At 71.3% G+C, this 112,920-nt stretch carries 110 protein-coding genes (1 of these 110 only partly in view); 26 read left to right on the top strand and 84 right to left on the bottom strand.

Translation table 11 applies throughout. From position 1 onward, the window contains the following. The 4 genes from ABD371_RS20685 to ABD371_RS20670 form a co-directional block, all read right to left on the bottom strand. Positions 1–236, bottom strand: the start of a protein-coding gene (locus tag ABD371_RS20685) for a malate dehydrogenase (RefSeq protein WP_190121621.1). 754 nt of this gene lie to the left of the window's left edge; the window shows 236 of its 990 coding nt (coding positions 1–236); the start codon lies at positions 234–236; the stop codon falls past the left edge of the window. A 250-nt stretch (positions 237–486) separates the two neighbouring features. Further along, positions 487–1,563: a helix-turn-helix domain-containing protein gene (locus ABD371_RS20680; RefSeq protein WP_344479003.1), complete on the bottom strand. Its 1,077-nt coding sequence runs from the start codon at positions 1,561–1,563 to the stop codon at positions 487–489. Positions 1,564–1,938: 375 nt separating this feature from the next. Continuing rightward, positions 1,939–2,577 carry a DUF3017 domain-containing protein gene (locus tag ABD371_RS20675; protein ID WP_344479001.1) on the bottom strand — a complete coding sequence of 213 codons (639 nt, stop codon included), beginning with the start codon at positions 2,575–2,577 and terminating at the stop codon, positions 1,939–1,941. 21 nt (positions 2,578–2,598) lie between these two features. After that, entirely contained in the window at positions 2,599–3,468 is an 870-nt protein-coding gene (locus ABD371_RS20670; RefSeq protein WP_344478999.1) for a bifunctional methylenetetrahydrofolate dehydrogenase/methenyltetrahydrofolate cyclohydrolase, read from the bottom strand. A gap of 301 nt (positions 3,469–3,769) precedes the next feature. Here ABD371_RS20670 and ABD371_RS20665 point away from each other — a divergent pair, with 301 nt between their 5' ends. Both ABD371_RS20665 and ABD371_RS20660 read left to right on the top strand, forming a co-directional pair. Further along, positions 3,770–4,351, top strand: a complete 582-nt coding sequence (locus ABD371_RS20665; protein ID WP_190121624.1) for a hypothetical protein — start codon at positions 3,770–3,772, stop codon at positions 4,349–4,351. Positions 4,352–4,861: 510 nt separating this feature from the next. Continuing rightward, positions 4,862–6,295, top strand: a complete 1,434-nt coding sequence (locus ABD371_RS20660) for a protein kinase domain-containing protein (protein WP_344478996.1) — start codon at positions 4,862–4,864, stop codon at positions 6,293–6,295. Positions 6,296–6,398: 103 nt separating this feature from the next. Here ABD371_RS20660 and purH read toward each other — a convergent pair whose 3' ends face one another. Further along, on the bottom strand, positions 6,399–7,991 hold the full coding sequence (purH, locus tag ABD371_RS20655; RefSeq protein ID WP_344478995.1) for a bifunctional phosphoribosylaminoimidazolecarboxamide formyltransferase/IMP cyclohydrolase: 1,593 nt from the start codon (positions 7,989–7,991) through the stop codon (positions 6,399–6,401). Next, entirely contained in the window at positions 7,988–8,623 is a 636-nt protein-coding gene (gene purN, locus ABD371_RS20650) for a phosphoribosylglycinamide formyltransferase (RefSeq protein ID WP_344478993.1), read from the bottom strand. The genes purH and purN overlap by 4 nt, the downstream gene beginning before the upstream one ends. Positions 8,624–8,932: 309 nt before the next feature. Between purN and ABD371_RS20645 the strand changes: the two genes are divergently transcribed. Next, positions 8,933–9,775 (top strand): hypothetical protein, encoded by an 843-nt coding sequence (locus ABD371_RS20645; RefSeq protein ID WP_344478991.1) that lies wholly within the window; start codon positions 8,933–8,935, stop codon positions 9,773–9,775. Here the strand turns inward: ABD371_RS20645 and ABD371_RS20640 are convergent. Beyond that, complete coding sequence (locus ABD371_RS20640) at positions 9,765–11,714, bottom strand: cell division protein PerM (protein WP_344478990.1); 1,950 nt, start codon at positions 11,712–11,714, stop codon at positions 9,765–9,767. The genes ABD371_RS20645 and ABD371_RS20640 overlap by 11 nt on opposite strands. Positions 11,715–11,830: 116 nt before the next feature. Here ABD371_RS20640 and ABD371_RS20635 point away from each other — a divergent pair, with 116 nt between their 5' ends. Continuing rightward, a complete protein-coding gene (locus tag ABD371_RS20635) occupies positions 11,831–13,432 on the top strand; it encodes a sigma factor-like helix-turn-helix DNA-binding protein (RefSeq protein WP_344478988.1) in 1,602 nt (533 codons plus the stop codon). Positions 13,433–13,522: 90 nt separating this feature from the next. On the opposite strand, the gene sucD is transcribed toward ABD371_RS20635, so the two are convergent. From sucD to ABD371_RS20610, 5 genes are all read right to left on the bottom strand, one after another. Beyond that, positions 13,523–14,407: a succinate--CoA ligase subunit alpha gene (gene sucD, locus ABD371_RS20630; RefSeq protein WP_190121631.1), complete on the bottom strand. Its 885-nt coding sequence runs from the start codon at positions 14,405–14,407 to the stop codon at positions 13,523–13,525. A gap of 14 nt (positions 14,408–14,421) precedes the next feature. Continuing rightward, entirely contained in the window at positions 14,422–15,597 is a 1,176-nt protein-coding gene (gene sucC, locus ABD371_RS20625) for an ADP-forming succinate--CoA ligase subunit beta (RefSeq protein ID WP_190121632.1), read from the bottom strand. A gap of 260 nt (positions 15,598–15,857) precedes the next feature. Then, the gene (locus ABD371_RS20620) at positions 15,858–17,027 is read right to left on the bottom strand and encodes a vWA domain-containing protein (RefSeq protein ID WP_344478986.1); all 1,170 of its coding nucleotides are present in this window, start codon (positions 17,025–17,027) and stop codon (positions 15,858–15,860) included. Next, entirely contained in the window at positions 17,024–19,498 is a 2,475-nt protein-coding gene (locus ABD371_RS20615; protein WP_344478984.1) for a DUF5682 family protein, read from the bottom strand. The genes ABD371_RS20620 and ABD371_RS20615 overlap by 4 nt, the downstream gene beginning before the upstream one ends. Then, positions 19,495–20,607 (bottom strand): ATP-binding protein, encoded by a 1,113-nt coding sequence (locus tag ABD371_RS20610; protein ID WP_344478982.1) that lies wholly within the window; start codon positions 20,605–20,607, stop codon positions 19,495–19,497. Before ABD371_RS20610 ends, ABD371_RS20615 begins: the two co-directional genes overlap by 4 nt. Before the next feature lie 117 nt (positions 20,608–20,724). On the opposite strand from ABD371_RS20610, the gene ABD371_RS20605 reads away from it, so the two are divergent. Beyond that, a complete protein-coding gene (locus ABD371_RS20605) occupies positions 20,725–21,813 on the top strand; it encodes an SWIM zinc finger family protein (protein WP_344478980.1) in 1,089 nt (362 codons plus the stop codon). Positions 21,814–21,870: 57 nt separating this feature from the next. After that, positions 21,871–23,520 (top strand): DUF5691 domain-containing protein, encoded by a 1,650-nt coding sequence (locus tag ABD371_RS20600; protein ID WP_344478977.1) that lies wholly within the window; start codon positions 21,871–21,873, stop codon positions 23,518–23,520. Between the two features lie 60 nt (positions 23,521–23,580). On the opposite strand, the gene icmB is transcribed toward ABD371_RS20600, so the two are convergent. Continuing rightward, a complete protein-coding gene (icmB, locus tag ABD371_RS20595; protein ID WP_190121636.1) occupies positions 23,581–23,994 on the bottom strand; it encodes a coenzyme B12-dependent isobutyryl CoA mutase small subunit in 414 nt (137 codons plus the stop codon). Positions 23,995–24,342: 348 nt separating this feature from the next. On the opposite strand from icmB, the gene ABD371_RS20590 reads away from it, so the two are divergent. After that, positions 24,343–25,329 (top strand): esterase/lipase family protein, encoded by a 987-nt coding sequence (locus ABD371_RS20590; protein WP_344478974.1) that lies wholly within the window; start codon positions 24,343–24,345, stop codon positions 25,327–25,329. A 202-nt stretch (positions 25,330–25,531) separates the two neighbouring features. Beyond that, positions 25,532–27,112, top strand: coding sequence for a M23 family metallopeptidase (locus ABD371_RS20585; RefSeq protein WP_344478973.1), 1,581 nt, complete (start codon positions 25,532–25,534; stop codon positions 27,110–27,112). 78 nt (positions 27,113–27,190) lie between these two features. Here ABD371_RS20585 and pcrA read toward each other — a convergent pair whose 3' ends face one another. Continuing rightward, positions 27,191–29,653, bottom strand: coding sequence for a DNA helicase PcrA (gene pcrA, locus ABD371_RS20580; RefSeq protein ID WP_344478971.1), 2,463 nt, complete (start codon positions 29,651–29,653; stop codon positions 27,191–27,193). A 170-nt stretch (positions 29,654–29,823) separates the two neighbouring features. Then, positions 29,824–30,177: a hypothetical protein gene (locus tag ABD371_RS20575; protein WP_344478969.1), complete on the bottom strand. Its 354-nt coding sequence runs from the start codon at positions 30,175–30,177 to the stop codon at positions 29,824–29,826. Between the two features lie 254 nt (positions 30,178–30,431). On the opposite strand from ABD371_RS20575, the gene ABD371_RS20570 reads away from it, so the two are divergent. Continuing rightward, positions 30,432–31,472, top strand: coding sequence for a C40 family peptidase (locus ABD371_RS20570; RefSeq protein WP_344478967.1), 1,041 nt, complete (start codon positions 30,432–30,434; stop codon positions 31,470–31,472). Positions 31,473–31,492: 20 nt separating this feature from the next. Here the strand turns inward: ABD371_RS20570 and ABD371_RS20565 are convergent, their stop codons facing one another. From ABD371_RS20565 to ABD371_RS20555, 3 genes are all read right to left on the bottom strand, one after another. Next, the gene (locus tag ABD371_RS20565; RefSeq protein WP_381734035.1) at positions 31,493–31,750 is read right to left on the bottom strand and encodes a DUF397 domain-containing protein; all 258 of its coding nucleotides are present in this window, start codon (positions 31,748–31,750) and stop codon (positions 31,493–31,495) included. Positions 31,751–32,014: 264 nt separating this feature from the next. After that, entirely contained in the window at positions 32,015–32,707 is a 693-nt protein-coding gene (locus tag ABD371_RS20560) for a LuxR C-terminal-related transcriptional regulator (RefSeq protein ID WP_344478965.1), read from the bottom strand. Next, a complete protein-coding gene (locus tag ABD371_RS20555; protein WP_344478963.1) occupies positions 32,704–34,002 on the bottom strand; it encodes a PspC domain-containing protein in 1,299 nt (432 codons plus the stop codon). The genes ABD371_RS20560 and ABD371_RS20555 overlap by 4 nt, the downstream gene beginning before the upstream one ends. 153 nt (positions 34,003–34,155) lie before the next feature. Between ABD371_RS20555 and ABD371_RS20550 the strand changes: the two genes are divergently transcribed. After that, positions 34,156–35,457: a PspC domain-containing protein gene (locus ABD371_RS20550; RefSeq protein ID WP_344478962.1), complete on the top strand. Its 1,302-nt coding sequence runs from the start codon at positions 34,156–34,158 to the stop codon at positions 35,455–35,457. A 198-nt stretch (positions 35,458–35,655) separates the two neighbouring features. Here ABD371_RS20550 and ABD371_RS20545 read toward each other — a convergent pair whose 3' ends face one another. Both ABD371_RS20545 and guaA read right to left on the bottom strand, forming a co-directional pair. After that, positions 35,656–36,183: a DoxX family protein gene (locus tag ABD371_RS20545; protein WP_344478960.1), complete on the bottom strand. Its 528-nt coding sequence runs from the start codon at positions 36,181–36,183 to the stop codon at positions 35,656–35,658. Between the two features lie 174 nt (positions 36,184–36,357). After that, a complete protein-coding gene (gene guaA / locus ABD371_RS20540; RefSeq protein ID WP_344478959.1) occupies positions 36,358–37,944 on the bottom strand; it encodes a glutamine-hydrolyzing GMP synthase in 1,587 nt (528 codons plus the stop codon). Positions 37,945–38,262: 318 nt separating this feature from the next. On the opposite strand from guaA, the gene ABD371_RS20535 reads away from it, so the two are divergent. Together ABD371_RS20535 and ABD371_RS20530 are read left to right on the top strand one after the other, a co-directional pair. Continuing rightward, positions 38,263–38,601, top strand: a complete 339-nt coding sequence (locus tag ABD371_RS20535; RefSeq protein ID WP_344478957.1) for a chorismate mutase — start codon at positions 38,263–38,265, stop codon at positions 38,599–38,601. Between the two features lie 796 nt (positions 38,602–39,397). Further along, a complete protein-coding gene (locus ABD371_RS20530; protein WP_344478956.1) occupies positions 39,398–40,519 on the top strand; it encodes an LPXTG cell wall anchor domain-containing protein in 1,122 nt (373 codons plus the stop codon). 32 nt (positions 40,520–40,551) lie between these two features. Here the strand turns inward: ABD371_RS20530 and ABD371_RS20525 are convergent, their stop codons facing one another. The 5 genes from ABD371_RS20525 to ABD371_RS20505 form a co-directional block, all read right to left on the bottom strand. Then, positions 40,552–42,333, bottom strand: coding sequence for a GMC oxidoreductase (locus ABD371_RS20525; protein ID WP_344478954.1), 1,782 nt, complete (start codon positions 42,331–42,333; stop codon positions 40,552–40,554). 52 nt (positions 42,334–42,385) lie between these two features. After that, a complete protein-coding gene (locus tag ABD371_RS20520) occupies positions 42,386–44,002 on the bottom strand; it encodes a succinic semialdehyde dehydrogenase (RefSeq protein WP_344478952.1) in 1,617 nt (538 codons plus the stop codon). A gap of 165 nt (positions 44,003–44,167) precedes the next feature. Next, entirely contained in the window at positions 44,168–46,957 is a 2,790-nt protein-coding gene (locus ABD371_RS20515) for a protein kinase family protein (RefSeq protein WP_344478950.1), read from the bottom strand. A gap of 160 nt (positions 46,958–47,117) precedes the next feature. Beyond that, a complete protein-coding gene (locus tag ABD371_RS20510; protein WP_344478949.1) occupies positions 47,118–49,310 on the bottom strand; it encodes a serine/threonine-protein kinase in 2,193 nt (730 codons plus the stop codon). Positions 49,311–49,623: 313 nt separating this feature from the next. Beyond that, on the bottom strand, positions 49,624–51,330 hold the full coding sequence (locus tag ABD371_RS20505; protein ID WP_344478947.1) for a glycerol-3-phosphate dehydrogenase/oxidase: 1,707 nt from the start codon (positions 51,328–51,330) through the stop codon (positions 49,624–49,626). 340 nt (positions 51,331–51,670) lie between these two features. Here ABD371_RS20505 and ABD371_RS20500 point away from each other — a divergent pair, with 340 nt between their 5' ends. Continuing rightward, positions 51,671–52,912 carry a nucleotide sugar dehydrogenase gene (locus ABD371_RS20500; RefSeq protein WP_344478946.1) on the top strand — a complete coding sequence of 414 codons (1,242 nt, stop codon included), beginning with the start codon at positions 51,671–51,673 and terminating at the stop codon, positions 52,910–52,912. Between the two features lie 97 nt (positions 52,913–53,009). Here ABD371_RS20500 and ABD371_RS20495 read toward each other — a convergent pair whose 3' ends face one another. From ABD371_RS20495 to ABD371_RS20480, 4 genes are all read right to left on the bottom strand, one after another. After that, complete coding sequence (locus ABD371_RS20495; protein WP_190121657.1) at positions 53,010–54,134, bottom strand: GuaB3 family IMP dehydrogenase-related protein; 1,125 nt, start codon at positions 54,132–54,134, stop codon at positions 53,010–53,012. A 116-nt stretch (positions 54,135–54,250) separates the two neighbouring features. Further along, positions 54,251–55,753: an IMP dehydrogenase gene (gene guaB, locus ABD371_RS20490; RefSeq protein WP_344478944.1), complete on the bottom strand. Its 1,503-nt coding sequence runs from the start codon at positions 55,751–55,753 to the stop codon at positions 54,251–54,253. A gap of 156 nt (positions 55,754–55,909) precedes the next feature. Beyond that, a complete protein-coding gene (locus ABD371_RS20485) occupies positions 55,910–56,485 on the bottom strand; it encodes a sigma-70 family RNA polymerase sigma factor (protein WP_190121659.1) in 576 nt (191 codons plus the stop codon). 253 nt (positions 56,486–56,738) lie between these two features. Then, entirely contained in the window at positions 56,739–57,350 is a 612-nt protein-coding gene (locus ABD371_RS20480; RefSeq protein WP_003948568.1) for a response regulator transcription factor, read from the bottom strand. A 448-nt stretch (positions 57,351–57,798) separates the two neighbouring features. On the opposite strand from ABD371_RS20480, the gene ABD371_RS20475 reads away from it, so the two are divergent. After that, positions 57,799–58,122, top strand: a complete 324-nt coding sequence (locus ABD371_RS20475) for a WhiB family transcriptional regulator (RefSeq protein WP_344478942.1) — start codon at positions 57,799–57,801, stop codon at positions 58,120–58,122. A gap of 100 nt (positions 58,123–58,222) precedes the next feature. Here ABD371_RS20475 and ABD371_RS20470 read toward each other — a convergent pair whose 3' ends face one another. Beyond that, the gene (locus ABD371_RS20470; RefSeq protein ID WP_344478941.1) at positions 58,223–59,122 is read right to left on the bottom strand and encodes a LysR family transcriptional regulator; all 900 of its coding nucleotides are present in this window, start codon (positions 59,120–59,122) and stop codon (positions 58,223–58,225) included. Between the two features lie 91 nt (positions 59,123–59,213). On the opposite strand from ABD371_RS20470, the gene ABD371_RS20465 reads away from it, so the two are divergent. The 3 genes from ABD371_RS20465 to ABD371_RS20455 all read left to right on the top strand — a co-directional run bounded on the left by ABD371_RS20465 (position 59,214) and on the right by ABD371_RS20455 (position 61,858). Continuing rightward, positions 59,214–59,876, top strand: a complete 663-nt coding sequence (locus ABD371_RS20465; RefSeq protein ID WP_344478938.1) for an MOSC domain-containing protein — start codon at positions 59,214–59,216, stop codon at positions 59,874–59,876. Positions 59,877–59,965: 89 nt separating this feature from the next. Further along, a complete protein-coding gene (locus ABD371_RS20460) occupies positions 59,966–60,739 on the top strand; it encodes an SDR family NAD(P)-dependent oxidoreductase (RefSeq protein ID WP_344478937.1) in 774 nt (257 codons plus the stop codon). 66 nt (positions 60,740–60,805) lie between these two features. Next, positions 60,806–61,858, top strand: coding sequence for a hydroxyacid dehydrogenase (locus ABD371_RS20455; protein WP_344478935.1), 1,053 nt, complete (start codon positions 60,806–60,808; stop codon positions 61,856–61,858). A gap of 82 nt (positions 61,859–61,940) precedes the next feature. On the opposite strand, the gene groL is transcribed toward ABD371_RS20455, so the two are convergent. The 3 genes from groL to ABD371_RS20440 all read right to left on the bottom strand — a co-directional run bounded on the left by groL (position 61,941) and on the right by ABD371_RS20440 (position 65,288). Continuing rightward, a complete protein-coding gene (gene groL, locus ABD371_RS20450; RefSeq protein WP_344478934.1) occupies positions 61,941–63,563 on the bottom strand; it encodes a chaperonin GroEL in 1,623 nt (540 codons plus the stop codon). 133 nt (positions 63,564–63,696) lie between these two features. Beyond that, positions 63,697–64,005, bottom strand: coding sequence for a co-chaperone GroES (gene groES / locus ABD371_RS20445; protein WP_190121666.1), 309 nt, complete (start codon positions 64,003–64,005; stop codon positions 63,697–63,699). A gap of 326 nt (positions 64,006–64,331) precedes the next feature. Beyond that, positions 64,332–65,288, bottom strand: coding sequence for a polysaccharide deacetylase family protein (locus tag ABD371_RS20440; protein ID WP_344478931.1), 957 nt, complete (start codon positions 65,286–65,288; stop codon positions 64,332–64,334). A 141-nt stretch (positions 65,289–65,429) separates the two neighbouring features. On the opposite strand from ABD371_RS20440, the gene ABD371_RS20435 reads away from it, so the two are divergent. After that, on the top strand, positions 65,430–66,638 hold the full coding sequence (locus ABD371_RS20435) for a THUMP-like domain-containing protein (protein WP_381734043.1): 1,209 nt from the start codon (positions 65,430–65,432) through the stop codon (positions 66,636–66,638). 6 nt (positions 66,639–66,644) lie between these two features. Here the strand turns inward: ABD371_RS20435 and ABD371_RS20430 are convergent, their stop codons facing one another. From ABD371_RS20430 to tsaB, 7 genes are all read right to left on the bottom strand, one after another. Then, positions 66,645–67,877 carry an RNA polymerase sigma factor gene (locus ABD371_RS20430; protein WP_344478928.1) on the bottom strand — a complete coding sequence of 411 codons (1,233 nt, stop codon included), beginning with the start codon at positions 67,875–67,877 and terminating at the stop codon, positions 66,645–66,647. Positions 67,878–67,927: 50 nt separating this feature from the next. Beyond that, positions 67,928–68,284, bottom strand: coding sequence for a YciI family protein (locus ABD371_RS20425; RefSeq protein WP_344478926.1), 357 nt, complete (start codon positions 68,282–68,284; stop codon positions 67,928–67,930). A gap of 56 nt (positions 68,285–68,340) precedes the next feature. Further along, positions 68,341–69,813, bottom strand: coding sequence for an MFS transporter (locus ABD371_RS20420; protein WP_344478923.1), 1,473 nt, complete (start codon positions 69,811–69,813; stop codon positions 68,341–68,343). A gap of 123 nt (positions 69,814–69,936) precedes the next feature. Continuing rightward, positions 69,937–70,212, bottom strand: a complete 276-nt coding sequence (locus ABD371_RS20415; RefSeq protein ID WP_190121671.1) for a hypothetical protein — start codon at positions 70,210–70,212, stop codon at positions 69,937–69,939. Continuing rightward, complete coding sequence (tsaD, locus tag ABD371_RS20410) at positions 70,209–71,336, bottom strand: tRNA (adenosine(37)-N6)-threonylcarbamoyltransferase complex transferase subunit TsaD (RefSeq protein ID WP_344479224.1); 1,128 nt, start codon at positions 71,334–71,336, stop codon at positions 70,209–70,211. The genes ABD371_RS20415 and tsaD overlap by 4 nt, the downstream gene beginning before the upstream one ends. Continuing rightward, positions 71,333–71,785 carry a ribosomal protein S18-alanine N-acetyltransferase gene (gene rimI / locus ABD371_RS20405; RefSeq protein WP_190122086.1) on the bottom strand — a complete coding sequence of 151 codons (453 nt, stop codon included), beginning with the start codon at positions 71,783–71,785 and terminating at the stop codon, positions 71,333–71,335. The genes tsaD and rimI overlap by 4 nt, the downstream gene beginning before the upstream one ends. Before the next feature lie 29 nt (positions 71,786–71,814). Next, a complete protein-coding gene (tsaB, locus tag ABD371_RS20400) occupies positions 71,815–72,468 on the bottom strand; it encodes a tRNA (adenosine(37)-N6)-threonylcarbamoyltransferase complex dimerization subunit type 1 TsaB (protein ID WP_344478921.1) in 654 nt (217 codons plus the stop codon). Between the two features lie 115 nt (positions 72,469–72,583). On the opposite strand from tsaB, the gene ABD371_RS20395 reads away from it, so the two are divergent. Then, the gene (locus tag ABD371_RS20395) at positions 72,584–73,135 is read left to right on the top strand and encodes a hypothetical protein (protein ID WP_344478920.1); all 552 of its coding nucleotides are present in this window, start codon (positions 72,584–72,586) and stop codon (positions 73,133–73,135) included. Between the two features lie 98 nt (positions 73,136–73,233). On the opposite strand, the gene ABD371_RS20390 is transcribed toward ABD371_RS20395, so the two are convergent. From ABD371_RS20390 to ABD371_RS20370, 5 genes are all read right to left on the bottom strand, one after another. Next, positions 73,234–73,494, bottom strand: a complete 261-nt coding sequence (locus ABD371_RS20390; protein WP_344478918.1) for a hypothetical protein — start codon at positions 73,492–73,494, stop codon at positions 73,234–73,236. A gap of 182 nt (positions 73,495–73,676) precedes the next feature. Beyond that, positions 73,677–74,186 carry a tRNA (adenosine(37)-N6)-threonylcarbamoyltransferase complex ATPase subunit type 1 TsaE gene (gene tsaE / locus ABD371_RS20385; protein WP_190121673.1) on the bottom strand — a complete coding sequence of 170 codons (510 nt, stop codon included), beginning with the start codon at positions 74,184–74,186 and terminating at the stop codon, positions 73,677–73,679. Next, entirely contained in the window at positions 74,158–75,372 is a 1,215-nt protein-coding gene (locus ABD371_RS20380) for an alpha/beta fold hydrolase (RefSeq protein ID WP_344478916.1), read from the bottom strand. Before ABD371_RS20380 ends, tsaE begins: the two co-directional genes overlap by 29 nt. 104 nt (positions 75,373–75,476) lie before the next feature. Next, positions 75,477–76,634, bottom strand: coding sequence for an alanine racemase (gene alr / locus ABD371_RS20375; RefSeq protein ID WP_344478915.1), 1,158 nt, complete (start codon positions 76,632–76,634; stop codon positions 75,477–75,479). A 71-nt stretch (positions 76,635–76,705) separates the two neighbouring features. After that, positions 76,706–78,148 (bottom strand): NAD(P)H-hydrate dehydratase, encoded by a 1,443-nt coding sequence (locus ABD371_RS20370; RefSeq protein WP_344478913.1) that lies wholly within the window; start codon positions 78,146–78,148, stop codon positions 76,706–76,708. A gap of 188 nt (positions 78,149–78,336) precedes the next feature. Between ABD371_RS20370 and ABD371_RS20365 the strand changes: the two genes are divergently transcribed. Both ABD371_RS20365 and ABD371_RS20360 read left to right on the top strand, forming a co-directional pair. Beyond that, positions 78,337–78,909: a hypothetical protein gene (locus ABD371_RS20365; RefSeq protein ID WP_344478912.1), complete on the top strand. Its 573-nt coding sequence runs from the start codon at positions 78,337–78,339 to the stop codon at positions 78,907–78,909. Positions 78,910–78,911: 2 nt separating this feature from the next. Continuing rightward, a complete protein-coding gene (locus ABD371_RS20360) occupies positions 78,912–81,104 on the top strand; it encodes an endoglucanase (protein WP_344478910.1) in 2,193 nt (730 codons plus the stop codon). Between the two features lie 78 nt (positions 81,105–81,182). On the opposite strand, the gene ABD371_RS20355 is transcribed toward ABD371_RS20360, so the two are convergent. Beyond that, the gene (locus ABD371_RS20355) at positions 81,183–81,551 is read right to left on the bottom strand and encodes a holo-ACP synthase (RefSeq protein WP_344478909.1); all 369 of its coding nucleotides are present in this window, start codon (positions 81,549–81,551) and stop codon (positions 81,183–81,185) included. A 175-nt stretch (positions 81,552–81,726) separates the two neighbouring features. On the opposite strand from ABD371_RS20355, the gene coaA reads away from it, so the two are divergent. Then, positions 81,727–82,752, top strand: a complete 1,026-nt coding sequence (gene coaA / locus ABD371_RS20350; protein ID WP_190122088.1) for a type I pantothenate kinase — start codon at positions 81,727–81,729, stop codon at positions 82,750–82,752. A gap of 10 nt (positions 82,753–82,762) precedes the next feature. Continuing rightward, positions 82,763–83,701 (top strand): DUF389 domain-containing protein, encoded by a 939-nt coding sequence (locus ABD371_RS20345; RefSeq protein ID WP_344478907.1) that lies wholly within the window; start codon positions 82,763–82,765, stop codon positions 83,699–83,701. A 266-nt stretch (positions 83,702–83,967) separates the two neighbouring features. Here the strand turns inward: ABD371_RS20345 and glmM are convergent, their stop codons facing one another. The 4 genes from glmM to ABD371_RS20325 all read right to left on the bottom strand — a co-directional run bounded on the left by glmM (position 83,968) and on the right by ABD371_RS20325 (position 88,541). Then, the gene (gene glmM, locus ABD371_RS20340; protein ID WP_344478906.1) at positions 83,968–85,326 is read right to left on the bottom strand and encodes a phosphoglucosamine mutase; all 1,359 of its coding nucleotides are present in this window, start codon (positions 85,324–85,326) and stop codon (positions 83,968–83,970) included. 204 nt (positions 85,327–85,530) lie between these two features. Further along, a complete protein-coding gene (gene rpsI / locus ABD371_RS20335) occupies positions 85,531–86,058 on the bottom strand; it encodes a 30S ribosomal protein S9 (RefSeq protein ID WP_190121682.1) in 528 nt (175 codons plus the stop codon). A gap of 41 nt (positions 86,059–86,099) precedes the next feature. Beyond that, the gene (gene rplM, locus ABD371_RS20330; RefSeq protein WP_190121683.1) at positions 86,100–86,543 is read right to left on the bottom strand and encodes a 50S ribosomal protein L13; all 444 of its coding nucleotides are present in this window, start codon (positions 86,541–86,543) and stop codon (positions 86,100–86,102) included. A 375-nt stretch (positions 86,544–86,918) separates the two neighbouring features. Then, a complete protein-coding gene (locus ABD371_RS20325; RefSeq protein WP_344478903.1) occupies positions 86,919–88,541 on the bottom strand; it encodes an ABC-F family ATP-binding cassette domain-containing protein in 1,623 nt (540 codons plus the stop codon). 68 nt (positions 88,542–88,609) lie between these two features. On the opposite strand from ABD371_RS20325, the gene ABD371_RS20320 reads away from it, so the two are divergent. Beyond that, on the top strand, positions 88,610–89,542 hold the full coding sequence (locus tag ABD371_RS20320; RefSeq protein WP_344478901.1) for a hypothetical protein: 933 nt from the start codon (positions 88,610–88,612) through the stop codon (positions 89,540–89,542). Here ABD371_RS20320 and truA read toward each other — a convergent pair. The 34 genes from truA to ABD371_RS20150 all read right to left on the bottom strand — a co-directional run bounded on the left by truA (position 89,513) and on the right by ABD371_RS20150 (position 110,214). Beyond that, positions 89,513–90,391: a tRNA pseudouridine(38-40) synthase TruA gene (gene truA / locus ABD371_RS20315; protein WP_381734050.1), complete on the bottom strand. Its 879-nt coding sequence runs from the start codon at positions 90,389–90,391 to the stop codon at positions 89,513–89,515. The genes ABD371_RS20320 and truA overlap by 30 nt on opposite strands. An 82-nt stretch (positions 90,392–90,473) precedes the next feature. Next, the gene (gene rplQ / locus ABD371_RS20310; protein ID WP_190121687.1) at positions 90,474–90,977 is read right to left on the bottom strand and encodes a 50S ribosomal protein L17; all 504 of its coding nucleotides are present in this window, start codon (positions 90,975–90,977) and stop codon (positions 90,474–90,476) included. 149 nt (positions 90,978–91,126) lie between these two features. After that, positions 91,127–92,149, bottom strand: coding sequence for a DNA-directed RNA polymerase subunit alpha (locus ABD371_RS20305; protein ID WP_003956430.1), 1,023 nt, complete (start codon positions 92,147–92,149; stop codon positions 91,127–91,129). A gap of 121 nt (positions 92,150–92,270) precedes the next feature. Then, positions 92,271–92,675 carry a 30S ribosomal protein S11 gene (gene rpsK / locus ABD371_RS20300; protein WP_003956432.1) on the bottom strand — a complete coding sequence of 135 codons (405 nt, stop codon included), beginning with the start codon at positions 92,673–92,675 and terminating at the stop codon, positions 92,271–92,273. A 100-nt stretch (positions 92,676–92,775) separates the two neighbouring features. Next, positions 92,776–93,156 carry a 30S ribosomal protein S13 gene (gene rpsM / locus ABD371_RS20295; RefSeq protein WP_190121688.1) on the bottom strand — a complete coding sequence of 127 codons (381 nt, stop codon included), beginning with the start codon at positions 93,154–93,156 and terminating at the stop codon, positions 92,776–92,778. Between the two features lie 197 nt (positions 93,157–93,353). Further along, positions 93,354–93,467, bottom strand: a complete 114-nt coding sequence (rpmJ, locus tag ABD371_RS20290; protein WP_003956441.1) for a 50S ribosomal protein L36 — start codon at positions 93,465–93,467, stop codon at positions 93,354–93,356. Positions 93,468–93,532: 65 nt separating this feature from the next. Beyond that, on the bottom strand, positions 93,533–93,754 hold the full coding sequence (gene infA, locus ABD371_RS20285) for a translation initiation factor IF-1 (RefSeq protein WP_003956442.1): 222 nt from the start codon (positions 93,752–93,754) through the stop codon (positions 93,533–93,535). A 222-nt stretch (positions 93,755–93,976) separates the two neighbouring features. Continuing rightward, on the bottom strand, positions 93,977–94,813 hold the full coding sequence (gene map, locus ABD371_RS20280) for a type I methionyl aminopeptidase (RefSeq protein WP_344478895.1): 837 nt from the start codon (positions 94,811–94,813) through the stop codon (positions 93,977–93,979). A gap of 198 nt (positions 94,814–95,011) precedes the next feature. Next, positions 95,012–95,671 carry an adenylate kinase gene (locus ABD371_RS20275; RefSeq protein ID WP_344478894.1) on the bottom strand — a complete coding sequence of 220 codons (660 nt, stop codon included), beginning with the start codon at positions 95,669–95,671 and terminating at the stop codon, positions 95,012–95,014. Further along, entirely contained in the window at positions 95,671–96,990 is a 1,320-nt protein-coding gene (gene secY / locus ABD371_RS20270) for a preprotein translocase subunit SecY (protein WP_190121691.1), read from the bottom strand. The genes ABD371_RS20275 and secY overlap by 1 nt, the downstream gene beginning before the upstream one ends. 257 nt (positions 96,991–97,247) lie before the next feature. Next, on the bottom strand, positions 97,248–97,703 hold the full coding sequence (rplO, locus tag ABD371_RS20265) for a 50S ribosomal protein L15 (protein WP_190121692.1): 456 nt from the start codon (positions 97,701–97,703) through the stop codon (positions 97,248–97,250). A 1-nt stretch (position 97,704) separates the two neighbouring features. Further along, positions 97,705–97,887, bottom strand: coding sequence for a 50S ribosomal protein L30 (gene rpmD, locus ABD371_RS20260; RefSeq protein WP_005313525.1), 183 nt, complete (start codon positions 97,885–97,887; stop codon positions 97,705–97,707). Next, positions 97,887–98,492 carry a 30S ribosomal protein S5 gene (rpsE, locus tag ABD371_RS20255; RefSeq protein WP_190121693.1) on the bottom strand — a complete coding sequence of 202 codons (606 nt, stop codon included), beginning with the start codon at positions 98,490–98,492 and terminating at the stop codon, positions 97,887–97,889. Before rpsE ends, rpmD begins: the two co-directional genes overlap by 1 nt. A gap of 45 nt (positions 98,493–98,537) precedes the next feature. Next, entirely contained in the window at positions 98,538–98,921 is a 384-nt protein-coding gene (rplR, locus tag ABD371_RS20250) for a 50S ribosomal protein L18 (RefSeq protein WP_153486742.1), read from the bottom strand. A 3-nt stretch (positions 98,922–98,924) separates the two neighbouring features. After that, a complete protein-coding gene (gene rplF, locus ABD371_RS20245) occupies positions 98,925–99,464 on the bottom strand; it encodes a 50S ribosomal protein L6 (RefSeq protein WP_190121694.1) in 540 nt (179 codons plus the stop codon). Positions 99,465–99,484: 20 nt separating this feature from the next. Further along, positions 99,485–99,883, bottom strand: coding sequence for a 30S ribosomal protein S8 (rpsH, locus tag ABD371_RS20240; protein ID WP_190121695.1), 399 nt, complete (start codon positions 99,881–99,883; stop codon positions 99,485–99,487). Positions 99,884–100,146: 263 nt separating this feature from the next. Further along, positions 100,147–100,332: a type Z 30S ribosomal protein S14 gene (locus tag ABD371_RS20235; RefSeq protein WP_003956452.1), complete on the bottom strand. Its 186-nt coding sequence runs from the start codon at positions 100,330–100,332 to the stop codon at positions 100,147–100,149. Between the two features lie 3 nt (positions 100,333–100,335). Further along, complete coding sequence (rplE, locus tag ABD371_RS20230; RefSeq protein WP_190121696.1) at positions 100,336–100,893, bottom strand: 50S ribosomal protein L5; 558 nt, start codon at positions 100,891–100,893, stop codon at positions 100,336–100,338. Then, positions 100,893–101,216 carry a 50S ribosomal protein L24 gene (rplX, locus tag ABD371_RS20225; protein ID WP_190121697.1) on the bottom strand — a complete coding sequence of 108 codons (324 nt, stop codon included), beginning with the start codon at positions 101,214–101,216 and terminating at the stop codon, positions 100,893–100,895. The genes rplE and rplX overlap by 1 nt, the downstream gene beginning before the upstream one ends. Positions 101,217–101,218: 2 nt before the next feature. Continuing rightward, positions 101,219–101,587 (bottom strand): 50S ribosomal protein L14, encoded by a 369-nt coding sequence (gene rplN / locus ABD371_RS20220; protein ID WP_003956455.1) that lies wholly within the window; start codon positions 101,585–101,587, stop codon positions 101,219–101,221. Between the two features lie 123 nt (positions 101,588–101,710). Further along, the gene (gene rpsQ, locus ABD371_RS20215; protein ID WP_190121698.1) at positions 101,711–101,998 is read right to left on the bottom strand and encodes a 30S ribosomal protein S17; all 288 of its coding nucleotides are present in this window, start codon (positions 101,996–101,998) and stop codon (positions 101,711–101,713) included. Further along, complete coding sequence (rpmC, locus tag ABD371_RS20210) at positions 101,998–102,222, bottom strand: 50S ribosomal protein L29 (protein ID WP_323449566.1); 225 nt, start codon at positions 102,220–102,222, stop codon at positions 101,998–102,000. The genes rpsQ and rpmC overlap by 1 nt, the downstream gene beginning before the upstream one ends. Continuing rightward, positions 102,222–102,641, bottom strand: a complete 420-nt coding sequence (gene rplP / locus ABD371_RS20205) for a 50S ribosomal protein L16 (protein WP_072485538.1) — start codon at positions 102,639–102,641, stop codon at positions 102,222–102,224. Before rplP ends, rpmC begins: the two co-directional genes overlap by 1 nt. A 5-nt stretch (positions 102,642–102,646) precedes the next feature. After that, complete coding sequence (rpsC, locus tag ABD371_RS20200) at positions 102,647–103,480, bottom strand: 30S ribosomal protein S3 (protein ID WP_190121699.1); 834 nt, start codon at positions 103,478–103,480, stop codon at positions 102,647–102,649. Then, positions 103,480–103,827, bottom strand: a complete 348-nt coding sequence (gene rplV / locus ABD371_RS20195) for a 50S ribosomal protein L22 (protein ID WP_153486751.1) — start codon at positions 103,825–103,827, stop codon at positions 103,480–103,482. The genes rpsC and rplV overlap by 1 nt, the downstream gene beginning before the upstream one ends. A 42-nt stretch (positions 103,828–103,869) precedes the next feature. Beyond that, positions 103,870–104,151 (bottom strand): 30S ribosomal protein S19, encoded by a 282-nt coding sequence (gene rpsS / locus ABD371_RS20190; protein ID WP_030351437.1) that lies wholly within the window; start codon positions 104,149–104,151, stop codon positions 103,870–103,872. A 12-nt stretch (positions 104,152–104,163) separates the two neighbouring features. Beyond that, positions 104,164–105,000 (bottom strand): 50S ribosomal protein L2, encoded by an 837-nt coding sequence (gene rplB, locus ABD371_RS20185; RefSeq protein ID WP_190121700.1) that lies wholly within the window; start codon positions 104,998–105,000, stop codon positions 104,164–104,166. Between the two features lie 39 nt (positions 105,001–105,039). Then, complete coding sequence (gene rplW / locus ABD371_RS20180) at positions 105,040–105,360, bottom strand: 50S ribosomal protein L23 (RefSeq protein ID WP_190121701.1); 321 nt, start codon at positions 105,358–105,360, stop codon at positions 105,040–105,042. Then, on the bottom strand, positions 105,360–106,010 hold the full coding sequence (gene rplD, locus ABD371_RS20175) for a 50S ribosomal protein L4 (protein WP_190121702.1): 651 nt from the start codon (positions 106,008–106,010) through the stop codon (positions 105,360–105,362). Before rplD ends, rplW begins: the two co-directional genes overlap by 1 nt. 5 nt (positions 106,011–106,015) lie before the next feature. Further along, a complete protein-coding gene (gene rplC, locus ABD371_RS20170) occupies positions 106,016–106,660 on the bottom strand; it encodes a 50S ribosomal protein L3 (protein WP_190121703.1) in 645 nt (214 codons plus the stop codon). A 14-nt stretch (positions 106,661–106,674) separates the two neighbouring features. After that, positions 106,675–106,983 (bottom strand): 30S ribosomal protein S10, encoded by a 309-nt coding sequence (rpsJ, locus tag ABD371_RS20165; protein ID WP_003948644.1) that lies wholly within the window; start codon positions 106,981–106,983, stop codon positions 106,675–106,677. Between the two features lie 457 nt (positions 106,984–107,440). Then, positions 107,441–107,902 carry a hypothetical protein gene (locus ABD371_RS20160; protein WP_344478882.1) on the bottom strand — a complete coding sequence of 154 codons (462 nt, stop codon included), beginning with the start codon at positions 107,900–107,902 and terminating at the stop codon, positions 107,441–107,443. A 58-nt stretch (positions 107,903–107,960) separates the two neighbouring features. Next, the gene (locus ABD371_RS20155) at positions 107,961–109,748 is read right to left on the bottom strand and encodes an alpha/beta hydrolase (RefSeq protein WP_344478880.1); all 1,788 of its coding nucleotides are present in this window, start codon (positions 109,746–109,748) and stop codon (positions 107,961–107,963) included. Positions 109,749–109,755: 7 nt separating this feature from the next. Beyond that, positions 109,756–110,214 carry a hypothetical protein gene (locus ABD371_RS20150; RefSeq protein ID WP_344478879.1) on the bottom strand — a complete coding sequence of 153 codons (459 nt, stop codon included), beginning with the start codon at positions 110,212–110,214 and terminating at the stop codon, positions 109,756–109,758. Between the two features lie 516 nt (positions 110,215–110,730). Between ABD371_RS20150 and ABD371_RS20145 the strand changes: the two genes are divergently transcribed. Beyond that, on the top strand, positions 110,731–111,639 hold the full coding sequence (locus tag ABD371_RS20145; RefSeq protein WP_344478877.1) for an RpnC/YadD family protein: 909 nt from the start codon (positions 110,731–110,733) through the stop codon (positions 111,637–111,639). Between the two features lie 354 nt (positions 111,640–111,993). After that, positions 111,994–112,863 (top strand): helix-turn-helix domain-containing protein, encoded by an 870-nt coding sequence (locus tag ABD371_RS20140; RefSeq protein WP_344478876.1) that lies wholly within the window; start codon positions 111,994–111,996, stop codon positions 112,861–112,863. Positions 112,864–112,920 lie beyond the last annotated feature (57 nt).

Here is a 112,920-nt window from a genome sequence, read left to right as displayed (position 1 = left end):
AAGGCGACATTGGGGTCGTCGGTGATGTCGATGCCGCGCAGCAGCGGGAAGGCGCAGTCGTCGAGCTCCATGGCGGTGCCCTGGGCCGCGCCCAGCGCCGGGGTGATCTCAAGAAGGCGCAGCTTGACCGGTACGTCCGGGCCGAGCAGGTGGCCCGAGGCGATGCGGAAGAGCAGCGCGTAACCGATCTGGCCGGCCGCGCCGGTCACGGTGACGTTGACGGGAGTGCGGGTCATGGCGATCTCCGTAAGACAGCTGGCGGTGGGGGTCCCTGCCCCGGGTCCGGGACGCCCCTTCCACCCTTCACGAATGCCCGGGATTCCGGATCACGGATTCCCGGGACGACTCTCAAGACGAATCTTGATGTGAAGAGACATCCAGCGGTCAGGCTATCCGACCTTGCCGACCGGTGACCGACGGCCCCTTGTGGCACGGCTCACGCCGCCGCCGCGCGGCGGCCGGGGCCGATCCGGCGGCGCGGGCCGCTCACTCGTCGGTGCAGCCCTTGACGCCGGTGGCCTTCAGCGTGCCGCAGGCCGTCGCCTTCGCCCCGTCGGCGACCGCCGTCATGGGGGTGAAGGCGTCGTTGTCGGCGTTCACCAGCCCGTCCTGACGGCCCTTGCCGCCGACGCTGATCTCCACCGTGTCGCCGGGGGCGGCCTCGGTGATGCGCGCCCAGGAGGCCTTGCAGACCTCGCTGTGCCGGACCTCGATCTTCGCCCCGCCCACGGTCGCGGTGGCGACGGTCTTCGCGAACTCGCCTCCGCAGCCCATCGCCTGCGGGTCCTGGCCCGCGCACTTCTCCCCGACGCACTTCACCCCGTCGGGCAGCGCCGAGGCGCTGGCGGACGCGATGGGCGACGGCTTGGCGACCGTTTTGGTCTTCTCCGGCTCGCCGCCGAGGTCGGCCAGCAGGACCGCCGCGGCGACCACGGCCAGCGCGACCACCGCTCCGGCCACGAAGACGACCGTCTTCCGCCTGCCGCCCGCGGGGCCCGAACGGCCGCCGCCGGGCCCGGAGCGACGGCCGCCCCCGGCCCCGGGAGCGCGGTGCCTGCTCTGCCCGGCGGAACGGCCGTACCCCCCGGCCGGGCCCACGACCTGCTCCAGCTGGTCCTTGTACGGGGGCCAGGCGGCCGTCGGGGCTGCCGCGTCGGGGGCTGCCGTACGGCTCTTCCCCCGGCCGCCGCCCGGTCCGTCCCCGGTGCCGGGCGCGGCCGATTCGTACTCTCCCAGGGCCGCTCGGGCCTGGGATATCCGTATCTGCTCCATGGTCCGGTCGTGGCGCGCCTCGGCGCGGCTCCAGGCCCGCTCCGCCAGCTCCCACATGGTGGTGAGGTGGACCGGGCTGGTGCCCGTCACCTCGGCCAGCGCGATGATCGCGCCCTTGGGGGCGAGGATCCGCCCGTTGAGGTAGCGCTCCCAGGACGTCTTGCTGTAGCCGGTGTGATCCGACACCGCCGCGATGCTGAGCCCGCTCCGGTCGACGAGCCGACGCAACTGCTCGGCGAACTCACGGACTTCCGGATCCAACTCCTCCGGAAGCGCCTTCCAACGAGCCATGGTCTAACCCCCTTGTCCCCCGAACGTAGGTACTGTGACCCGCGCTCAGCCGCCCTCGCACCACCCTCATGCCGATAAGTCGGACAACCAGAGGAGATGTATGGGGTCAGGATGTCAGTTTCTGACACCGGCGTGCACGGGAGCTTCCAAGATGGTGTCCGCGCCCCTCAGTGCGCCCCATCACGGCTGCCGCCACAGTGTCCCATCCACGACGCGGCGATCACACCGCGCCAAAGTGGCCACTTCCGCACCACTGGCCACACCCGTCCCCATGGGCCGGGGCGGGTTCCCGACGATTCTCGATCACACGGGCGACGCCCGTGCTTCCTCCGGAGGAAGCACGGGCGTCGCCGGGATGACATGCGGATGAACGCGCTACTCCCGGAAGGTGAAGCGGACCAGGTCCTCCAGGAACGGCAGGTCCAGCCAGGGATCCGGCTGGGCGAGCATCGCCAGCAGGGTGATGACCACGCCCAGCAGACCGTAGGTGAGCAGGTCGGTGAAGCGGGAGCGCACGGCGAGCATGCCCACGGAGGGCAGGACCCTGCGCAGCGCCGCGCCCGTGAGCAGGCCCGCGCCGACCAGCAGGGTGCCGATCCGGAACGCCTCGTCGAACGGGTTCAGACCGACGATCAGCAGACCGGCCCCGACCAGGGCCAGCACCGTCAGCAGCGGCCACTGCCTGGCGGGGGCGGGCGCGTCCCCCGGGGCGGCACGGCCGCCGCCCTCGGGGCGCGCGGTGTGCGTGGTGAGGGTCGGCGGGCGGCGGCCGGCGCCGGCCGCCGGAGCGCTCTCGCCCGCGTCGCGGTCACCACCGTCACCGCCGTCACCGCTGTCGTCGCTCTCGCCATCGCCGGGCCCGGCCTCGGCCTCGGGCTCCGGCTTCGTGTCCGGGGCCGCGTCCGTGCCGGGCTCCGTCCCCGCGTCCCGGCGGGCGGCCGGTGCGGGGTCCTGGGCGGGGCCCGCCGGGCCGCCGCCCCCGACCTCGCGGTCGTCGTTCATCCGTACGCCCATGGGGGCAGCCTCTCTCCCCGCTCAGCCCGCCGCGCCGACGCCCGCCGCGCGCTCCGCCGCCTCGACCACATTGACCAGCAGCTGCGCACGGGTCATCGGACCGACGCCGCCCGGGTTCGGGGCCACCCAGCCCGCCACCTCGGCGACTCCGGGGTGCACATCCCCCACGATCTTGCCGTTCTCGTCCCGGCTGACGCCCACGTCGAGCACCACCACGCCCGGCTTCAGATCCTCGGGCTTGATCAGATGCGGCACGCCCGCCGCCGCGATGACGATGTCCGCCTGCTTCAGATGCGCGGCGAGGTCCCGCGTACCCGTGTGGCACTGCGTCACGGTGGCGTTCTCGGACTTACGGGTCAGCACCAGCGGCATCGGCCGCCCGATGGTGATGCCGCGACCGACGACGACCACATTCGCGCCGTTGATCTCGACCCCGTGGTGACGGAGCAGCTGGACGATTCCGTACGGGGTGCAGGGCAGCGGGCCCTCGATCCCGAGGACCAGCCGGCCGAGGCTCACCGGGTGCAGGCCGTCCGCGTCCTTCGCCGGGTCCATCAGCTCCAGCACCCGGTTGGCGTCGATGCCCTTGGGCAGCGGCAACTGGACGATGTAGCCGGTGCACTCGGGGTTCTCGTTGAGCTCCCGGACGACCGCCTCGATCTCCTCCTGGGTGGCGGTCTCGGGCAGTTCGCGCTGGATCGACGCCAGGCCGACCTGCGCGCAGTCACGGTGCTTGCCATTGACGTACCAACGGCTGCCCGGGTCGTCCCCGACCAGCAGGGTGCCGAGGCCGGGCGTCACTCCCTTCGCCTTGAGGGCCGCCACACGGGCGGTCAGTTCCGATTTGATCGCGGCTGCGGTGGCCTTGCCATCGAGAATCTGGGCGGTCATGGGCACATCCTCGCGGATGGACCCGTCCCTGTTCCAATCCCGCCCGTTCCAGGGCCTCCCCGGCCCTCCGGCACCGCGTCCGCCCGGCCCCGGGAGGCCGCTCCCGACGGCCCGGCAATGGCCGGAAGAGCAGGTTGCACTTGCACAACACCTTGGGATACCGACTGGACAAAAAGTAAGCGCTAATACCACGATGACCGCTGCAGTGCCGCGGAAAGTCTGGGGGCCAAACCGCTGATCTTGTGACTTCCTCCATTCGGACCGCGCCGTCCCCGCACTTCCCAACGGAGGAATTCGCGCCATGAGCTTCGGCGACCCGAACAACCCCTACGGCCAGCAGCAGCAGGGCGGTCAGCCGGACTACGGCTACCCCCAGCAGGGCCAGCCCCCGGCCCAGCCCGGCTACGGCTACCCGCAGGCCCCGCCGGTCCAGCCCTACGACGGCTTCGGCGGCGCCCCCACCAAGATGCCCGGCAGCGTCAGCGCCGCCCGCGTCATGCTCTACGTGATCGCCGGTTTCCAGGTGATCGGCGCGGTCATCATGTTCCTGAGCGGCGCGGCCATCAGCGCGGCGAAGGACGACCCGGCCCTCAAGGACGACGTCCAGTTCCAGGAGCTGGCCGACCTGTCCAGCGGTGCCGTCTACGGCATCGGCGTCCTCGTGCTGCTGTGGGGCGCGCTCGCCATCTTCCTCGCCGTGAAGTTCGGCAAGGGCGGCAACGGCATACGCATCACCGCCATGGTCTTCGCGATCATCACGGCGATCCTGGGCATCTACCCGTTCATCCTCATCGGTCTGGCCCACACGGTCCTCGCGATCCTCATCGCGGTGTTCGTCGGCAAGTCCGACGGCGGGGCCTGGTTCAACCGCCCGCGTCACTGATCGTCCGGGGTGAAGGCCGCGGCTCACGCTTCCGGGCGAGAGCCGCGGCCTTCCGCGTCTATGGCGATCGATATGCGTTTGTTGTGCGGACGTTTATCGGCGCTTCCTACCGTGGCACCGTGCTCCGAAGAGCGGGAGCCCACGGGAGGAGTGAGCCGTGTACAGCGTCATCGTGGTGCCCCCACCAGCCGGTGGCCGCCGCCGGGCAGCCCCCGGCGCGTCCCCCACCCCGTCCGCCCTGACCGCCCTGTCTGCCCCGTACCCCCTGTCTTCCTCGTACCCCCTGTTCGCCCCGTCCGCCTCGCGGGCGAATCCCCCGGCGAATCCCCACGCTTTCCCCCGCGCTTTCCCCGAACTGTTTCGCGACGCTTTCCCCACCGCGTTCGCCTGGGCGTTCATCCGCGTGTTCACCTGTGTGTCCACCCGTGTGCTCCCCCGTCCGGGCAACGACTCCATGCACCTCTCGCCGCACGCACAGCCGGAAACCGAGCCTGGAGTGGAGCGGGTCCGATGAATTTGCATTTCGACTCACTGGCCCTACCGGTGCCGCCCGGATACCGGGTCGGTCCCTGGGAGGTCCGCGAGCCGCTGGCCTCCGGCGCGTTCGCCACCGTCTACGCCGGCCGCCGTGCCGCGGCCGGCCCGGGCGCGCACGGCACACACGGCACGCCAGGCCTGCCCGGCCTGCCCGCCGAAGTGACGCTCAAGTTCCTGCCCGCCGGGACCCGCACCCCCCGACAGCTCGACCATCTCCGGGAGGTCTCCGCGCGGGAGCCGGAGGTGCTGCGCCGCATCCGGCGGCCCCGGCTGATCCGGATGCACCAGATCCTCACCGTGGACGACCCCGCCGAACCCCTCCTCGACGGCGCGACCGTGGTCGTGCTGGAGCGCGCCGAAAGCTCCCTGGAGAGCCTGCTGCGCCGCTGCCCGCGTCCGGCGGCCGGGCCCGCGCTGCTCGCCCAGATCTGCGAGGGCCTCCATCAGCTGCACCACTCGGGATGGGCGCACGGAGCCCTCAAGCCGGGCAATGTCCTGCTGATGCCCGATCAGAGCGTCCGGCTGGGAGACTTCCACCAGGCGAGCGAGCCGCACGGCGCGCACGGCTACGCGCCCGCCTTCCAGACCACCGACTGGAGCGCCCCGGAACTCCTGTGGGACCGGGCGGGCGAGCGCGACGGGCATCTGCGGGCCGCCGCCGACATCTGGGCGTTCGGCGTCCTCGCCCATCTCGTGCTCACCGGATCGCTGCCGCTGCCCGGGGCCACCCCGGGGGCCCGCAGGGACGCCGCCGTACGGTACGCGCGGGGCGAGGAGGAGCTGCGGCTCTCGGCGGAACTGCCCGGGGAGTGGCGGGAGATCGTCACCCTCTGCCTGGCCCCGGGTCAGGAGGAGCGGGCCGCTCTCGACACCGGGGAGCTGCTGCGGCGGGTCGAGACCGCCGCCGGTGTGCCGGCCTCGCCCCGGCTCCCCCGCCGGTTCGCGGGGCGGCGTCCGGTCGGCCGCCGCCCCGCGCGAAGACGCCGCCGGCGGTCCGACGCCGGACTCCGCTCACCGGTGGGCTGGAGCTCCACGGTCGCGGCCGTCGTGGCGTGCACCCTCATGCTGATCGTGCTCCGGGACACACCGACGGCGGAGGCCGCGGGGTACGACCGGTGCGCCGTCGGCCATGTCTGCTTCTTCAGCGAGGAGGACGGCGAGGGGAAGATGTGCGCCTGGTACGACGACGAACGGGACTGGCACTCCGAGTTCTCCGTCTGCGACTGGGGCCGGGACTCGCCGCCGCGATCCGTGCTGAACAACGGATATGTCGACGATCTGCCCGGGGCCCACTACTTCGAGAAGAAGGACTTCGAAGAACCGGTGGGCTGTCTCCAGCCCCTGGAACGGCGGAACCTCAAGGGTGAGGTGCTGATCCGCTCGGTGAAGTGGCTGCCCAGCTGCTGAGCCGTCGGGTCACGGAGACCGGGGCGGGCGGCGATGTCCTCCCACTCGCCGCCCGCCCCACCACCCGGTGAACTCGGTGAACCTCGGTGAACCTCGGCGAACCTCAGTGGAAGAAGTGGCGCGTGCCCGTGAAGTACATGGTCACGCCCGCCTTCTTCGCCGCCTCGACGACCTGCTCGTCACGGACCGAGCCGCCCGGCTGGACCACGGCCTTGACGCCCGCGGCCGTCAGGATCTCCAGCCCGTCGGGGAACGGGAAGAACGCGTCGGACGCGGCGTACGAGCCGCGCGCCCGCTCCTCGCCCGCGCGCTCCACCGCGAGCTTCGCGGAGTCGACGCGGTTGACCTGCCCCATGCCGACGCCGACCGAGCCGCCGTCCTTGGCGAGCAGGATCGCGTTGGACTTGACCGCGCGGCACGCCCGCCAGGCGAAGGCGAGCTCGGCCAGCTCATCGGCGTTCAGCGCGTCGCCGGTGGCCAGCGTCCAGTTCGCCGGGTCGTCGCCCGGGGCCTGGAGCCGGTCGGTGATCTGCACCAGCGCGCCGCCGTCGATCGGCTTGGCCTCGGCCGTGGAGGAGGGCGCGTCGGGGCTGCGCAGCACCCGGATGTTCTTCTTGCGGGCGAGCACCTCGACCGCGCCGTCCTCGTACGCCGGGGCCACGATCACCTCGGTGAAGATCTCCGCGACCTGCTCGGCCAGCTCGACCGAGACCGGACGGTTGACGGCGATCACGCCGCCGAACGCGGACAGCGGGTCGCAGGCGTGCGCCTTGCGGTGCGCCTCGGCGACATCCGCGCCGACCGCGATGCCGCAGGGGTTGGCGTGCTTGATGATCGCCACGCACGGCTCGGCGTGGTCGTACGCGGCACGGCGCGCGGCGTCCGTGTCCGTGTAGTTGTTGTACGACATCTCCTTGCCGTGGAGCTGCTCGGCGGCGGCGAGACCGGCGTTGCTCCCGCTCACGTACAGCGCCGCGCCCTGGTGCGGGTTCTCGCCGTAGCGCAGCACATTGGAGCGCTCGTAGGTGACGCCCACGAAGTCGGGGAAGCCGGACTCGTCGGCGGGGGCGTAGGCGGAGGCGAACCACCCGGCGACGGCCACGTCGTACGCGGCGGTGTGCTGAAACGCTTCGGCGGCGAGACGCTTGCGGGCGGCCAGGTCGAAGCCGCCGTCCCGGACGGCCGCGAGGACGTCCGCGTACCGCCCGGGGCTGGTGACGACCGCGACCGAGGGGTGGTTCTTGGCGGCGGCGCGGACCATCGAGGGGCCGCCGATGTCGATCTGCTCGACGCACTCGTCCGGGGACGCGCCGGAGGCGACGGTCTCACGGAAGGGGTAGAGGTTGACGATCACCAGGCCGAAGGGCTCGACGCCCAGTTCCGCCAGCTGCTCACGGTGCGAGTCGAGCCGGAGATCGGCGAGGATCCCGGCGTGGACGCGCGGGTGCAGCGTCTTGACCCGGCCGTCCAGGCACTCGGGGAAGCCGGTCAGCTCCTCGACCTTGGTGACCGGCACCCCGGCGGCGGCGATCCGCCCGGCGGTCGAGCCGGTGGAGACCAGTTCCACGCCCGCCTCGTGCAGACCCCGGGCGAGATCCTCCAGACCCGTCTTGTCATACACGCTGACCAGCGCTCGCCGGATGGGCCGCTTCCCGGCCTCGGCGGCCACGGCGGCCTCAGTAGCGTCAACAGTCACGGGAAAACTACCTTTCGTCCCTCAATGCGATAGCCGTTACGGGCCAGACGCCCCACGACCTCGACGAGCAGCGCTCGCTCGACATCCTTGATGCGCTCATGGAGAGCGGCTTCATCGTCCGCGTCCCGGATCCCGATCGCGCGCTGGGCGATGATCGGGCCGGTGTCGACACCGTCGTCGACGAAGTGGACGGTGCACCCGGTGACCTTGGCTCCGTACGCGAGCGCGTCACGCACTCCGTGGGCACCGGGAAAACTGGGCAGCAGGGCGGGGTGCGTATTGACCACCCGTCCGCCGAAACGGGCGAGGAACTCCTTGCCCACGATCTTCATGAAGCCGGCCGAGACCACCAGATCCGGTGCGTACGCGGCGGTCGCGTCGGCCAGCGCGCGGTCCCAGTCGTCACGCGAGGCGTGGTCCTTCACCCGGCAGACAAACGTCGGCAGCCCGGCGCGCTCGGCGCGCTCCAGACCGGCGATGCCGCTCCGGTCCGCCCCGACGGCGACGACACGGGCCCCGAAGCCCTCGGGGTCGGCGGCGACGGCGTCCAGGATGGCCTGGAGATTGGTGCCGGAGCCGGAGACCAGGACGACCAGGCGTGCGGGACCGGTGGAGGAGGGCGGGGAGGCCACGGCGGGTCTCTTTCTCGCGTGCGGAAGGCGGGTGTTTCGGGTGTCTCTCGCGATGTTCCGTGCGTGGGTTCCGCCGCGATCGCGGAAGCCGGCGCATTTGTATGGTCGTACGAATAGCTCGTGTTCCCCGATACGGGGAACTCTACGAAGAGGCCGACCGTCAGCAACGATACCGGCACACGGGACGGCCCCCACGGGACGGGGGCGTGGCCGGGAGGTAGCGTCAGGGGACAACGGCCCGTCTCCCGACGGGATCCACGACACAAGACCCACCGCGCACCACGGGTCTGAGGGGAAGACGTTCACCAGATGCCGGACCGACGCCGCCGTACGGACCTCCTGTTGCCGCGGGAGCGCCAGTCCACCGACGACAACAACCCCTTCGCACCGCCGCCCGAGGGGAAGCCGGACCAGCCGTGGCAGCCCCGGCAGCCCTCCGGCGGCTCCTCCGACCAGTCGGGCTCCGGTTCGGGGTCCGGTTCCGGTTCCGGTTCGGGGTCCGGCCCCGGGTCTTCCGACGGTTCCCCGGACTCCTCGGGCGACCGGGGCGGGCGGGGCGGCTGGGGCAGTCAGTGGAGCAGCCGCCAGCCGGGCCGCTCATCGGGCGGCTTCGGCGGCCGCCCCGGGCAGAACGGATCCAACGGCGGCCAGCAGGGCCCCAACGGCTCGCCCTCGGGGCTGCGCTGGGACCCGACCGACCCGGCCCAGCGCCGCGCGCGGTACGCGCTGCTCTCGGGCATGTGGGCGTTCTTCTTCGCGATCTTCGACTTCACCGAGATCGCGCTGCTGCTGGGCGCGCTGGCGCTGTACTGGTCGATCAGCTCCCTGCGGGCGAAGGGCGAGCGGCCCGCGGGCGGCGACGCCAAGGCCGCTCCCGCGCCGTCGGCCGGGCCGGCCGCCGCCGGCGGCTCCGCGGGCTCCTCCGGCAACGGCGGCGGCCGGCTCTCGAACCGCTCCCAGCGGACGGCGGCCATCACCGGTCTGGTGATGGGTGCCATCGCGCTGGGGATCGTGGCCGCCGCCTTCACCGCGCAGCTGGTCTACCGCGACTTCTACACCTGCGAGCGGGACGCCCTGACGAAGGACGCCCAGCTCTCCTGCAACGAGAAGCTGCCCGAGCCGCTGCGGGACGTCATCGGCGTCACCGAGTAGCCGTCCCGTCCCCGGGAGCGCCCGGCCACGGGCTCGCCGGGGCGGCCCACGGCCGGTCGGCACCGGCTGCGGCGGCCTCCGGTCCGGGTTCCGTTGGGGATTCCGGATCGGAATCCGGATCGGAATCCGGCTCGGCTTCAGATCCGTCTTTCGGTTCGGCTCCCGCCGGGCTCTGGGCGAGTGCCCGCCCGGGATCCGCCGGAGCCTCGCCGGACCGGCCGGGGCCGACGGGGCCGGTTCCGGTGACCGGAATGGGCTGCTGCGCCGATTCCGCTTCCGCCGTTTTCCCGGCCGGGTCCGACGGGGCGGCGGAAGGTTCCGCGTACGGATGCGGGCGCGGGCACCGGTCCTCGGCGGGGTCGTCCGAGGCCCGCGCGTGCTCCACCGCCACCACCGGGTCCGGGTCCACCGCCACCTCCGGGTCCGGGTGGGCGATCCGGTCCGGGGCCAGGATCAGGTCCAGCCCCAGATCGCCGTCCCGCTCCGGGGCGGGACCCCGGTCCGAGGGCGAGGGGCGCTCCGGCAGAAAGTCGTACTCCTCGAAGGGCTCCTTCGCCCCGGCCCCACCCGAGCGCGCCCGCCCGCGCCGGGGCACCCCCGGCAGCCGCCCCTCGCGCCGCAGCCGCAGCCGGCCGCGCCGCACCCCGGCCCCCGCGCCGTACCCGGTGACCACGCGCCAGATCCGCACCCCCACCGCCACCGGGACGGCGATCAGCGCCGACCAGCAGAGCGCCGCCGCGCCCGTCAGCCACCACACCGGACCGAACGCCGCCAGCCGTTCCGTGCCCATCGGGCCGCCCGCGACCGCCGCGAGCGCCGCCATCAGCACCGCGCAGCCGACCGCGCCCAGCAGCGCGGCGCGCGCGGTCTCCCGATTGCTCCAGGCGCTCTCGCGTTCGCCGTACCGGGGCGCGGCGCGATCCGCCGTGAACCAGGCGATCACCAGCGCCGCCAGCACGGGGACGGCGACGGAAGCCCAGTTCAGCGGTGTTCCCGGGCCCTCCGCCGGAATCGCGGCGACCAGCGGGAAGCCGGGCAGCGCGGGATCGCCGGTCAGCGCCAGCGGGGTCGCCGTGGAACCCGTACCGAGCGCGAAGCCGGGCCCGAGCCCGTACGCCGCACCCCACACCGCCGCGTTGGGCACCAGCGCGATCCCCAGCAGCAGCACCGCGAACCGCCCCGACCAGGTCCCCGAGAGATGCAGAAACGAATCCTGGGCAGCGTCCGCGTGCCAGACCAGCGCCGAGGCGACGAGCAGCGCGCCGCCGCCGAGCAGCACCAGCGCACCGGCGGCGGCCGAGCGCAGCGCGACGGTCACCCGGGTGCGGGCCAGCCGTACCCGGGCCGGGCCCGGCAGCCACGGGGGCAGCGGGCCGCCCGGACTGTGACTCGCCGTCCACACCCCCGCCACCGCGCAGCCCACGGTCACCAGCGGCAGCCGCAGCAGCGCGCTCAGCGGATCGGCCGCCGGTGAGCCGCCGGTCGCGTAGAGCGTGACCACCGCGCCGACCAGCAGATATCCCGCGCTCACCGCACACACCGCGCCCCAGGGCGCGGGCCGTGGCCGCCGTCCGTCCGCGTCCGGCACCAGTCCGTCGCGCGCGGCCCGGACGATCAGCCACCCCGGGAGCACCACCAGCAGCAGCGGCACCAGACCGACCGGGGCCGGCTGCCCGGAGAGGGTTCCCTCCCGCACCAGCTCGGTGCCGTGGGCCAGCAGCCAGAACGCTGCCGCGACGTGCAACGCCCCGTCAGGACCGTTGTCCGGGTACGGCGAACTGATCCACACCCCCATCACCAGCACGGCGAACGCGCCGAGCCCGAGTCCCGCCGCGGTCGCCCCCCGTACAAGGCAGGCGACCAGAGCGGCTCGGCGACCGCCCTGCACAAGGACCGGAGTCTGCGAGTACGGGGGGCCGTGATCGGTCGTCTGGGTCACGCGGCCATGCTGCCAACGACACGCGCTCTATCCATGTAACGGGCGAATAGCCGTTGTGTCGCTCAAGATACGTTTATGTACTTTTACGCCGAGTGCAGCGCTTCGGGGAGTCCTTCATGACCCAGAGCACCACCCACTCCGCTTCCAGCCCTCCACTGCCCTCCCCCAAGGAACGGCGCAGGCTGCGCGAGGCGAAGTCCATGAGCGAACAGGAAGTCGCGGCGGCGGTGGGCGTCACCAAAGCGACCGTCCGCGCCTGGGAGACGGGCCGCAGCGAGCCCAGAGGCCGCCGTCGCGAGGCGTACGCGAAGCTGCTGGGGATCGCCTCCGGCGGCCGAGCCGCGGAGGAGACGGGTGCCGCCGCCGACGCCGAGGGCCACCCCTTGGCCGGGACCGGGACCGGGACCGGGACCGGGACCGGGCTTCCGGCCGAGGCCGGGGGCGTGCCCCTGCCGGAGACCGCCACCGGGACCGGGATCAGGACCGGGGCCACGGCCGTCTCCCGGGTCAGGGCCGTGGCCGAACCCGAGGCCGAACCCGGTGCCGGTGCCGGTGCCGGGGTCGGGCTTCCGACCGGGGCGGAGCCCGGCACCAAGGCCAGTACGCCGGTCAGGGCGGTGTCCGAGGCCGGGCTTCGGGCCCAGCCCCCTCCCGGGGCAGCGCCTGAGGCCGGGGCCGAAGTGAAGCCCGTCGCCGGGGCCCCGGTCAGCGCGTCGACCAGGGCGATGCCGGGGACCGGGCCGCAGGCCCAGCCTCCCGCCGAGGCCGTGCCCGGGGCCGGAACCGGAGCTGCTGCCGCCGAGACCGGGGCCGAGCGGGCGCACGCCGGAGACCGGGTGGCCCGGCCGACACCACCCGAACGGGGGAAGCGGCCGACGTGGGCCGAGCGGGAGCCGGAGCGGCCCCGGGCGCCCGGGGAGCCGACGCCGTCCGAGGCGTTCGACGCGTTGTACGCGCATGCCGCCCCCGCCCTCGTACGCCAGGCCTTTCTGCTCTCCGGGCGGCGCGGGCTCTCGCACGAGGCCGTCGAACGCGCCTTCCACATCGCCTGGCAGAACTGGCCGGAGGTCGCCCGCGACCGGGATCCGGTGGGGTGGGTGCGGGCCGCCGCGTACGAGTTCGCGATGTCGCCCTGGCAGCGGCTGCGGCGCGTCCACCGGCACCCGGACTCCCCGCCGCTGGAGCGTGAGCAGCGCGCGCTGCTCGACGCGCTGCTGGAGCTGCCGCCCCCGTACCGCCGGACGCTGGTGCTCTACGACGGGCTGGGCCTGGATCTGCCCGAGACGGCGGCGGAGACCGAGGCGAGCACTCCGGCGGCGGCCAACCGGGTGCTGCACGCGCGCGACGCCATCGCGCGGCGGCTGCCGGAGGTGAACTCGCCCGAGGAACTGCACCGGCGGCTGGCCGCTCTCGCCGACGCCTGCCCGCCCCCGCAGCCGGTGCCCGCCCGTTCGGTGCGGGAGGGCAGTGAGCGGCTGGTGTGGTTCTGGACGCGGACCGCGCTCACCGTCACCGCGCTGATCATCGGGGCGACCGGCTTCACGCTGGCCACCGCGCCGAGCCAGTACGAACCGGAGGTCGCTCCGGGGCAGCGGGTCGAGGGCATCCCGGCGCACGCCGGGCCACAGCCGCTGACCGACCGGGGCAGAGAGCTGCGGGAGCGGCTGCTGTCCGAGCCGGCGCACGGCCCGGGGCGGCTGGTGCCGCGGATTCCGTGACAGACGCGTCCGGGCCCGCACCCCCGGTGAGGGGGCGCGGGCCCGGACGCGTTTTACCGCTCTGTCTCGCCTGTACTACTGACGGCGGTGTCAGCCGTTGAGCAGCTCACGCGCCAGCTTGGCCGTCTCGGTCGGAGTCTTGCCGACCTTGACGCCCGCGGCCTCAAGGGCCTCCTTCTTGGCCTGCGCGGTACCGGAGGAGCCCGACACGATGGCGCCGGCGTGGCCCATGGTCTTGCCCTCGGGGGCGGTGAAGCCCGCGACGTAACCGACGACCGGCTTGGTGACGTTCGCCTTGATGAAGTCGGCGGCACGCTCCTCGGCGTCGCCGCCGATCTCGCCGATCATCACGATCAGCTCGGTGTCCGGGTCGGCCTCGAAGGCGGCCAGGGCGTCGATGTGGGTGGTGCCCACGACCGGGTCGCCACCGATGCCGACGGCCGAGGAGAAGCCGATGTCACGCAGCTCGTACATCATCTGGTAGGTCAGCGTGCCGGACTTGGAGACCAGTCCGATACGGCCGGGCTTGGTGATGTCGCCCGGGATGATGCCGGCGTTGGACTGACCGGGGGTGATCAGACCGGGGCAGTTCGGACCGATGATCCGGGTCTTGTTGCCCTTGCTGATGGCGTACGCCCAGAAGGCGGCCGAGTCGTGGACCGCGATGCCCTCGGTGATGACGACGGCGAGCGGGATCTCGGCGTCGATCGCCTCGATGACGGCGGCCTTGGAGAAGGCCGGCGGCACGAAGAGGACGGAGACGTCGGCCCCGGTCTTCTCCATCGCCTCGGCGACCGTGCCGAATACCGGTACCTCGGTGCCGTCGAAGTCGACCGTCGTACCGGCCTTGCGCGGGTTCACACCGCCGACGATGTTGGTGCCGTCACCCAGCATGAGCTTGGTGTGCTTCATGCCCGTGGCACCGGTCATGCCCTGGACAATGACCTTGCTGTCCTTGGTCAGGAAGATAGCCATGGTGGTCTGATCCCTTACTTCGCCGCGAGCTCGGCGGCCTTGTCGGCCGCGCCGTCCATGGTGTCCACGCGCTGCACGAGCGGGTGGTTGGCGTCGGAAAGGATCTTGCGACCCAGCTCCGCGTTGTTGCCGTCGAGGCGCACGACGAGGGGCTTGGTGACGTCCTCGCCCTTCGCCTTCAGCAGCTCCAGAGCCTGGACGATGCCCTTGGCGACCTCGTCGCAGGCGGTGATGCCGCCGAAGACGTTGACGAAGACGGACTTGACGTCCGGGTCGCCGAGGATGATCTCCAGGCCGTTCGCCATGACCTCGGCGGAAGCGCCGCCGCCGATGTCGAGGAAGTTGGCGGGCTTGACGCCGCCGTGGTTCTCACCGGCGTAGGCGACGACGTCGAGGGTCGACATGACCAGACCCGCGCCGTTGCCGATGATGCCGACCTCGCCGTCGAGCTTGACGTAGTTGAGGTTCTTGGCCTTGGCGGCGGCCTCGAGCGGGTTCGCCGCGGCCTTGTCCTCGAGCGCCTCGTGCTCCGGCTGGCGGAAGTCGGCGTTCTCGTCGAGGGAGACCTTGCCGTCGAGCGCGATGACGCGGCCGTCGGCAACCTTGGCCAGCGGGTTGACCTCGATGAGGAGGGCGTCCTCGGCGATGAAGGTCTTCCAGAGGGTCACCAGGATGTCGGCGACCTGGTCGGCGACCTCCGCCGGGAACTTCGCGGCTGCGACGATCTCGCGCGCCTTCTCCAGGCCGACGCCCTCATTGGCGTTGACCGGGATCTTCGCGAGGGCCTCGGGCTTGTTGGCCGCGACCTCCTCGATGTCCATGCCGCCCTCTACGGAGGCCATGGCCAGGAAGGTGCGGTTGGTGCGGTCGAGGAGGTACGAGACGTAGTACTCCTCGGCGATGTCGGGCGCGGTCTCCGCCAGCATGACCTTGTGGACCGTGTGGCCCTTGATGTCCATGCCGAGGATCTGACCGGCCTTCTCGACCGCGTCATCCGGGCTGGAGGCCAGCTTCACGCCGCCGGCCTTGCCGCGGCCGCCGACCTTCACCTGCGCCTTGACGACCGAACGGCCGCCGAGACGCTCGGTCACCGCGCGCGCCGCCTCAGGCGTGTCGATGACTTCACCGGCCAGCACCGGTACACCGTGCTTGGCGAAGAGATCCCTCGCCTGGTACTCGAACAGGTCCACGCGCGTCCGTCCCTTTTCTGATGATCGCGGTTCGTTTTCTGCGTGGGCGTGCCGCGAAGGGCAACGTGACTGCGATGTCACAAGGGAGGCGCGCACGGTGTCCGGGCACGCGGCATGTCCGCCTCGCAGAGTATCCCCGTGGCCCGTACCTCCCTAAATCCCAGCTCACACATCAGTGGTGAGAACGGTCACAGATGCGAAAGGGGCCTCGGGCCTGCGATCCGAATATTCACGCCCCGGGAGGACCGCGGAGACCACGATCAGGGATCGGGCACGGGCAGCGGGCGCTTCTCGATCGCGGCGGCCATGACCTCGGGGAAGAGATCCGGTGTACAGGCGAACGCGGGAACGCCCAGGGCGGCGAGGGCTGCCGCGTGCTCCTTGTCGTAGGCGGGCGTGCCTTCGTCGGAGAGCGCCAGCAGCGTGACGAACCGCACTCCGGACGCCTTCATCGCCGCCACCCGCTTGAGCATCTCGTCCCGTATCCCGCCCTCGTACAGATCGCTGATCAGCACGAGGACGGTCTCGGCGGGCCTGGTGATCCGCGACTGGCAGTGGGCGAGGGCGCGGTTGATGTCGGTGCCGCCGCCGAGCCGGGTGCCGAAGAGCACGTCGACCGGGTCGTCCAGCCGGTCGGTGAGGTCCACGACCGAGGTGTCGAAGACGACGAGCCGGGTGTGGAGGGAGGGCATGGAGGCGAGGACCGCGCCGAAGACGGCGGCGTGGACGACGGAGGCGGCCATGGAGCCCGACTGGTCCACACAGAGCACCACGTCCTTGCGCACGGACCGGGACGCCCGCCCGTGGCCGATGAGCCGCTCGGGCACGACGGTGCGGAACTCGGGCACATAGTTCTTGAGGTTGGCCCGGACGGTGCGGTCCCAGTCGATGTCCCGGTGGCGGGGCCGGCTGGTCCTGGCGGACCGGTCGAGGGCCCCGGTGAGGGCGGAGCGGGTGCGGGTGGCGAGTCGCTTCTCCAGCTCGGCGACGACTTTGCGCACCACGGCGCGGGCGGTCTCCCTGGTGGTCTCGGGCATGGCCCTGTTGAGCGAGAGCAGGGTGCCGACGAGCTGGACGTCGGGCTCGACGGCGTCCAGCATCTCGGGCTCCAGGAGCAGGCGGGAGAGGCCGAGCCGGTCGATGGCGTCGCGCTGCATGACCTGGACGACGGAGCCGGGGAAGTAGCGGCGGATGTCGCCGAGCCAGCGGGCGACGGAGGGCGCGGACGCCCCGAGCCCGCCGGCGCGGCCCCGGCCGCCGGTGCTCCCGGGCGCTTCCTGACCGCCGTAGAGGGCGGTCAGGGCTCCGTCGACGGCCAGGTCCGTCCCGGTGAGCGGGCGGCCGGTGCCGTCGGCCGGGCCCCCTCCGAGTACCAGCCGCCACCTTCGCACCCGCTCGTCCGGGTCCGTCCGCTCCGCCGTCCGGCTCATGCTCTCGCCTCCGTCTGTTCGCCGTGCGCGCCGCAGTGGCTGATGTCATGGGTAACGCCGATACCGGTGCCGGTGCCGGCGCTGGTGCTGGTGCCGGCGCCGAGGAGAAGCCGGAGCACCGGCAGTACGGCGTCGGCCCGCTCCTCGTGGAGACCCGGGCCGAAACCGGGGGCCGCCGCGGCGACGGGCCGGACCGGACCGCCGGCGGGGTCGGCCGCGCCGCGCCGGACCAGCTCGCCCAGGGTGTGCCGGACGGCGGGCTCATAGGCGGAGAAGGTGCGGCGCAGCAGCGGCAGGATGTCGGTGAACGCCTCGGCGGAGATTCCGGTGAGCCAGTCGTCGACCAGGGAGCGCAGCCGTTCGTCGTGGATCAGGAGCATCCCGCCGCCGGAGGTTCCCCCGACGAAGCCCTCCGTCCAGGCGGCGGCGTCGGCGGGCGGGGTGCCGGCCGAGAGCGCGAGGCTCATGTGTCCGGCGGCCTCCTCCTCGTCGAGCCGGCCGTCGTCGAGGAGGATCCGGGCGGCTCTGCCGCGTATGACCCCGGGCACCGTGTCCCGCGCGGCGAGCCGGTGGAGTGCGGAGCCCCAGCGCTCGGTGATCTTCGAGGAATCGGGGAGCAGGCCCATCGCGGCGTGGACGGCGTCGAGATGGCCCCGCATCCGGTCCGCGCCGTCCGCGTCGAGGCCGGTGCAGGCGGGTGGCAGGCCGACGCAGATCCGTTCGGCGAGGCCGGCCGCGACCTCCGCGAGGGCGGTGGTGTCGGTGGCGCGGACGTCCCCGTACCGCAGTGAGCGGGCCAGGGCGGGGAGGGCCAGGGCCAGCTGTCCCACGTCGGTGCCGAGCGCGGCGCGGTCGGCGAGCGCGCGCATGACGACGGGCAGGGCGTCGGTGAGTCCGGCGAGCAGGCACTGCTCGGCGAGGGTGGTGAGATCGGCGAGGTCGGTCGTGCCGAGGGCCCGGTGCTCCGCCCTGGCCGTGGCGGCGGAGCGCACCGTGGTGCCCCACGATCCGGCTTCGGCGACCCTGATGTGCAGTTCGGGGTCCCAGCGCAGCCGCCAGCTCTCCCGGAAGGTGCCGGTGCTCCCCCGGCCCGCGAAGGGTTCGCCCCAGCCGACGGAGAGCAGCCGGAGCCGGTGCAGCAGCCGGCTCCTGGCGGCGTCGGTCTCCTTGCGGAGGTCCAGTTCCAGTTCGCGCGCCAGCGCCTCGGGTCTGAGCCGCAGCGAGCGCTGCGAGCGGCTGAGGTCCCGCTGGAGGGGGACGGCGGGCGCATCGGGCGGGACTTCGCCGAGGGCGTCCCCGACGATCAGCCGGTCGCGGACGAGGTCGAGCGGGACGTCGGAGCCGTCGCACATGACCGCCCGGACGGCGTCGGTGGTCTCGGTGAGACCGGGGACGGGACGGCCGCGCAGGGCGGCGAGGGTCTCGGCGAGCCGGACGGCCTCGATGACATGGGCGGAGGAGACTGTCAGGTCCTCGTCGCGCAGCAGCCCGGCGATCTTGGTCATCCAGCGTTCGACGGGGCGGTCGGGGGCCAGGAAGAGGTGCTCGTACCACCCGGGGGAGTCGATTCCCGCGCCGTAACCGCTGTGGCGGGCGAGTCTGCGATGGGTCCAGGGGACCCAGGTGATCTCGGTCTTGACCTTGGGGAGCCCTGTGAGGAGGGCTCTGTCGGCGGCGACGGTGGTCCGCCGGCGGAGCGCGGGCACGTGCCAGGCTCCGCAGACGACGGCCACCCGGTCCCCGAACTCCTTGTGGGCGGAGCGGAGCCGAAGCCTCATATGGGCTTCCCGGACGAGGTCCCGGTGGTGGCCTCCGTGGCCGTGGGCCGCTCGCAGCTCGTGCATGGCTTCGGCGAGGGCGGCGAAGGGCGCGAGGGGGTCGCCTCCGCCGAGTCCCCCCCGGTGCTCGACGACGTCCTCCCACCACCGCTCGGGGTCGTCGTGTCCGGCGGTCTCGGCGAGCACCGTGAGCGGGTCGGTCCGGACGCCGTCGGCCGCCCGCCCCTCCCCGATCCCCCGGGGCACCGCGTCCCACCCCGGGTCGGGGACGGCGTCCCCTTCGGGGTCCCCCGCCGGCCGGCGGGCCGGGCGCGCCGCTCGCGGGAGAGTGGCGCGGGGTGCCTCCGGGCGGTTCCCGTCCCCGGCCTGCGGCGTCGCGAGCGAGTTCGCCGCCGGGAGGTCGATGAAGCGCACCGGGACCCCCCGCCCCAGCGCCCAGCGGATCGCGGCCCACTCCGGGGAGAACGCGGCCAGCGGCCAGAACGCGGCCCTGCTCGGCTCGTCCACCGCGTGGGCCAGCAGCGCGACCGGAGGCCGCATTCGCTCGTCCGCCGCCAGAGCGATCAGCGCGTCGCCCTCCGGCGGGCCCTCGATCAGCACCGCCTCGGGTGCTGCCGCCTCCAGCGCGGCCCGCACCGCACGCGCCGAGCCCGGTCCGTGGTGCCGCACTCCGAGCAGCAGGGGGCCGTTCACCCGCTCACCTCCCGGCACGCGCGGTAGAAGTCCTGCCAGCCGTCCCGCTCGCGGACCACCGTCTCCAGATACTCCTGCCAGACGACGCGGTCGGCCGCCGGGTCGCGCACCACCGCGCCGAGGATCCCGGCCGCGACGTCCGCCGGCCTCAGCACCCCGTCGCCGAAGTGCGCGGCGAGCGCCAGCCCTCCGGTGACGACGGAGATCGCCTCGGCCGTGGAGAGGGTGCCGGAGGGCGTCTTGATCCTGGTGCGGCCGTCGGCCGAGACACCGCCCCGGAGTTCCCTGAAGACGGTGACGACGCGTCTGATCTCCTCGAGCCCTTCGGGGGCCGGGGGCAGATCGAGCGAGCGGCCGATCTGGCCGACGCGCCGGGAGACGATGTCGACCTCCGCCTCGGGCGTCGCGGGCAGCGGCAGCACGACGGTGTTGAAGCGGCGGCGGAGCGCTCCGGAGAGGTCGTTGACCCCCCGGTCCCGGTCGTTGGCCGTGGCGATGAGGTTGAATCCGCGCACCGCCTGGACCTCCTGCCCCAGTTCGGGCACCGGGAGGGTCTTCTCGGACAGGATCGTGATCAGGCTGTCCTGCACATCCGCGGGGATCCGGGTCAGCTCCTCGACCCGCGCGGTCATGCCCTCGGACATGGCGCGCATCACGGGACTGGGCACCAGCGCCTCGCGGCCGGGGCCGTGGGCGAGCAGCCGCGCGTAGTTCCAGCCGTAGCGGATCGCCTCTTCGGGCGTGCCCGCCGTGCCCTGGACCAGCAGGGTCGAGTCGCCGCTGACGGCGGCGGCGAGGTGCTCGGAGACCCAGGTCTTGGCGGTGCCGGGCACCCCGAGGAGAAGCAGCGCCCGGTCCGTGGCGAGCGTGGTGACGGCGACCTCCACGATCCGGCGCGGTCCCACGTACTTGGGTGTGATCACGGTGCCGTCCGGCAGCACGCCGCCCAGCAGATAGGTGGAGACGGCCCACGGAGAGAGCAGCCACCCGGCCGGCCGGGGACGGTCGTCGGCCTGGGCGAGTGCTCGCAGTTCGTCCGCGAAGGCGTCTTCCGCATGGGGCCTCAGGGCCTCGGCTCCGGTGCCCACAGAGGTTTTGGACGCAGTCATGCCTCCCCCTTCAGATCGCTCGATCCGATGTGCTTCCACACTGCACCACGCCACTGACAATCGACCGTCCGCGCAGGTCAGGGCCGATTGTCAGTGGTGGCACCTAACGTCGTGGGCATGTTGCGATCGAGCGGGGGACAGCCCCCGGACCCTGCCGCCCCCGGGGCTCGCGGGTCCTCGGAGCCGTTGCCGCCGACGGCTTCTGACCCGGCGTCACGCGATGCCGGGCCGGGCGCGGGGCGGTCCGGGAGGTCCGCCGATCCCGAGGCGGCCGCGCGCAGGGCGCAGCGGCGGGCCGAGCGGATCACCGCCGGGGCGACGGAGCTGGAGCGGCGGCTGGCGGATCTGCTGCGCGGTGGCCTGGCGGAGGCCGAGCGGTCGGGTCGAGGGCTGTGGGAGGAGACGGCGGCCCGCATGGTCGACGCCCAGGCCCCGGGGCTGGCCGCGCGGGTGCGGGAGCTGGGCTCGCTCCCCGGCTCCGGTCCCGGCTGGCCGGTGCGGCTGCTGGAGGAGTGCGCGCTGACCCATCTGCTGGACTCCGCCTGGCTGGGCGTCGACCGGCTGCCGGAGCCGCTGGCCGCGACGGTGCGCGCGAGGGTCGGCCTCACCGCGCCCGCCGCCGGCCGGCCGGTCCACGACCATTGGCTGGTCCTCGCTCAGTGCGACTCGTCCGACGGAAAGATCGTCACCCGCCGTATCTGGGTGTACGGGCGGGAGTCGGGGCGCGTCGCGCTGCTGCTGTCCTTCGGCGCGGGGGGCGGCTCTCCCCGGCTGGCGCTGCCGGTGGGCATGGCCGTCGAGGCCTGGCTCACCCCCCATCTGGGGGGCGGCGGGCTCCGGGCGGAGCTGGGCGAGCCGGTGGGGCCGCCCGTCCCGGTCGACGCGCCGCCGCGCGGCGGCCCGGTGTCGGCGGCGCTGGACGCGTATGGGCACGCGCTGCGGGCGGATCCCTGGCTGGACGCCTGGCCGGTGACCCTGGCGGAGGTGATACCCGTCCCGCACGGCGGTGGCTGGCAGTTGGCGGACGCGGCCGGCGGGGACGCGCTGCCCGTCGCGCCCGCCGCGCTCTCCCGCCCCGGGCTGTGGAGGCTCGCGGCGCTCTCCGGCGGCGGCCCGGTGACGGTGTTCGGCGAGTGCGGTCACCGGGGTGTGACCCCGCTGACCGCGTGGTCGGGGGACGGCCCGGAGGCGGTGCCCCTCGTCTGACCCGCCCCGGCCCACGGCCCGATTCCCGCCGCCCCGCCACCCTGTACGGAGGACGCCTTGACCGGAAGCACCAGCGTCTCGCTGTGGGAAGAACTCGTCACCTCGGCCCTGCTCGGCACCGACCGCCGTACACCGCCCCGGGCGGTCATGGCCGGGGGCGGCGAAGCGCCCGTCGCCCTGCTCGACGCGGCGGCGCTGCACACCGTGCGCCGGAGGGCGGGGCTGTCGCCCGCGCAGGCCGCCGCCCGGCCGGAGCCGGCGGCGTGCGACGACCGCCCGCTCCTCCCGGAGGCGGCGCGCGACCGGCTCGCACAGCTGCTGGCCGGCCGTTCGGCCTCGTCGGCGGGCGGCCGGCGGAGCGCGGCTCCCGATCTGACGGAGCTGCTGCCCCAGTGGCTGGCCACGGCCAACGAACAGGGCTACCGGCCCCCGCCGCCACTCCTTCCGGCGCTGTTGGACGCCGCCAGGGCACGGACGGATCTGCGGCCTCGGGTGCTCGCCTTCGCCGGGGCCCGGGGGCTGTGGCTGGCCCGGTTCAACCCGGAGTGGCGGTTCGCGCTGCGCAGCGCGTCGGGCGGAGGTGTGCCGCTTCCCGAGACGACCGATACCGAGGCGGTCCGGCGGCTGTGGGCGGAGGGGCTCTTCGCCGAGCGGGTCGCGCTGCTGACGGCGGTGCGGGAGCGGGACGCGGGCGGCGGGCTGGCCCTGCTGTCGGGAAGCTGGGCGACGGAGCGGGCCGAGGACCGGCTGATGTTCCTGGACTCCCTGCGGACGGGACTGTCCGACGCCGACGAGCCCTTCCTGGAACGGGCGCTGGCCGACCGCAGCCGCAATGTGCGGGCGGCGGCGGCCGAGCTGCTCTCGGCGCTGCCGGACTCGGCACTGGCCGGCCGGATGGCCGCGCGCGCCTCGTCCTGCCTCGGCATGGACCACAGCGGCGAGAGACCCGCCATCGCCGTGGAGGCCCCGCACGAGTGCGACACGGCCATGCAGCGCGACGGGGTGCCGCCGACCCCTCCGACGGGCCGGGGCAACCGGTCCTGGTGGCTGGGGCAGTTGGTGGCGGCGGCCCCCCTGTCCACCTGGCCGGGGAGGTTCGGCGGGCGGACGGTGCGCGAGATCGTGGCGCTCCCGGTCATGGACGGCTGGCGCGAGGAGCTTCATGCGGCCTGGTGCCGTGCGGCGGTGCGGCAGCGTAACGCGGAGTGGTCCCGGGCCCTGCTGGGAGCGCCCGGCATTCCCTCGGAGGCCGGACCGGGCACCTCCTCACTCGCCGAGCGGGCGAAGCTGCTGGCGACGGTCCCGGAGCGGGAGCGGGCCGACTGGGTCGCGGAGTTCATCGCGGCGCACGGGCTGTCGGAAGCCTTCCAGCTGCTGGGCGTCTGCGCGGTGCCCTGGTCCGGCCCGCTGGGCGGCGCGGTGGTCGACGCGCTCGGCACCGCCCGGGACACGGGCGGCTACCCCTGGAGTTTCAGCGGGGTGATGGGTCTGGCGGAGCGGTGCCTGGACCCCTCGGAGGCCGGGCGGCTCACCCTGCTGACAGGGGCCGCGGACGAGACGGGGAGTTCGCCGTCCGGGGCCGGGGGCTACTGGTCGGAGGCCTTCCAGCGGCTGGCCTCCACCCTCCGGCTGCGCGCCGCCATGCACCGCGAACTGACCTCTCCCCCGGCGGAGAGGGCCGCGGACGCCGGAGTCCGCGGCCCCTGAGGGCGGCCCTCGCGCCATCGGCCCGGGCGGCCGGCCCGGACCTCAAGCACCGTTCACATCTCAAGCACCCGCCGGCTGGCGAACGTTCGCGTTCACCCACTCCACGATCGATCCGGTCGTCGCCCCCGGCGTGAAGATCTCCGCCACGCCCAGCTCCTTCAGCGGAGCGATGTCCGCCTCCGGGATGATCCCCCCGCCGAAGACCTTGATGTCTTCCGCCTCGCGCTCCTTCAGCAGCTCGATCACCTTGGCGAACAAGGTGTTGTGCGCCCCCGAGAGAATCGACAGGCCGATCGCGTCCGCGTCCTCCTGGATCGCCGTGTCCACGATCTGCTCCGGCGTCTGATGGAGCCCCGTGTAGATGACCTCCATACCCGCGTCGCGCAGCGCCCGCGCGATCACCTTCGCCCCGCGGTCGTGGCCGTCGAGCCCCGGCTTGGCCACCACAACGCGGATCGGACCAGTCACACCCATCACTGCCTCCACACACCCGGCTCCACCGCAAGTGAACGAACGTTATCTCCAGCATCTCGTACCCGGCCGTTTCACGGAGGACCCCGAGGGGGAAATCACACAGTGGGACATGTTCGCCATGCGTCGTATCCGCGCCGGCCGTGCGGATGCGCCGCGAGGGAGCCGCTTCAGGGCCGCGTTCCCCGTGCCGTGAGCCGCACGGCACGCCGGCACGGCACCGCAGCCGTGTGGACAGAAGCCGACACGGAGACAGCGCCGACGGGACCCGTACCCGGGCAGCGCCGAAGGGGCCCCGCGAGGGCATGCGGAGGACGACGGAGTCCCCGTGCGCCGTACGGAGGTCGGCCCATGAAGGTCCTGCCCCTGAGCGCCTTCCGGCTGAGAAGCCTGACACCGGGCCCGCTCGGCCTGAGCGCCCTCGGTCTGAGTGCTCTGAGCCTGAACCCGCTGAACCCACGCGCCATCCGCCGGCTGGGCGGCGTCCACGATCTGCGCGCACCCGCCGTTCTCCTCCGGGCCACCGCTCTTGAGCTGGCGATACTCGCCGGGCATGTGCTGCTCTACCCCACCGGCCTCACCGCCGAGCACCCCGGCTGCCGGCCCACCCCCCTCCCGGGCGGCGCCGAAGCGGACGATCCGGCCTCCGCCGACCCGCCCGGCGGCGCGGACCAGCCGCCCGTGGTGATGCTGCACGGCTTCGCGGACAACCGCTCGGTCTTCGTGCTTCTCCGCCGCTCCCTCTCCCGGCACGGCTGGCGTCATCTCGAATGTCTGAATTACTCCCCCCTCACCTACGACATCAGGGCCGCCGCCGGACTGCTCGGCCGCCACCTGGAGGAAATCGGCGAGCGCACCGGGAGCCGCGAGGTCGACATCGTGGGGCACAGCCTCGGCGGGCTCATCGCCCGCTATTACATTCAGTGCCTCGGCGGCGATCTGCGGGTGCGCACCCTGGTCACCCTGGGCACCCCACACTCCGGCACCACCGTCGCACCGCTGGCCAGCGCGCATCCGGTCGTGCGTCAGATGCGACCCGACTCCGCGGTCATCGAGGAACTTCGCGGACCGGCCCCCGGCTGCCGCACCCGCTTCGTGAGCTTCTGGAGCGACCTCGATCAGATGATGATCCCGATCGAGACGGCACGTATCGAACACCCCGACCTCATCACGGAGAACGTGCAGGTCAGCGGCATCGGCCACCTCGCGATGCCGGTACACCCGGCCGTCGTGGCAGGCATCAGGCAAGCCCTTGGAACACCCCGTCCGGCGGACTCGGAGCACCCGGCGACGGAAGTCGCCACAGTGGCCCAATCGACCACGAAACCATCGAACTAATTTCGAACATAGGGCCAAAGCTCTGCCTGCTGCCCCCCGAAAGACGGTCGAATGCCCGTTTCCTGAATCCCCAAAACCTCAGGAAGATTGTCGCCGTCGCATACCGCCGGGTACAGTCGCGGCCACTGGCTCCCCTCTGGGACCCGATGAGTTCCACTGGCCCCAGAACCCAGGTCCTGCTGCCGAGGCGAGAGAGAAGTTGGTGAACGACCAGCACGCCCACGCCGGGCACGTCGGCCACGGCAACTACCCCACTGGCAGCTACGGCATCGATCCGCTCTTCGGTGCGCTGCCGGACGGTCAGGACGGCTACGAGGCCGGTCACAGCGGTCAGTACGACGTCTCCCAGTGGGACACCGGCGCGCACCAGACCCTCGGCGGGTACGAGGCCTACGCCGCGCCCGAGCAGGACCAGCAGTTCCCGGCGCACGACACCACCGGCTCCTACGACACCTCGGGCCAGTGGGACGCCGGCGCGTGGAACCAGGCCCCCCAGCAGAGCCCGTTCGAGCCCGCCGCGTTCGCGTACGACACCGCCGACCAGTGGACGGCCCCGACCTTCGAGAGCGGCTCCTACGACGCCACCGCGTGGAACAGCGGCATCGGCGCGGACACCGGCTCGATCCCGAGCGTGGAAGGCGTCGTACCGCAGCCGTTCGCGCCCGAGCAGGAGTTCATCCCGGAGTACGGCGCGGAGGTCACCCCCGAGCCGGTGTCAGAACCGTCCCATGAATTCGCCGCCGAGGCCACCGGATATGCGGCGGCGGGGTACGAACCCGGTTACGAGAGCGGCTTCGAGGCCGATCTCCACACCGAGGTCATCGACCTCGGCCCCGAATCCGGTCACGGTGAGGCCGAGAGCGAAGCTCCCCCGGCCCCCCGGCCCGGCGACACGGCCAGCCTGCCGGTCATCTCCGAGGCGGACGCGGACCACGGCCACGACTCCGAGCGGGAACGGGAACTCGACCCCATCACCGCGGGCGCGCCCGTCGCCCCGCGCTCCGTCCGCCGCTCCGGCTCGGCCGGTGGGGGCCGCAGTCGCCGCCGTACCCCCGCCAAGCGTTCCGCGCTCTTCACGATCGCCGTCCCGTCCGCCTGTGTCATGGGCGTCGCGGGCATCGCCGCCGCCTCCGTCGGAAGTCTCGACGGGGCCGGCGACGTCAAGAAGAACGACACCAAGGTGACCGCGGCCGATGTCGCCGACACCGCAGCCAAGACGGCAGCCGCCAACAACAAGATGGACACCCAGCTCGCGGCCCTGAACGCCGAGGCCCGCGACTTCGGCGACCGCGCCTCCCGCACCCAGGAGCGCATCGATCTGAAGGCGCGCCAGGAGGCCGACCGGAAGAAGCGCGTGGAGGCGGCCGAGCGGCGTGAGGCGCTGCGTCCCAAGTTCGCCGTGCCGGTCAAGAGCCAGGGCCTGAGCACCTACTACGGCGAGTCCGGCGTCAACTGGATGGCCCTGCACACGGGTATCGACTTCCCCGTGCCGTACGGCACCAATGTGTTCGCCGCGAGCGACGGCACCGTCCGTACGCAGTACAACGGCGCCTACGGAAACATGATCATCCTGACCGCCCCCGACGGGACCGAGACCTGGTACTGCCATCTGAGCAGCGCCAAGATCCGTTCCGGCACGGTCAAGGCCGGGGATGTCATCGGATACGCCGGAAACTCCGGCAACTCCACCGGCCCGCACCTCCACTTCGAGGTCCGGCCGGGCGGCGGCTCCACGATCGACCCGCTCCAGTGGCTCCGCAGCAAGGGCCTGGACCCGACGTAGCCGAGCCCCTGACGAAGTGGCTCGTCAGCAACACCGCGCGAAAGCCCCGGGGCAGCGGCCCCGGGGCTTTTCCGCGTGTCAGAGCTTCTCGACCGGCGCGTACCTCAGCAGCAGCCGCTTCGGCTTGGTGTCCCCGAAGTCGATCGTGGCCTGGGCGTCCGAGCCCGATCCCTTGACCTCGACCACGGTCCCCAGACCGAACTGGTCATGGGTGACCCGGTCCCCGACCGTCAGCGAGATCACCGGCTTCTCGGAGGCTCCGCCGCGCCGGGTGGCGAACCCCGAGGACGAGGCCCGGGCGGTGGTGGACGAGGACAGCCGCGAGCCCAGCCCGGACGTGGGTCCGGCGGGCGCGGCCATCGGACCCGTCCGCTTCCACTCCAGATGCTGGGCCGGGATCTCCTCCAGGAACCTGGACGGAGGGTTGTACGAGGGCTGGCCCCATGCGCTCCGCATGGACGACCGGGTCAGATACAGCCGCTCACGGGCGCGGGTGATCCCCACGTACGCGAGCCTGCGCTCCTCCTCCAGCTCCTTCGTCTGCCCGAGGGCGCGCATATGGGGAAAGACGCCGTCCTCCATGCCGGTCAGAAAGACCACGGGGAACTCAAGGCCCTTGGCGGTGTGCAGCGTCATCAGGGTGATGACTCCGGAGCCGTCCTCGTCCTCGTCGGGGATCTGGTCCGAGTCGGCGACCAGCGCGACCTTCTCCAGGAACTCCGCGAGTGTGCCCGCGCCCTCGTCCTCGGCGCGGCCCTGCTCGAACTCCAGGGCCACGGCGGCCAGCTCCTGGAGGTTCTCGACGCGGGTCTCGTCCTGCGGGTCGGTCGAGGCCTGGAGTTCGGCGAGATAGCCGGTCTGCTCCAGCACGGCTTCGAGGACGACCGCCGGGCCCGCGCCGGAGTCCACGATCGTCCGCAACTGCTCCATCAGCACATTGAAGCGCTTGACCGCGTTCGTCGAGCGGGCGGCCATGCCGTAGGCCTCGTCCACCCTGCGCAGCGCCTGCGGGAAGGTGATCTTCTCGCGCAGCGCGAGCGCGTCGACCATCGCCTCCGCGCGCTCGCCGATGCCCCGCTTGGGGACATTGAGGATCCTGCGCAACGGAACATTGTCTTCCGGGTTGGCCAGCACCCGCAGATACGCGAGGACGTCCCGGACTTCCTTGCGCTCGTAGAAGCGGACCCCGCCGACGACCTTGTAGGGCAGGCCGACCCGGATGAAGATCTCCTCGAAGACCCGGGACTGGGCGTTCGTCCGGTAGAAGACGGCGACGTCGCCGGCCTTCGCGTCGCCGGCGTCCGTCAGCCGGTCGATCTCGTCGGCGATGAACTGCGCCTCGTCGTGCTCGGTGTCGGCGACATAGCCGGTGATCCGCGCGCCCGAACCCGCGTTGGTCCAGAGATTCTTGGGGCGGCGGCTCTCATTGCGCTCGATGACCGCGTTGGCGGCGGAGAGGATCGTCTGGGTGGAGCGGTAGTTCTGCTCCAGGAGGATCGTCGTCGCGTCCTGGTAGTCCTCCTCGAACTGGAGGATGTTGCGGATCGTCGCGCCGCGGAAGGCGTAGATCGACTGGTCGGCGTCGCCGACGACGCACAGCTCGGCGGGCGGCAGATCCTCGTATCCCGTGCCCACCAGCTCGCGCACCAGGGTGTACTGCGCGTGGTTGGTGTCCTGGTACTCGTCGACCATGACGTGGCGGAACCGCCGCCGGTAGTGCTCGGCGACGTCGGGGAACGCCTGGAGCAGATGGACGGTGGTCATGATGATGTCGTCGAAGTCCAGCGCGTTGGCCTCGCGCAGCCGCGACTGGTACATCCGGTAGGCCTCGGCGAGCGTCTTCTCGAAGCCGTCGGCGGCCTGGTCCGCGAACGTCTCCTCGTCGATCAGCTCGTTCTTGAGGTTGGAGACCTTGGCGGTGAACGCCTTCGGCGGGAACTTCTTCGGGTCGAGGTCCAGATCGCGGCAGACCAGCGCCATCAGACGCTTGGAGTCGGCGGCGTCGTAGATCGAGAACGACGAGGTGAAGCCGAGCCTCTTGGACTCACGGCGGAGGATCCGGACGCAGGCGCTGTGGAAGGTGGAGACCCACATGGCGTTGGCGCGGGGGCCGACCAGCTGCTCCACCCGCTCCTTCATCTCGCCGGCGGCCTTGTTGGTGAAGGTGATCGCCAGGATCTGTCCGGGGTGGACGCCGCGGACCGCCAGCAGATGGGCGATCCGGTGCGTCAGCACCCGGGTCTTGCCGGAGCCCGCGCCGGCGACGATGAGCAGCGGCGACCCCAGGTGCACGACGGCGGCGCGCTGCTGGTCGTTGAGCCCTTCGAGCAGGGCGGCGGGGTCCACGACGGTCCTCGGCGCGCCGTCGCGGTGATAGGCGTCACGGGCCGGGGGCACGTCGAAGGCGCCCTGGAAGAGATCGTCGGGGATCTCCTCCCGGGTCCGGCCCTCGTGGTCCTCGTGGTCCTCGGGCGGCGGCGGGGGCTCCTCCGGGGTGGACTGGAGGCTCGCCAGGAACTGGTCGTCAAAGAGGCTGCTCATCGCTCTCCGAGTCTAGGCCGCCGCACTGACAACTCGCCGCCGCATCGGCGCACCTCGTCCCGTCCCGGCCGCCCCGGCTCCTCCCGGCTCCTCCCGGCCCGTAGCCGGACGGATCCGTTCCGTCACCCGGCGGGCCGGTGCGAGCGGGTCCGGGCGGGTTCGCGGTGGGCTCAGGTCCAGAGCGTCGCGATGAAGATGTTGGCGATCGTCAGTCCGCCCACCGCGCCGAACAGCGCCTTCTCCACCGTCTCCTCGTCCCGCTTGACGTACACCAGGCCCAGGACGACCACCAGGACCGCCATCTTGATGCCGATCTTGATGTTGTTGACCGTCTGGCCGTCGGCCTGGTTCAGCCCCACCAGTGCGACGCCCGTCACCAGCATGGTCACCGCGCCGTGCAGCATCGCCGGGGTGAAGCGGGCCGTGCCGGCGCCTATCGCCTTCATCTGGGTGAGGAATCCGCCCAGCAGGGACGCGATGCCGATGATGTGCAGGGCGACGAAGACATTGATGAGTACGTCCATGGGGCGGAGCCTAACCGTCCCCATATCACCCGCCGAGGGAAGGTAAGCCTCATTCGCCACATCGGTCACAGTGACACGGAGAAGGTGATCACAGTGGCCATCCTTTTCACAGAAAGAGCGGCAGGTCATACACCTTCGATCAGAATCAGTCCTTACGCCCCATACCCGTGACCTCCCGGTCTAGCGTCCTCGCGGAACCCGAGCCAGACGCCGGCGGCACGCCGCCGGCCGCTTGAAAGGACGTGGACGCCCCCGTGGCCGCACACCGGAAGCACCGGAAACCCAGGCCGTATCCGTTCCGCGGGCCCGCCGCCCGGACCGCCGGATCCCTCGCGCTCGCCGGGGCGGCGACCGCCGGCGCGCTCAACGGCACCGGCCACGCCGAGCCCACGCTCACCCCCGCCCAGATCAAGGCCCAGGTGGACCGGCTCTACCAGGAGGCGGAGGAGGCCACCGAGAAGTACAACGAGGCCACGGAACGGACCGCCAGGACCCGTGAGTCGCTGGAGCGGCTGCGCGACGAGGCGGCCCGCAGGACGGACCGTCTGAACAGCGCCAGGATCGCGCTCGGTTCGATCGCCACCGCCCAGTACCGCGAGGGGGGCATGGATCCCTCCCTGCGGCTCGCGCTCAGCTCCGACCCGGACCGCTATCTGGAGCGGGCCTCGATCGCCGAGCGGGTCGGCGACCGGCAGGCCGCCGCCGTCTCCAAGGTCCGCCGGGAGCTGGCCGAGATCGAGCGGGTCAGGACGGAGGCCGGCGAGCGGACGGCCGACCTCACGGCCCGCCGGGCCGAGCTGGTCCGGAACAAGGCCGCCGTGCAGCGCAAGCTCGCCTCGGCCGAACGGCTGCTGGGGAGGCTGACCGCCGGGCAGCGCGCCTCGTACGCCTCCGGCCCCGGGGCGGGGACGGGCCGCACCACCGCACCCCGCCCGCCCGCTCCCAACGCCCGCGCCGCGCAGGCCGTCGCCTACGCCCACGGAGCGATCGGAAAGCCCTATGTCTGGGGTGCCACGGGCCCGGGCTCCTACGACTGCTCCGGACTGACCCAGGCCGCCTGGAGGGCCGCGGGCGTCTCCCTGCCCCGGACCAGCTACACCCAGATCGGCGCCGGGCAGCGCGTCTCACGGTCCGCCCTCGCCCCCGGGGACCTGGTCTTCTTCTACTCCGGCATCAGCCATGTCGGCCTCTACATCGGCGACGGCAGGATGATCCACGCGCCCAGGCCCGGTGCGTCGATCCGGATCGCGCCGATCGACGAGATGCCGTTCGCCGGCGCGACGCGCCCCGCGTGAGGGCCGCGGGGCGGAGCGGCTCAGCCCGCCTGTGCCGCCTGCTCGGCCGCGTACGCGACGAAGGCGGTCCAGGCCCCGGGAGCCACCCCGAAGACCGGTCCGCCGATGTTCTTGGAATCACGGACATGGACGGCGCGGGGACGGGCCGCGACCTCCACGCACTGCCCCGCGCCGCTGACGCTGTGGCTGGACTTTCGCCAGGCGTACCCGGCTGTGCCGCCCGTGCCGTTCCCGGGGACGCTGTAGCTGGATATGAACCCCACCGACGTGCCGCTCACGGTTCCTCCGCCAACTCGTGATGAACTTGGCCGACTGCTCAGGGCGATACTGCCATGGCTGTGGGTCACCACGCAGGGTGCTGTCCAGGAATTGATCCAGCTTCAACCACTCACGCGGGGGCGGGCGGAAGGTGGTATTCCCTGTCGACGGCCGGTGTCACCTGCGACAACTGAGGGACGGATTCCGGTGGGCGTGCGCCGCCCTCCCGCCATAACTCATATCCGCACTTGGCCACTTCGAGCAGTCCGGGCGGCGGCACCCGGTCAGACCAGCCGACGGGCCGTCGCCCACCGGGTCAGCTCATGCCGGTTGGAGAGCTGGAGCTTGCGCAGCACGGCGGAGACATGGGACTCCACCGTCTTCACGGAGATGAAGAGCTGCTTGGCGATCTCCTTGTACGCGTACCCCCTGGCGATCAGCCTCAGCACCTCGCGCTCGCGCTGGGTGAGCCGGTCCAGATCCTCGTCCACCGGGGGCGCGTCGGTGGAGGCGAAGGCGTCGAGGACGAAGCCGGCCAGCCTCGGTGAGAAGACCGCGTCGCCCTCCTGGACCTGGAAGATCGATTCCACCAGATCGGCACCGGTGATCGTCTTGGTGACATAGCCGCGCGCACCGCCGCGGATCACCCCGATCACATCTTCCGCGGCGTCCGAGACGGACAGCGCCAGGAACCGTACGGGATCCTCCGCGGCGGCCATCAGAGGGGCGCAGCGGCGCAGCACCTCCACACCGCCGCCGCCGGGCAGATGGACGTCGAGCAGGACGACCTCGGGGCGGGTCGCCGTGATCACGGTGATGGCCTGGTCGACGTCGGCGGCCTCGCCGACCACTTCCACTCCGGTGCGCTCGGTCTGTCCGATCTCCGCCTGCACTCCGGTACGGAACATCCGGTGGTCGTCGACGAGCACCACGCGCACCCGCCGCTCGACGCCCCCGCTCGCTGCCTCGGTCGTCATTCGTCCGCCGCCCTCTCCATTTCCAGCTCCACTTCGGTGCCCCCACCGGGGGCCGGGCGGAGTCGGGCCGTCCCGCCGTTGCGCTGCATCCGGCCGATGATCGATTCTCTGACGCCCATTCTGTCGTCCGGAACGGAATCCAGGTCAAAACCGGGCCCCCTGTCCCGTACTGATACATAGACAGTACGACCGTCGACCTCGGCGAAGACCTGGACCGCCCCGCCCTGGCCACCGTACTTCGCGGCGTTGACCATGGCTTCGCGCGCGGCCTGCATCTGGGCGGCGAGCCCCTCGTCCAGCGGGCAGTCGCCGACGACGACGACCTCCAGCGGGACGCCGTGCTTGTCCTCGACCTCGGCGGCCGCCTTCTTGACCGCTTCGGCGAGGGTGTCGGGCTCCTCGCTCTCGTCCTTGCCGGTGCCTTCCGGCTTGTAGAGCCAGTTCCGCAGTTCGCGCTCCTGGGCACGGGCGAGGCGGCGCACCTCGCCCGCGTCCGCGGCGTTGCGCTGGATCAGGGTCAGGGTGTGCAGGACGGAGTCGTGGACATGGGCGGCGACCTCGGCGCGCTCCTGGGCCCGGATGCGCATGGTGCGCTCCTCGGAGAGATCCTGGGTCATCCGCACCAGCCAGGGGCCGGCGAGGAGGCCGATGCCGGCGATGACGGCTATCGCGGCGGTGAGCACATTGCCGAGCTGGGCGGCGGAGCCCCGGACCACCATGAACACGGCCAGGCCCATGCCGACGAGGGCGACCCCGGCGAGCCCCCGGCCGAGCTGGAACAGCCTGCGGCGGCGGCTGTTGGCCTCGGTCCAGCGGGCGCGGCGGGCGTTGTCCGCCTGCCGCCACACGAGCACCACTCCCGCGCCGATCAGCAGCGTGGGCCAGACATAGCGGTTGGCGCTGCTCCTGGTCTCCAGGTCGCCGATGAAGATCGCGGCACCGAAGAGCAGCGCGACCATCGCGAAGAGCTGTCCCTTGTCGGGCTTGCGCAGTTTGCGTCTGCCGTCGTCGGTGACCTCGAAGACGGAGCGCGGCTCGGCCGTGCGGCCGCCGACGCCGAGCGGGACGACGATCCAGAACACCGCGTAGAGCAGCGCGCCGAGGCCGTCGGCCATGAAGAGGCCGAGGAAGACCAGCCGCACCCAGATGACGGGGAGGCCGAGGTGCCCGGCGAGGCCGCGCGCCACTCCGCCGAGGAGGCGGCCGTCGGCGCTGCGGTAGAGCTTGCGCGGCGGTGCGTCCTCGGGGACCGGGGCGCGCGAGGCTGCGGCGGATCGGGGCGTGGCGGCGGGCATGACTCGATCGTCACACGGCGGGCCCGGGGGCGGTATCAGGGGCGGCCCCTGAACCGACCCTGATCGGGGGCCGGGGATCCGCGTCCGGATATCAGGGACGGGCCAGGGTCGGTCCTGGTGCCATCGGCGGCGGACGGCAGTCACCATGGAGTCATGAATGAGCCGACCACTGGGGACCGAGCGGTGCCCGACGGGCACGGGGACCTCTCGTCCGAGGTCCGGCCGCTGCGCCGCACTCCCCGGCAGAAAGTGCTGGGCGGGGTCTGCGGCGGGCTCGGGCGGTATTTCGACATAGATCCGGTGATCTTCCGGATCGTGGTCGGCGCGCTCTCGGTGGCCGGCGGTGTCGGGCTGATCTTCTACGGCTTCGCCTGGCTGCTCATCCCGGTGGAGGACGACGAGGAGAACGAGGCCCGGCGGCTGCTCTCGGGGCAGGTCGAGGGGGCGGCGCTGACGGCGGTGTTCCTCGCGCTCATAGGGTGCGGTCTGTTTCTGACCCTGCTGAGCAGCAGCGGGACGCTGGCTTTCGCCGCGCTGCTGGTGCTGGCGATGTCGGGGGCGGCCGTGTGGTCGCGCCGCCGCCGCACGGTGACGCCGGAGAGCGGTCCGCTCGATCCGGCGACCGCGCACGCGGTGTCGGACGCCCCGCCCGAGACCAAGGCCCCGCCCGCGCCGGAGAGTCCGTCGTGGTGGCGGGACCCGATCGTGAAGGACGGCGCCACGGGCCCGGCGTCCTCCTCGGGGTATCTGTGGGGCCCGGAGAGCGCGCTGCCCGCCCCCGGCGCACCGGCCGGGGAGCGTCCGGCCGAGGCGCGGACCCGGGGCCGGCGCGGCATGGACGGCGCGGTTCTGACGCTGGCGCTGCTCGCGGGCTTTCTCGGCACCCGGCTGAGCTGGGACGGCAGCCCTCTGGGCACCAGTCTCCAGATCGGGCTGGCCTGCGCGCTGGGGGTGTTCGGGCTCGGTCTGGCGGTCAGCTCGCTGCTGGGCCGTACGGGAGTGGGCACCATGCTGATGACGATGGTCACGGCGGTGCTGCTGGCGGGCGCGGCGGTACTGCCGAAGGACATCAGCACCCAGTGGATACGGACGGAGTGGAGGCCGGCGTCGGTGGCCGCGCTGGAGCCGGGTTATGAGCTGGGCACGGGCGTCGCGACGCTCGATCTGTCCCGCCTCGCCGTCCCGGCCGGGCGGACGGTGTCGACCACGGCGGAGGTCGGGGCCGGCCGGCTCAAGATCCTCATACCCGAGGGGGTCCCGGTGGTGCTGCGGGCCGAGGCGGGGCTGGGTGACATCCGGCTGCCGGGCGAGAAGAAGGACGACATCGACATCTCCCCCGACCAGGAGAAAAGGGTTACGCTGCCCGCGGCCGAGGGGGCCGAGCCCGCCGGCACCCTTGAGCTGCATCTCGAAGTGGGCGTCGGACAGGTGGAGGTGGCCCGTGTCGTCTCCTGAGCGGCCGAGGGCCGGAAGAGCGCGTCGGGGGATCGTGCACGGCTTTCTGCCCGGGCGGCTGATCGCCGGGGTGTCCGCGCTGACCGCCGCGCTGCTCTACGCGGGGGACGCGGACGGCGCCTGGCACACCCCGTGGTTCGTGGCCCTCCCGCTCGTCCTCGGCGGGATGCTGCTGGCCGGGGTGGCGGGTTTCGCGCACTACGCCCGCCGGCGTCGCCGTTCCGCGATACGGGCGTCGACCGAGAGCACGGAGGCTCCGGCGAGCGCCAGCGGCAGCCAGGCCATCAGATAGATGAGGTCGTTGCCGTAGTAGTAGGGCTGGATCTGCCAGCTGACGGTGAGCCACAGACTCAGTGAGATCAGTGCGCCGCCGAGTGCGGCGACGCGGGCGAACAGGCCGACGAGGGTGGCGAGGCCGACGGCCACCTCGCCGAGGGCGAGCGCGTAGCCGAAGCTCTCGGGGCTGTTGAGCGCCAGGTCGACCAGGCCGGGCACGGCGGAGCTGTCGCGCACTCCGTACATCTGGTCGCCGATCGAGCCCATGCCCTCGGCGGCGAGGAACTGGCTGTCGGTGAGCTTGTCGAGCCCCGCGTAGAGAAAGGTGATGCCGAGGAAGATCCGGAGCGGGAGGAGTGCGAGTCTGCCCGCCCGGTCCCGCAGGCCGAGATCTCTCGGACCGTCGGCGTCCGTGCTGTTCCCGGTCGCCGTCCCATGGGTCCGCGCCATCGTTCTCCCCGCTCTCCGTCGAGCCTCATCCGATGCCCGCCTCAACTGAACATATGTATCCGGGCGCGGTGAGCCTCACTCGCCGGGGGCGGCGGGCGGCTTCCCACGACGAAGCCGCCGCCCGGACGGATGGGCGACGGCATCGTCAAGCGACCCTGGCGGGCCCGGAGGGGACTACTCCCACTCGATGGTGCCCGGGGGCTTGCTGGTGACGTCCAGGACGACGCGGTTGACGTCGGGGACCTCGTTGGTGATGCGGGTCGAGATCTTGGCCAGCACCTCGTACGGCATCCGGGTCCAGTCCGCCGTCATGGCGTCCTCGGAGGAGACGGGGCGGAGCACGATGGGGTGGCCGTAGGTCCGGCCGTCGCCCTGGACGCCGACGCTGCGGACGTCGGCGAGGAGGACCACCGGGCACTGCCAGATCTCACGGTCGAGACCGGCCGCCGTCAGCTCCTCGCGGGCGATGGCGTCGGCCTCGCGCAGCAGGTCGAGCCGCTCGCGGGTGACGTCGCCGACGATGCGGATGCCGAGGCCGGGGCCCGGGAAGGGCTGGCGCTGGACGATCTCCTCCGGCAGGCCGAGCTCCTGGCCGACCATCCGGACCTCGTCCTTGAACAGCTGGCGCAGCGGCTCCACCAGCTGGAACTCCAGGTCCTCGGGGAGGCCGCCGACATTGTGGTGGGACTTGATGTTGGCGGTGCCGGTGCCGCCGCCGGACTCGACGACGTCCGGGTAGAGCGTGCCCTGCACGAGGAAGGCGACTTCCTCGCCGTCGGCCGCGCCCTCGGCGACGATGTCGGCCTGGGCCTGCTCGAAGACGCGGATGAACTCGCGCCCGATGATCTTCCGCTTCTCCTCCGGGTCGGAGACACCGGCCAGCGCGGTCAGGAAGCGCTCCTCGGCGTCGACGACCTTGAGCTGAACGCCCGTGGCGGCGACGAAGTCCTTCTCGACCTGCTCGGTCTCGCCCTTGCGCATCAGGCCGTGGTCGACGTAGACGCAGGTGAGCTGGGAGCCGATGGCCTTCTGGACCAGGGCGGCCGCGACGGCGGAGTCGACGCCGCCGGAGAGCCCGCAGATGGCGCGCTTGGTGCCGACCTGCTCGCGGATGGCCGCGACCTGCTCCTCGATGACATTGCCGGTGGTCCAGGTGGGCTCGATGCCCGCGCCCCGGTAGAGGAAGTGCTCCAGGACCTGCTGGCCGTGGGTGGAGTGCAGCACCTCGGGGTGGTACTGCACGCCGTACAGCTTCTTCTCGTCGTTCTCGAAGGCGGCGACCGGCACGACGTCCGTGGACGCGGTGACGGTGAAGCCCTCGGGCGCGGCGGAGCAGGCGTCGCCGTGGGACATCCACACCGGCTGCTCGGCCGGGGTGCCCTCGAAGAGGGTGGAGCCGGTCTTGCTGACGTGCAGGGGGGTACGGCCGTACTCCCGCGCGCCCGAGTTGTCGACGGTGCCGCCGAGCGTCGTGGCCATCAGCTGGAAGCCGTAGCACATGCCGAAGACGGGGACGCCCGCCTCGAACAGCTCACGGTCCAGCCGCGGGGCGCCCTCGGCGTAGACGGAGGAGGGGCCGCCGGAGAGGATGATCGCCCGGGGGTTCTTGGCCAGCATCTCGGACACCGGCATCGAGGACGGGACGATCTCGCTGTAGACCCGGGCCTCACGGACGCGACGGGCGATGAGCTGGGCGTACTGCGCGCCGAAGTCGACAACGAGTACGACATCGGGCGCGGCAGCGGGAGACGCTGAGGACACTGGCGGCCTTCCGGCGGGGGGTTTCGGTTCTCCCGATTCTACCGGGGTGCGGGGGTCTTTCCCGTCTCACCATCCGGGCCGGGCTTTGGCCCCCGGTCGGCGCACGGTCCATACTGTGCCCATGCGCACGCAGCAGACCTTCGTCTTTACCTATGGCACCGGGCCCGTCCGGCTGCCATGGTCGTGCTGCTTGAGCCACTGAAAAGCAGACTTCCCAGAGCGCCCCGGGCCGACAGGCCCGGGGCGCTCTGGCGTTCTCCGGGTCCGCCGCCCGGGCACCGAGACCGACCGAGATCACCGGAGCCCGGAGAGATGACCATGACGAGCACGAGCACCCCCCGGCAGACGACCGCCCCGACGACGGTCACCGCCACCGCCACGGCGGCGGAGAGGACCGGAGCCCGCACCGAGAGCGCCGCCGAGCTGATCGGCGGCGCCCGCGACCGGATCGACGCGCTGGACGACCGGATCATCGGCCTCGTACAGGAGCGGATGGCCGTGTCGGCGGTGATCCAGGAGGCACGGATCGGCTCCGGCGGGCGGCGGGTGAACCTCTCCCGCGAGATGGAGGTCCTCGGCCACTTCCGCGACGCGCTCGGAAAGCCGGGGACGGCTCTGGCGATGACGCTGCTGGAGCTGTGCCGGGGCCGTATCTGAGTTCGGGTCCGCTCTCACCCGTACGGAGCGTGACCGTGGGCGAAGAGGGTTCGTTGGTCCCGGTGTCCGTGCCAGCCAGGGGCGGCTTCGCAGGAAACCACGCGTGGGCTCCGCTGGAGCGTGTGACGTGCCCAGGCACGTCGTGGGACCTCGCGCCAGCGCGTGTGACCGGACGGCAGGGGACAGCAGCCCGGTCACCCCGAGCGGTCGGTTCCGGGGACGCCCGGGACCGGCCGCACAACGGTCCGCGACGGACCCGCCTCCGGCTCCGGCCCCGGCCTCCGAAGAACCCGGTCCGCACCCGCCCCTCCCCCGGTGCGACCGGAGAGTTCGGCCCTCCCCCTCTGCGGCCCGAGCGCCTGCCCTCACACGGCAGAAAAGTGATGCAGATCACATGATCTCTTGATTGAGGCAGGGCAACCCTTCGGCCCGGGTGCGGGTCAACCATGCGTAACAAAGGCCTCACCGTGCGCTCCCACCCCGGGAGGCCGCGCACTCCGCACGGTGTCACGGGCCACAGAACACAGCGGGGCCGCTGCACTCGGAGGGGGGCGCAGCGGCCCCGCTGCGCGCACGACAGGGCGGGCGGGGCGGAACGCGGGCGGAGCCCCGACGGGCGCGCCGGAATCCGGAATAACGAATTCATGATCCGTGTCATGCACAACCTTCTAGGCGGTACAACCGTCAACCATGTGTTTCCAAGGCCTCACCCGTGCTCCCCACCTCGGGAGGCCCTTCAGATTCGGTGCCGTGCGCGCCCGCGCGGCACTCCGGACCACGCCGAGGTCATGTCTTCATGAAGCTCCGCCGCACTCTCACGGTCGCCGCCGCCGCGGCCGTCCTCGCCCCCGCCACCTTCCTGGCCGCTCCGGCCGCCTTCGCGACGGGCCCCTCCTCACCCGCTCCCTCCGCCACCATCACCGGGAGCACGCCCGCCCCCGACCGGTCGGCCCCCGCTCCGGACGTCACGTCGAGCGCTCCCGCCACACCGGAGAGCGACCCGGCCGGCGCCGTCGTACCCTCCGGCCCCACGGCGGGTCCGGACGCACCGACCGCGCCCGGCTCCTCGGACGCGCTGGGCAGAACACCGGGCAAAACGCCGAGTGCGCCGTCCCCCGATGCCTCCATGACCGCCAACCCGCCGAAGGAGGAAGAGGGGGAGGTGTGCGACACCTTCGTCGAATCGAGCAAGGCGATCGACACCGAGCTGCGCGGACTCCCCACCAAGGTCGTGGCCGGTTCCGGCTGGATCGATCTCTCCTACCGGCTGACGAACAGGTCCGAGCAGACCAGGACCGGCATCTCGGCGTACGCGGAGATCTACACCACCGACACGCAGTACGAGTCCAGCTCCCGGTACGTCACCCTCCAGTGGCAGGTGGGCGGCAAGTGGCAGACGATCGACATGGAGTTCGGGTACTTCGGCACGGCCGGAACGCTCAAGCCCGGTGAGTACTCCGAGGTCAAGATGCGGCTGAAGGTCGACGCCAAGGCGGAGCCCGGGGCCGGCACCGCCTTCAGCGGCGGCTGGTACACCGAGACGACGGAGTCCGGGCTCAGCTGTGAGTCCGGTGGGCACAAGCGCTACAACTTCGAGGTGCTCGCCCCGGGCAGCAAGCCCGGCGAGGTCGACGAGTCGGAGGGCGAGAAGCCCGGCGAGAACGGCGGGACCGGCGGAACCGGGGAGAGCGACGGAGAGGGAGGGAAGGGCGGAACGGGCGATGAGCCGGTCGACAGGCCGGTCGGCAAGCCGGCTCCGCAGGGCGGTCTGGCGGAGCTCCCGGTGACCGGCCGCCTCGCGACGACCGGTGCCGACTCCGCGCTCCCCACCATCGGCGCCGTCGGCGGCATCGCCGTACTCGCCGGAGCCGGAGTGCTGTTCACACTCAAGCGCCGCCGCGACAACACCACCGCGTGACGGACTGACACCGCGAGGCCCGGTGGTTCCGCTCAGCTCCGGGGCGGAACCACCGGGATGTCCAGGAACGGCAGCCTCAACTCCCCGAACGCGCCCCGCGGCACCGCCGGGGACCTCGGCGGCACCGGCGCGAGACGCCGATAGGCCGCGCCCTGCGCCGGGCGCGGATCCCGGTCGCCCTTGTTCGGCCAGAGGGACATCGCCCGCTCCGCCTGCGCCGTGATTGTCAGCGAGGGGTTCACCCCCGGGTTCGCGCTCACCGCCGCGCCGTCCACCACCGAGATGCCCGGGTGCCCGAAGAGACGGTGGTACGGATCGATCACCCCCGTGTCCGCCGTCGCCCCGATCGGGCAGCCGCCCAGGAAGTGGGCGGTGAGCGGGGTGCCCATCAGCTCCCCGATGTTGGAACCCGCGAATCCGTTGATCTCCGCCGCGAGGAGGGAGGCGGCCCGGGTGGCCGCCTCGATCTGGGTCGGATTGGGCGCGCCGTGCCCCTGACGGGCGGTGAGCAGGCCCTTCCCCGGCCCGGTCGGCCTGCGGTAGGTCGTCAGGGAGTTGTCCAGGGACTGCATCACCAGCCCGATGATGGTCCGTTCCGACCAGCGACGGGTGGACAGCGAGCGGACGGCGAGCACCGGGTGGCGCGCCATGTTCCCGAGCCAGCCCGCGACCCGGGCCCTGGTCCGGTAGGGCACCTGGAGGATGGTCAGAGCGCCCATCGCGTTGGATCCCCTGCCGTACCGCACCGGCTCGACATGGGTGTTCTCGTCCGGATGGATCGACGAGGTGATCGCGACGCCCCGGGTGAAGTCCACCCGGGCCACGCCGTGCCGCGCGCGGTAGCGGCGGCGGTCGGTCTGCGCGCCCACCAGCGCCTCGGAGTTGGTACGGGTCAGCTCCCCCAGTCCGGCCGGGATCCGGGGCAGCAGCCCGGTGTCCCGCATCCGGTGCAGCAGGGTCTGCGTCCCGTACGTGCCGGCCGCGACGACCACCCGGGCGGCCGTGAGCGTACGTCCCCTCCCCCTGCGGCGGTCGTCGCTGGGCAGGGTGCCGACCGCGAAGCCGCCCCGGGAGTCCTCGGTGAGGGTGACCGCCGTCGTCATGGGGTGGATCTTCGCGCCGGCCCGCTCGGCGAGATGGAGATAGTTCTCGTCGAGGGTGTTCTTCGCGCCGTGACGGCAGCCCGTCATGCACTCGCCGCACTCGGTGCACGCTCTGCGGGAGGGGCCCGCGCCGCCGAAGTAGGGGTCGGCGGCCTCCTGTCCCGGGGCGGCCCGGGAGTGGCCGTCGGCGTCCTGCCCGTCGCCGAAGAAGACGCCCACCGGCGCCTGGTGGAAGGTGTCCCCGACGCCCATGGCCCGGGCGGTCGCCCGCAGATGGACGTCGGAGGGGGTCATCGTCGGATTGATCCGGACGCCGAGCATCCGCCGCGCCTGGTCGTAGTGGGGAGCCAGCTCCTCCCGCCAGTCGGTGATGTCCTTCCACTGCGGGTCCCGGAAGAACGGCGCGGGCGGTACGTAGAGGGTGTTGGCGTAGTTCAGCGAGCCGCCGCCCACCCCCGCGCCCGCCAGCACCATGACCTTGCCCAGCAGATGAACGCGCTGGATGCCGAAGAGCCCGAGCGCGGGGGCCCACAGAAAGTTCCGCAGGTCCCAGGAGTTCTTCGGCAGCGTCTCCCGGGTGAAGCGGCGGCCGGCCTCCAGCACGCCCACCCGGTAGCCCTTCTCGGTGAGCCGCAGCGCGGAGACCGCGCCGCCGAAGCCCGACCCGATGACGATCACGTCGTAGTCGTAGTCGTAGTCGTGCTCGTTCATCGCTCCCCATCTCTTCTGTCGGACCCGGCGGAGAAAACGGGACGGGAACGGATCAGCGCAGGCCCAGGGCCTTCATCGCCTTCAGGGAGCGGGTCATGAGCACCGCGTACCCCTTGTCGTCCATCCCGAACGCGGGCGCGAGCGGCATCAGCCGCTGCTGGGCGACGGTCTGCGCCTCGGTGTACTTGAGGATGCCCTCCGAGCCATGGCGGCGGCCCAGCCCGGAGTTCTTCATTCCGCCCATCGGGGAGGCCGCGCTGCCGTAGGCCGCCGCGTACGCCTCGTTGATGTTGACCGTGCCCGCGCGCAGCCGGGCGGCGAGGGCATGGGCCCGGCGGCCGTCGCGCGACCAGACGCTCGCGTTGAGGCCGTACTCGGTGGCGTTGGCCCGCTCGACGGCCTCGTCCTCGTCGGTGAACCGGTAGAGCGAGACGACCGGCCCGAAGGTCTCCTCGGCGCAGACGGCCATCGGCGGCTCGACCCCGTCGAGGATGGTCGGCTCGTAGAAGAGCGGACCGATGTCGGGGCGCGCCACTCCGCCCGCGACGACGGTCGCGCCCTTGGCGACGGCCTCGTCCACATGGCGTACGACGGTCTCCAGCTGGCGCTCCCCGGCGAGCGAGCCCATGTCGGCCCCGTAGGCGAGGGAGTTGCCGAGGCGCATCGCCCTCGTCCGGGCGGCGAAGCGTTCGGTGAACAGGTCGGCGATCGACTCGTGGACGTAGATCCGCTCGATGGAGACGCACAGCTGTCCGGCCGAGGAGAAGCAGGCGCGGACGGCTCCGGCCGCCGCCTGTTCGACGTCGGCGTCGGCCAGGACGAGCATGGGGTTCTTGCCGCCGAGTTCGAGGGAGACTCCGACCAGACGGTCGGCGGCTCCCCGGGCGACCTCGCGGCCGGTGCGGGTGGAGCCGGTGAAGGAGACGTAGTCGGCGTGCCGAACGACCTCGGGGCCGACGACCGGGCCCTCGCCCAGGACCACTTGGCAGACCTCGGGCGGCAGCCCCGCCTCGACCAGCAGATCGATGGCCCACAGGGCGGTGAGCGCGGTCTCGGTGTCGGGCTTCATCACCACGGCGTTGCCCGCGGCGAAGGCGGGCAGCGCGTCGCCGATGGAGAGTTCCAGCGGGTAGTTCCAGGGGGCGATCTGGCCGACGACACCGCGCGGATGGCGCAGCTCGGTGGTTTTGGTGAGCACCGGGACGACGCCGGGGTGGCGGCGGGGGCGCAGATAGGAGGCGGCGCGGCGGCCGTAGTGGCGGGCGGCCACCGCGACGGCCTGCACCTCCTCGTGGGCGTGGAGGCGGGCCTTGCCGGTCTCCAGCTGGATCAGGTCGAGGATCTCGGCCTGCCGGTCGAGAAGGAGGTCGTGGAAGCGCAGCAGCACGGCGGCGCGGGCACGGACCGGGATCGCGGCCCAGGCGCTCTGGGCGGCGCGGGCGCGTTCGAAGGCCTCGGCGACGTCCTGCGGGGTCGACTCGGGGAGTTCCGCCAGTGTCTCGCCGGTGAAGGGGGTGTGGCCGGCGGTGCGGCCGGATCCGACGACGCCCCGGGTCAGCCGGGCGACCACCTCGGGTGTGACCACGTCGGCGGCGGTGCGCGCGCCGGCCGGCGCGAGGGCCGCGGGGTTGACGCCGAGGGCGGTGGCGGGGGTCTTCGAGACGGTCATGGGCCCGAGCGTAAGCCGTCGGCCGACGCTTTGGATACCCACCGGTAACAGCTTGTGGCCGCCCCTGCCCGCTCCCGGGCCCGGCCTTCGCCATCACGCCAGTGTTCACTGGCGCATAAGCCCTGATCAGCGGCTTGTCCCTGCGGGGGTGCGGGGCGGGGGCGGTCAGCGGGTGGTGCGGTAGGCGTCGGCGGCGGCCCGGTAGGCCTCCGTCACCCTGTCCCGCTGCTCGTCCGGGCCGATCACCTGGACGATGTGGTAGCTGCCGTCGAGGATCATCACCAGATTGCGGACGTAGACCTGGCGGCCCGCCGCGTCCTGCCAGCTGTACTGGCCTTCGGCCATGACCCGCCGGCCGACCTGTATGCGCCGCAGACCGGTCGCCTCGGCCCAGGACGACTCGCGGTACGGCTGGAGTTCGCGCTGCTTGTCGCTCTGGTAGGTGAGCGGGTCGTCGCCGCTCGTGCGGACGGTGTCCCGGCCGGGGACGACGATCAGGGTGAAGTCGCCGTCGCTGTAGCGGATCTGGCCGATGTCGTTGATGGGCCGGCGCTGCCAGGTCTTGTCGACGGCGGTACGGAAGCCCTCGGGGTCCTCGCGCAGGACGTACCCGGCGGGCACATCGGCGGCGGGCGCGGTGGTCTGGGGCTGCCGGGAGCCCTCGGCGGCGGTCCGGGACGAAGACGGCGAGGACGAGGGCGGGGACCCGGCGGTGGTACGGGCCGGGCCGGGGCTCTCGGAGGCGGTGGGGCGGGTGGTGGCCCCGCCCTGGGGGCCGGTGGCGTCCTGGCTGTCGGCCGCGGGCATGAACTTCACGGCGTAGGCGATCGCCCCGGCCATGAGCAGCAGGATCAGCAGCAGCAGAAGGCGGCCCAGCGACCGGGGGCGGCGGCGCTCCGGGCGGGGCTTCTTGTGGCGGTGTCTGCCGTGGACCACCTCGGCGGAGCCGGTGCGGCGCTTGCGCACCAGCTCGCCCCTGCGGCGTACGACGGGGAGCCTGCTGCCCTCGGGCGCGCTCGGCGGCGGCAGCTGCACCACGCCGGTCCCGGCCTCCGGCTCGGGGGCGGAGCGCACCAGCGAGCGCAGCCAGCCGCGCAGCTCCTCGACGTCCGGGCGTTCGGTGGGGTCCTGGCGCAGCAGGGACTCGACCACCGGGCGCAGGGGGCCGCACTCCTCGGCGTAGGCGGGCGGCTCGGAGCAGACGAGCTGGACCAGCTCGGCGGCGCTCTCCTCGGGGTAGGGGGCGTGGCCCTGCACGGCGCGGTAGAGCAGCGCGCCCAGCGCCCAGAGGTCGGTGGCGGGGCCGACGGGCGCGGCGAGCTGCCAGTTCTCATGGACGGGGCCGGCCTGTTCGGGGGCCCAGCGCTCGGTGACCGCGCCGACGACGGCGATCCTCGCCTGCCGGGCCCGTTCGGCGGCGAGCGGGGTGGCGGGCCCCTGGTAGCGGGGGGTGTCGCCGGGCGTCGCGATCTCGTCCCAGCGGCCGGGCGCGGGCGGCGGCTCGGCGGCGGGCAGCGGCCTGCGCCGCGCGTCGGCGCGCAGCGCCTCACGGCCGGCGCCGCCCCGGTCCCAGCCGCCGGAGGCGGCGGACGCGGGGAGGGCTGCCGGGCGCTCGTCCGGCGAGGGCGGCTGCCGGTGTACGCCGTAGGGATCGGTCTCCCGGTACGGCGCGAGCGCCCGGTCGGCCGGGTCCGTCCGGTCCGTAGGGGGCTCGGGCTCGGGCTCGGGGCGCTCGGCCTCCGGCAGCGGCCGGGGGGTACGGGGCGCGGGCAGCGCCCGGGGCTCGGCGGGCAGGAAGCCGCCGCCGGCCGGGAGCGGCGGCGGGCCGTCCTGACCGGGGAAGGGGCTGTCGTGCCAGGTCCCGGCGAGCCGGGCGTAGCCGCCGCGATCGGGGTCCCGGCCGTCGTCGTCGAGATCGTCGTCGGGGTCGTCGTCCTGGTGGAGGACGGGCCGGGCGGGCTCTCCCGGCTTGCGCGCCCACCAGTCGGGGTCCTGGCCGCCGGGCGCGGGAGGCGTGCCGGTGGGCGGCTCCCCGCCGGTACGGGCCGTGGCCGCGCCGACGCCCGCCCGGTAGGCCGCGATGGCCCCCGGTCTCGCGGCCCGGACGTCCGCCGCGGGGCTCCCCGGGTGCTCCGGCCGTCCCTCGCCCTGCCCCTGCCCCTGCCCCTCGTCGTCACCGTCGACGTCACCGTCGTAGCGGAGGCCCGGTATCAGCTCACCGGCCTCGTCGCCGTCGGCCTCGTACTCCTCCGGGTACTCCGTGCCGTCATCGCCGCCCGTACCGCCCGTGTGGTCGGCGTGGTCCGCGTAGCCGTTGTCGTCGGAGTCGTCGTACGGCGGGAGCATCTCGGCGTACGCGTCCGGGACCTCCTGGGGCACCGGGGCGTACCCGCAGAGCGCCTCCTCGGCGGCGCCGGCCGCGAGGCCGGTCAGGACGACCCGTCCGTCGTCGCAGACCAGGACGGTACGGGTGGTGATGTTCCGGTGGGTCCAGCCGTGGGCGTGCAGGATGAGCAGGGCGGTCAGGACGTCGGAGGCGACCTCGGCGGCCCGGTAGGGCGTGAGTGGCCGCTCGGCGAGCAGGGCCGCGAGCGGACGGGCGGCGACGCGCTCGCTGACTATCCACAGCGAACCGGCCTCCGCGAAGACGTCGAAGACCTGGTCGAGCCGGGGGTGGTCGGGGATCTGGGCGGCGGCCTGGGCGGCCTCGACGGCGCGGAGCACCGCCGGGTCGGCGGGCCCCCGGGCCGTTCTCGGCCGGTCGCCGCGGGCCGCGGTGCCGTCGGCCTCGACAACCTCGGCCTCCACGACCTCCGGCAGCGGCACCTGCCGGACCAGGACTTCCTGTCCGCTGTAGGTGTCGAAGGCCCGGGTCACGGCCAGTTCGTACGCGTCGGCCGGGGGCAGGGGCAGGCGGTAGCGGTCGGCCAGCACCCGTCCCGCGTAGTCGTCCATGTCGCCTCCCCTCAAGCGAGCTGCCCGCTCACCGGCCGGATCACACCGCCGGGGCGGAGATCCGGAACATCGGTGCGGCTCTCCGTGCGTCAATTCCGGTCGTCCTGCGGCCCGTTGCCGGGGTCCGGCGGCCACGCGCTCTCACGATACGTGGCCCCGCTCAGCCTTTGGGCTTGAATGTGGCGAACGCGGTGTCCCGGAGCGTCTTGCACTCCGCCTTGTCCCAGTCGCCCGCCGGACAGCTGACCATGATCGAGTAGCCGTGCTCCGCGTCGACCTTGAAGCCCCTGTTCAGGACGCGTATTCGCTCGCCCTTCTGGTTGCGCTCGAAGGACCAGTCCGCGACGGTCGGATAGCCCTTGTACTCGACCGTCCTGACGCCGCCGTGCCGGTAGCCGTCGCTCTGGGCGCGGGTGCCGGGGACCGCGGCGTTCCACGCGGCGGCCGCGTCGTCCTTGGGGCTGTCGTTGAAGTCGACCTGAACCCGGGGGAATCCTCCGCTCTCGCTGAAGATGCCGCCGGAGTTCTGGCCCGCGACGCCGGTCATCCGGAAGCCCTCGGGCATCGCCATGGAGAAGCGGAACCGGCCGTTGGAGACGTTTCCGTACCCCTTGGGCAGCTTGTCGTCGGGGGCCTTGGCCGAGGCGGAGCCGGAGTCGGAGGGGGAGGAGCTGTCGCTGTCGGCGGAGTCCTCCGGGCGGGGGTCGGAGTCGGTGCCGGAGTCCGGGTCGGTGCCGGAGTCGGCGGACCGGCCCGGCTCGCCGTCGGGCGACTTGTCGCCCGGGGTCTCCTCGCCGCCCGGGGTCTTCGCGCCGGCCGACACGGCCGCGTCGCCCTTGCCCTCGTTCTGGGAGTCGTCGGTCTTGCGCAGGGTCAGGAAGACCCCGGTGGCCACGACGGCCAGCGCGACCACGACCGCGATGATCACCAGGGTGCGGCGGGGCACCACATCGGTGAGCGAGGCACGGACCGGCGTGGCCCGCTGGACGGGCGGCCGGGGCGGGACCGGGGCCGCGCGCGGAGCGATCCCGGGGCCGCCCAGGGCTCCGCCGGCCGCCGCCGGCGGGCCGCTCCGGGGCGCGGGGCCCTTGGTCTTCGTCCGGGGCGCGGGCGGCGGCATCGGCGGGATCGCCATCGCGCGGGTGGCGTCGACCGGCGGCTCGGGGCTCGCGGGCGCGTCGGGAGCGAGCAGCACCTTGGTGAGCAGCGCCCGCGCGCCCCGGTCGTCGAGCCGCTGTTCGGGGTCCTTGGCGAGCAGGCCGTAGATGACCTCCTCCAGCGGGCCCGCGTTCTTCGGCGGGTCCAGAGGCTCGGTCATCACCGCGGTCAGGGTCGCGATCGCGGAGCCCTTGTCGTAGGGCGGGCAGCCCTCCACGCTCGCGTAGAGCAGTCCGCCGAGCGACCAGAGGTCGGCGGCGGGCCCGGGGCGGTGGCCGCGCGCCCGCTCCGGCGATATGTACGACGGCGCGCCGACCAGCATCCCGGTGGAGGTGATCGACGGGTCGCCCTCGACCTGGGCGATGCCGAAGTCGGTGAGGACCACCCGTCCGTCGTCGGCGATCAGCACATTGGACGGCTTCACATCGCGGTGCAGGATGCCCTCGCGGTGCGCGGAGCGCAGTACGTCGAGGATGGCGAGCCCGACCTCGGCGGCCCGGCGCGGTGTCAGGGTGCCGTCCTCGCGGATGACTTCGGCGAGGGACTTGCCCTCGACCAGCTCCATCACGATCCATGGGCGGTCGTCCTCGTCGACCACGTCGTAGACCGTCACCGCGCTGTTGTTGCGGATCCGGGCGATCGCCTTGGCCTCGCGCAGGGTGCGGGTGATGAGGCGGCGCTTCTCCTCGTCGTCGATGCTGTTGGGGAAGCGCAGCTCCTTCACGGCGACGGTTCGGCCGAGGGTCTCGTCCTCCGCGCGCCAGACCGTGCCCATGCCGCCCCGGCCGAGCACGCCGCCGAGCCGGTAACGGCCGGAGAGCAGCCGCCCCTCGGGGTCCCGGCCGGAGGCCGCCCCCCGGCCGGAGCCGCGGGCCGGGGCCGCGCCGCTCCGCGCGGGCGCGCTCTCCGTCGTTCTGCGCGCCGGGGGTACGACGGCGGGCAGCGCGCCGGTCGCGGCACCGCCGGACTCAACCTCCGCCCCGGGCGGTGCGTCTGTACCGGCGTCAGCCTCCCGTCCGCCGGACCGGGAACCGGTCCGCGCCGCCGGGACCGCCGCCGCTCCCCTGCCCGGTGCGTCGGGGCCCTCGCCGGGCGCGGGCTCCCCGGACGCCTCGCCGGAATCACCCGGCTCCGGTGCCGTGGAGTCGGTGGACCTGTCCTGCTGGGGCTCCCGCGACTGCTCCGCCTCCGACATGCGTCCCCTCTGCGATCCGTGGTCTTCGCCCGCGCCTGCCGCTCCCGCGCGATGCGGTAACACGCTTTGGCAGAGCCTTCATTGTCCCTCACTCCGGGACGGGCGTTTCTCCCGGGTCCGCCGACCACCGGTGCGGGTCCGGAAGGTTGAAACCTCCACCATTCCTTCTCCGGTGTGAGGCTCGTCGCCCACGCGCTCGGGGCGCGCCCGAAGAACAGACGGTACGTCACGGATCGTCCCCTCGGCGGACGGGGCGTCACGCACCGCCCCGGCGAGAGCGCGTGAGCACGGGCGCGGGGCGGAACGGGAGGTGTCAGAGCGGCACGATGTCCGGCGCTCCCAGCCGGGCCGCGTCCGCCGTCAGGTCGTCGGGCTGCCGCTGGGACTCCCGCTCCGCCTGCACCCGCTTCTCGTAGTGCTCGACCTCCTTGTCGATCTGGGCCGCTCCCCAGCCCAGGACGGGTGCCATCAGCTCCGCGCACTCGCGTGCGCTGCGGGTCCCCCGGTCGAAGGTCTCGATCGAGATCCGGGTGCGCCGCGTCAGCACGTCGTCCAGATGCCGTGCCCCTTCGTGTGACGCGGCGTAGACGACCTCGGCGCGCAGATAATCGTCGGCCCCGCCGAGCGGCTCGCCGAGACCGGGGTCCTCGGCGATGAGGTCGAGCACCTCCTCGGCCAACGAGCCGTACCGGTTCAGCAGATGCTCGACCCGCACCACATGGAGGCCGGTGCGCGCGGCGATCCTCGCCCGGGCGTTCCACAGCGCCGTGTACCCCTCGGCCCCGACCAGGGGCACATTCTCGGTGACACAGTCGGCGACCCGCTGGTCCAGCCCGTGCACCGCCTCGTCCACCGCGTCCTTCGCCATCACCCGGTAGGTGGTGTACTTGCCGCCCGCCACGACCACGAGCCCGGGGACCGGGTGGGCCACCGTGTGCTCGCGGGAGAGCTTGCTGGTGGCGTCCGACTCCCCGGCGAGCAGCGGTCGCAGCCCCGCGTAGACGCCCTGGACGTCGTCGCGGGTCAGCGGCACGGCCAGCACCGAGTTGACGTGTTCCAGCAGATAGTCGATGTCGGCGCTGGAGGCCGCCGGGTGCGCCTTGTCGAGGTCCCAGTCGGTGTCGGTGGTGCCGACGATCCAGTGCCGGCCCCAGGGGATGACGAACAGCACCGACTTCTCGGTGCGCAGGATCAGCCCGGTCGTGGAGTGGATCCGGTCCTTGGGCACCACCAGATGGATGCCCTTCGAGGCGCGCACATGGAACTGGCCGCGCTCGGCGATCAGCGCCTGGGTGTCGTCCGTCCACACCCCCGTCGCGTTCACCACCTGGCGGGCGCGGATCTCGTACTCCCCGCCGCCCTCGACGTCCTGGACGCGCGCGCCCACGACCCGCTCGCCCTCGCGCAGAAAGCCGACGACCCGGGCCCGGCTGGCGACCTGGGCCCCGTAGCTCGCGGCGGTGCGGACCAGCATCGCCACATACCGGGCGTCATCCATCTGGGCGTCGTAGTACTGCAACGCGCCGACCAGGGAGTCCTTCTTCAGACAGGGGGCCACGCGCAGGGCCTGCCGGCGGGAGAGATGGCGGTGCACGGGCAGGCCGCGGCCGTGGCCCGAGGAGACCGACATCGCGTCGTAGAGCGCGACGCCCGATCCGGCGTAGATCCGCTCCCATCCCTTGTGCTCCAGGGGATAGAGGAAGGGCACCGGCTTCACCAGATGCGGGGCCAGCCGCTCCAGCAGCAGCCCGCGCTCCTTGAGCGCCTCTCTGACGAGCGCGAAGTCCAGCATCTCCAGATAGCGCAGCCCGCCGTGAATGAGCTTGCTGGAGCGGCTCGATGTGCCCGATGCCCAGTCCCTGGCCTCCACGAGCCCGGTGGAGAGCCCTCGTGTCACCGCGTCGAGCGCGGTGCCCGCGCCGACCACGCCCGCGCCGACGACCAGTACGTCCAGCTCCCGATCGGCCATGCCGGCGAGTGCCTGGGCGCGCTCTTCGGGTCCCAGTGTCGCTGTCTTCACTGTGCTTGCCTCCCGTCGCCCCCGTGTACCTCTGCCCGGACACCGCGCCCCGCATTCCCGGCCCGGCCCGGCCGGCGAGCACGCCCGCCCGACGGACCCCGGCCGGCCCGCACCGGCCCGCGGCCGGCCGCACCGACCGACCGGCCGGTCCCTCACCATCGATTCTGTCCGCAGTCACCGACTTCAGCCACCGCCTGTGGATAACACTCGGACCGCCACAGCCCCGCAATACCGCATATCGGTCATATTTACGCCTAGTCTGACATTGCGCACCCGCCCGTTCCGCCCACAGGGCTTGCGCCCACGCTCCCCTCCGGCTATGGGAAGGACGGCCACACGCATGCCCGCAGACCTCGCCGTCATCGGACTCGGTCACCACGGCCTGCCCCTCGCCCAGGCCGCCGTGGCCGCCGGCATCGAGACGATCGGCTACGACCCCGACCCCCGGCACCTCACCGAACCCGCCGCGGGCCGCACCCCCGCCGACATCCGGCGCATGCTCTCCGGAGGCTTCAGAACCGTCACGGACCCGGCCGAACTCGGCCGCGTCCGCACCGCCGCGATCTGCGCCCCCACCCCCCTCGGCCCGGACGGCAACCTCGACCTCACCGCCCTCACCGAGGCCGCCCGCGCCCTCGCCGCCCGGCTCCGCCCGCACACCACCGTGCTGCTCGAATCCGCCGTACAGCCCGGCACCACCGACTCCCTGCTGCGCCCGATCCTGGAGGACGGCTCGGGGCTGCGGGCCGGCCGCGACTTTCATCTGGCCTACTCCCCCGGGCGGGTGGATCCCGGCAGCCGCACCCACGACTACGCCAACACCCCCAAGGTCATCGGCGGCCTCACCCCCGCCTGCACCGAGTCCGCCGCCGCCTTCTACGGCCGGCTCACCGACAAGGTCGTCCGCGCCCGGGGACTGCGCGAGGCCGAGACCGTGAAGGTCCTGGAGACCAACTTCCGCCATGTGAACATCGCGCTGGTCAATGAGATGGCCGTGCTCTGCCACGACCTCGGGGTCGACCTCTGGGACGTGATCCGCTGCGCCGAGACCAAGCCGTACGGCTTCCAGGCCTTCCGCCCCGGCCCGGGCGTCGGCGGCCACGGCGTGCCGCTGGACCCCGGGGTCCTCCCGTACAGCGGGCGCACCCCCGGTCATCCGCTGCGGATGGTCGGCCTCGCCCAGGAGATCAACACCCGGATGCCGCAATACGTCATCCAGCGTTGCGCCACCCTGCTGAACGAGCACGGAAAATCCGCCCGGGGCGCACGGGTGCTGCTGCTGGGAATCACCTACAAGCCGGACCTCGCGGATCTGGCCGGCTCCCCCGCCCAGGAGATCAGCCGCCGGCTGATGGACCTGGGCGCGGCCGTCAGCTACCACGATCCGTACGTCCCCGACTGGCGGGTGCGCGACCAGCCCGTCCCCCGCGCGGACTCGCTCTACGAGGCAGCCGCCGCGGCGGATCTGACCGTACTGCTCCAGCACCACCGCACCTACGACCTCCAGGGCCTCGCCGTGAAGGCGCAGCTGCTCCTGGACACCAGGGGAGCCACCCCGGCGGGCGCCGCCCACCGGCTGTGACGGCCCGGGGCGTACCCCGGGGTGACCCTGGGCGCACGAAGAGGGGCCCGACGCCTTCCTCAAAGGCGTCGGGCCCCTCTCGTACGCTACGCGCGGGTCAGCGGCTGTGCTGCGAGTCCGCGACGGTGACCTCGACCCGCTGGAACTCCTTCAGCTCGCTGTAGCCCGTCGTCGCCATCGCGCGACGCAGCGCCCCGAAGAAGTTCATCGAACCGTCGGGGGTGTGCGAGGGGCCCGAGAGGACCTCCTCGGTGGTGCCCACGATGCCCAGGTCGACGAGCTTGCCGCGCGGCACGTCCTCGTGGACCGCCTCCATGCCCCAGTGACGGCCGCGGCCGGGCGCGTCCGTCGCACGGGCCAGCGGGGAGCCGATCATCACGGCGTCCGCACCGCAGGCGATCGCCTTCGGGAGGTCTCCGGACCAGCCCACGCCGCCGTCGGCGATGACGTGGACGTAACGGCCGCCGGACTCGTCCATGTAGTCGCGGCGGGCGGCCGCGACATCGGCGACCGCGGTCGCCATCGGGACCTGGATGCCCAGCACATTGCGGGTGGTGTGGGCCGCGCCGCCGCCGAAGCCGACGAGGACGCCGGCCGCGCCGGTGCGCATCAGGTGGAGCGCGGCGGTGTAGGTGGCACAGCCGCCGACGATCACCGGAACGTCCAGCTCGTAGATGAACTGCTTCAGATTGAGCGGCTCGGCCGCGCCCGAGACGTGCTCGGCGGAGACCGTGGTGCCGCGGATGACGAAGATGTCCACACCGGCGTCGACCACGGCCTTGGAGAACTGGGCGGTGCGCTGCGGGGAGAGCGCGGCGGCCGTCACCACGCCCGAGTCCCGCACCTCCTTGATGCGCTGCCCGATCAGCTCTTCCTTGATCGGGGCCGCGTAGATCTCCTGGAGGCGACGGGTCGCGGTCTCCGGAGCCATCTCCGCGATCTCGTCCAGCAGCGGCTGGGGGTCCTCGTACCTCGTCCACAGTCCTTCGAGGTTGAGGACGCCGAGGCCGCCCTGCTCGCCGATGCGGATCGCGGTCTGCGGAGAGACCACCGAGTCCATCGGAGCCGCCAGGAAGGGCAGGTCAAAGCGGTAGGCGTCGATCTGCCAGGCGATCGAGACCTCCTTCGGGTCCCGTGTGCGCCGGCTCGGTACGACGGCGATGTCATCGAACGCGTACGCCCTGCGACCGCGCTTGCCGCGCCCGATCTCGATCTCAGTCACCTTGTGTGGCCTTTCCCTCTACGTCTGCGCCTACCAGTATCACCGACGCATACGACAGGGGCGGATCCGGAGAACCGGAACCGCCCCTGACAGGCGAGGGCTACTGCTTCGCGCTGTTACTTCCTGCTGTAATTCGGTGCTTCGACCGTCATCTGGATGTCGTGCGGGTGGCTCTCCTTGAGCCCCGCCGAGGTGATCCGGACGAATCGGCCGTTGGACTGGAGCTCGGGGACCGTGCGACCGCCGACGTAGAACATCGACTGGCGCAGACCGCCCACCAGCTGGTGGACGACGGCCGAGAGCGGACCCCGGTAGGGGACCTGGCCCTCGATGCCCTCGGGAACCAGCTTCTCGTCGGAGGCGACGCCCTCCTGGAAGTAGCGGTCCTTGGAGAAGGAGCGCTGCTCGCCGCGGGACTGCATCGCGCCCAGCGAGCCCATGCCGCGGTACGACTTGAACTGCTTGCCGTTGATGAAGAGCAGCTCGCCCGGCGACTCCTCGCAGCCCGCGAGCAGCGAGCCGAGCATCACCGTGTCGGCGCCCGCGACCAGGGCCTTGGCGATGTCGCCCGAGTACTGGAGGCCGCCGTCGCCGATGACCGGGACACCGGCCGCCTTGGCGGCGAGGGAGGCCTCGTAGATCGCGGTGACCTGGGGCACGCCGATGCCGGCGACCACGCGGGTGGTGCAGATGGAGCCGGGGCCGACGCCCACCTTGATGCCGTCGACGCCGGAGTCGATCAACGCCTGCGCGCCGTCGCGGGTGGCGATGTTGCCGCCGATGACATCGACGCCGGAGGCATTCGACTTGATCTTGGCGACCATGTCGCCGACCAGCCGGGAGTGACCGTGCGCGGTGTCCACGACGATGAAGTCGACGCCCGCCTCGACCAGGGCCTGGGCGCGCTCGAAGGCGTCACCGGCCACACCGACGGCCGCGCCGACGAGCAGCCGGCCGTCCTTGTCCTTGGCGGCATTGGGGTACTTCTCGGCCTTGACGAAGTCCTTGACCGTGATCAGGCCCTTGAGGACGCCCGCGTCGTCGACCAGCGGAAGCTTCTCGATCTTGTGGCGGCGCAGCAGCTCCATGGCGTCCACGCCGGAGATGCCGACCTTGCCGGTGACCAGCGGCATCGGGGTCATGACCTCGCGCACCTGGCGGCTGCGGTCCGACTCGAAGGCCATGTCACGGTTGGTGACGATGCCGAGCAGCTTGCCCGCGCGGTCGGTGACCGGGACGCCGCTGATGCGGAACTTCGCGCACAGCTCGTCGGCCTCACCGAGCGTGGCGTCGGGGTGCACCGTGATCGGGTCGGTGACCATGCCGGACTCGGAGCGCTTGACCAGGTCGACCTGGTTGGCCTGGTCGGCGATGGAGAGATTGCGGTGCAGCACGCCCACGCCGCCCTGGCGGGCCATCGCGATGGCCATCCGGGACTCGGTGACCTTGTCCATCGCCGCGGAGAGCAGCGGGATGTTCACCCGGACGTTCTTCGAGATGTACGAGGAGGTGTCGATCTGGTCGGGAGCCATGTCGGAGGAGCCCGGCAGCAGCAGCACATCGTCGTAGGTCAGCCCGAGTGTCGCGAATTTCTCGGGCACTCCGTCGATGTTGGTCATGACACCTTCCCCAAATGGCCTTGATCGGTGCGGATGTCCATGCTAACGGCCCGGGACGCCCTCTCATTCCACGATCAAGAATGCTCGGCGGCTTTGTGGGTTGACACACACCCGCGAGAAGCGCGGGAAACGCCGGAAACGACGGGAAAACGGCGGCTACTGCTCGGCGAGCGCGCGGAGCCGGCTGAGCGCCCGGTGCTGGGCGACCCTGACCGCGCCGGGGGACATCCCCAGCATCTGGCCCGTCTCCTCGGCGGTGAGGCCGACCGCGACCCGCAGCACCAGCAGCTCGCGCTGGTTCTCCGGGAGGTTGGCCAGCAGCCTCTTGGCCCACTCCGCGTCATCGCTGAGCAGGGCGCGCTCCTCGGGACCCAGGGAGTCGTCGGGGCGCTCGGGCATCTCGTCGGAGGGCACGGCCGTCGATCCCGGGTGGCGCATGGCGGCGCGCTGGAGATCGGCGACCTTGTGGGTGGCGATGGCGAAGACGAACGCCTCGAAGGGTCTGCCGGTGTCCCGGTAGCGGGGCAGCGCCATCAGCACGGCGACGCAGACCTCCTGGGCGAGGTCCTCCACGAAGTGGCGCGCGTCACCGGGCAGCCGGTTGAGCCGGGTGCGGCAGTAGCGCAGCGCGAGTGGATGGACATGCGCGAGGAGGTCGTGCGTGGCTTGCTCGTCCCCTTCGACGGCACGGTGGACGAGCGCACCGATGACCGTGGTGTTGTCGTCACGCATCGGTCCATGGTGCATCGGTGGCCGCTGATCCGTGGCACCGTGTCCCATGTTGTGCACCGAAGCGTTATGAGCAGGTGCGCCGGAACTCATTGCCTGCGCCCTCCCCTTCCGCTCGCCGGACTCGTTCCCGAGGAACTCCACACCTCAAGGATGCGGCATCGCGAGGGAAACGGATGCCCGCGGCCGCCCGTCGCCCCGCCCACCGTACGGCGAGCGGGGTCGGTCGCACCTCTCGGGCACCCCGCGAACAGTCCTAACGGACCAGGCCCCAGCGGAATCCGAGCGCGACCGCGTGCGCACGGTCCGAGGCTCCCAGTTTTTTGAAGAGGCGGCGCGCGTGGGTCTTCACCGTGTCCTCGGAGAGGAACAGCTCGCGGCCGATCTCGGCGTTGGAACGGCCGTGGCTCATTCCTTCGAGCACCTGGATCTCGCGCGCGGTGAGCGTGGGCGCGGCCCCCATCTCGGCCGAGCGCAGCCTGCGCGGGGCGAGCCGCCAGGTCGGGTCGGCGAGCGCCTGGGTCACCGTCGCGCGCAGCTCGGCGCGGGAGGCGTCCTTGTGCAGATAGCCGCGGGCCCCCGCGGCGACCGCGAGCGCCACTCCGTCGAGATCTTCGGCGACGGTGAGCATGATGATCCGGGCGCCGGGGTCGGCCGAGAGCAGCCGGCGGACCGTCTCGACACCGCCCAGGCCGGGCATGCGTACATCCATCAGAATCAGATCCGAGCGGTCGGCGCCCCAGCGGCGGAGGACTTCCTCGCCGTTGGCCGCGGTCGTCACGCGCTCGACGCCGGGCACGGTCGCGACCGCGCGGCGGAGCGCCTCTCGGGCAAGCGGGGAGTCGTCGCAGACGAGGACGGATGTCATGGCCGCCCTCCGCAGCTGATGCGCGTCACCTTGAGCCTCCAGGCTGGGTACGTTTCTTCACCTGTGCGGTTGAGCGCACTCGGACGTGTGCCCGAGCACTTGTTGCTTCAACCGCCTCCGCACTACCAACGATGGTCACTCGAAAGAGTTACGGCCCGGAGCGGACTCTTCAGCACTTCACGCGAGAGGGCGTGCTCGGCGGTGCGGGCCTCCATACGGCCGAGGGGGAATGGTTCTTCTTTCATCCCTTATGCACCATTTAGCTGATTTTCTTCACTTTGGGTGGTGTCTGTGGCTAGATTCGTAATGAGTCATATTTACATCTACTAACACAGTAGATGTACGGTCGTGAGGCAGTGTGCGGGCGCCGGGTGCGGCTCGTGGCCCCTCCGCTCGCGCGACGCGACCTGACCGGATCCGCTCAGCACGGTTTCAAGGGGCAAGCGCTATGGCAGATTTCTCCCGCCTTCCCGGACCCAACGCCGACCTGTGGGACTGGCAGCTCCTCGCGGCCTGCCGGGGTGTGGACAGCTCGCTCTTCTTCCATCCCGAGGGGGAGCGGGGGGCCGCGCGCAGCGCGCGCGAGAACTCGGCGAAAGAGGTGTGCATGAGGTGTCCGGTCCGCGCCGAGTGCGCCGCGCACGCACTGGCGGTGCGAGAGCCCTACGGGGTGTGGGGCGGACTGACGGAGGACGAGCGCGAGGAGCTGATGGGCCGCGCGCGGCACCGGCTGGTCCCGGCGGCCAGCACGACGGGCACGGGGCAGGACTGACGCCCAGCCCTTCGCAGAAACGTTCCTGCACGGTTGCAGGTACGGGTACGGGTACGGGTACGGACACGAGCGCCGGTACGGGCGCGGAGGCCCGCCGGTGTCAGCGGGACGCCGCCAGGGCGAGCTGGTCGAGGGTGGCCGCGACCGCCGGGACCTGGGAGAGGTCCGGCAGGGTGAGGGCGACGATCTCCCGCACCACCGGCGGGTCGACCGTGATGGCGCGCGCGCCCTTGGGGCGTACCGACTCCAGCGCCAGCTCCGGCAGCACCGCGACCCCCAGACCGGCTCCGACCAGGCCGATCACGGCCGGGTAGTCGTCGGTGGCGAAGTCGATGCGCGGGGTGAAGCCGGCCTCCTCGCAGACCTCGACCAGCTGACGGCGGCAGCGCGGGCAGCCCGCGATCCAGGGGTCGCCGGCGAGATCGCCGATGGCGACCGCGCCCGCCCCGGCGAGCCGGTGCCCCTCGGGGACCAGCCCGACGAGCCGGTCGGAGAGCAGCGGCCGGACGATCAGGTCGTCCCACTCGCCCTCCCGCTCGGCGGCCCCGCCGTAGCGGAAGGCGAGCGCGATGTCGCAGTCGCCCTCGCGCAGCATCTCCACCGAGCGCGGCGGCTCGGCGTCGACGAGCGAGACCTGGGTGCCGGGGTGGGCGGCCCGGAGCGCGGCGAGGGCGGTGGGCACCAGGGTGGAGCTGCCGCTGGGGAAGGAGACCAGCCGGACCCGGCCCGCCCGCAGCCCGGCGATGGCCGCGATCTCCTCCTCCGCCGCGGTCAGCCCGGCGAGGATGCCGGAGGCGTGGCGCACCAGCACCTCTCCGGCCTGGGTCAGCCGCATCTCCCGGCCGGCGCGGATCAGCAGCGGGGTGCCCGCGGAGGTCTCCAGGGCCTTCATCTGCTGGCTGACGGCGGGCTGGGTGCAGCCCAGGGCGCGGGCGGCGGCGGAGAAGGAACCGGTGGTGGCCACCGCGCGCAGGACTCGGAGATGACGGGCCTCGATCACCTTTTCACTATAAGCACCCCTTGGGGATATAGGCAATTATTCGACAGATAGTTTGATGTTGGGGGATTGTTGAGGGATTAACGTGACGTTCATGAAGCTTCTGACCGTGAACACCGGCCTCACCCGCACCGTGGAATACAGCGATTTCCCCACCGCGATCGACAAACGGCCGGTCGAGGAAGCCGTGTGGGTGAGCGACCCCGGGCCCAAGGGCTCGGGCGGCAGCGGGCTCGCCGGCGACGCGATCGGGGACCGGCGTCACCACGGCGGGAGCGATCAGGCGGTGTACGCCTTCGCCCGCGAGGACCTGGACTTCTGGGAGGGCGAGCTGGGCCGCCCGCTGCCCAACGGCGTCTTCGGCGAGAACCTCACCACCCAGGGGCTCGATGTGAACAACGCCCTGATCGGCGAGTGCTGGCGGATCGGCGACCGGCTGGTGCTGGAGGTGACGTCCGGCCGTGTCCCCTGCCGCACCTTCGCCGAGTGGCTGGGCGAGAAGGGCTGGGTGCGGCGCTTCACCCGGCACGCCGGGACCGGGGCGTATCTGCGGGTCGTCGAGCCCGGCGCGATCCGCGCGGGCGACCCGATCGAGACGGTGCACCGGCCCGGCCACCGGGTGACGGTGAGCATGGCCTTCCGGGCCGGGACCATCGAGCGCGCGCTGCTGCCGGAGGTCCTCGCGGCGGGCGAGGCCCTCCATCCGGAGCTGCTGGCCAAAGCGCGGGAGTACGTCGCGAAGCACGGCGGCGCGTGAGCGTCGCCGGGGAAGCCGCCCCGGTGCCGGTGCCGGGTCCGCGGTGACCGGGTGCGGACGGTCACCGGCGGGGCACTAACGTGCCGCCTATGACGACTGCACTGATCACGGGAGCGACCGCGGGCATCGGGGCCGCGTTCGCGCGGCGGCTCGCCTCCGAGGGACACAACCTGGTGCTGGTGGCCCGCGACACCGCGAGACTCCGGGAACAGGCCACCGAGCTGCACGACCGGCACGGCGTCGAGGCCGAGGTACTGACCGCCGATCTGTCGTCGGAGGAGGGCATCTCGGCGGTCGAGAAGCGGCTCTCCGACCCCCGCGAACCGGTGGATCTGCTGGTCAACAACGCGGGCTTCGGCAATAAGGGGCGCTTCCTGGAAGTCTCCATGGAAGACGAGCTGACCATGCTGAAGGTGCACTGCGAGGCGGTCCTCCGGCTCACCGCGGCGGCGGCGCGGAGCATGCGGGAGCGGCGCAGGGGCGCTGTCGTCAATGTGGCCTCGGTGGCGGCCTTCGTCCCCCGGGGCACCTATGGCGCGTCCAAGTCGTGGGTCGTGCAGTTCACCCAGGGCGCGGCCCGGGACCTGGCCGGATCGGGAGTGCGGCTGATGGCGCTCTGCCCCGGTTTCGTCCGTACCGAATTCCATCAGCGCGCCGGGATGGGGACCGAGAACATCCCCGGCTGGATGTGGCTGGACGCCGACCGGCTGGTGTCGGCGGCGCTGACGGATCTGGCGCGCGGAAAGGCGGTCTCGATCCCGGACCCCCGGTACAAGGCGCTGATGGGACTGGTGAAGCTGGCCCCCCGGGGCGTACTGGGCGGCATCAGCTCCAAGACCGGCCGCAAGTACGGCCCGCAGTAAGCGGGAAGACCGGGGGCGGGGGCGGTTGCGTCATGGCGTGCGTACCTCGGGGGTACAGCTCCCGCCATGGGGAACTCCGCCGAACCGCCGCACCACGCCGCCCCCGGCCGCCGACCCGAAGTGCTGCTCGCCATGGGCCCGGGCGTCGCCGAGCGCCTGCTCACCGCCCGCCACCGCGAGCGGCTCACCGCACTCGCCCGCACCGACCCCGGGCTGATCGCCCACGACCTGACCGACCCCGGCCCCGCCGTACGAACCGCCCTCTCCACCGCCGAGACCCTGCTGACCTGCTGGGGCGCTCCCCCGCTCACCGCGAGCGCCCTCGCCGCCGCACCCCGGCTGCGCGCGGTCGTGCACGCCGCCGGATCCGTGAAACAGCACATCACCGAGGCCTGCTGGGAGCGCGGACTCGCCGTCTCGTCCGCGGCCGAGGCCAACGCGCTGCCGGTCGCCGAGTACACGCTCGCCGCGATCCTCTTCGCGGGCAAGGGGGTGCTGCGCTCGGCGCGGCGGTACGCCGAGCTGCGCGCGGGCCATGACTGGGGCCGGGAGCTGAGCGGGGCCGGGAATTACCGCCGTACGGTCGGGATCGTCGGCGCGTCCCGCGTCGGGCGGCGGGTGATCGAGCTGCTGCGCCCCTTCGACCTGCGGGTTCTGTTGTACGACCCCTATGTGGACGAGGCCGGGGCCCGGGCTCTGGGGGCGGTGTGGAGCGGGCTGGACGCGCTCTGCGCGGGCAGTGACATCGTCTCGGTGCACGCTCCGGAGCTGGCGTCGACCCGCCGGCTGATCGACGGCCGCCGGCTGGCGCTGCTGCCGGACGGGGCGACCCTGATCAACACCTCGCGCGGGTCGCTGGTCGACGGGACGGCGCTGCTGCCGGAGCTGGTCTCGGGCCGGCTGCACGCGGTGCTCGATGTGACCGATCCCGAGGTGCCGGACGCCGCCTCGCCGCTGTACGGGCTGCCCAATGTGCTGCTCACCCCGCATGTCGCCGGTTCGCTCGGCAATGAGCTGCACCGGCTGGCGGACCGGGCCCTGGACGAGCTGGAGCGGTACGCCCGGGGGCTGCCGTTCGCCCGGCCGGTGTCGGCGGCGGGGCTGGAGCGGGAGGCCTGAGAAAGCCGCCGGGCCCGGCACCCCCGTGAGAGGGTGCCGGGCCCGGCGGACTTCAGTGCCGACTGTGCGTCAGCGCCGTGCGTCAGTGGGAGTGACCGTGGCCGTGACCGGCGTCGGCCTCTTCCTCGGCCGGCTTCTCGACGACCAGGGTCTCGGTCGTGAGCAGCAGGGACGCGATGGAGGCGGCGTTCTCCAGGGCGGAGCGGGTGACCTTGACCGGGTCGATGACGCCGGCCTTCACCAGGTCGCCGTAGTCGCCGGTGGCCGCGTTGTAGCCCTGGCCCTTGTCCAGCTCGGCGACCTTGGAGACGATGACGTAGCCCTCCAGGCCGGCGTTCTCCGCGATCCAGCGCAGCGGCTCGACGGCGGCGCGGCGGACGACGGCGACACCGGTGGCCTCGTCGCCCTCCTTGCCGAGGTTGCCCTCGAGGACCTTGACGGCGTGGACCAGAGCGGAGCCACCACCGGAGACGATGCCCTCCTCGACCGCGGCGCGGGTCGCGGAGATGGCGTCCTCCAGACGGTGCTTCTTCTCCTTCAGCTCCACCTCGGTGGCGGCGCCGACACGGATCACGCAGACACCGCCGGCCAGCTTCGCCAGGCGCTCCTGGAGCTTCTCGCGGTCCCAGTCGGAGTCCGTGGACTCGATCTCGGCCTTGATCTGCGCCACGCGGCCGGTGATGTCCGCGGAGTTGCCGCCACCGTCGACGATGGTGGTGTCGTCCTTGGAGATGGTCACGCGGCGGGCGGAGCCCAGCACGTCCAGACCGGCCTGGTCGAGCTTGAGGCCGACCTCTTCGGCGATGACGGTGGCGCCGGTGAGGACGGCCATGTCCTGGAGCATCGCCTTGCGGCGGTCGCCGAAGCCGGGGGCCTTGACGGCCACGGCGTTGAACGTGCCGCGGATCTTGTTGACCACGAGGGTGGAGAGCGCCTCGCCCTCGACATCCTCGGCGATGATCAGCAGCGGCTTGGAGCCACCCGCCTGGATGACCTTCTCCAGCAGCGGGAGCAGGTCCTGGATGGAGGAGATCTTGCCCTGGTTGATCAGGATGTACGGGTCGTCGAGGACGGCCTCCATACGCTCCTGGTCGGTGACCATGTACGGCGAGAGGTAGCCCTTGTCGAAGGCCATGCCCTCGGTGAAGTCGAGCTCCAGGCCGAAGGTGTTGGACTCCTCGACGGTGATGACACCGTCCTTGCCGACCTTGTCCATGGCCTCGCCGACCAGCTCGCCGACCTGCTGGTCCTGCGCGGAGAGCGCGGCGACGGCGGCGATGTCGGCCTTGTCCTCGATGGGACGGGCGGTCGCGAGGAGCTCCTCGGACACGGCCTTGACCGCGGCGTCGATGCCCTTCTTCAGGGAAGAGGGGGAGGCGCCGGCGGCGACGTTGCGGAGGCCCTCGCGGACCAGCGCCTGCGCGAGCACGGTGGCGGTGGTGGTGCCGTCACCAGCGATGTCGTTGGTCTTGGTGGCCACCTCCTTCACCAGCTGCGCGCCGAGGTTCTCGTACGGGTCGTCGAGCTCGACCTCACGGGCGATCGTGACACCGTCGTTGGTGATGGTGGGAGCGCCGAACTTCTTGTCGATGACGACATTGCGGCCCTTGGGGCCGATGGTCACCTTCACGGTGTCGGCAAGCTTGTTGACGCCGCGCTCGAGGGCGCGACGGGCGTCCTCGTCGAACTTCAGGATCTTCGCCATGGAGCGTTTCAGTCCTCTTCGTGATACGAACAGCGCCCCCAGCGCCCGGATATGAAGGTCAGCGGGGGCCAGGGGCGCGGTTCAAAAAACAAACGGGGTACGGAGACTCCGGGGCGAGCCCCGGTAATCCGACCTACTTCTCGATGATCGCGAGAACGTCGCGCGCCGAGAGGACGAGGTACTCCTCGCCGTTGTACTTCACCTCGGTGCCGCCGTACTTGCTGTACAGAACGACGTCGCCGGTCTTGACGTCGAGCGGCAGGCGCTCGCCGTTCTCGAAGCGACCCGGGCCGACCGCGAGGACGACGCCCTCCTGGGGCTTCTCCTTCGCGGTGTCCGGGATGACCAGGCCAGAGGCAGTGGTCTGCTCGGCGTCGAGCGGCTGGACCACAATGCGGTCCTCGAGCGGCTTGATGGCAACCTTGGAGCTGGTGGTCGTCACGGTCCGGCCTCCCCCTTCGGAGATCTCGGGGTTTAACTGTCTGGGGTGGCGACCAGGTCGATCCGTCGTCGCGGGTGCCGGACCTGCCCTGTCGCGCATTGGCACTCTCCGGTGGGGAGTGCCAGACCCGAGACTATGACCGCGATTAGCACTCGGTCAAGCGGAGTGCCAATACAGCGCCCTGATGGCGCGATCACGAGGGGGCGCGCGACGGCCTCCGAGGGCGCGGACCGGACCCCCGCGCGCCGGACGGGAACGGCCGGACGGGACCCGAGCGACCCCGCCGGACCCACCGGACCGGACCCGCCGGACCCGCCGGACCCGGCCTAGACGTAGTCCTCCAGCCGGGCCACCGCGTACCCCTTCTCCGTCACCGTCCGCATGACCTGCCGGATCATGTCGGGCATCGTGCCCTCCCAGTCCTCCGTGCCCCGGAAGTGGGTGAGGATGATGTCGCCCGGGTGCAGATCCCGGTCCCACTCGCGCCACTCCATGTGGTCGGGGAAGGCCTCGGCCGCCCAGAGCGGCACCGCCTTGACCCCGCAGGCACTGGCCGCGCGCAGGGTGTCCTGGTTGTAGTTGCCGTACGGCGGGCGGAAGAGCGGCGGGCGCTTGCCGTAGAGCCTGGCGAGGTTGGACTGCTGGCCGCAGATCTCCCGCTTCTGCGCGCTGTACGACAGTCCGGGCATGTAGCGGTGGTTCAGGGTGTGGTTGTGGAGCGCGACGCCCCGGTCGCGCATCTCGCGGAAGTAGCCGTAGTTGTCGTTGATCACGTAGTCGCTCAGAAAGGCGCTGTACGGGATCTGGAGCTCCGACATCATCCGCAGCAGCTCGGGGTCCTTCTCCGTGCCGTCGTCGATGGTCAGGAAGACGACCCGCTCGGTGACCGGCACCGTGGTGAAGACCGGCGGCAGATACTCGCCGCCCTCCACTTCGAAGCCCTTGCGGGTGGTGATCACGGGCTTGACCGCGGGCGGCGGGGGCGCGGCCAGCGGGGTGCGGTCCAGGCCCCATTTGCGGGCGGCGACGGCCCGCAGGGCCTGGGACTTCCTGACGCTCTCCGCGCGGTCCGCCGGGGAGCCGCCCGGTCCCCCCGGTCCCCCCGCGCCGCCCGGACCTCCCGGGCCCGCCGCCCCGCGCTCCTTGACCGTCCGGGCGGTGTCGCGCTGCGCGCCTTCGCGTTCGCCGGTCGTCTCGGCCGCGCACGCCGAGCCGAGCAGGGCGACCAGCAGGGCGGCCGCGAGCCCACAGCGCCGGGGCGATGAGAGGGATTTTTCCATCATGTTTCCGGTTTGTCTGGTTAGCTGCATGGCGCTGGATCCTGTCAGCACGGGCCCCGTCGCACCGGCCGACACCTCCGGCCGGGCCGGACGGTCCCCCCGGCTGGCCCACACGCCCCCCGACACTTGGCCCACAATGTCCAGGTGAACGACCTCTCCCCGCTCCTCACCGACGAGGGCCAGTCCCTGCTCGCCGCGCTCCGCGACTTCAACCCCGCCCAGGAGCTGGCGATCGCCACCCGACTGCGCCGCGACCACCCGGCCGAGCTGGTCTCGGCCGCCATCGGACAGGCCCGGCTGCGCCAGCGCGCGGTGGCGAAGTTCGGCGCGGAGGACGCGTACCGGATGTACTTCACCCCGAACGGCGTCGAACAGGCGACCCGCAAGTCCGTCGCCGAGTACCGGGCGGCCCGCTTCGCCGCGCTCGGCGTGGGCTCGGTCGCGGATCTGTGCAGCGGCATCGGCGGCGACGCCATCGCGCTCGCGCGGGCCGGCATCCGGGTCCTGGCCGTGGACCGCGACCCGCTGACCGCCTCGGCGGTACGGGCCAACGCGGCGGCCCTCGGGCTCGCGGAGCTGATCGAGGTCCGCGAGGCCGATGTGACGGAGATCGACACCTCGGGGTACGACGCGGTCTTCGTCGACCCCGCGCGCCGGGGCGGCCGGGGCCGGGTCTTCGACCCGGAGGCCTACTCCCCACCGCTGTCCTGGGCGATCGAGGCGGCCAGGGCCCGCCCGCACGCCGCGCTCAAGATCGCGCCGGGGGTCCCGCACGAGCTGGTGCCGGAGGATTTCGACGCGGAGTGGATCTCGGACGAGGGCGATGTGAAGGAGGCGGTGCTCTGGCGCGGGGCACGCCCGGACGCCGGGAGCACCGGACCGGGGAACACCGGGAGCACCGGCCCCGGGATCGCCGCGACCCTGCTGCCCGGCCCGCGCACCCTCACCGGCCGGGGGCTGCCCGACCCGCGGGTCCGCCCGGTCGGCCGCTATCTGTACGAGCCGGACGGCGCGGTGATCCGCGCGCATCTGGTCGCCGAGGCCGCCGAGGCGCTGAACGGCGGACTGATCGACGAGACCATCGCGTACATCACCTCGGACGAACCGCACCCCGGCACGCCCTTCGCGACCGGGTACGAGATCACCGATGTCCTCCCGTTCCATCTGAAGCGGCTCAAGGCGCTGCTCCGGGAGCGCGGGGTGGGGTCGCTGACGGTGAAGAAGCGCGGCTCGGCGGTGGAGCCGGAGGAGCTGCGCCGCAAGGTGAAGCCGCAGGGGCCGCACTCGGCGACGGTCTTCCTGACCCGGGTCGCGGGCGCTCCCGCCATGCTGATCGGCCACCCCGCCGAGTAGGCGGGCTCAGCCCTCCTCGGCGCGCTCCAGCAGCAGTTCGCGCTCCCGCTCATTGCGGGTGAGCCCGGCCGCGCGGCGGAATTCCTCGCGGGCCTCGGCCGTCCGCCCGAGCCGGGCCAGCAGATCGCCCCGGACGCTGGGCAGCAGGTGGTAGTCCTTCAGCGCGGGCTCCGCCGCGAGGGCGTCGACCAGCTCCAGGCCAGCGCCGGGCCCTTCGGCCATGGAGATCGCCACCGCCCGGTTCAGCTCCACCACCGGCGAGGGGACCGCCGCGACCAGCTGTCCGTACAGCGCGGCGATGGTCGCCCAGTCGGTGTCCTCGTAGCGGATCGCCCGTGCGTGGCAGGCGGCGATCGCCGCCTGGAGGACGTACGGGCCCGGGGTACCGCCCCTCTCGGTCGCGCGGCCGAGCGCGGCGAAGCCCCGGCGGACGAAGAGCTGGTTCCAGCGGGTGCGGTTCTGGTCGGCGAGCAGCACCGGGCGGCCGTCCGGGCCGGTCCTGGCGGGGATCCGCGAGGTCTGGAGCTCCAGCAGCGCGACCAGTCCGTGCGCCTCGGGCTCCCCGGGCATCAGGGCGGCGAGCACCCGCCCCAGCCGGAGGGCGTCCTCGCACAGGGCGGGGCGGAGCCAGTCGTCGCCCGCGGTCGCCGAGTACCCCTCGTTGAAGACGAGGTAGATCACTTCCAGTACGGAGTCCAGCCGGGCCGCCCGGTCGGGTCCGTACGGCACCTCGAAGGGGACGCCGGCCCTGGCGAGGGAGCGCTTGGCGCGGACGACGCGCTGGGCGATCGTCGGCTCCGCGGCGAGGAAGGCCCGGGCGATCTCCTCGGTGGTGAGGCCGCCGAGCAGCCGCAGGGTGAGCGCGATCCGGGCGTCCGTGGAGAGCACCGGATGGCAGGCGGTGAAGATGAGCCGGAGCATGTCGTCGTCGATGTCGTCGACGCCCGGCGGCTCCGGCGGGGGGATGTCCTCCAGGCTCCGCCCGACCTCCGCGAGCTTGCGCGCGTAGGTCTCCTTGCGCCGCACCAGGTCGATCGCCCGGTGCTTGGCGGTGGCCATGAGCCAGGCGGCCGGCTTCTCCGGCACGCCCGACTCCGGCCACTGTTCCAACGCGGCGACCAGAGCGTCCTGCGCGATCTCCTCGGCGATGCCCACGTCTCTCACGATGCGGGTGACACCGGCGATGATCCGCGCCGACTCGATCCTGAATACGGTCTCCACCGCGCTCGCTGTCGTCACCGGGCCATCAGAGCAGCCGGGCGGCGCGGGGGCAAACAACGGCCCGGTGCTCAGCCCTCGGCGATCTCACGGATCTCGGAGGTGATCGTCCAGTACTCCTCGTGGACCTGGAGGAAGCGCTTGGTCCACTCCAGCGCCTCGGCCCGGTCCTTGGCCTGGATGAGGGCGAAGCCGCCGATGACCTCCTTGGTCTCGGTGAAGGGGCCGTCGGTGTAGCTGATCCTCCCGTTGGACCAGGTGACCCTGGTCGCCTCGGAGGTGGGGGTCAGACCGCCGGTCTCCAGCAGGACTCCGGCCTTGGTCATCTCCTCGATCAGCTCGCCCATCCGCCGCATCAGCCCTTCGCTGACACCGCCGGCGGGGACGTCGTTCTCGTCGACGCGGACCATCGTCAGAAAGCGCGGCATGGTGACTCCTCGGTGGTTCTGTACGGCCGGCGGGGCCGTTTCCCCGCCGCTCACCCCTATGTCGAACGGGAGACCGCCGGATCGACATCCCCTCCGGAATTATTTTCGGAACTCTCCCGGGGGGCCACCGGGGAGGTGCGGGCGCGGCCCGGCAGCAGGGCCAGCGCCACCGGGGCGGCCACCACGAGCAGCCCGGCGCACACCCAGTAGGCCGCCCGGTAGCCCTCCGCGAGCGCCGCCGGGCCGGTGCCGGACCCGGTGACGTTGCCGGCGGCCGTGACCAGGACGGCGAGGCCGAGCGAGCCGCCGATCTGGCGGGAGCTGTTGAGCAGTCCGGCGGCCATGCCGACCTCGGCGGGCGGCACCTCGGTGGTCGCGGCCGTGCCCAGGGGCACGAAGCTGAGGCCGATGCCGAGGCTGGCGAGGAGCGAGGGCCAGAGTATGGAGTACGCGAAGCTCCCGTCGGGGGTCGCGGTGAGGGCGAATCCGGCGAGTCCGGCCGCGCCGAGCAGCCCGCCGAGCGCCAGCAGGCCCCGGGCCCCGACGGCGGCGAGCGTCTTGGCGGCGATCAGCGAACCGGCGACCACTCCGGCGCAGAAGGGCAGGAAGGCGACGCCCGTCGCGGTGGCCCCGTAGCCGAGCACCTGCTGCATGTGGAGCGAGCAGAAGTAGAACGCGGCGAACTGGCCGGAGCTGAGAAGCAGCGAGAAGACGTTCGCGCCGAGCACGGGACGTATCCCGAGGAGTCCGATCCGCAGCAGCGGACGGCTGGTACGCGTCTCCACGGCGGCGAACGCGGCGAGCAGCACGGCGGACGCGCCGAGCGTCAGCAGCGTGGGGGCCGAGCCCCAGGGCTGGGACTCGGTGCGTACGACGCCGAGCACCAGCAGCGACATACCGGCGGTGACCAGCAGCGCTCCGCCGATGTCGAGGCGCGGCGCGGTGGCCGGGTCGCGGGTGGCGGGGAGTCCGGCGCGGGCGGTGGCGAAGAGGGCGAAGAGCACGATGGGGACGTTGACCAGCATCACGGCCCGCCAGCCGGTCGCGTCGGTGAGCATTCCGCCCGCGAGCAGTCCGACGGCCCCGCCGGTGGCCCCGGCCGTGCCCCATCTGCCGAGCGCCCTGGACCGGGCGGGTCCGGCGGCGTAGGTGACGGTGATCAGGGTGAAGGCGACGGGGGCGAGGGCCGCCGCGCCGATGCCCTGGGCGGCGCGGGCGGCGATCAGCGCGCCCGGCGACTGGACGAGGCCGCCGATCAGGCTCGCCAGGCCGAATATCGCGAGTCCGGCGGTGAGGACGCGGCGGCTGCCGAGGATGTCGGTGAGCCGGCCGCCGAGCATCAGCAGCCCGCCGAAGGTGAGCGCGTACGCGCCGACGACCCATTGCAGGGCGTCGGGGGTGAAGCCGAGGTCGTCGCGCATGTCGGGCAGCGCCACATTGACCACGGACATGTCGAGTGCCACCAGGAACTGCGCGGTGAGCACGGCGGTCAGGACCCAACGGGCCTCTCTCGCTTGGCTGTTCATCATGTCTTCTTCTTCGGCAGATCCTTTCGGCCCCTTGACGCGGCACGTTGCCGTACGCGCGCGGAAACAGGGCGTGGGGCTCGCGGGGAAGAGGACGGGAGTGGCCGAGCCGAGCCGGTCAGCCGGTCAGCCGGTGCCGAGGGACTCGAACCGCCAGCGGTGCACCGCCCTGGTGATCAGGTCCGCCGAGGGCTCGGGCAGCTCCGGCAGCGCCGCCCCCTCCTCCGCCGGGGCCTCCCACCAGGTCATCACCAGCACCCGGTCCTGCCCGGCGCGGAAGGTCTCCCGGCGCAGCGGCTCCCGCGCCGTCCGCTGGGCGCGGGCCCACTCCAGCAGCTCCGCGCCCCGGCCCCGGGCGGCCCGGGCCTCCCACATCAGCGTGATGACGCGCGGCGCGGTCATGAGTAGAGGTTGTCCTTGCTGATCTCGTGCACATGGTCGTGGTCATGGCTGTGGCCGTGGCCGTGCGAGTGGCCGTGGGCCCCGGGCACATGGGGGTCCGTCACCGGGAGCGAGGAGTCCGCCGACAGCTCCAGGTCCGACGGGGGCCGGTTGCGCGCCACCATCTCCGCGCCGAGCGCCGCGACCATCGCGCCGTTGTCCGTGCAGAGTCCGGGCCGGGGCACCCGCAGCCGGATGCCGGCCCGCTCGCAGCGCTCCTGGGCGAGCGCCCGCAGCCGGGAGTTGGCGGCGACGCCGCCGCCGATCATCAGATGGTCGACCCCCTCGTCCACACAGGCCCGTACCGCCTTGCGGGTCAGCACATCGACCACGGCCTCCTGGAAGGACGCCGCCACGTCCCGTACCGGCACCTCCTCGCCGGAGGCGCGCTTGGCCTCGATCCAGCGGGCGACCGAGGTCTTCAGCCCGGAGAAGGAGAAGTCGTACGCGGGGTCCCGCGAGCCGCTCAGTCCGCGCGGGAAGGCGATCGCCTTCGGGTCGCCCTCGCGCGCCAGCCGGTCGATCACCGGGCCGCCGGGGAAGCCGAGGTCGAGGACTCGGGCGATCTTGTCGAAGGCCTCGCCCGCCGCGTCGTCGATGGTCGAGCCCAGCGGCCGTACATCGCTGGTGATGTCGGGGGCGAGCAGCAGCGAGGAGTGCCCGCCGGAGACCAGCAGCGCCATCGTGGGCTCGGGGAGCTTGCCGTGCTCCAGCTGGTCGACGCAGATGTGCGAGGCCAGGTGGTTCACCCCGTAGAGCGGTTTGCCGAGGGCGTACGCGTACGCCTTGGCCGCCGACACACCCACCAGCAGCGCCCCGGCGAGGCCGGGCCCGGCGGTGACCGCGATGCCGTCGAGGTCGCGGGCGGAGATCCCGGCCTCCTTCAGGGCCCGCTCGATCGTCGGGACCATCGCCTCCAGATGCGCCCGGGAGGCGATCTCGGGGACCACTCCGCCGAAGCGGGCGTGGGTGTCCACGCTGGAGGCGACGGCGTCGGCGAGCAGGGTCGTGCCGCGCACGATGCCGACACCGGTCTCGTCGCAGGAGGTCTCGATACCGAGTACCAGCGGTTCGTCAGCCATCAGTAAACATTCCCTTGCACATGGAGCCGCATGACGAGCGCGTCGACATTGCCGGGCTGGTAGTAGCCGCGGCGGAATCCAATGGGCTCAAAACCGAAGCGCTCGTACAGCTTCTGGGCCCTGATGTTGTCCACCCGCACTTCGAGGAGGACCTCGTCGCACTCGAAGGCGGTGGCGTGGCGCAGCAGATCGGTGAGGAGCCGGGCGCCGAGGCCGGTGCCCCACTGCTCGCGGGCGACGGCGATCGTCTGGACGTCGCCGAGGCCGCCGGCCGCCGCGAGGCCGCCGTATCCGACGATCTTCCCGTCGGACTCGGCGACGGCGTAGCGGCGGGTGGCGCGCGGGCCGCGGGCGTGGGCCAGTTCGGACCAGAACATCCCGGCCGACCAGGCGTCCTCCGGGAAGAGGGTGTGTTCGAGGTCGAGTACGGGCTCAAGGTCCCACCAGCGCATCTCGCGCAGCACGGGCTCCGAGGCGGTGCTCACTTCGGGGTGACCACCTTGTAGTTCTTCGGCACCTGGGCGTCCGGCCTGCGCAGATAGAGCGGCAGCGGGGGGAGGAACTCCTCGCCCCGGGCGAGCTTCCCGGCGGCCAGCGAGGCGAGCGCGCCGGCGGAGACGTACTCGGGGTCGCGGGCGTCGGGGAAGGCGTCGGGGTAGAGCAGGGCCCCCGCGCCGACGGCGGGCAGTCCGGCGAGGGACTCGGCGATGTCGGCGGGGCGGTCCACGGCGGGCTCGCCGACGCGCTCGCGCGCGTTGGCGTACCTGGCCCAGTAGACCTCCTTGCGGCGGGCGTCCGTGGCGACGACGAAGGGCTCGTCGAGGCCGGAGGCGTACGCGAGGCCGTCCAGGGTGCACAGCCCGTACACCGGCACGCCCAGCGCGGAGCCGAAACTGGCGGCGGTGACGAGGCCGACCCTCAGCCCGGTGTACGGGCCGGGGCCGACGCCGGTGACGACGGCGGTGACGGAGTCGAGTTTCACCCCGGCCTCGGCGAGGACCCGGTCGACGGCGGGCAGCAGCAGCTCGCCGTGCCGGCGCGCGTCCACCCGACTGGACTCGGCGATGACGGAGACGCCGTCGTGAAGGGCGGCGGTGACGGCGGGGGTGGCGGTATCCACGGCGAGCAAGAGCACGCAAACAGCCTACGGCTCCCGCGCGGGCGGTTGCGGCGCCCCGGTGCGACGGGCGGCTGCTGCTACGGTCGCCCGAAGACATAAACATTCAAAAGACCGCGAAAGGTGGGACACCGTGGCACGGAGGAGTTCGGGACTGGTGGCCGGGCTCACGGCGGTCGCGCTGGCCGCCGTCGGTTTCCTCGCCTACCAGGCCTCGGCGAGCGTCCCCGACACCTTCGGCGCGGCCGGCCGGCCGAACGCGGCCCCCTCGGCGAAGGCACCCGAGCAGAAGCCGAGGGACCCGCTCGCGCTGCCCCCGGACTCCGGCTCCGGCACCCGGGTCGTCTACGCCGTGACCGACCGTCGGGTATGGCTGGTGACGGGGAAGCGGAAGGTGAGCCGCACTTTCCAGATCATGCCGTCGACGGTGCACCCGCCGCCCGGTTCGTACGCGGTGACCTCCCGCTCCGGGCAGGTCTCGGGGTCGGACGGGGTCGCGATCGAGCATGTGGTGCGGTTCGCGAGCGTGGGCGATGTGGTGGTCGGCTTCAGCGCGGCGGTCAACGGCTCGCTGGCGGAGCCGGACCCGGACAAGCGGACGGGCGGTGTCCGGATGATGCGGGCGGACGGGGACTCGATGTGGCGGTTCGCCACGATCGGCACCAAGGTGGTCGTGGTCCCGTAGGCGGTTTCGCGGGCCGGGAGACCCGCCGCGAATACGCTCGTACGCGTGACCCTGCGGGCGGGCGCCGACTGGACGGCCGGCCCGCGCCCGGAGCGGGGTCAGGCGGCGTCGCGGCCCACGGCCCGGGGCCTGGAGACCTCGGCCCTGGCCAGACTGGGGCGGACCGGCGCGGCCGGAGCCGGCGGCGGGGTGGAGACCGCGCGGGCCGCCGCGCAGGAGGCCAGCAGATCGCGCATCGAGGGCGGGGCGGGCGCGGCGGACAGGGCGGACGCGGTCAGAACGGGCGGCCGTGACGGCTCGGCGGACCGCCGGGGCCCATGGGCCGTACGGGGCTGGGACTCGCGCTCGGACGCCGACATGGTTGCCTCCCGGATCACGGGGCCAGGCCTGGTTAGGTAAACCTAACCCGCTCTCCGTACCATGTGAACACGCCCGGCCGGGCCCGCGCAACATTTTCCCGACATGTTGTCGGAATATCCAGAGCCCCGGCCGTCCCGCGTGTCCCCCGGCCCCTCCGGCCGGGCTTCGGCCCGGACTCCGGTCAGACCCCGGCCAGCTCCACGCCCGCCCAGCGCGCGCCGTACCCCGTCAGGGCGACCTGGCGGCGGTCGTCGTCCGTGTCGCCGACGACGCGGTGGATCACCACATGGAGCCGGCCGTCGGAGAGGTCCTCGACCTTGCCGTCGCCCCACTCCACGACCACCACCGACTCCGGGAGCGACACGTCGAGATCGAGATCCTCCATCTCGTCCAGACCGCCGCCGAGCCGGTAGGCGTCCACATGGACCAGGGCCGGGCCGCCCGTCAGGGAGGGGTGGACCCGGGCGATGACGAAGGTGGGCGAGGTGACCGCGCCGCGCACGCCGAGGCCTTCGCCGAGGCCCCGGGTGAGGGTGGTCTTGCCCGCGCCCAGCTCACCGGTGAGCATCACCAGATCGCCGGGGCGCAGCAGTTTCGCGAGCCGTCGTCCCAGTTCCCGCATCTGTTCGGCGGAGTCGACGGCGAGGTGGGCGGCGGACGTCTCAGCCGCCGGGCTGTGCGGTGCTTCCATACGGGCCAACGTTAGCGGCTGACGGCACGGCCCCGACCCGGGCGAGCAGATCGGCGAGCCGGTCGGTGACCGCCTCGGGGTGCTCCAGCATCACCAGATGCCCGGCGTCCGGGACGATGACCAGCTCCGCGTCGGGCAGCAGATCGGCGATCGCCTCGCTGTGCGTGCTGGGGGTGACCAGGTCCCGGTCCCCGGCGAGCACCAGCACCGGCACGGCGCGGAAGGCGGCCAGGTCGGCGGCCTTGTCGTGCTCGTCGAAGGCGGGGTAGAACTCGGCGACCACATCGATGGGGGTGCTCTCGATCATCCGCTCCGCGAACCGGGCCACCGCCGGGTCCACCTCCTTGGAGGAGAAGGAGTAGCGCTTGATCAGGCCCGCGAAGAGATCGGCGGTGGCCCGCCGGCCGCGCTCCACCAGCTCGGTCTGCGAGCCGAGGGCGCGCAGCACCCCGGGGAGCACCCGGCGCACCGCGTTGACCCCGGCGACCGGGAGCCCGTAGTCGACCTCGCCGAGCCTTCCGCTGGAGGTGCCGACCAGGGCGACGCCGACGACCCGGTCCCGGATCAGCTCGGGGAACTGGTGGGCGAGCGCCATCATCGTCATGCCGCCCATGGAGTGGCCCACCAGCACCAGCGGGCCCTCGGGGGCCGCCGCGTCGATGACGGCCTTGAGGTCGCGGCCCAGCCGGTCGATGGAGACGGGCACCCGGTCGGGGCCGGACTGGGAGGCTCCGCGCGCGGAGCGGCCGTGGCTGCGCTGGTCCCAGTGGACGGTGCGCACCAGTCCGCGCAGGGCGGCGCGCTGGAAGTGCCAGGAGTCCTGGTTCAGGCAGTAGCCGTGGCTGAAGACGACGGTGACGGGGGCGGGCCTCTTGCGGCCGAAGAGCCTGCGCCGGCGGGTCGCGGCGGTCCCCGGGCCGGGCTCGCCGGGCGGAGCCGGGTCACCGATCTCGTCCGTCTCGTAGTAGAGCTGGGTGCCGTCGTCGGCGGTCGCCCTGCCGGGGGTGCCGCGCAGCGCGCCGTACGGCCCGGTGACGTCGAGGGCGAGCTGTGCCTTGCGCCGCAGCGAGCGGCCCACGGTGAGCCGCTCGACGGCGACCCCGGCCGCCGCGCCCGCCGCGATCACGCCCAGCGCCGCGCCCGCGATGCCCGCGCGCCGCCAGTTGCCCGTGCTGGTGTCGCTCACCGTGCCGCTCTCCTCGCCGTCGTGCCTCGCCGGTGCCGGTCCGGCCGGTCCGGTTCCCGCTCAGTCGCGCCGTCGCGCCGATACGCCGTCGCGTCCTCGGCCCGTCAGGCCTGCGTCGGGTGCAGATGGATCCGGGGGACCCGGGACCCGATGCGGGTGACGATCTCGTACGCGATGGTGTCGGCGGCCTCCGCCCAGTCCTGCGCGGTGGGCTCGCCCCGGGTGCCGGGGCCGAAGAGGATCGCCTCCGCGCCCTCCTGGATCTTGCGTCCGCCGAGGTCGACGACGAACTGGTCCATCGCGATCCGTCCGGCGGCCCGGTGCCACTCGCCGCCGATCATGACCGGGGCGCGGCCGGAGGCGTGGCGGGGGATGCCGTCCCCGTATCCGGCGGGGACGAGTCCGAGGGTGGTCTCCTCGGCGGTGATGTAGTGGTGGCCGTAGCTGACGCCGTGGCCGGCCGGGACCCGCTTCACCAGGGCGACGGAGGCGGCGAGCGTCATGACGGGCCGCAGGCCCAGCTCCTGGGCGGTGCCCAGCTCGGGGGCCGGGGAGACGCCGTACATCGCGATGCCGGTGCGCACGAGGTCGAAGTGGGACTCGGGGAGGGTGAGCGTGGCCGGGGAGTTCGCCAGATGGCGGACCTCGGGGTCGACGCCCTCCCCCTCGGCGTACGCGACCATCTCGCGGAAGAGGGCGAGCTGGCGGTCGACGGAGGGGTGGCCCGGCTCGTCGGCGCAGGCGAAGTGGGACCAGAGGCCGGTGACGGTGACGGCGCCCTCGGCCTGGGCCGCGAGCGCGGCGGCGACCAGCTCGGGCCAGTCGGCGCTCTGACAGCCGTTGCGGCCGAGGCCGGTGTCGGCCTTGAGCTGGATCCGGGCGGGCCGGCCCGCCTCGCGGGCGGCGGCGGTGACCTCGGCGAGCGCCCACATCCCGCTGACGGACATGTCGAGGTCCGCCTCGATCCCCTCCCGCCAGGGGTCGCCCGGGGCCCACAGCCAGCACATGATCCGCCCGGGGATCCCGGCCGCGCGCAGCGCCAGGGCCTCCTGCGGGGTGGCGGTCCCCACCCAGGTCGCCCCGGCCTCGATCGCCGCGCGTGCGCACGGGACCGCGCCGTGTCCGTACGCGTCCGACTTCACGACCGCCATCAGGGCGGCGCGGGGCGCGCGGGCCCGCAGCGAGCGCACATTGGCGCGCAGGGCGGCGAGATCGATCTCGGCACGGATTCGGCCGGGCGGCGGCGGTGGTGTCTGGGTCATCGCGGCAATTCTCTCAGAGCCCCGCGCCACGCCCTCACTCGACAGGGCCCGCTCCCGGCGGGCCCGGCGCGTCAGTCGACGGCGCGGACGTCGTGCCAGGCGGCCGGGAGGGCCCGCGCGACCTCGGAGGAGGTGAGGGGGACGCCCCGGGCGGCGGCGATCCGGGCGGCGAGGCCGTGGAGGTAGGCGGCGGCGGTGCCGGCGTCGTACGGGGAGAGCCCGGCGGCGAGCAGGGAGCCCGCGAGGCCGGAGAGGACGTCGCCGCTGCCGGCGGTCGCGAGCCAGGGGGTGCCCATCGGGTCGACCCGTACGGGGATCCGCCCGCCGGGCTCCGCGATCAGCGTGGTCGAGCCCTTGAGCAGCGTCGTCGCCCCGTAGCGCGCGGCGAGTTCGCGCACGGCCGCCAGCCGCGCCGACTCCACCTCCTCCCGGGCGACCCCGAGCAGCGCCGCGGCCTCCCCCGCGTGCGGGGTGAGCAGGGTCGGGGCGGTGCGCCGCCGTACGTCCCCGGGGTCGAGCAGCCGCAGTCCGTCCGCGTCGACCAGCACCGGCACTCCGGAGGCGAGCACCTCGCGCACCGCGTCCCGGTCCTCCCCCAGCCCCGGGCCGACCACCCACGCCTGGACGCGGCCCGCCCTCGCGGGCGGTCCGGCGTGCACCAGGGTCTCCGGGAAGCGGGCGACGACCGCTTCGGCCGCGTGTCCGACGTACCGCACCGCGCCCGCCCCGCCGCGCAGCGCGCCCGCGACGGCGAGGAGCGCAGCGCCGGGGTAGCGGGCGGACCCGGCGACGACGCCGACGACGCCGCGCCGGTACTTGTCGCTCTCGCCGGACGGTTCGGGCAACAGCGCGGCCACGTCGTGGTGTTGCGGGGACTCCAGTTCCGGCACCGACGGCAGCACCGGTTCGAGGCCGATGTCCACGAGCCGGACGGTCCCGGCGAGGGCGCGGGCGGGGTCGATCAGCAGCGCCGGCTTGTGGACGCCGAAGGTAACGGTGACGTCCGCGCGCAGCGCCTCGCCGAGCACCTCGCCGCTGTCCGCCTCGACCCCGCTGGGGAGGTCGACGGCGACGACGACGGCATTGGAGCCGCGCGCGGCGCGGGCGACGGGGATCGCGTCGGGGCGGAGCCCGCCCCGGCCGCCGATGCCGGTGATCCCGTCGACGACCAGATCGGCGGAGGCCAGCACCGCGAAGGGGTCCTCGGCGACCCGGCCGCCCGCGCGGGTGAGGGCGGCGAGCCCGGCGGGGTGGGCCCGGCCGGGGGCGAGCGGCACGACGTGCACCCCCGCCCCCCGGCGGGCGAGCGCCGCGCCCGCGTAGAGGGCGTCCCCGCCGTTGGCCCCCGCGCCGACCAGCAGGACGACCCTGGATCCGTACACCCGGCCGAGCAGTTCGGCGCAGACGGCGGCGAGCCCGGCGGCGGCCCTCCTCATCAGCGCGTCCTCGGGCAGCCGTGCGATCAGCTCTGCCTCGGCGCTTCTGACGGTCTCCACGCGGTAAGCGGTACGCATGATCCCGAGTCTGCCGCAGCGGCGGCCTCCGCGCCGGGCGAACGGCCGGGCGGCGGGGCGCGGTTCCGGCGGGCCGGGCGGGCGGAACAGTCCGTGACGAAGGGTTGACGAACCCTCAAGTGGAACTTAGGTTTGCCTTACCTAAGCGGCACTGGCTCTGTGTCCGCACTTCGAAAGGTGTCCCCTCCATGCGTTCTGCCGTCCGCACCGCCTCGCGCGCCACCCTCGCCGCAGCCGGAGCCGCCGCCCTCACCCTGGGCCTGGCCTCCTCCGCCTCGGCGGCCACCGTGGACCGCACGATCAACGACGGCGGAACGCCGTACACCCTCTCGGTGACCGCGCCCTCCACGGCCCCGGCCTCCGGCGCCAACGTCAATGTCACGGGCAGCGGCTACAACCAGTCCCAGGGCATCTACGTCGGCCTCTGCGCCGTCCCTGCGGGCGTCGACGTCAACGACAAGACCACCTGGAACAGCAAGCCCACCCCGTGCCTGGGCGGCCAGGACGAGGCCGGCTCCACCGGCGCCTCGCACTGGATCAACAACACCTGGTACTGGATGTCCCCGAACAACTCCTCGCCCTACACCGACGGTGCGAACGGCACGGGCACCTTCCATGTGAACATCCACGTCAAGGCGAAGATCAGCGCCTCCGTCACCTGCGGCCAGGGTGGAGTCACCTGCGCCATCGTCACCCGCGCCGACCACTTCGACAGCAACGACCGCAAGTACGATGTCTACGTTCCGGTGACCTTCTCCTAATCATGCCCTCACGCACCAAAAGACCCCTACGGGGAAGCCGGGTCCTGGCCACCGCGCTGCTGCTCGCGGCGGGCCTGACCGCCGCGGGCCCGGCGCGGGCGGCCGACCCCGGCGAGGGCACCGGCCCCACCGGCCAGAAGCTGACCGTCTCCGCGGCCAAGGACCTGGACCCGGCCGGCCAGCGCGTCACCGTGACCGGTTCGGGCTACGACCCCCTCCAGGGCATCTATCTGGCCCTCTGCGTGCTTCCGAAGAAGCCCGGCGAGGCCCCGAGCCCCTGTCTGGGCGGCATGGATCTGACCGGCGGGTCGGGCTCCTCCCTCTGGATCTCCAACAACCCGCCGTCGCACGGCGTGGGCCTCACCCGGCCCTTCACCGTGAAGGACGGCAAAGGCGGTTTCACCTTCGATCTGAACATCAAGATCAAGGACAGCAACGCCGACTGCGGCCAACAGGCCTGCGGCATCATCACCCGCGCCGACCACACGGACATCGGCGACCGGGACCAGGACGTCATCGTCCCCGTCACCTTCGGCAAGGCCACACCGCCCGCCCCCGAGGTTCCCCCCGGCACGGTGCGCCACGCCGAGGTGCGCCAGTACGTGCCGCAGAACGGCGTGGTGGACGCCGAGGTGGACGCGGCCAACGGGCGGCTCTACGTCAGCAGCGTCGGCAGGACCGTCGGCGAGGTCGTCAAGGGGCGGCTCTCGGTCTACGAGACCGGGTCCGGCGCCCTGGTCGGGGAACCCGTCGAACTGCCGGGCGTCGCCCAGTCGATGGCGCTCGACGGCGACTCCGGCGAGCTGCACCTCGGACTCGACCGCCGGGTGGCCACGTACATCCCCCAGTCGGGCCTGCTCTTCGACGAGCGGACCCCCGTGGCGGACATGAGCGTCGGACTGCTGGCGATGGACCCGGCCGCGGACCGGCTCTATGTCACCAACAAGAGCTACGCCGCGCCCACGGTGACGGTCTACGACACCAGGAACGAGAAGTGGAAGGCGGTCGGCGAGCCCGTCAAGCTCGCCGCCATGGCGCACGATCTCTCCGTGGACACCGAACGGCACCGCGGCTACGCCGTCGCCATGGGCCCGGTCGCCGGGCAGCCGCACTTCATCAACCATCTCGACTCGATCGACGGAGCCACCGGCAAGCGCGTCGACACACTCAGCCTCGGCACCGGCAGGCTGGGCAGCCAGGGCGTGACCATCGACTCCGAGGGGGGCACCGGTTACGTCGCCAACATCGCGGACAACTCGATCCACACCGTGGACCTGGAGGCCAACAAGGTCACCGGCTCGGTCGTGGTCAGCGGCAACCCGAAACACCTCGCGTACGACTCCGGCACCAAAACGCTCTACGCCGCCCAGACCACGGGCGGCACGGTCGCCGTCGTGGACGTGGCGCGGCACAAGGTCGTCCAGACGCTGGAGACCGGCAAGCGGCCCACCGGCCTGGCCCTGGACGCCGAGAACCACACGCTGTTCACGGTCTCGAACGGAACGGGCGCGGTCGTCCAGACCCAGCGTCAGGTCTCGCCGTCGGTGACCGCCGAACCGAAGGCGGTCTCGGTGCGGGCGGGCAAGCAGGCGGTCCTCAAGGCCACCGCCGCGGCGACCCCCGAGCCGAAGGTCTCCTGGGAGGTCAGCGCCGACGACGGCGGCAGCTGGCAGCCGATCTCCCACGCCTACGGCACAGAGTTCTCCTTCAGGGCGACCGTGGAGCACGACGGCAACCGCTACCGCGCCGTGTTCTCCAACCCGGTCGGCAGCACCCGCTCGGCGGGGGCCGAGGTGACCGTCACCGCGGCACCCGACCCCGACCCGGATCCCGACCCGGATCCGTCGCCGAGCGAGGAGGAACCGGATCCCGACCCCGATCCGGACCCGGACCCGGAACCCGACCCCGGTGACTCCGGCGGGTCCCAAGGCTCCGCCGGAGGCTCGGGCGGCACCGGCTCCACCGGCGGCTCGGACTCGGGAGGCCTGAGCACCTCCGGCGGCACCGGAAGCTCAGCCTCCGGCGGCACAGCGGGCGGCTCCACCAGCGGCTCCACCGGCGGGGCGTCCGCCCACGGCGGGGACGGCAGGCTCGCCTCCACCGGCTCCGCCATGATCCCGATCGCCATCGGCGCGGCGATCCTGACCGCCGCCGGCGCGGCGGCCGTGATGCTCCGCCGCCGCATCCCGGCATAAGCCGGGACCAGACCGGCTCGGCCCCCTCCCGCTCATCGGCCGGGAGGGGGCCGAGCCATGCCCGGCGGCCCGCGTGGCTCACCCCTCGGCGATCACCACCGCCGACGCCACCCCCGCGTCATGGCTCAGCGAGATGTGCCAGGACCGCACCCCCAGCTCCTCGGCCCGCGCCGCGACCGTCCCGTACACCCGAAGGCGCGGCCGGCCGTTCTCCTCGACGTACACCTCGGCATCGGTCCAGTGCAGCCCGGCGGGCGCGCCGAGCGCCTTGGCCAGCGCCTCCTTCGCGGCGAACCGCGCCGCCAGCGAGGCGGGCCCGCGCCGCTCCCCGCTGGGCAGCAGCAGCTCGCTCTCCAGGAAGAGCCGCGCCGCCATGCCCGGCGTACGCCTCAGCGACGCCGCGAACCGGTCGATCTCCGCGACATCGATCCCCACCCCAATGATCATCCGCTCACTCCACCGTCACCGTTCCGCCGGACTCCCGGCCGTCCGCCATCATGGCAAACCACGGCCGACGGCCGACGTAACCCACGATTGCCGCACATGTCGGGGTCCCGCGACGACCGCGCGTGACCGAGCACACCACCCGTAAGCCCCGCGCACCCCCGACAATGTGAGGGTGATCTCTTCGCCGCCACAGAGCACACGGGCCGCCTCGCCGGGCTCGCCCTCCGCCGCCCACCGCCGGGCCGAGCACGGGCCGACCCCGTACGTCGACCTCACCCGCGCCGAGTGGAGCGCCCTGCGGGACAAGACGCCGCTGCCGCTGACCGCCGAGGAGGTCGAGCGGCTGCGCGGCCTGGGCGACGTCATCGACCTGGACGAGGTACGGGACGTCTATCTGCCGCTCTCCCGGCTGCTCAACCTCTATGTCCAGGCCACCGGTGAGCTGCGCGGCGCGCTGAACACCTTCCTCGGGGACGCGGGACACGGCCAGGGCGAGCAGCGCGGCACCCCCTTCGTCATAGGGGTCGCCGGCTCGGTCGCCGTCGGCAAGTCCACCGTCGCCAGGACCCTTCAGGCCCTGCTCGCCCGCTGGCCCGAGCACCCGCGCGTCGAGCTGGTGACCACGGACGGCTTCCTCTACCCGATGAAGGAGCTCCAGTCGCGCGGGCTGATGTCGCGGAAAGGTTTCCCCGAGTCCTACGACCGGCGGGCCCTGACCCGCTTCGTCGCCGACATCAAGGCGGGCAAGGACGAGGTCAGCGCGCCGGTCTACTCCCACCTGATCTACGACATCGTCCCCGACGAGCGCCTGGTCGTCCGCCGGCCGGACATCCTGATCGTGGAGGGCCTCAACGTCCTCCAGCCCGCCCTGCCGGGCAGCGACGGCCGCACCCGGATGGGCCTCGCGGACTACTTCGACTTCTCGGTGTACGTGGACGCCCGCGCCGACGACATCGAGCGCTGGTATCTGAGCCGCTTCCGCCAGCTGCGCGAGACCGCCTTCCAGAACCCGTTCTCGTACTTCCGGAAGTACACCCAGGTCTCCGAGGAGGAGGCCCTGAACTACGCCCGCACCATGTGGCGCACGATCAACAAGCCCAACCTCCTGGAGAACGTGGCTCCCACCCGCGGCCGTGCCACGCTGGTGCTGCGCAAGGGCCCGGACCACAAGGTCCAGCGGCTGTCGCTGCGCAAACTCTGAGGAGCCCCGTGTGCTGCATCTGCGCCTGATCACCCCGGCCGACCGCACCACCGAGGTGGTGCGGCTGGTGGAGCGGACCGTTGGCACCACGCATCTGGCCGTGGTGCCGGGCGCGGCGCTCCATCCGGCGGGCGATCTGGTGATGTGCGACGTGGCGCGGGAGGCGGGGGACGAGCTGATCGACGCGCTGCGGGGGCTCGGGATCGACGAGTGCGGCTCGATCGCCGTCGAGAACATCGACCTCTCGCTCTCCCAGCGCGCCGACGAGGCGGAGCGGGAGGCCCCCGGCGAGGGGGCCGACGCGGTGATCTGGGAGCAGCTGGCGGACGCGTCCCACGAGGAGTCGACACTCTCCGTGACCTACATCGCCTTCCTGTCGCTGGCGACGATGATCGCGGCCTGCGGGGTGGTGCTGGACAACGCGATCCTGATCGTGGGCGCGATGGCGGTGGGTCCTGAGTTCGGCCCGCTGGCGGGGGTCTGCACCGGGCTGGTGCAGCGGGCTCCGAAGCTGCTGTGGCGCTCACTGGTGGCGCTGGTGATGGGGTTCACGGCGGCCATGGCGATCACCGTGGGGTTCAGCTTCCTGATGGCCTGGCTCGGCCAGTTCGATGTGGCGCAGTTGGAGGCGGCCCGGCCCAATACGAGCTTCATCTACCAGCCGGACACCTTCTCGCTGGTGGTGGCGGTGCTGGCGGGCATCGCCGGGATGCTGTCGCTGACGTCGTCGAAGTCGGGGGCGCTGGTGGGGGTGGCGATCTCGGTGACGACGGTCCCGGCGGCGGCGAACGCCGCGGTGGCGTTCTCCTTCCAGGAGTACCGGCAGGCCTGGGGCTCCGCCGAGCAGCTGCTGCTCAATCTGCTGGGCATCGCCCTCGCGGGGACGCTGACCCTCGTCGTCCAGAAGATCTTGTGGTCCCGCCGGCACAGGGTGCCCCGCACCGGCTGACCCACAGGGCCTTCAGCCCGTCCGGGGCTCCCCCCGGGCAAAGCCGTGGGGAGATCGAGGGCGGGCCCTGCACGACAAGGGCCCGCACCCGATCATCTGTCCAGGAGGTCAATTCCAGCCCGTCCGGGGTCCCCCGGGCGAAGCCCAGGGCGAAACTGAACCACCCGGCCACATCCAGCCCGTCCGGGGTCCCCGGGCGAAGCCCAGGGGGAGTTTGAGGACAAACCCCGCACCACAAGGCCCCGCACCCGACAACCCGGCCAACCTCACCCCAGCGCCAGCTTCACCACATCGGCGAGGCGCTCCGCGACCGAGCGCGCCTGCTCGATGTCCGCCGCCTCCACCATCACCCGCACCAGGGGCTCCGTCCCGGACGGCCGCAGCAGCACCCGCCCGGTCGCACCCAGCTCGCGCTCGGCCTCGGCGACCGCGTTCGCCAGCTCGGCGGAGGTCTGGACCCGCGACTTGTCGACGTCGGGGACGTTGATCAGCACCTGCGGCAGCCGCTCCATCACCCCGGCCAGCTCCGCGAGCGACCGCCCGGTCGCCGCGACCCTGGCGGCGAGCAGCAGCCCGGTGAGGGTGCCGTCGCCCGTGGTGGCGTGGTCGAGGATGATCACGTGCCCGGACTGCTCGCCGCCGAGCGCGTACCCGTCCCGCTTCATCGATTCGAGGACATAGCGGTCGCCGACCGCCGTCTGCACCAGCTCCACCCCCTCGCGCTCCATCGCGATCTTGAAGCCGAGGTTGGACATGACGGTGCCGACCACGGTGTTCCCGCGCAGCGTCCCCGCCTCGCGCATGGCCAGCGCCAGCACCGCGAGGATCTGGTCGCCGTCGACCTCCGCGCCGGATCCGTCGACCGCGAGGCAGCGGTCGGCGTCGCCGTCGTGCGCGATGCCGAAGTCCGCGCCGTGCTCGACCACGGCCGCCCTGAGCTGCCCCAGATGGGTCGATCCGCAGCCGTCGTTGATGTTGAGCCCGTCGGGCGCCGCGCCGATGGTGACGACCTGCGCGCCGGCCCGGGTGAAGGCCTCGGGCGACACCTTCGCCGCCGCTCCGTGCGCCTCGTCCAGGACGATCTTGAGCCCGTCGAGCCGGTTGGGCACGGAGGCGACGAGATGGGCGACGTACCGCTCGAAGCCCTGGTCGTAGTCGGTGACCCGGCCGACGCCCGCCCCGGTCGGCCGGTCCCACGGAGCACCGGTGCGGTGCTGCTCGTAGATCGCCTCGATCCGCTCCTCCAGCTCGTCGGCGAGCTTGTGGCCGCCGCGCGCGAGAAGCTTGATCCCGTTGTCGGGCATGGCGTTGTGGCTGGCGGAGAGCATCACGCCGAAGTCGGCGTCGAGCGCGCCGGTCAGATACGCCACCGCCGGAGTGGGCAGCACGCCGACCCGCAGGACGTCCACCCCGGCGCTCGCGAGGCCCGCCACGACGGCGGCCTCCAGAAACTCCCCCGACGCCCGTGGATCGCGTCCGACCACAGCGGTCGGCCGGTGCCCCGCGGAGATTCCCGCCTCGGCGAGCACATGCGCTGCGGCCACCGAGAGGCCCAGCGCCAGCTCCGCCGTCAGATCCGCGTTGGCGACACCGCGCACACCGTCCGTGCCGAAGAGTCGTCCCACAGCTGTCCTCCGAAATTGGTCCGTGATGCTCCGAAACAGCAAGCCTATGAACGCGTTATGCCCGTTCTACGCCCGAGGTGCTGGTGAATGCGCGCTCCGGGCCGTGGTGAATGGGCGCGTTCACGGCCCGGCCGTGGGAAAGACGTACGCCCCGGCAGCACTGAGTGCTGCCGGGGCGTACGGAAATACAGGCCGAGCAGGCGATTAACGCTTGCTGTACTGCGGGGCCTTACGGGCCTTCTTCAGACCGGCCTTCTTGCGCTCGACCGCACGGTCGTCGCGGCTCAGGAAGCCGGCCTTCTTCAGCGTGGCGCGGTTGTTGTCCACGTCCGCCTCGTTCAGCGCACGGGCCACACCCAGGCGCAGCGCGCCGGCCTGACCGGAGACACCGCCGCCCGAGATGCGGGCGATGACGTCGTAGCGGTCGTCGAGCTCGAGCACCTTGAAGGGCTCGTTGACTTCCTGCTGGTGCACCTTGTTGGGGAAGTAGTCCTCAAGGGTGCGACCGTTGATCTTCCACTTGCCGGTGCCCGGGACGATCCGGACGCGGGCGATGGCGTTCTTGCGACGGCCCAGGCCGGCGGCCGGCTGGGGGTCACCGAAACGGGACGCGAGGGACTCGGAGGTGTACTCGCCCTCGACGGGCGCCTCCGACTCGAAGGTGGTGACCTCGGCGTAGGTCTCGGTCTCTTCGACCTCGACGACGGGGGCTTCGGCGGTGGTCTCGGCCACGATTTTCCTCAGATTCTTTTCGTCTTAGGGGATGGCCGGAACTACTGCGCGACCTGGGTGATCTCGAACGGTACCGGCTGCTGAGCAGCGTGCGGGTGGTTCTCGCCCGCGTAGACCTTCAGCTTCGAGAGCATCTGACGGCCCAGGGTGTTCTTGGGGATCATGCCCTTGATGGCCTTCTCCACAGCCTTCTCGGGGCTCTTGGAAAGCAGCTCGTCGTAACGGACGGAGCGCAGACCGCCCGGGAAGCCGGAGTGGCGGTACGCCATCTTCTGGGTCTTCTTGTTGCCGGAGAGGTGAACCTTCTCGGCGTTGATGATGATGACGAAGTCGCCCATGTCCATGTGGGGGGCGTAGGTCGGCTTGTGCTTGCCCCGGAGGAGGTTCGCTGCCGTAGTCGCCAGACGGCCCAGGACGATGTCCTGCGCGTCGATGATGTGCCACTGGCGCGTGACATCGCCGGGCTTGGGGCTGTACGTACGCACGGTCGTAGCCTTCGCTTCTTCAGTGAGTGGGTCTCCCTGTGCCCGAGGGCACCAGGAGTGGGTCCTGACAAGGCCAGCCGGACGACGACGACAGCTGTGGCAGCACTACGGGGACGCAACCCGAGCGCTTGCCGCTGGTCATCAGCCGGTGGACCGGCGTAAGGGCCCCTCACGTGAGATAGAGCAAGCCAATACGCATAACGAAGCAGAAGCTTACCCGCGCACCGCCGGACGGGTCAAAACGCCGGGGAGACGACCCGCCCCGACGGCCTCACCAGGCACTGGGCCACACCCCCGGAAATCCACCCAGAGCGCCCGGCGGACCCTCGGGCCGGAAAGGCCGCCCCGAGGGGCGGAAACCGGCCAGAAGGGGCCTCAGCGAGCCCGCTCGACCCGTCGCTCGTCCCACACCGGCCCATCGGTCTCCCGGACCACCCCGTCCGAGCCGAAAACCAGATAGCGATCGAACGAACGAGCGAACCACCGGTCGTGGGTCACCGCCAGCACCGTCCCCTCGTACGACTCCAGACCGTCCTGGAGCGCCTCGGCGGACTCCAGGTCCAGGTTGTCCGTCGGCTCGTCCAGCAGCAGCGCCGTGGTGCCCGCCAGCTCCAGCAGCAGGATCTGGAAGCGCGCCTGCTGCCCGCCCGAGAGCTTGTCGAAGCCCTGGTCGCCCTGGCGCTCCAGCTCGTACCGCCGCAGCACCGACATCGCGCCGCCCCGGTCCTTGGCGTGCTCGGTCCACAGGATGTCCACCAGCGTGCGGCCCATCAGCTCGGGATGGGCGTGCGTCTGCGCGAAGTGACCGGGCACCACCCGGGCGCCCAGCTTCCAGGAACCGGTGTGCGCCACCGTCCCCTCCCCCGCCAGCAGCCGCAGGAAGTGCGACTTCCCCGAGCCGTTCGACCCCAGCACCGCGACCCGCTCGCCGTAGAAGACCTCCAGGTCGAACGGTTTCATCAGACCGGTCAGCTCCAGCCCCTGACAGGTCAGCGCCCGCACCCCGGTGCGCCCGCCGCGCAGCCGCATCCGGATGTCCTGCTCGCGCGGCGGCTCCGGCGGCGGACCGACGTCCTCGAACTTCTTGAACCGGGTCTGCATCGCCCGGTAGCGCGAGGCCATGTCCGGGCTGATCGCCGCCTGCTGCCGGAGCCGGAAGACCAGCGCCTTCAACCGGGCGTGCTCCTCGTCCCACCGCCGCTTCAGCTCCTCGAAGCGCGCGAACCGCTCCTTGCGGGCCTCGTGGTACGTGTCAAAACCGGCGCCGTGCACCCAGATGTCCGAGCCCGCCGGGCCCGGCTCCACACTGACGATCTTCTGCGCCGTACGGACCAGCAGCTCACGGTCGTGGGAGACGAAGAGGACCGTCTTACGGGTCTCCTTCAGCCGCTCCTCCAGCCAGCGCTTGCCCGGAACGTCCAGATAGTTGTCCGGCTCGTCCAGCAGCAGCACCTCGTCGGGGCCCCGCAGCAGCGCCTCCAGCGCCAGCCGCTTCTGCTCGCCGCCGCTCAGCGTCCGCAGCTCGCGCCACTGCGCCTTCTCGTACGGAACGCCCAGCGCCGCCATGGTGCACATGTCCCAGAGCGTCTCGGCCTCATAGCCGCGCGCCTCCGCCCAGTCGCTCAGCGCCTGCGCGTACTTCATCTGCGCGGCCTCGTCGTCGACGGTCAGGATCAGCTCCTCGGCCTCGTCGACCGCCCGCGCCGCGTCCCGCACCCGGGGCTGGGCCAGCGACACCAGCAGATCCCGTACTGTCCGCTCGTCCCGCACCGAGCCGATGAACTGGCTCATCACACCCAGCCCGCCGGTGACCGACACCGAGCCGCCGTGCGGCTGAAGCTCCCCCGAGATCAGCCGCAGCAGCGTCGTCTTGCCCGCGCCGTTCGCGCCGACCAGCGCGACCACCGCCCCTTCGCCCACCCGGAACGAGGCGTCGCCGAGCAGCACCCGCCCGTCGGGAAGGTAGTACTCCAGATGTGCCGCCTCAAGATGTCCCATAACGCGATTCTCGCCCCCGCCGCCCGTTGGGCCCAACCGTTTTAAGGGCAGGCCCTAAGATTCGCCGCATGAGCTTTGGCCAGGGGGGACCTCCGTGGGGGTCCGGCGGACAGCATCAGGATCCTTACCACTCCCAGCAGGGGGCACCCGGTCCCTTCGATCCGCAGGGGACGGGACCGTCCGGCGGAACTCCCGACTGGGCCGCGCTCGCCGACCGGTCGGCGGCCCGCTCCCGCCGCAAGCGCTGGCTGCTGATCGGCGGCGGAGTGCTCGCCACCGCCGCGATCGCCGGCCTGGTGGCGACCGCGATCGTCTCCCGGGACGGCCGCGGCGACGCCGCGTCGCCCCAGGGCACCGCGAGCGCGCTGCCCGGCCCGCAGGAGCTGCCCAGCGAGTCCGCCCAGCCGGATCCCGCCTTCTCCTCCGTCGCACCGCCCGCCGCGCCCGACCCCAAGGACTTCGTCTCCAGCGAGCTGAAGGACACCGCCCCACTGACCGCCGACAGCCTCTTCCCCGGCCGCAAGCTCACCATGGGCGGCCGGGCGTACGCCAAGGGCGCGGTCGCCCGTACCGTCCAGTGCGCCCCCGCCACCCAGGGCGGCCTCGGCGCGATCCTCCGGGACAACGGCTGCGACCAGGTCTTCCGCGCCACATACAGCCGCGACGGCATCGCGGTCACCGTCGGGATAGCGGTCTTCGGCCGGGAGAGCGAGGCCAGGAGGGCCGTCTCGCAGACCACCAAGGGCAAGACCATCGCCCCGCTGATGAGCCCCGGCGTGCCCACCTTCTGCAAGGGCGGCCCGGTCTGCCGCTACACCGCGAACTCCTACGGCCGCTACGCCTACTTCACCGCCACCGGCTACACCACGCCCAAATCGGTGACCCCCGGCGACCGCCCGGCCTTCCAGGCAGGCGACGACCTGGCGGAGTTCACCTTCCGCCAGATCGTCCGCCGGGGCAACGCCCAGGCCTCAGCAGCAGTTGTCGACCCCGCCGGCTGACCCGGGCAGCGACCGCTTGTTGCGGGCCTCCCGGTTCCGGGCGGCCAGCAGCTCGTCGGCGGGATAGCCGACCTCCTCCAGGGTCAGCCCGTGCGGTCGTACGACATGCACGGCCGAGTCCCGTACGCCCGCCGCCAGCACCTCGGCGGGCCACTGGACCGGCCGGTGCCCGTCGCCCACGAACAGCAGCGCGCCCACCAGCGAGCGCACCATGTTGTGGCAGAAGGCGTCGGCCCGCACGGTCGCGGTGACGATCCCCGACTCGTCCCGCTCCCAGGAGAGCCGCTGAAGGGTGCGGATGGTCGTCGCGCCCTCGCGCTTCTTGCAGTACGCGGCGAAGTCGTGCTCGCCCACCAGACCGGCCGCCGCCTCGTTCATGGCGTCGACGTCCAGCGGCCAGTCGTGCCAGAGCACATGTCCGCGGAGCAGCGGGTCCACCCCGCCCGGCTCGTCGGTCACCCGGTAGGCGTACCGCCGCCAGACCGCCGAGAAGCGCGCGTTGAACCCCGCCGGGGCCTCCGCCACCCGCCAGATCCGCACATCGCGCGAGAGCCGCCCGGCGAGCCGCTTCAGCAGCTTCTCCCGGTGCTCCTCCCAGACCTCGACGGGCAGATCGACATGCGCCACCTGGCCGCGCGCGTGCACCCCTGCGTCGGTACGGCCCGCCACGGTCAGCTCATACGTACGGGCGGACCGGGTCACGGTCCGCAGCGCGTCCTCGATGTCCCCCTGGACGGTGCGCCGCCCGCCGGCCTGCTTGGCCCACCCGGAGAAGTCTTTTCCGTCGTACGACAGATCCAGCCGCACCCGGACCGACCCGGGCTCCACGTCATCACTCACTCGACACATCCTCTCAGAGTCCCCGGACAGCGGAACGGGCCCGCTCCCCGGAGGGAGCGGACCCGTTCACAGGTCACCGGAGCGCTGTGGCTCAGGCGTCCTTGGACTCCTCGGCGGCCTCGGCCGGCTTGGCGTCCTCGACGGCCTCGGCGGACGCGTCGTCCTTCTTGAGGGCGTCTTCCTTGACCGCGCGCTTGGCGGCGGCCTCGGCCTCGGCGACGGTGGCCTTCTTGGCGATCTCGCCCTCGACCAGCTCGATCATGGCCATACGAGCGTTGTCACCGCGGCGGTTGCCGACCTTGGTGATACGGGTGTAGCCACCCGGGCGCTCGGCGTACCGCGGGGCGATCTCGGTGAAGAGCGCGTGCACGATGCCCTTGTCCGTGATCGTCTGCAGCACCAGGCGACGGTTGTGGATGTCGCCCTTCTTCGCCTTGGTGATCAGGCGCTCGGCGACCGGACGCAGGCGGCGGGCCTTGGCCTCGGTCGTGGTGATGCGGCCGTGCTCGAACAGCTGCTTCGCGAGGTTCGCGAGAAGCAGACGCTCGTGCGCGGCGCTGCCGCCCAGACGGGCACCCTTGGCAGGCTTCGGCATGGTGTTTCTCCTTGTGTGCTGCACCGGCCGTATCAGGTACCGGTGTCAGTTCCCCCGAGGCGGCTGCCACGGGAAAGTCTTTCGAGGCCGGGGCCTCGGGCCCGGGCCGGGCCTGCGGAATCAATCCCGCGAACCCCGCCGGAGGCGAATCAGTACTGCTCGGTCTCCACGAAACCGGCGTCCGCGTCGTCGTCCGCGCCGAAGGCGTCGGCCGCGGCGGTCGGGTCGAATCCGGGGGGGCTGTCCTTGAGCGCCAGGCCCATGCCCGCCAGCTTCGCCTTGACCTCGTCGATCGACTTCGCGCCGAAGTTGCGGATGTCGAGCAGGTCCGCCTCGGAGCGGGCGACGAGCTCGCCCACCGAGTGGATGCCCTCACGCTTGAGGCAGTTGTACGAGCGGACCGTGAGCTCGAGCTCCTCGATCGGCAGCGCCAGGTCGGCGGCGAGGGCGGCGTCCGTGGGGGACGGGCCCATGTCGATGCCCTCGGCGTCGATGTTCAGCTCGCGGGCGAGACCGAACAGCTCGACCAGGGTCTTGCCGGCGGAGGCCATGGCGTCGCGCGGGCGCATCGCCTGCTTGGTCTCGACGTCGACGATCAGCTTGTCGAAGTCGGTGCGCTGCTCGACACGGGTCGCCTCGACCTTGTACGTGACCTTGAGCACCGGGGAGTAGATGGAGTCGACCGGGATCCGGCCGATCTCCTGGCCCACCTGCTTGTTCTGGACGGCGGAGACATAGCCGCGACCGCGCTCGACGGTCAGCTCCATCTCCAGCTTGCCCTTGCCGTTCAGCGTGGCGAGAACCAGGTCGGGGTTGTGCACCTCGACACCGGCCGGGGGCGCGATGTCGGCGGCGGTGACCAGACCCGGGCCCTGCTTGCGCAGGTACATCACGACCGGCTCGTCGTGCTCCGAGGAGACGACCAGCTGCTTGATGTTGAGGATCAGGTCGGTGACGTCCTCCTTGACGCCCGGCACGGTGGTGAACTCGTGCAGGACACCGTCGATGCGGATGGACGTGACCGCCGCACCCGGGATCGAGGAGAGGAGCGTACGGCGCAGGGAGTTGCCGAGGGTGTAACCGAAGCCCGGCTCCAGCGGCTCGATCACGAACCGGGAGCGGTACTCGTCGACGACCTCTTCGGTCAGCGAGGGACGCTGAGCGATCAACATGTGAATCGGTCCTTCAGTCGGGGGCGCCCACTATTTGACGCCCGACATATGCGAGACAAGGGTACGGGCGGCACGGCCCGAAAAGGGGTCGTACCGCCCGGACACCCAGCTGAAGCGAGCGTCAGACGCGACGGCGCTTCGGCGGACGGCAGCCGTTGTGCGGCGTGGGGGTGACGTCCTGGATCGAGCCGACCTCAAGGCCGGTGGCCTGGAGGGAGCGGATCGCGGTCTCGCGGCCGGAGCCGGGACCCTTGACGAAGACGTCAACCTTGCGCATGCCGTGCTCCTGCGCGCGGCGGGCGGCCGACTCGGCGGCCATCTGCGCGGCGAAGGGGGTGGACTTGCGCGAGCCCTTGAAGCCGACGTGGCCGGCGGAGGCCCAGGAGATCACGTTGCCGGACGGGTCCGTGATCGAGACGATCGTGTTGTTGAACGTGCTCTTGATGTGCGCGTGGCCGTGAGCGACGTTCTTCTTTTCCTTGCGGCGCACCTTCTTGGCAGCGCCCTGACGACCCTTGGGGGGCATCTATATCTCCTACGGGAGGTGGTCGGTCCTACAGCGAAGACCGCTTGGCTGTGCGGGGCTCGGAGGTCGCCCTCCGGCGTTCCGCAGCGTCCGCTGAGGACTACTTCTTGCCCGGCTTCTTCTTGCCGGCGATGGCGCGACGCGGGCCCTTGCGGGTACGAGCGTTCGTGCTGGTGCGCTGGCCGTGGACCGGCAGGCCGCGACGGTGGCGCAGACCCTGGTAGCAGCCGATCTCGACCTTGCGGCGGATGTCGGCCTGGATCTCGCGGCGGAGGTCACCCTCGGTGCGGAGGTTGGCGTCCACGTACTCGCGGATCTTGACCAGGTCCTCTTCGGCCAGGTCACGAACGCGGGTGTTCGGGTTCACGCCGGTCGTGGCGAGGATCTCCTTGGACCGGGTGCGCCCGATACCGAAGACGTAGGTGAGTGCGATCTCCACGCGCTTTTCGCGCGGGATGTCGACACCGGAAACGCGTGCCATTCAACGGCTCCTGTGTTTTCGGGGGTCTTCCACAGAACCGGATCCCGACCGCCGACCCCACTGCTGTGAAGTGGTACGTCCGGGTCCCCGGCCCCCGCCGGAGGTGTCGCCGGCCCGCTGTGCGGGCTGGGCGGGTTCTGCGTATGTACGAATTGCTCGCGTCGCGCGAAGAACTGCGGTAGTGCAGATCGGTTGCGTCAGCCCTGGCGCTGCTTGTGGCGCAGGTTGTCGCAGATGACCATGACCCGACCGTGACGGCGGATCACCTTGCACTTGTCGCAGATCTTCTTGACGCTCGGCTTGACCTTCATGGGATGTCAGGTTCTCCGGGTCAGTGCCGACACCCGTCCCGAAACCGGGAAAGGCGCGACAAGATCTACTTGTACCGGTAGACGATCCGGCCACGCGTCAGGTCGTACGGAGACAGCTCCACCACGACCCTGTCGTCCGGGAGGATACGGATGTAGTGCATCCGCATCTTGCCGGAGATGTGCGCGAGGACCTTGTGACCGTTCTGAAGCTCCACCTTGAACATCGCGTTCGGGAGGGACTCGATCACGGTGCCCTCGATCTCGATGGCACCTTGCTTCTTGGCCACGCTTCGCCCTTCGAATCGGCTACCTTGATCGACTCCCGCCGCCGTATGCAGACACACGGGTACACGAGAGCCGACGCATCAGTCTACGTCAGCCCATTCGAAATGACTAATCCTGCATGAATGCCCAGCCTGGAAGATCCTTACGCCCCGGCACCGGGCCCGGAATGACGGGCCCGGCGGGCGGACGGCGGGCGGACGCGGCCGGACGGCGGTGGGACCGGCTCAGCCCAGCGGGTCCGGCGCGGCGGTGATCCCCAGCTCGGCGAGCTTGGCCCGGCCGCAGTCGGGCGAGGTGAGCACCAGCGGGCCCTCCTCGGTGACGGCCACGGAGTGCTCCCAGTGCGAGGACCAGGTGCCGTCCGTGGTGATCACGGTCCAGTCGTCGGAGAGCACCTCGGTCTGCGGGGTGCCGAGCGACACCATCGGCTCGATGGCCAGGCAGAAGCCGGGGACCAGCTTGGGGCCCTTGCCGCGCTTGCGGGCGACGTAGTTCAGCAGATGCGGGTCCATGTGCATCTCGGTGCCGATGCCGTGCCCGCCGTAGTCCTCGATGATCCCGTACCGGCCGCCGCCGGGCTTCGGCTGGCGGCGGATGTAGGTCTCGATGGCCCGGGAGACGTCCACCAGCCGGTTGCCCGGCTTCATGGCGGCGATCCCCGCCCACATGGACCCCTCGGTGACCCGGGACAGCTCGATCAGCTCCGGGGCGTGACCGCCGCCCACGAAGACGGTGAACGCCGCGTCCCCGTGCCAGCCGTCGATGATCGCGCCGGCGTCGACGGAGAGGATGTCGCCGTCCTTGAGGACGGTCTTGTCGTCCGGGATGCCGTGGACGACGACCTCGTTCACCGAGGTGCAGATCGTGGCGGGGAATCCGCCGTATCCGAGGAAGTTCGACTTGGCCCCGTGGTCGGCGATCACCTTCCGGGCGACCTCGTCCAGGTCCTTGGTGGTGGCGCCCGGCACGGCGGCCTCGCGGGTCGCGGCGTGGATCGCGGCGACGACCAGCCCGGCCTCGCGCATCTTCGCGATCTGCTCCGGGGTCTTGATCTGCACCATGGCCTTTTGCCTGCCCCTCTGTGCGGCGGGCCCGCCGCCGCTTTCGCGGAGGCGATCGCGCTCCGCTGTGGTCTCTTCATTATTGGCCGGTGTCCGTGAGGCCGCTCAGCGGTCCGGACGGACACCGCTCAACAGTACGGCCGCGATGCCCTGGGGACATCGCGGCCGTACCGTTCAGTAACGCTTACCGCTTTACCGCTACGCCTTCTCGGGCTTCTTCAGCGCGTCCATCGCCCGCCCGGTCACATCGGTGACCTTGCCGAGTGCCGAGATCGTCACCACGAGGCCCTGGCCCCGGTAGTAGTCGATGATCGGCTCGGTCTGGGTGTGGTAGACCTCGAGACGCTTCCGGACGGTGTCCTCGGAGTCGTCGTCGCGCTGGTACAGCTCGCCGCCGCAGGTGTCGCAGACACCCTCGTGCTCCGGCGGGGAGTACGTCACGTGGAAGACATGGCTGGAGTCGTTGCGGCAGATCCGGCGACCCGCGATCCGCTTCACGACCTCGTCCTCGGGGACCTCCAGGTCGAGCACCGCGTCCAGCGTCATGCCCTCGGACTTCAGCATCGCGTCCAGCGCCTCGGCCTGCGAGACATTGCGCGGGAAGCCGTCGAGCAGGAAGCCGTTCTCGGCGTCCGGCTTTTCCATCCGGTCCTTGGCCATGCCGATGGTGACCTCATCGGGCACCAGCTCTCCCTCGTCCATGAAGGACTTGGCCTTCAGCCCGAGCGCGGTGCCCTGGCTGATATTGGCGCGGAAGAGGTCGCCCGTTGAGATGTGCGGGATCGAGAGGTTCTTGGCAAGGTACGCGGCCTGCGTTCCCTTGCCGGCACCAGGAGGCCCGACGAGGACGATTCGCATCAGCGGAGGAACCCTTCGTAATTGCGCTGCTGGAGCTGGCTCTCGATCTGCTTCACGGTCTCCAGACCCACACCCACGATGATGAGGATGCTCGTCCCGCCGAACGGGAAGTTCTGGTTCGCGCCTCCGAAGCCTGCCAACGCCATCGTCGGGACAAGAGCAATCAGACCCAGGTACAGCGAGCCCGGCCAAGTAATCCTGTTGAGCACGTAGCTCAGATACTCGGCAGTAGGTCGACCAGCCCGGATTCCCGGGATGAAGCCACCATACTTCTTCATGTTGTCGGCGACTTCCTCGGGGTTGAACGAGATAGCCACGTAGAAGAACGCGAAGAACACGATCAGGAAGAAGTACGCGGTGATGTAGTAGGGGTGGTCACCCTTGACGAAGTACGACTCGATGAACGTCTTCCACCCGGACGTACCGCTGGAGAACTGAGCCACCAGCGCCGGGATGTACAGCAGCGACGAGGCGAAGATGACCGGGATGACACCGGCCTGGTTCACCTTGAGCGGGATGTACGTGGAAGTGCCGCCGTAGGAACGCCGGCCGATCATGCGCTTGGCGTACTGCACGGGGATTCGGCGCTGGGCCTGTTCCACGAAGACGACCAGGCCCACCATCACGAAACCGATCAGGATGACGGTGCCGAACTCGATCCAGCCCTGGGCGAGCTTGCCGCTCTCCTTGATGGCCCACAGGGCGCCGGGGAAGCCGGCCGCGATCGAGATGAACATCAGGATCGACATGCCGTTGCCGATACCGCGATCGGTGATCAGCTCACCGAGCCACATGGTGGCGGCGGTGCCGGCGGTCATGGTGACCACCATGACGATCGTGGTGTAGATGGATCTGTCCGGCACGATCTGATTGGCGACCTGACAGCCACTGAACAACGCGCCGCTGCGAGCCGTGGCGACCAGACCCGTGCCCTGGAGTACCGCGAGGGCGACCGTCAGATAACGGGTGTACTGGGTAATCTTCGCGGTTCCGGACTGGCCCTCCTTCTTGAGGGCCTCCAGTCGCGGAATGACCACGGTCAGCAGCTGCAGGATGATGCTCGCCGTGATGTACGGCATGATGCCCAGCGCGAAGATGGTGATCTGCAGCAGCGCTCCGCCACTGAACATATTCACCAGGCCGAACAGGCTGTTGTTACTCTCCGAAGCCTGTTTGACACAGAACTGTACGTTCTGATAATCGATGCCCGGAACCGGGATGTGCGACCCGATTCTGTACAGCACGATGATGCCGAGCGTGAAGAGCAGTTTCTTGCGCAGGTCGGGCGTCTTGAACGCCCGGGCGAACGCGGTCAGCACGGTGCCTCCTGCGACCCCCGCGCTACTGCGTCAGAGGTGACGGTCTTGAGGATCGACGAATACGAATCAGACAATCCCTCACAGCCCCTGAGCAAGCGGACCATGCGGGCACGAGGACAGAGCCCCCGCATCTTTACAGCAACAGTGCACGCCACCTTACCGGCGACAGTGCCCCCCTTGGAACGACCAACCGGGGATGCCCCATTTGAGAGGGCATCCCCGGTCGGATGTTTCAGCCTTTAGCCACTGAACTGGTCTCAGACGAGCTCGGTGACGCTACCGCCGGCAGCGGTGATCTTCTCCTTGGCGGAGCCGGAGACGGAGTCAACCGTCACCGTCAGCGCCACGGAGATCTCGCCCTGGCCCAGGACCTTGACGAGGCTGTTCTTGCGAACCGCGCCCTTGGCGACCAGACCGGCCACCGTGACTTCGCCACCCTCGGGGTAGAGCGAAGCGAGCTTCTCCAGGTTGACAACCTGGTACTCGGTGCGGAACGGGTTCTTGAAGCCCTTGAGCTTCGGGAGACGCATGTGGAGGGGCATCTGCCCACCCTCGAAGCGCTCCGGAACCTGGTAACGGGCCTTGGTGCCCTTGGTTCCACGACCAGCGGTCTTACCCTTGGACGCCTCGCCTCGACCCACACGGGTCTTGGCGGTCTTGGCACCCGGGGCGGGACGGAGGTTGTGGAGCTTCAGCGGGTTGTTCTCCGCCATGTCAGTCGACCTCCTCAACCGTCACGAGGTGGCGGACGGTGTGAACCATTCCGCGGAACTCGGGGCGGTCCTCCTTGACAACCACGTCGTTGAGCCGCTTGAGGCCCAGCGAACGCAGCGTGTCGCGGTGGTTCTGCTTGCTGCCGATGTACGACTTCGTCTGCGTGATCTTGAGGCGGGCCATTACGCACCCGCTCCCGCACGCGCACGAAGCAGAGCCGCGGGGGCGACGTCCTCGAGGGGCAGACCACGGCGAGCCGCGATCTCCTCGGGACGCTGCAGGCCCTTGAGGGCCGCCACGGTCGCGTGCACGACGTTGATCGCGTTGTCGGAGCCGAGCGACTTCGACAGGATGTCGTGAACGCCGGCGCACTCCAGAACGGCGCGCACCGGGCCACCGGCGATAACACCGGTACCGGGGGAAGCAGGCTTGAGCAGAACGACGCCTGCGGCCTTCTCGCCCTGGATGGGGTGCGGGATGGTGCCCTGGATACGGGGAACCTTGAAGAATGCCTTCTTGGCCTCTTCAACACCCTTGGCGATCGCGGCCGGCACCTCCTTGGCCTTGCCGTAACCGACACCGACGGTGCCGTCACCATCGCCCACCACGACCAGCGCGGTGAAGCTGAAGCGACGACCACCCTTCACAACCTTGGCGACGCGGTTGATCGCGACAACGCGCTCAACGTACGCGGTCTTCTCGGCGGCAGCTGCGCCGCCGTCACGGCCCTTCCGGTCCCGCCGCTCGCCGCCACCGGCACCGCTTCCGCGGCGCTGGGGTCCAGCCATTGGATTACCTCTCTCTGTTACGTCCGTTAGTCCCGGAACCGGGGCTTAGAACTTCAGCCCGGCTTCGCGGGCGGCGTCAGCCAGAGCGGCAATGCGCCCGGCGTACCTGTTGCCACCACGGTCGAAGACGACAGCCTCGACGCCGGCGGCCTTGGCGCGCTCAGCGACCAGGGCACCGACCTGCTTGGCCTGGGCGCTCTTGTCACCCTCGCCACCGCGGATCGAGACGTCCAGGGTCGACGCCGACGCGAGCGTGTGGCCCGCGATGTCGTCGATGACCTGAGCCACGATGTTGCGGTTGGAACGCGTCACGACCAGGCGCGGACGCTCCGGCGTACCGGAGACGTGCTTGCGGACGCGGATGTGGCGTCGCTTGATGGCAGCGCGCTTGTACGCGTCGCCCTTAGCAATCTTGACACCGTATGCCATGGCTTACTTACCCGCCTTTCCGACCTTGCGGCGGATGACCTCGCCCGCGTACTTGACGCCCTTGGCCTTGTACGGGTCAGGCTTCCGCAGCTTGCGGATGTTCGCGGCGACTTCGCCGACCTTCTGCTTGTCGATGCCCTCGACCGAGAACTTGGTCGGCGACTCGACCTTGAAGGAGATGCCCTCGGGCGCCTCCACCGTGATCGAGTGGCTGTAACCGAGCTGGAACTCCAGGTTGGAGCCCTTCGCGGCGACGCGGTAACCGACACCGCTGATCTCGAGCGCCTTGGTGTATCCCTGGGTCACACCGGTGATCATGTTCGCCACCAGCGTGCGGGACAGGCCGTGAAGGGCCTTGTTCTGACGCTCGTCGTTCGGGCGAACGACGTTGAGCACGCCGTCCTCACCCTTAACGATCTCGATCGGCGCGGCGACGGTGTGGATCAGGGCGCCCTTGGGGCCCTTCACCGCTACCGTGCGGCCATCGATGGTGACGTCCACACCGGCGGGAACCTGGATGGGGAGCTTGCCGATACGCGACATTGCTTTTCCTCCGTTCCCGACTACCAGACGTAGGCGAGGACTTCCCCACCCACGCCCTTCTTCTGAGCCTGCTGGCCGGTCAGGAGACCGTGCGACGTGGAGATGATCGCCACGCCGAGGCCACCGAGAACCCTGGGCAGGTTGGTGGACTTCGCGTACACGCGGAGGCCCGGCTTCGAAATCCGCTTAATGCCCGCGATGGAGCGCTCACGGTTCGGACCGAACTTGAGCTCGAGGACGAGGTTCTTGCCGACCTCGGCGTCCTCGACCTTCCAGCCCGTGATGAAGCCCTCCTGCTGGAGGATCTCCGCGATGTGCGACTTGATCTTGCTGTGCGGCATCACGACGGAGTCGTGGTATGCCGAGTTCGCGTTACGCAGACGCGTCAGCATGTCTGCGATGGGATCAGTCATGGTCATGAATTGGCCTTCGGCCTCTCTCGCCGGGGTTTCCTGTATGCGCCATCCCTCTCCCCACACAGGGGCGGGACGGGTGCGGCGCGGGGACCTACGGCGTAGTAAGTCGTACGGGCGGCGGACGCCCAACCCTCCCAGCCTAAGCCATGGAGAGAGGGGCCTCCGCCAGCCCTCTGCTTACCGAGAGACTCCAGTGATCCGATTCAACGCTGCCGTCCTGAGCCGCTCCCCTCAAGGAGCGGTGTCCGGACGACGAGTTGAAAGGACTACCAGGAGCTCTTGGTCACGCCCGGCAGCTCGCCGCGGTGAGCCATCTCACGAAGGCACACACGGCAGAGGCCGAACTTGCGGTACACGGAGTGGGGACGACCGCAACGCTGGCAGCGCGTGTAGGCACGCACGCCGAACTTGGGCTTGCGGGCGGCCTTGGCAATGAGAGCCTTCTTCGCCACGGCTCACGCCTCCTTGAACGGGAAGCCGAGGTGACGGAGGAGCGCGCGGCCCTCAGCGTCGTTGGTCGCCGTGGTGACCACGGTGATGTCCATACCCCGGACGCGGTCGATCTTGTCCTGGTCGATCTCGTGGAACATGACCTGCTCCGTGAGACCGAAGGTGTAGTTGCCACGGCCGTCGAACTGCTTGGGGGACAGACCACGGAAGTCGCGGATGCGCGGAAGCGCGAGCGACAGGGTGCGGTCCAGGAACTCCCACATGCGGTCGCCACGAAGCGTGACGTGGGCACCGATCGGCTGGCCCTCACGCAGCTTGAACTGCGCGATGGACTTACGGGCCTTGGTGACGGCCGGCTTCTGACCGGTGATCGTGGTGAGGTCCTTGATGGCACCGTCGATCAGCTTGGAGTCGCGGGCGGCGTCGCCCACACCCATGTTGACCACGATCTTGACGAGGCCGGGAACCTGCATGACGTTCTCGAACGAGAACTCCTCAAGCAGCTTGCCCTTGATTTCCTCGCGGTACTTCGTCTTGAGACGCGGAGTGGTGGTGGTAGCCATCAGATGTCCTCACCCGTCCGCTTGGCAACGCGGATCTTGTTGCCCTCGTCGTCGAAGCGGTAACCGACGCGGGTCACAACCTTGTTGCCGTCCTTCTCCACAACGAGCTGAACATTGCTCACGTGGACGGGGGCCTCGGTGGTGATGATCCCACCGGTCTGCGAACCGCGAGCGGTCTGACCGGCCTTGGTGTGCTTCTTGACCCGGTTGACACCCTCGACCAGGACGCGGTCCTCGCGGGGGAAGGCCTGAATGACCTTGCCCTGCTTGCCCTTGTCCTTACCGGTGATGACCTGAACCAGGTCGCCCTTCTTGATCTTCATGCTTACAGCACCTCCGGCGCGAGCGAGATGATCTTCATGAACTTCTTCTCGCGCAGCTCACGGCCCACCGGGCCGAAGATACGGGTGCCACGAGGGTCGCCGTCGTTCTTGAGAATGACAGCGGCGTTCTCGTCGAAGCGAATGTACGAGCCGTCCTGGCGGCGGCGCTCCTTGACGGTGCGAACGATGACCGCCTTGACGACGTCACCCTTCTTCACGTTGCCACCGGGGATCGCGTCCTTGACGGTGGCGACAATGACGTCACCGATGCCCGCGTAGCGGCGACCCGAGCCACCGAGAACACGGATGCAAAGGATCTCCTTGGCACCAGTGTTGTCGGCGACACGCAGTCGCGACTCCTGCTGGATCACGTCTATCTCCTGATTTGTCTGCCGGTTCCCGGCGAGGGGTCCGTCTCCGGAACCCCTCGCCGAGCCTGGCGGAACTGACCCGAGGGGCCCCCGTCGATCACTCGACGGGGCCTCGGGTATGGATTACTTGGCCTTCTCGAGGATCTCGACGACACGCCAGCGCTTGGTGGCGGACAGCGGCCGGGTCTCCATGATGAGGACACGGTCGCCGATGCCGGCGGCGTTCTGCTCGTCGTGCGCCTTGAGCTTGTTCGTACGGCGGATGACCTTGCCGTACAGCGCGTGCTTCACACGGTCCTCGACGGCGACGACGACGGTCTTGTCCATCTTGTCGCTGACGACCAGACCCTCACGGGTCTTACGGAAACCGCGTGCGGCGGTGTTCTCTTCAGTCACGTTGCTCTCGCTCATCAGGCGCTCTCCACCGTCTCGATGCCGAGCTCGCGCTCACGCATCAGGGTGTAGATCCGGGCGATGTCCTTGCGGACGGCCTTCAGCCGGCCGTGGTTCTCGAGCTGCCCGGTCGCCGCCTGGAAGCGGAGGTTGAACAGCTCTTCCTTGGCCTCGCGGAGCTTGTCAACAAGCTCCTCGCTGCCCAGCTCGCGCAGCTCGGACGCCTTGGTTCCGGCCGACATCACGCCTCACCTGCCTCGCGCCGAACGATGCGGCACTTCATCGGAAGCTTGTGAGCAGCGCGGGTGAGCGCCTCACGAGCAATCTTCTCGTTCGGGTAGGAGAGCTCGAACATCACCCGACCGGGCTTGACGTTCGCGATCCACCACTCGGGGGAACCCTTACCGGAACCCATGCGGGTCTCGGCGGGCTTCTTGGTCAGCGGGCGGTCCGGGTAGATGTTGATCCAGACCTTGCCGCCACGCTTGATGTGGCGGGTCATCGCGATACGCGCCGCCTCGATCTGGCGGTTGGTCACGTACGCCGGAGTGAGGGCCTGAATGCCGTACTCGCCGAACGCAACCTGCGTACCACCCTTGGACATACCACTGCGCTTGGGGTGGTGCTGCTTGCGGTGCTTGACCCTACGGGGGATCAGCATGTCGGTCAGGCCTCCGTTCCGGTGCTCTCAGCCGGAGCAGCGGCAGCGGCGTCGGCCTTGGGGGCCTCGGCTGCGGCGTTCTGCTGCGGCTTACGACCGCGACCGCCACGCTCGCCACCGCGGCCACCACGGCCGGCGGGGCGGTCGTTGCCGCCACCACGGGCCGGACGGTTGCCGGCGCGGGCAGCGGCGTTCTCGGCGCGGACCTCGGCGATGTTCTTGACGTCGCCCTTGTAGATCCAGACCTTCACGCCGATACGGCCGAAGGTCGTCTTGGCCTCGAAGAAGCCGTACTCGACGTTCGCGCGGAGCGTGTGCAGCGGCACACGGCCCTCGCGGTAGAACTCCGAGCGGGACATCTCGGCGCCGCCGAGACGGCCACCACACTGGATCTTGATGCCCTTGGCGCCCGCCTTCATCGCCGACTGCATGCTCTTACGCATGGCGCGACGGAAGGAGACACGGGAGGACAGCTGCTCGGCGACGGCCTGGGCCACCAGCTGAGCGTCCACCTCGGGGTTCTTGACCTCGAGGATGTTCAGCTGGACCTGCTTGCCGGTCAGCTTCTCCAGCTTGCCGCGGATCTTGTCGGCCTCGGCGCCACGGCGACCGATGACAATGCCCGGACGAGCGGTGTGGATGTCCACGCGGACGCGGTCACGGGTGCGCTCGATCTCAACCTTCGAGATGCCGGCGCGCTCCATGCCGGACGTCAGCATCCTGCGGATGGCGACGTCTTCCTTGACGTAGTCCTTGTACAGCTTGTCGGCGTACCAGCGGGACTTGAAGTCCGTGGTGATACCGAGCCGGAACCCATGCGGGTTAACCTTCTGGCCCATTACCGGGTTCCTTCCTTGCTGCTGACGACCACGGTGATGTGGCTGGTCCGCTTACGGATCCGGTAGGCGCGACCCTGGGCGCGCGGCCGGAACCGCTTCAGGGTCGGACCCTCATCCACGTACGCCTCGCTGATGATCAGCGTGGAGGCGTCACTGTGGTCGTAGTTGTGCGCGGCGTTGGCAATGGCGCTGTCCAGCACCTTGCCCACCGGCACGCTCGCGGCCTGCGGGGCGAAACGCAGGACCGCCTGAGCCTCCGTGGCATCCATGCCACGGATGAGGTCCACCACGCGGCGGGCCTTCATGGGCGTGACGCGGATGTACCGCGCCTGGGCCCTGGCTTCCATGGTTGTCCCTTCAGTGTCTGTCATGATCGGTCACACCCCGCCTTAGCGGCGCTTCGACTTCCGGTCGTCCTTGACGTGGCCGCGGAAGGTGCGCGTCGGCGAGAACTCGCCGAGCTTGTGGCCGACCATCGACTCGGTGACGAACACCGGGACGTGGATCTTGCCGTTGTGCACCGCGATGGTGTGGCCCAGCATTGCCGGGACGATCATCGAGCGACGGGACCAGGTCTTGATGACGTTCTTGGTGCCTGCTTCGTTCTGTACGTCCACCTTCTTGATCAGGTGGTCGTCGACGAAGGGCCCCTTCTTGAGACTGCGCGGCATCTAAACCCGCTCCTAGCGCTTCTTGTTCGTCTTGCGGCGGCGGACGATGTACTTGCTGCTCGCCTTCTTGGGAGAACGAGTACGACCCTCCTTCTGACCCCACGGGCTGACCGGGTGACGACCACCGGAGGTCTTGCCCTCACCACCACCGTGCGGGTGGTCAACCGGGTTCATCGCGACACCGCGGACGGTCGGGCGAACGCCCTTCCAGCGCAGTCGGCCGGCCTTGCCCCAGTTGATGTTCGACTGCTCGGCGTTGCCGACCTCGCCGATGGTGGCGCGGCAGCGGGCGTCGACCAGGCGAATCTCACCGGACGGCATACGAAGGTGGGCCATCGTGCCCTCCTTCGCCAGCAGCTGCACGGAGGTGCCCGCGGAACGGGCGAACTTCGCGCCGCCGCCGGGCCGCAGCTCGATGGCGTGGATGGTCGTACCGACCGGGATGTTGCGCAGCGCCAGGTTGTTGCCGGGCTTGATGTCAGCACCCGGACCGTTCTCTACGCGGTCACCCTGCGACAGGCCACGCGGGGCGATGATGTAACGCTTCTCGCCGTCCGCGTAGTGCAGCAGCGCGATACGCGCGGTGCGGTTGGGGTCGTACTCGATGTGAGCGACCTTCGCCGGCACGCCGTCCTTGTCGTGACGACGGAAGTCGATCACACGGTAGGCGCGCTTGTGGCCACCGCCCTGGTGGCGGACGGTCACACGACCGGTGTTGTTACGGCCACCCTTGCTGTGCAGAGGGCGGACCAGCGACTTCTCCGGCGTGGACCGCGTGATCTCGACGAAGTCGGCGACGCTGGAGCCACGACGGCCCGGAGTCGTCGGCTTGTACTTGCGGATACCCATTTCTCAGTCCTCGTCCGATATTCGGACCAGGGCGCTCCGTTAGGAGGCCTGGCCGAAGATGTCGATACGGTTGCCCTCGGCAAGGGTCACGATGGCGCGCTTGGTGTTGGCGCGCTTGCCGAAACCGGTGCGGGTGCGCTTGCGCTTGCCCTGCCGGTTGATCGTGTTGACCCCGGTGACCTTGACCGAGAAGACCGCTTCCACGGCCTGCTTGATCTGGGTCTTGTTGGCACGCGGGTCGACGATGAACGTGTACTTGTTCTCGTCGAGCAGCGCGTAGCTCTTCTCGGAAACAACCGGCTTGACGAGGATGTCGTGCGGGTCCGTGAAGGTCTTGGTGGTGACGGTCGCCTCAGCCATCAGGCGTCGCTCCCTTCGGTCTCGTTGGCCTCGGGGCCAGACACGAAGGTCTCGAAGGCGGCCTGAGTGAAGACCACGTCCTCGGAGCGGATCACGTCGTACGTGTTCAGCTGGCCCGGCTCCAGGATGTGCACCTGGGGCAGGTTGCGGGCGGACAGCCACGCGGCCTCGTCGGAACGCTCGACGATCAGGAGCGTGTTCTTGCGCTCCGAGATCTTGCCGATCAGCGTACGGACGGACTTGGTGGAGACGCCGCCCTCGACCACGCCGGTGACGACGTGGATGCGGGAGTTGCGTGCCCGGTCGGTGAGGGCACCGCGCAGGGCGGCGGCCTTCATCTTCTTCGGGGTCCGCTGCGAGTAGTCGCGCGGCGTGGGGCCGTGCACGACGCCACCGCCGGCGAACTGCGGGGCGCGGGTCGAACCCTGACGGGCGCGGCCGGTGCCCTTCTGGCGGTAAGGCTTCTTGCCACCACCGCGGACCTCGCCACGACGCTTGACCTTGTGCGTGCCCTGACGGGCAGCGGCCAGCTGCGCGACGACGACCTGGTGGATCAGCGGGATGCTGACCTTGGCGTCGAAGATCTCGGCCGGGAGCTCAACGGTCCCGGTCTTGTCGCCCGCGGGCGACAGAATGTCAATGGTGCTCATAGTCCTCAGGCCCCCTTGGCCGCAGTGCGGACCAGGACCAGTCCGCCGTTGGGACCAGGAACCGCGCCCTTGATGAGGAGCAGGCCCTTCTCCGCGTCAACGGCGTGGATGGTCAGGTTCTGGGTGGTGACCCGCTCGTTGCCCATGCGGCCCGCCATGCGCATGCCCTTGAACACACGACCCGGGGTGGCGCAGCCACCGATGGAGCCGGGCGAACGGTGCTTGCGCTGGGTGCCGTGACCGGCGCCGAGGCCCTTGAAGTTGTGACGCTTCATGACACCGGCGAAGCCCTTGCCCTTGCTCTTGCCCGTGACGTCAACCTTGACGCCGGACTCGAACACGGCCGCGGTGATCTCCTGGCCGAGCGTGTACTCGCTGGCGTCGGAGGTGCGGAGCTCCACCAGGTGGCGGCGGGGGGTCACGTCGGCCTTGGCGAAGTGACCCTTGAGGGGCTTGTTCACCTTGCGAGGGTCGATCTCGCCGAAGGCGATCTGGACCGACTCGTAGCCGTCGGAGTCATTCGTACGGACCTGGGTAACGACGCAGGGCCCAGCCTTGACGACAGTGACCGGGACGACACGGTTGTTCTCGTCCCAGACCTGGGTCATGCCGAGCTTCTCGCCCAGGACGCCCTTGATCTGCTTTGCCATCTCTTCCGTGCCTCTCAGAGCTTGATCTCGATGTCAACGCCGGCCGGAAGGTCCAGGCGCATCAGCGAGTCAACGGTCTTGGGCGTCGGGTCGAGGATGTCGATCAGGCGCTTGTGCGTGCGCATCTCGAAGTGCTCGCGCGAGTCCTTGTACTTGTGCGGAGACTTGATGACGCAGTACACGTTCTTCTCAGTGGGAAGCGGCACCGGGCCTGCGACCGACGCACCAGTGCGAGTCACCGTCTCGACGATCTTCTTCGCCGAAGAGTCGATGACCTCGTGGTCGTAGGCCTTGAGCCGGATGCGGATCTTCTGTCCCGCCATGGCTACTTCGTAGTCCTGTCTGTTTGTGGAAACGCTCTGGTCACTTGGCGAGTACCGCACTCTTGTCCGACCCACGCGGTCGGGCGTGTCGCACTCCCTCTACGCAGAAATCCCGAAGGATTTCCCAACCAAGGGGGTGCGGGCCCAGCCCGCGCATCGAGGGAAGAGCTCCCGCCGAGTGCCTGGCCGGCACCCCACTGACACTTCCCGGAAGATTCCCGTACGTCCGCCCCAGCGCTGCCCGGGGGCAGATGGCGCGACGAGTACTGTGGGACTCGCTTCCGGTCCTCCCGGCGGGAGGCGTGCAGCATTGGCACTCAACCGAGCAACCCCGACAGTCTGCCATACCGGGCACCGACCTGGCCAATCGAGCCGTAGAGAGTACCCCAGCTCACCGAGCGCTACGCCCCTGGGACACCCCGAAGGCGATCAGGGACGCAGCCTGGGCGGTGAGGCCTCAGAAGTGCTCGACCCGCTGCCCGTCCGGAACCTGGTAGCAGCCGGAGACGACGGTCACAGAGAGGTTCTGCGGGGTGCCCTTCGCCTTGTGGACGATGTTCACGCTGAACTTCCGCTCGTCGTTGTCAGCGGTCAGGTTCAGATTCTTGTTCTGACTGGAGTCCGGGCCGTACTCGACGATCTTCCAGCCGCGCCCGGGAAGCTCGGCCTTGAGTCGCTCCATGACCTCCGCGAGCTGATCGCCCGAGGCCGGAACGAAGCTCCAGGGGTGATACATCGTGAAGTATTTTTCCCGGTCCTTCCCATCCCCGCACTCGCTGACCCCGGGGCCGGGCTCGGACGACTCCCCCTTGATCCCGATGAGGTCAAGAAGTTCGCTGGAGATCTGCTTCGTGGCGCTGGTGGCCTCCTGAACGCTCTTCGTGCCCGCCGAAGGGACGGAATTACCTGAATCACCCATACCGCACCCCGTGATCAAGGCGAGCGCCAGCCCGAGGGGCAGAGCCGCGGCCAATTGCTTAATCTTCAATTTTCACATCCCCGTATTGCCCCACCACTACCGATGCTTGGTTCTGCAAGCTGGTGGTATTGGGTTCCCAGTAGTCGCTGTGCCCCGAGGTGCCCGTGACCATCTGGTTCGCGCCGAACGCCGCATCACTCGGAATGATCATCACGCCGCCGCCCATGCTCCACTCATTACCGCTGTGCGCAGCACGGCCGAAGTCCGGAACCACGTCCCAGGCCGCCTCCTGGTTCCAGACGTGTCCCTGGGGCACGTCCATTCGCCCGGCGGAACCGACCTGGACACCCGGGCTGCCCGCGAAGATCACATCATCCGCGTTCAGATCGCCCTGCCGGGCGGCGGAGCCAATGAGCGTCGAGCCGTACGAGTGGCCGATGGCAGTGGTGTGGCTCGGCGTGTCGACGGCCCGGGAGGCGTCCAGCCCGTCGAGGAACCGGTTGTACGCCGGTGCCCCCTCGTCGGCATAGTGACTGAACGCCGCGTCCTTGGCGATGCTCTGAGGCGCGTCGTAGCCGAGCCAGGTGATCGTGGAGACCGAACCGGCCCCGACGGCCCTGTCAGCGTCCCGCCAGAGGTTGGTCATGCGGTTGATGTCTCCGCCGATACTCCCGAGATTGGTGGTCGTACCAGGAACGTAGACCGCCGTGTGATCGGCCGTATCGGGATTGCCGTTGGCAATGATCGCCCGGCCGGTTCCCTCGGCGCTGAACCCGAGCAGATACGCCTCCGGCAGCCCTTCAGCCCCTGTTTTGGCGAACCGCTCCTCAATGCTCTGCATGCCCTTGAGCGAATGAGTGAGACGTTCGTAGTCCTCGCCGTATTTCTGCAGCCACTCCTTGTACTCGACCGTGGGCACTCTGTGGCCGGCCTTACCGTGCGCGAGCGTGACGTACTTGTTCGTCGGTGGCGGCGGCAGCAGGTCGAGCGCCGCCTGGTACTGCCCCTGCTTCTGCGCGAGGACCGTACGGTTCGCCTCGTCCCGCACCCCGGCAGGGAGGCCGTCGAGGGCTCCGACGCTCGCCGGGTTCATGGTGATGTGGGCGTCGCGCTCCTCGTCGGAGAGGCTCTTCCACCACTGGGCGTTCTCGGCGGGCGACGCGTCCTTCGGCGGCCCGGCGATCGTGTCGAGGTACCGGTCGGCGGCTCCCCGCGCCCCGCTCGCGTCGGAGCCGGTGTCCGCCCAGTCACGGGCGGAGACGGTGAGGTCGTCGTCCGCCCTCAGGGAGCGCAGCTGCGGCGCCCATTTCTCGTCGGCGGCCGTGGCCTCCGCCAGCGCGGTGGAGATCCGGTCGGCGATGCCCTGGGCGCGGGCCGCGTACGGGTTCGGGCTCAGATTCGCGGCCTGACGGCCGACTGCCTGGGCCTGTGGGGTGCTGTAGCCCCCGGTGGAGCCTCCGTCGGGGATCGCGCCGTCGACCTTGTCCGGACCGGCCGGGTAGGTCACCGTCCCGTCCGGGTTCACGGTCATCCGATCCGCCTGGGCGTCGGCGATGGCGGCCTCCAGCTTCCGCTTGGCGGCGGCCATGTCGAAGGCGAAGCCGTTCAGGGCCGTACTGATCACACCGCACTCGGTGTGGGTGTACTGAAAATTCGCGCCCAGCTCCTGAAGCTCGACATGGGCCGCGTCCGCCGCCGCGCCTTCGACGGAGTTCCGCATCCCTGCGGCGACGCTGGTCTCCAGCCGGTCCTTGGCCGTCCGGGCCATGTCCGCGAGGGCCCGGTATCCGTCGGCCGCGCTCTCGTACTCGGCCGGCTTCAGTTCCTTGAGGGTTTTGAGGTCCACTCCCCCGTCACCGGCCCTGCGGTGCGCCGCCGCCGACGGCCGCCGTGTCCGCGTACGCCGACTTCACCCTGTCGAACTCGCCCTTCACGGCCTCATCGGTCCTGAGCTGGTCGTGCCCCACCTGCTCCATGATCTTCTGGAGGCTCCCGCACCGCTTGCCGACGTCCTCCGCGTACCGCTTCCACGAGACGTACAGCTCCTTCTGCGCCGCAGCGCTGAGGCACCCCTCGCCCTCACCGAGCCCCGCCTGCCCGTCCGCCAGCTTCCCGAGCGCGGTGCCGAGGGGCCCGCGCAGCGACCCCACTCCCTCGCCGGCGGATAACCACGCCTTCTTGCTGGATTTCAGCCCGCCCGTCCCCGCTCCGGCGGACGACCCCGTCTCGGCGGACAGCTGATTCAACTGTGTTCCGCCAGACTGCCGTTCGGCCACTCCGGCCTTGATCTGCTCCCACTCGTCCCACGCCATGAACCGCGTACTCCCCCTCATCCCCGTTCAAACCACTTCGGACCCTATCCGCGACGGCGGAGCAGTCGACCGAAGGGCGGTAACCATGGCCTATGCACGGGGTATTGGCGGCCGAATCACAGCCGTGCCGGTTCCGGCGGCACGTGACCTTCTCCACCTCGCCGCCCGGCCTCACTCGCACGGGTGAATATGGCCAACTTGACTGGTAATAGGAGGGGTTGGGTGCCCTACGCTCGCGGCACGACCTGATCGCAGACATGCGACGGCCCCCGCCGGGACGGCAATCCCACCGCGAGGGCCTGACCACCGGGAAGTAGGAGCTTCCTCGCTGGACAGCCGTCAGCCTAGCGCCCCCACGCACCCTCCGTCCGGCTTCACGGACCCGGTGCCTCGCCCTACCCGCGACACGCGGCGCTGACACCACTCGTACGGCGTCACTCACGCCGACTCGTCCGCATCACGCGCTCACGGTCGCCGGCGTCCGCCGGCCCACTGCTCCCGCTACCCAGGAATCTCATGGTCAGCTCACCGCACGAGGCGATGCACCGCATCTTCCAGGAGTACCCGGAACTGTTCACCGGGGTCTCCCAGGTGCTCGGCCTCAACTTTCCCCCGCCCGTCTCGGCGACCGTTCTGCCGACCGACCTCACCGAGTCCCGGCCCGTCGAACGGCGTGTCGACACCCTGCTGAGGTTCGACACGGAAGACGGCCGCGCATTTCTTCTCGCCGTGGAGGCCCAAGGCAAGAAGGACCCCGACAAGCCGGGCAGCTGGGCCTACTACCTCTCGTACCTGTACACGAAGTACCAGGTCCCGCCCCTGCTCCTGGTCGTCTGCCAGGACCGCGCCACCGCCGAATGGGCCGCCCGCCCGGTCACCATTGGCCCGGCCGAGTGGCCCGCGCTCACCCTGCGCCCTCTGGTGGTGGGCCCGCACAACATGCCCTTGATCACCAATGCGGCCGAGGCCCGCAAGGACCTGGCACTCGCCACTCTGGCGGCGATTACACACGCCGCCGAACCGGAGGCCGGTGCCATACTCAAAGCGATGTCCACCGCTCTGCGGGACGTGCCGGAAACCATCGCCAACCCCATCGTCGAACTCATCGCTCAAGGCCTGGGCAAGCGCCCGGTCGCACAACAGTGGAGGAATCTGGTGGCCGTGGACCTTTCGTTCTACACATCTCCCATGTCTGAAGAACTCCGAGCCGAAGGTGAGGTCCGGGGTGAAGCCCGGGGTGAAGCCCGGGGTGAAGCCCGGGGCCGGGCAGAGGACATCCTGCTCCTGCTGAAACTGCGCGACCTCGCCGTGTCCGACGAGGTCCGCGAGCGCATCACGGAGTGCACCGACCCTGAACTCCTGCGCGCCTGGCTCGCTCGCATCCTGACCGCGACGACCGCCGAAGAGATCTTCGAAGAGGCGTAGCCCACCGCTGCCCGAGGGGCATCCCCGCACTGTCTGCGGGGATGCCCCTCGGGCTGCCTGCGTTCCGGTCCACACCCGGCCCACCGACCGAAGCACGGCCGTGCGGGTTCCGGTGGTACGAGCGGTCTCCTCCAGGAAAGAAACGGGAGGAAAGAACCTCGCCAAACCCCACCTTTACCGCCCCACCGCTCCGGCCTCACCCGCACGGGTGAACATGCTCAACTGGGCTGGTAATGAGCGGGGTTGAGTGCCCTAGGCTCACGGCACAACCCGATCGCAGACATGCGTCGGCCCCCGCCGGGAGGGCAATCCCAGTGCGAGGGCCTGACCATCGAGGAAGTAAGGCTCTTCCCGTTGGATACCGAGCAGCTTAGCGCCCCCACGCGTCCCCCGTCCGGCGATACCCGTGACACGCGACGCCCACACCACTCGTACGGCGTCACTCACGCCAACTCCCGCCACACCACCCGCTTCACGGTCATCGGCAACCACCTCGCCCAGCACCCCGAGCTGTCCCTGCTGGCGATCGGTCTGGCCGTGCATATCCAGTCCCTGCCGACCGGGGCCCGGGTCGACATCAAGACCCTCGCCGCCCGCTTCACCGAGGGCGCGAGCCGTATATCCGCCGCCCTGCGCGAGCTGGAGGCCTTCGGCTATCTGCGGCGCACCCGCGAGCGGATCCCCGACGGTCGGATCGTCACCCGCACCGTCTCCTGCAACCAGCCGGGACGCCCGCCGCGACCGGAAGCCCCCGCCTCCTGCCCGCCGCCGGCCTCCGCGCCGGCCGAGCCCCAGCGCGCGCCCCGCCGGGAGCCCCGCCGCGAGCCGGCCCCTCTCCTCGTACCCCAGCCGGGTTTCCCCTCCCCCGCGCTCCTCCAGCAGGCCACCGACCTCCTCACCGGTCTGCACCGCACCGACCCACGACTGCTGCTCTCCGCCCGGGACGCCGCCCAGCTGACCCCCGGCGTCGCCACCTGGCTGGAGCGCGACACCACCCCCGCCGCCATCCACCACGCCCTCACCGCCAACCTCCCCCCAACCCCCCTCCACCGCCCCTCCGCCCTCCTCGCCCACCGCCTCACCACCCAACTCCCACCCCCGCCGCCCTTCCGCCCCCTCGCCGAGCGGCACCCGCTCCAGAACTGCGACAGCTGCGACCGGGCCTTCCGCGCCTCCGAGCCCGGCGCGTGCGGCGGCTGCCGAGCCACTGTTCTCACGACCTAGGAACCGACCGTGGACCTCTCGCCCCTCATCCCCGAAGAAATCCGCGTCAGGGCCTAC

It is taken from the genome of Streptomyces amakusaensis, assembly GCF_039532665.1.
In the GTDB taxonomy this organism is placed as follows: Bacteria; Actinomycetota; Actinomycetes; order Streptomycetales; family Streptomycetaceae; genus Streptomyces; species Streptomyces amakusaensis.
The sequence above is the reverse complement of the archived record's forward strand: the minus strand, read 5'-3'. Positions and strand labels throughout refer to the sequence as shown.

Coding starts and splice junctions, on each gene's coding strand:
- rplF (WP_190121694.1), bottom strand. CDS start 99,464: ATGTCGCGTATCGGCAAGCTCCCCATCCAGGTTCCCGCCGGTGTGGAC.
- tsaE (WP_190121673.1), bottom strand. CDS start 74,186: ATGGAAGCACCGCACAGCCCGGCGGCTGAGACGTCCGCCGCCCACCTC.
- rpmC (WP_323449566.1), bottom strand. CDS start 102,222: ATGTCGGCCGGAACCAAGGCGTCCGAGCTGCGCGAGCTGGGCAGCGAG.
- rpmJ (WP_003956441.1), bottom strand. CDS start 93,467: ATGAAGGTCAAGCCGAGCGTCAAGAAGATCTGCGACAAGTGCAAGGTG.
- pcrA (WP_344478971.1), bottom strand. CDS start 29,653: ATGAGCAGCCTCTTTGACGACCAGTTCCTGGCGAGCCTCCAGTCCACC.
- ABD371_RS20360 (WP_344478910.1), top strand. CDS start 78,912: ATGCCCTCACGCACCAAAAGACCCCTACGGGGAAGCCGGGTCCTGGCC.
- rplD (WP_190121702.1), bottom strand. CDS start 106,010: ATGAGCACCATTGACATTCTGTCGCCCGCGGGCGACAAGACCGGGACC.
- ABD371_RS20510 (WP_344478949.1), bottom strand. CDS start 49,310: ATGTCGGAGGCGGAGCAGTCGCGGGAGCCCCAGCAGGACAGGTCCACC.
- icmB (WP_190121636.1), bottom strand. CDS start 23,994: ATGGGTGTGACTGGTCCGATCCGCGTTGTGGTGGCCAAGCCGGGGCTC.
- rpsM (WP_190121688.1), bottom strand. CDS start 93,156: ATGGCACGCGTTTCCGGTGTCGACATCCCGCGCGAAAAGCGCGTGGAG.
- rplQ (WP_190121687.1), bottom strand. CDS start 90,977: ATGCCGAAGCCTGCCAAGGGTGCCCGTCTGGGCGGCAGCGCCGCGCAC.
- ABD371_RS20530 (WP_344478956.1), top strand. CDS start 39,398: ATGAAGCTCCGCCGCACTCTCACGGTCGCCGCCGCCGCGGCCGTCCTC.
- ABD371_RS20425 (WP_344478926.1), bottom strand. CDS start 68,284: ATGCCGCGCTTTCTGACGATGGTCCGCGTCGACGAGAACGACGTCCCC.
- rplR (WP_153486742.1), bottom strand. CDS start 98,921: ATGGCATACGGTGTCAAGATTGCTAAGGGCGACGCGTACAAGCGCGCT.
- sucD (WP_190121631.1), bottom strand. CDS start 14,407: ATGGCTATCTTCCTGACCAAGGACAGCAAGGTCATTGTCCAGGGCATG.
- ABD371_RS20550 (WP_344478962.1), top strand. CDS start 34,156: ATGAATGAGCCGACCACTGGGGACCGAGCGGTGCCCGACGGGCACGGG.
- rpsQ (WP_190121698.1), bottom strand. CDS start 101,998: ATGAGCGAGAGCAACGTGACTGAAGAGAACACCGCCGCACGCGGTTTC.
- ABD371_RS20475 (WP_344478942.1), top strand. CDS start 57,799: ATGGCAGATTTCTCCCGCCTTCCCGGACCCAACGCCGACCTGTGGGAC.
- rpmD (WP_005313525.1), bottom strand. CDS start 97,887: ATGGCCCGCCTCAAGATCACGCAGACGAAGTCGTACATCGGCAGCAAG.
- ABD371_RS20485 (WP_190121659.1), bottom strand. CDS start 56,485: ATGCGTGACGACAACACCACGGTCATCGGTGCGCTCGTCCACCGTGCC.
- guaB (WP_344478944.1), bottom strand. CDS start 55,753: ATGACCAACATCGACGGAGTGCCCGAGAAATTCGCGACACTCGGGCTG.
- ABD371_RS20590 (WP_344478974.1), top strand. CDS start 24,343: ATGAAGGTCCTGCCCCTGAGCGCCTTCCGGCTGAGAAGCCTGACACCG.
- ABD371_RS20545 (WP_344478960.1), bottom strand. CDS start 36,183: ATGGCGCGGACCCATGGGACGGCGACCGGGAACAGCACGGACGCCGAC.
- ABD371_RS20440 (WP_344478931.1), bottom strand. CDS start 65,288: ATGATGGAAAAATCCCTCTCATCGCCCCGGCGCTGTGGGCTCGCGGCC.
- ABD371_RS20500 (WP_344478946.1), top strand. CDS start 51,671: ATGCCCGCAGACCTCGCCGTCATCGGACTCGGTCACCACGGCCTGCCC.
- ABD371_RS20355 (WP_344478909.1), bottom strand. CDS start 81,551: ATGATCATTGGGGTGGGGATCGATGTCGCGGAGATCGACCGGTTCGCG.
- rplX (WP_190121697.1), bottom strand. CDS start 101,216: ATGAAGATCAAGAAGGGCGACCTGGTTCAGGTCATCACCGGTAAGGAC.
- ABD371_RS20460 (WP_344478937.1), top strand. CDS start 59,966: ATGACGACTGCACTGATCACGGGAGCGACCGCGGGCATCGGGGCCGCG.
- rplO (WP_190121692.1), bottom strand. CDS start 97,703: ATGGCGGAGAACAACCCGCTGAAGCTCCACAACCTCCGTCCCGCCCCG.
- ABD371_RS20420 (WP_344478923.1), bottom strand. CDS start 69,813: ATGATGAACAGCCAAGCGAGAGAGGCCCGTTGGGTCCTGACCGCCGTG.
- rpsK (WP_003956432.1), bottom strand. CDS start 92,675: ATGCCCCCCAAGGGTCGTCAGGGCGCTGCCAAGAAGGTGCGCCGCAAG.
- rplC (WP_190121703.1), bottom strand. CDS start 106,660: ATGGCAAAGCAGATCAAGGGCGTCCTGGGCGAGAAGCTCGGCATGACC.
- ABD371_RS20670 (WP_344478999.1), bottom strand. CDS start 3,468: ATGACCGCCCAGATTCTCGATGGCAAGGCCACCGCAGCCGCGATCAAA.
- rplV (WP_153486751.1), bottom strand. CDS start 103,827: ATGGAAGCCAGGGCCCAGGCGCGGTACATCCGCGTCACGCCCATGAAG.
- rplP (WP_072485538.1), bottom strand. CDS start 102,641: ATGCTGATCCCCCGTAGGGTCAAGCACCGCAAGCAGCACCACCCCAAG.
- groL (WP_344478934.1), bottom strand. CDS start 63,563: ATGGCGAAGATCCTGAAGTTCGACGAGGACGCCCGTCGCGCCCTCGAG.
- map (WP_344478895.1), bottom strand. CDS start 94,813: ATGGTGCAGATCAAGACCCCGGAGCAGATCGCGAAGATGCGCGAGGCC.
- ABD371_RS20160 (WP_344478882.1), bottom strand. CDS start 107,902: ATGGGTGATTCAGGTAATTCCGTCCCTTCGGCGGGCACGAAGAGCGTT.
- rplE (WP_190121696.1), bottom strand. CDS start 100,893: ATGGCTACCACCACCACTCCGCGTCTCAAGACGAAGTACCGCGAGGAA.
- ABD371_RS20620 (WP_344478986.1), bottom strand. CDS start 17,027: ATGAGCCGGACGGCGGAGCGGACGGACCCGGACGAGCGGGTGCGAAGG.
- ABD371_RS20415 (WP_190121671.1), bottom strand. CDS start 70,212: ATGACCGCGCCGCGCGTCATCACGCTGATGTGGGAGGCCCGGGCCGCC.
- ABD371_RS20645 (WP_344478991.1), top strand. CDS start 8,933: ATGCCGGACCGACGCCGCCGTACGGACCTCCTGTTGCCGCGGGAGCGC.
- ABD371_RS20390 (WP_344478918.1), bottom strand. CDS start 73,494: ATGTCGGCGTCCGAGCGCGAGTCCCAGCCCCGTACGGCCCATGGGCCC.
- ABD371_RS20610 (WP_344478982.1), bottom strand. CDS start 20,607: ATGACTGCGTCCAAAACCTCTGTGGGCACCGGAGCCGAGGCCCTGAGG.
- ABD371_RS20675 (WP_344479001.1), bottom strand. CDS start 2,577: ATGGGCGTACGGATGAACGACGACCGCGAGGTCGGGGGCGGCGGCCCG.
- ABD371_RS20455 (WP_344478935.1), top strand. CDS start 60,806: ATGGGGAACTCCGCCGAACCGCCGCACCACGCCGCCCCCGGCCGCCGA.
- ABD371_RS20560 (WP_344478965.1), bottom strand. CDS start 32,707: ATGACGACCGAGGCAGCGAGCGGGGGCGTCGAGCGGCGGGTGCGCGTG.
- ABD371_RS20325 (WP_344478903.1), bottom strand. CDS start 88,541: ATGGGACATCTTGAGGCGGCACATCTGGAGTACTACCTTCCCGACGGG.
- ABD371_RS20480 (WP_003948568.1), bottom strand. CDS start 57,350: ATGACATCCGTCCTCGTCTGCGACGACTCCCCGCTTGCCCGAGAGGCG.
- ABD371_RS20680 (WP_344479003.1), bottom strand. CDS start 1,563: ATGGCTCGTTGGAAGGCGCTTCCGGAGGAGTTGGATCCGGAAGTCCGT.
- rpsJ (WP_003948644.1), bottom strand. CDS start 106,983: ATGGCGGGACAGAAGATCCGCATCCGGCTCAAGGCCTACGACCACGAG.
- ABD371_RS20275 (WP_344478894.1), bottom strand. CDS start 95,671: ATGCGAATCGTCCTCGTCGGGCCTCCTGGTGCCGGCAAGGGAACGCAG.
- ABD371_RS20150 (WP_344478879.1), bottom strand. CDS start 110,214: ATGGCGTGGGACGAGTGGGAGCAGATCAAGGCCGGAGTGGCCGAACGG.
- ABD371_RS20665 (WP_190121624.1), top strand. CDS start 3,770: ATGAGCTTCGGCGACCCGAACAACCCCTACGGCCAGCAGCAGCAGGGC.
- rplB (WP_190121700.1), bottom strand. CDS start 105,000: ATGGGTATCCGCAAGTACAAGCCGACGACTCCGGGCCGTCGTGGCTCC.
- ABD371_RS20305 (WP_003956430.1), bottom strand. CDS start 92,149: ATGTTGATCGCTCAGCGTCCCTCGCTGACCGAAGAGGTCGTCGACGAG.
- ABD371_RS20320 (WP_344478901.1), top strand. CDS start 88,610: ATGAGCTTTGGCCAGGGGGGACCTCCGTGGGGGTCCGGCGGACAGCAT.
- ABD371_RS20525 (WP_344478954.1), bottom strand. CDS start 42,333: ATGAACGAGCACGACTACGACTACGACTACGACGTGATCGTCATCGGG.
- ABD371_RS20465 (WP_344478938.1), top strand. CDS start 59,214: ATGAAGCTTCTGACCGTGAACACCGGCCTCACCCGCACCGTGGAATAC.
- ABD371_RS20145 (WP_344478877.1), top strand. CDS start 110,731: ATGGTCAGCTCACCGCACGAGGCGATGCACCGCATCTTCCAGGAGTAC.
- rimI (WP_190122086.1), bottom strand. CDS start 71,785: ATGCGCTGGTGGGACCTTGAGCCCGTACTCGACCTCGAACACACCCTC.
- rpsS (WP_030351437.1), bottom strand. CDS start 104,151: ATGCCGCGCAGTCTCAAGAAGGGGCCCTTCGTCGACGACCACCTGATC.
- ABD371_RS20555 (WP_344478963.1), bottom strand. CDS start 34,002: ATGCCCGCCGCCACGCCCCGATCCGCCGCAGCCTCGCGCGCCCCGGTC.
- rplW (WP_190121701.1), bottom strand. CDS start 105,360: ATGGCTGAGGCGACCGTCACCACCAAGACCTTCACGGACCCGCACGAC.
- rpsE (WP_190121693.1), bottom strand. CDS start 98,492: ATGGCTGGACCCCAGCGCCGCGGAAGCGGTGCCGGTGGCGGCGAGCGG.
- ABD371_RS20515 (WP_344478950.1), bottom strand. CDS start 46,957: ATGGACGACTACGCGGGACGGGTGCTGGCCGACCGCTACCGCCTGCCC.
- rpsC (WP_190121699.1), bottom strand. CDS start 103,480: ATGGGCCAGAAGGTTAACCCGCATGGGTTCCGGCTCGGTATCACCACG.
- ABD371_RS20370 (WP_344478913.1), bottom strand. CDS start 78,148: ATGCGTACCGCTTACCGCGTGGAGACCGTCAGAAGCGCCGAGGCAGAG.
- truA (WP_381734050.1), bottom strand. CDS start 90,391: ATGTGTCGAGTGAGTGATGACGTGGAGCCCGGGTCGGTCCGGGTGCGG.
- ABD371_RS20660 (WP_344478996.1), top strand. CDS start 4,862: ATGAATTTGCATTTCGACTCACTGGCCCTACCGGTGCCGCCCGGATAC.
- ABD371_RS20365 (WP_344478912.1), top strand. CDS start 78,337: ATGCGTTCTGCCGTCCGCACCGCCTCGCGCGCCACCCTCGCCGCAGCC.
- alr (WP_344478915.1), bottom strand. CDS start 76,634: ATGACCCAGACACCACCGCCGCCGCCCGGCCGAATCCGTGCCGAGATC.
- ABD371_RS20575 (WP_344478969.1), bottom strand. CDS start 30,177: ATGGACGTACTCATCAATGTCTTCGTCGCCCTGCACATCATCGGCATC.
- ABD371_RS20535 (WP_344478957.1), top strand. CDS start 38,263: ATGACGAGCACGAGCACCCCCCGGCAGACGACCGCCCCGACGACGGTC.
- rpsH (WP_190121695.1), bottom strand. CDS start 99,883: ATGACCATGACTGATCCCATCGCAGACATGCTGACGCGTCTGCGTAAC.
- ABD371_RS20605 (WP_344478980.1), top strand. CDS start 20,725: ATGTTGCGATCGAGCGGGGGACAGCCCCCGGACCCTGCCGCCCCCGGG.
- ABD371_RS20520 (WP_344478952.1), bottom strand. CDS start 44,002: ATGACCGTCTCGAAGACCCCCGCCACCGCCCTCGGCGTCAACCCCGCG.
- ABD371_RS20635 (WP_344478988.1), top strand. CDS start 11,831: ATGACCCAGAGCACCACCCACTCCGCTTCCAGCCCTCCACTGCCCTCC.